This is a genomic window from Shewanella sp. NKUCC05_KAH (assembly GCF_019345585.1).
GTDB classification, from domain to species: domain Bacteria; phylum Pseudomonadota; class Gammaproteobacteria; order Enterobacterales; family Shewanellaceae; genus Shewanella; species Shewanella oncorhynchi.
Window position 1 is genome coordinate 1 of the sequence record NZ_JAHKQZ010000022.1, and the last position, 95,453, is coordinate 95,453.

Consider the following 95,453-nt stretch of genomic DNA (forward strand, 5'->3'; position numbering starts at 1 on the left):
ACGGGCGAGTGCTTCTGAGAGTTGCATAAAAAAATCCGATGACATGAGGTCATCGGATTTTGATCTTTTCAGCGAGATCGTCAAGCGATCTGTCTTAACTGATCGGCATTACTCCATGTGAGGGCTTTTTTGTCTTTAGCGGTTGAGTTTTGTCTTACAGATCTTTTTAACCTGAATACTGGACAGAAATACAAACTCAGGCTTAACTCGAATGATTGTTAAAACAAAGGAGCCGATAATGAAAATGACTCAGTACGCACAAGGACATGCATGTTGGGTTGAACTTGCAAGCCATGATTGGCAGGGGGCTACAGCATTTTACCAAGCGTTATTTGGTTGGAACTCGGTCGAAATGCCGATCCCTGAAGGTCACTTTTCGCTATTTAATTTAGCGGGAGATGACTTAGGCGCCATGTATCAAATCCCTGAGTCGGAAGCACATATCCCCAGCCACTGGCGTATCTACTTTGCCGTCGATGATATGGATGCCAGCATTGCAGCGATTCAAGCGGCGGGCGGCCAAGTGCACATGGGGCCGCATATTGTGGGTGATGCGGGCGTGATGGCGCAGGTCAGCGATCCACAAGGCGCACGCTTTGCCTTATGGCAAGCGAAGAACCACATAGGTGCTCGCCGTCAGGGTGAACTCAATACCCTTTGCTGGGTTGAGCTGGCTTGCAAAGAGCCGCGCACTGAAGAAGCCTTTTACTGCAAAATCTTCCCTTGGACCAACATGCCAAGTGACATGCCAGACATTGAATACTCAGAATGGCAGCTTGATGGTCAATCCATCGGCGGTATGATGACGATAATGCCTGAATGGGGCGATATTTCTCCCCACTGGTTGCTTTATTTTGCAGTAGCCGATTGCGATGCGTTTGCTGAGAAAGCCCAAATCTTAGGTGCGCAAGTGTGCATTCCGCCTAGTGATATCCCTGATGTAGGACGATTTTCTGTCATTGCTGACGCCCAAGGCGCTACCTTTGCGGTGATCAAGCTTAATCAGATGTGATTGCCATATTAAGTGCTGTCATTAAGGTTAAAAACGGCGACGCTAAATCGCCGTTTTTATTTGTCTAACTATTTGTTTAATTAGCGTTATCAATCATGATTGTTTCAGGGCAAGAGCCTTTTGAGGCCTTATTGGCTTTGGCGAATAGGCTAGGTAAGGAGTCAGAAGTTTTAATGACTTCGGGCAAGTTAATGCGGATTTCACTCAGTAATCCCTTGCCACATTCTAGACTCATTTTAGTGTGAGCGCCTTGACCGAAGCTGCCATCAAAACTTTGGTTTAACTCACTTTTACTGACACTCTTACCTATGTTGTCATGAATAAATTTTTGTACCCATGCCGAGGCATTGACCGCTTGGGTCAGCTGGGTTGCCAATAAAAAGTACTCGTTAGGGTCTTGGTTACGGCAAGTGCCGTGTTTCCACCATTCGTGGCGTTCTAAACAGGTGCCATATTGGGCGCTTGGCATGACTTCTTCTAAATTTTTGCGCACCGATGGATTCAGTTCAAACTCTGGATAAGTACAGAAATCATTCGGTTGCAGTTTGACTGTGCTGCAATAGCCATATCGCGTGCCGCATTGTTGTTTATTCGGCCACAGTCCGTGCAGGCTGAAGTGTTGCCATTGGCTCGATTCTGGCGTTTGGCTGAGGGCGCGGCATTCGGCTTTACGGCGGCCATAGAGTTCACAAAAGGTGCTTTGCCAGCTTAATGCGAGCACGTTAGCATCGAATTCGCCACCGATTTGACATTGATTCCCTTGGCGTTTCTCTGGGGTACCATGCTCTTTAAGGCTATCTCGGCTTTTTGCTTTGATGTCCGATGCCGTGGTTGTTTGCGCCGGTTCCGCCGCCGTTGCAGGTGTTGATAAATTACTGCCAGCAACATTAGATAGATATTGACCACAATCGCCGCTGATCCAACGCATGGGAGACTTCACCGCATTGGTGCGCACTCTTAGCCAATCAGGTTTAGCGCTATTGCCGAGGATTTCAAGTACAGGGTAGCGCTCACCAATATTGCTCTGCCATTGATCTGGATTCGTCTGCTTATTTTTCGATTGAAATAGCTCACAGCGTTTGTCGGCAACGAATTCACCGGTTGCGGGTGCGGCAAAGGTGGGTGCTGTAATGATGAGCGCAGAGCATAAACCGAATGCGGCAAGTAATGCGCGTGATGGGGTTTTAAGGGAAAGTGCTTGCGGCCATATCTGGCTGATGGTTAAACAAAATGACTTGGTCATGTGATGGGATCCTTCCTGCGGCAGTGAATTGAGTCAATTCTGCGTGGCACTGAGTCAATGGTACACATAAGCGCTATAAACTTAGAGGCTTATTTTACTCAGAGTGGTGTATGGCACTGTTGCAAAATTAGATTTTTAATCTGATTGAATGAAAAAATCCCCTCAAATGTCAATGGGTTGAGGGGATTTTATCGGTGTTTTAGCGCCGTAAACTCAATTACGCCGCATTTTTCTTTAATTTACGCGAGTAAATCAGTAAATAAAGTGCGGGTAGTACAAACAGTGACAATAATGGGGCAGTAACCATACCACCGACCATAGGTGCGGCAATTTTTTGCATCACATCGTTACCCGATCCTGCACCCCACATAATGGGGAGTAGGCCGAAGAAGATGGTTGCTACTGTCATGGCTTTGGGGCGAATACGCATAACAGCACCTTCAATTAAAGCTTCTTTGAGATCGGTAACTGTATGGTAGTTATTCTTCTCTTGCCTGTGCTTAATGGCATTATTAAGGTAAATCAGCATGATTACCCCAAACTCCGCGGCAACGCCCGCCAAAGCAATCATACCGACTGCGACGGCGACTGAGATGTTGTAATCCAGTAGATACAATAGCCAAGTGCTGCCGACCAGCGCGAATGGGAGGCTGAGCATGATAATACTCGCCTGCAAAGTAGAGCCAAATGTCATCATCAACAGGATGAATATCACACCTAAGGCCATAGGGATCACTTGCTTCAGTTTTGCATCGACTCGCTGCATATACTCGTACTGTCCTGCGAAGGTATAGCTGTAGCGCGGGGGCACTTTAAGTTCGGTAGTTAATGCTTGCTTTGCGGTAGTAATGTATTCGCCGATAGACGTGCCTTCAATATCGATAAACACCCAAGAGATTAAGCGACCATTTTCACTGGTGAGCATAGGTGCGCCATCGGTTATTTCGATATCCGCTAAATTTCGCAGTGGTAGATAATTTCCCGATTTAGTGATCACAGGGAGTTCGCGTAGCTTCTCAATATTATCGCGTAGCTCACGGGGATAACGTAGGTTGATGGGATAACGCTCAGCCCCTTGTACCGATTCACCAATATCCATACCGCCAATGGCGTAACGCACTACATCTTGAATATCCTGCAATGACATACCGTAACGTGCGGCCACATCGAGTTTGGGGGTGATATCGATATAACGCCCACCGCCACTGCGTTCGGCATAGGCCGACTTAGTGTGTGGCACTCTACTGAGGATGGCCTCTATTTCTGCCCCTAGACTTTGCAGCTCATTCACATCGGCTCCGGTGATCTTGATGCCAACGGGGGTTTTTATTCCCGTCGAGAGCATATCGATACGGGTTTTGATGGGTTGCACCCAAGCATTGGTGATACCTGGCACTTTCACCGTTTGTTGCAGTTGAGCGATGATGCCATCTAAGGTCATGCCCTCGCGCCATTCTTCATGGGGTTTAAGCATGATGGTGGTTTCGAGCATAGTTAACGGTGCGGGATCGGTCGCAGTCTCGGCGCGGCCCACCTTACCAAATACGCGGGCGACTTCGGGGACGGTTTTGATCAAACGATCGGTTTGCTGTAACACTTCGGCGGCTTTGCCCGCACTGAGTCCTGGTAACGCGGTTGGCATGTAGAGTAAATCGCCTTCTTCTAACTCGGGCATAAACTCACTGCCCATGCGCGTCATCGGATACCAAGCGCTGACTAAGGCAATCAATGCTAATCCTAGGGTGATTTTAGGAAACCTAAGTACCAGATTAAGCGAGGGCTTATATAAAGCGATCAGCACGCGACTGATGGGATTTTTATGCTCACTCGGAATTTTTCCCCGAATAAAATAGCCCATTAAGACTGGCACTAATGTGATTGCTAATAATGCGGAAGCGGCCATAGCAAAGGATTTGGTATAGGCCAGCGGTGCAAATAAACGGCCTTCCTGCGCTTCGAGTGCGAACACAGGCACAAAGCTTAAGGTGATAATAATCAATGAGAAAAATAACGCAGGGCCGACTTCAATCGACGCTTCGGTGACGATTCGCCAATGTTCTTTAGTATCGGGTTCTCGGTTGTGTTCTGTGTGAAACTGTTCCAAATGTTTGTGCAGGTTTTCAATCATCACAATTGCGCCGTCCACCACTGCGCCTATGGCAATCGCGATACCCCCAAGACTCATAATGTTGGCATTCACCCCCATCTTATTCATTACGATAAAGGCAATCAGGATTGAAAGCGGCAGGGTAATGATGGCGACTAAGGTTGAGCGTGCGTGCAGTAAAAACAGCAGGCAGACCAACCCTACTACTAGCATTTCTTCGACGACCTTGCTGAATAAATTATCAACGGAATTAAGGATTAATTGGGATCTGTCATAGGTGGGGATGATTTCTACACCATCGGGTAAACCTGCTTTCAGTTCTTCAAGTTTAGCTTTTACGGCATCAATCGTAGATAAAGCATTTTCGCCGTAACGCATCACAATAATGCCGCCTACGACTTCACCTTCGCCGTCAAGTTCGGCTATACCGCGGCGTGAGGCAGGGCCTTTGCGCACGGTAGCAACATCTTTCAGTAATAAACCTGTACCAGAAGGGCTGGTGATACCAAGGGGAATTTCGCGGAAATCCTCAAGGGTTTGACGATAGCCTTTGGCGCGCACCATATACTCGGCTTCAGCCATTTCGATGACCGAGCCACCCGCTTCGCTATTAGATTTTTCTATCGCATCTTTAATGCTGGCGATATCCAGTTTATAGATCGCCATTTTGTCGGGTTCGAGTACGATCTGATAGGTCTGCTCCATGCCACCGACGGTGGCGACTTCAGACACGCCTGCAACGCTTTGTAATTCAAGCTTGAGATACCAATCCTGCAGACTCTTGAGCTGTGATAAATCTAAACTGCCGGAGCGATCGACCAGCGCATATTCAAATACCCAACCCACACCTGAGGCATCGGGGCCAAGGGACGGTTGTACGCCCTGCGGCAATCGACTGCTGATCTGACTTAAGTATTCCAGCACCCGCGAGCGCGCCCAGTAGATATCTGTGCCATCTTCAAAAATCACATAGACATAAGAATCGCCGAACATGGAATAGCCGCGTACCGTTTTGGCGCCGGGTACAGCTAACATGGCGGTAGATAAAGGGTAAGTCACTTGTTCTTCAACCAATTTTGGCGCTTGACCCGGGTAAGGGGTTTTAATGATCACTTGTACGTCGGATAAATCCGGCAGCGCATCAAGCGGCGTTTTGCGCAGCTCTTGTACGCCCCAAACAGTGATCATGATGGCGATAATCAGCACCATCAATCGCTGCCTGATTGACGCCTCGATAATATATTTCAACATAACGCGCTCCTAGTGCTGATGACCGCTGCTTAAACGCATTAAGCTGCCCTTGAGACTGGCCTCGGAGTCGAGTAAAAATTGCCCTGAGATCACCACGCGCTCGCCTTCGGTTAAGCCCGAGACAATTTCTGCCTTACCTTGACTCATCATGCCGACGGTCACGACTTTAGCGGCAAAACTATTGTCGTCTTGTTTGACTATCACGCGATTCTCTTTACCCGTTTGGATTAAGGCTTCCTGTGGGATTACTAGCGTGTCTTTATTGGGGCCGCCAAAAAGCGAGACCTTGGCGAGGGTTTTAGGTCTAAGGGAAACATGGGTGTTATTGAGCACAACACGCACTCGCAAGCTACGCGTGACAGGATCAAGTTCCGGATAGATATAATCTATAGTGCCTTTTATCCCGCTTAAGTTCATGGCGGGCACAGCCACTTCAGCCTGTTGGCCTTTGACTATCCAGCTTTGTTCATTTTCAAACACATCGGCTATGACCCATACCTTAGAGAGATCGACTAACGACATCACTTCGGTGGATGGCTCAATATACATACCATCGCGGATAGACAGTGTTTCGACTACACCATCCTGTTGTGCATAAAAGGGTACCCGATATTGGGTTTGGCGCGAGTCGGCTAATTGCTTGATTTGTTGCTCGGTAAATCCTAAAAATGACAGTCTTAAGCCTGCTCTACGAACAAGATCCTGATATCTCTGATTGCCTGCTGTTTTGGCGGTATCTAAGGCGAGTAAATAATCATCCTGAGCATTGACTAAATCCGGTGAATAGATTTCATAGAGTAGCTGCCCTTTTTTGACTGTGTCTCCCATGGACTTAACCATTAGTTTTTCAACCCAACCCGTTACTCGAGCATGGATATGCGTTATTTGGCTTTCATCGTAATCCACTTGTCCAACGGTCTCGACAAATTTCCATAGCGTATCGCGCTCAACTTTAGCGACTTTTATGGCTAGCGCTTGCTGCATGCTGCCGGAAACATTGATATTGATTTCGTGAGTGTTACCACCCGTTTCGACTTTTTCTAAATTCATACCACAGATAGGGCATGTACCGGGTACATCGCTGATGATGTGGGCATGCATAGGGCAAATGTATTTAGTTGTTGTTTCTTCGCTGGTTTTTTTAACAAGATTGTTAGCCTTAGGGGTTGGTGTGTCGAACACTTGGCTTGCCGCTTTCGTGGTCGAGGTGTGCGCATGTTCTGTCGCTAAGTGATCTGTATGTTGATGTTCAGCATGTGGATCTGCTGAATTGGTATCGGTACCTTCCTTTTCAACTAAAAACATATTGCACTTAGGGCAGCGACCAGGCTCATGGCTGAGCACTTCGGGATGCATGGGGCAAGTGTAGGTTTTTACTTGATTTAACGGATTACTCTTAGGCGCTGTTGCAGAATTTACTGCAGCTTCGGTTGCCACGGGCTCTTGTGTGCTCGCAAGTTGGGCATGGCTCAACCAAGGCGTACCTAAGAGTAAGCTACTCAAGAGGAGTACGGCTTTAGGGGTCTGCTTTTTTACGGTTTTAAATGAATTCATATGCCTCATCTCCAGCCTAGCTTAGTGGTGTTTGTGGGCGTTTTTTGCCGCACCTTCAGCTGGTTTTGCTTCTATTGCCTTTTGCTCTAAGTTCATACCACATTGAGAGCAAGTATCCTCTTTGCTGCCAGTCACTTCAGGGTGCATAGGGCAAACATGGGTATGGGCTTGTTCCTGTGGATTGGCATTGTCGTGTTGATGTGCGTGTGGCGCGGCCGTCGCAAACACGCTTGTGCTGGTCAGCAAGAATGCGATTAAGGCGAGATTAGTTAGTGTTTTCATATTATTCACTCCATCGGATTAACGGCCGAATACGAGCGCATAAACGTCAGTGAGCACAGTGGATCAAAGCGGTTCGCTTCGATAGACGGATTGATGCCACAATTTGGCATTCGGCTCAGTAATCAACGTTTTGCTAGACTCGGGTGCACGATTTAATGATAAGGCACCACAATAAACGGCTAAATAGGGCATTAGCTTAGGGCTAACAGCATTGTCGTTTTAGCTTGGTCGTTTGGCTTCTTTTAAGGGCAGATTTGCCCAATAAGCACAAAGTAGGGCTAGGCTATCGGTGGTTTAAAGGCCGAGGACAAAGAGATAGAGTGGAAATGAGGCATAGGAGTGGCCATTGCAGTATCACTCATGCTCACACTTGGCCAGAGGTGTGGGCTGAATAGAGTGCCAGCGACTGAAATCGTCAAACAATGACCACAATCATTTGAACATGATGTGGTGCCATCACAGCAATGCTGTTTCGCGCCGGGAAGCATTTTATCGTTGCAGCAATCCGCGTTGGCCATTGAATGTGAGTCAGAACTGTTCTCCGTGTCCATCTGCATCATTGTAGCGTGGTGCATTTGGGAGGAAACCTCATGATTCATCGCACTCATATCCATAGTGTGTGGCACCATGGCGTGACCATTAGACACGACACTTTGCCCGACGAGTGCGAGTAGAGTGAATATGACTAAAAAATAACGACCGAGTGTGTGATGCATAAGTCTTCCAAATGATGAACGGCTCGATTCTAGCATAGCGATGTTTAGCTGTAATGATTTAACTCACACTTCAGTTAACGCCTCAATTTAAATATCTAATTAATCTAAATTAGCAAATAGAATTTCTGACTCGCAGTTTTGTCTTCAACGGGCTAATCATGAATATGACTGCGTATTTTAAGAGACTCAAATTGATCGTAGAAAGTTTCATTTCGAACAGTATTATTCGGCTTACCTGCGTTTTACCATTTATTTCTGCTTCACTCTTAAGGTGCAACAAACATTGGCGTGATCACATTTCTGTTTTCTAGAAAATGATTTTCTAGTTATGAATTATCAAGGGAAAACCTAACTATAAAAAATCGGTAACTTGCGATTATCGGGTGATTGCATTAGCTTTAGTTAAAGTGCATCACAGTTCAGCTAGCGGTTTTTACCAAATGACGTCCAAATAGTTAGAGCTAAGTCTCATTTTGCGCTTTTAAGGTTAATTTAATCAGCAAATTTCGGCTTAAAATCAAATTTCTAATAAATGAAAGAGCATAAACTAGTCTTATAAAAACTAATTTTGACAATTTTGGAGATAGAGTGATGAACTGGCGTGCACTATTTAAACCTAGCGCGAAATATTCAATCCTGGCGCTACTGGTCGTCGGTATTGTAGTGGGTGTTGTGGGGTACTTTACCACTCAACAAACATTACACGCGACCAGTACAGATGAGTTCTGTATGTCTTGCCATAGCAATCATTCGCTGAAGGATGAAGTGTTGGCTTCTGCCCATGGCGGCGGCAAAGCGGGGATTACGGTTCAGTGTCAAGACTGTCACTTACCCCATGGTCCAGTCGATTATTTGATCAAAAAAATCATCGTATCTAAAGATTTATATGGTTTCATGACAATTGATGGCTTTAACACTCAAGCTTGGTTAGATGAAAATCGTAAAGAACAAGCGGATAAAGCGCTGAACTATTTCCGTGCGAACGATTCTGCTAACTGTCAGCATTGCCACACTCGTATTTACGAGAATCAGCCAGAAACTATGAGTAAAATGGCTGTAAGAATGCACTCAAATAACTTCAAGAAAGAACCTGACGCGAGAAAGACCTGTGTTGACTGCCATAAAGGCGTAGCACACCCATATCCAAAAGGATAAGGTTTAGCGTCTAGTTGACCATTAAAAAGCCCTCAATAGAGGGCTTTTTGCTGTCTGTGTGCTGTGTGCTCGGTTAATTCGCTTGAATCATCACCCGTTGCCGATAAGCTAACAGGCTGAAAATTCCGAAGATAAACACTTGTAGATAATCTTGTTTCGTTAATGGCAGCAAGGTCTTAAACAGCATGTGGAAAATCGCGACTTGGAAGCAATGCATCATGCAGGTAATGGCAAACAGGATATTTAAAGTAATCGCCACATTGCCTTCAAAGGGGATGACTAAGTTGTAGGCCATCATCAACCATGCAATCAGAGTGATGGCTTTACCTAAGTTAATTAATAAGGGCATGGTTTTCATCTTCGATGGGCTCAACAGTGGTTTCTGAGTGATATTGATATAAACGGTAGCTCACTTGCCCTGCATTCTTTTCTTTTAAGGCGTGCCAGCGAGAAGGGATAGCAAGTTGCGTCAATTCAGACTCGATTTCGACATAAATCAGCGCACCATCATTGAGCCAACCTTGAGTATCGAGCAGTTGAATCGTCTTTTCTGCCAATCCCTTACGAAAGGGTGGATCGATAAACACCACATCGAAACCTTGCTCGCAGCCCCTTTGCAGTACCACTAACGTATCAGCATTGAGCACTTCGGCCTTATCGCATTTAAGGGTTTGCAGATTTTCCTTTAATTGCATGGCTGCGCCGCGTTGCAACTCAATAATTTTGGCGAAACTGGCATAGCGGGACAAGGCTTCGAGAGCTAAAGCGCCGCTACCGCCAAAACAGTCGAGTACACGTGCATTGACTAAATTATTAGCCAGCCAGTTAAAGAGTGTTTCGCGAACCCTGTCTGTCGTTGGGCGTAAACCTTCGAGATCTTGGATAGGTAGACGACGCGAGCGCCATTGGCCTGCGATGATCCGCACTTGTCCACTGCCGGGTTTATTTTTGGCTGTTTGACCCTTGGTCACATTATTTTTGACCGTTCGATGATTAACCAAAGTGCCCCCGTGATTTTGCCTGAAGAAAGAAAGTGGTAGACTGTGCCACCTTAATAAAGGCCGCTATTTTATATCAAAGTCTCACTAAAAGGTGAGAAGGCTAACTGAGCTTAGCTAATTGCCGACTTTTTGGGCGTAATTGCCGAGGCAATCTGGTATAACATCAGGGTCTTATTCAAAATTCAATACTGAAGTAGAGCGCTGGAATCACACATGGCAAAGAAAGGTTTTTTCTCTTGGTTTCGTAAAGATAAGTCACAAGATGAGGTCGTCGCTGAAACGCCAGTTGTTACTCCAACACAAGATAGTGATGCAGCACAGCGTGTCGCGCAGGAACAAGTAGAGACACAAGGGGTCATCGAGGCCGAAGCTCATGCTGAAAAACAGGCAGCAGAACAGTTAGCGGCCGAACAAACACAGGCAAAAGCCGAAGCCGAGCAATTCGCCCTTGAGCATGCCCGAATTGAATCGTTGCATTTTGCTAATCAGCAAGCTGAAGCGACACGTTTGGCTGCAGAACAACTTAGTGCAGAAAAGCATGCTGCAGAGAAGTTAGCCGAAGCACAGTTAGAAGCAGAACAACGCATCGCAGAACAATTGGCAGCACAGCAGTTAGCGGTTGAGCAAGCCGCCGCAGAGCAATTAGCTCAAGCAGAGGCGGCGCGTGTAGTTGCCGCTCAGTTAGAAGCAGAATTACTCGCAGCGGAACTTGCCCGCTTGGCCGCCGAACAGAATGCCGCTGAAGCCTTAGCGGCAGAACAACTCGCTGGCGAAGCACTAGTACGTGAGCAAGCAGAGGCTTTAGTCCAGCAACAAGCTGAAACTGAGCAAGCTGTTGTAGCAGTTGCTGAATTGCAACCTGAGCCGCAGGCTAGACCCGTTAAGGAAGGGCTCTTTGCTCGCCTGAAACGTGGCTTAATGCGTACCAGCGAGAATATTGGCAGTGGTTTTATCGGCCTATTTCGCGGCAAGAAAATCGATGACGATCTGTTTGAAGAACTCGAAGAACAATTATTAATCGCCGACGTTGGTGTCGAAACCACTACGCGATTAATCAAGAATTTGACAGAGCATGCCTCACGTAAGCAGCTTAAAGATGCCGAAGCTTTATATGAATTGCTGCGGGATGAGTTGCAAAAAACACTCGATCCCGTCGCTATCCCGTTAGTACCAGACAATGCTAATGGCCCATTTGTTATCTTAATGGTTGGCGTTAATGGCGTGGGTAAAACTACCACTATTGGTAAATTGGCCAAACAATATCAGAGCCAAGGTAAGTCAGTCATGTTAGCCGCGGGTGATACCTTCCGTGCTGCAGCGGTTGAGCAGCTACAGGTTTGGGGTCAACGTAATGATATTACAGTGATTGCCCAGCATACAGGTGCTGATAGTGCCTCTGTGTTGTTCGATGCTTTACAAGCGGCCAAGGCGCGTAAAGTGGATGTATTAATTGCCGACACTGCTGGTCGTTTACAGAATAAAGCGCACTTGATGGAAGAATTGAAGAAAGTCGTGCGAGTGATGAAGAAACTCGACCCAGATACGCCACATGAGGTCATGCTGACATTAGATGCGAGCACAGGGCAAAACGCGATTAGCCAAGCACAATTATTCCAGGAAGCCGTAGGTGTAACGGGTATTACCATCAGTAAGTTAGATGGAACGGCTAAGGGCGGCGTGGTCTTTGCGATTGCTGATAAGTTTAATATTCCGATCCGTTACATAGGTGTGGGTGAGCAAATTGACGATTTGCGTACCTTCAATTCGAAAGAATTTATCGATGCCTTGTTCACTCAAGAAAAAGCGGATAGCTAATTTATGATTGATTTTCAGCAGGTCAGTAAGATTTATCCTGGCGGCCAAATGGCGCTGGAGGATGTGAATTTTCATCTACAGCAAGGTGAAATGGCATTTTTAACCGGCCACTCGGGGGCGGGTAAAAGTACGCTGTTGAAATTAATCACGGTAATCGAGCGGGCAACAACGGGGCGCGTCGCGATTAACGGTCACGATATCGCCAAAGTCAGCCCTAAACATGTACCTTATTTGCGCCGCAATATCGGGATGATTTTCCAGAACCATCATCTATTGATGGACCGAAGTGTGTTCGACAATGTGGCTTTACCACTGGTGATTGAGGGATTCTCACACGGTGAAATCCGTAAGCGTGTTGCGGGTGCCCTCGACATGGTGGGTTTATATGGCAAGGAGCGGCATAACCCGATTATGTTGTCCGGCGGTGAGCAGCAACGTGTTGGCATTGCCCGTGCGATAGTGAACAAGCCGCCCTTACTGCTCGCCGATGAGCCTACGGGTAACTTAGATCCTAAATTATCTATGGATATTTTGCGTCTGTTTGAAACCTTTAATGATGCGGGAACCAGCGTATTAATCGCCACCCATGATTTAGGTCTTATCGCACGAATGAAATATCGCACTTTTACCCTCAAACAGGGCCGTATGTTAGGTGCACAAGAGTTGCATCCTAATGTGCACACTCGCAGTGCACCGACGAATAGAGGTGAAGGGCAATGAGCGATAGCGCAAAATTAACTCGCAGCAAGCTGCCTCTGTCTGGTCGGATTGTGATGTTTTTTATTCGCCATGCGCAGCAAGCAATGGCGAGCATGGGAGAGCTCTGGCGCAACCCAATATCCTCTGTGATGACCATGGCTGTCTTAGGTGTGAGCCTAAGTTTGCCTGCAGCATTGCAAGTGTTAGTTAAAAATGCCGAGACCATTACCAGTTCCTGGAACAGCGCGGCAGAGATCTCCTTGTTTATCGACGATAATCGTAGTGAACAAACGATTCAGAGTCTGCTGACGCGCATTCGGACATATCCCGAAGTGGATAAAGTGCAATATATTGATAAAAATCAAGCGCTAGAAGAATTTCAACGCTTATCTGGGTTTGGTGAGGCCTTGGCCTATTTAGATAAAAATCCTTTGCCCGCGGTCATTACCGTTACGCCTACGCCGCGTTACTCAACACCAGTGGGCGCCCGTGAACTCTTAACTAAACTAGAGCGCGAGCCTGAGATTAGCTTTGGCCGTTTAGATATCGAATGGTTAGAACGGTTACAGGCGGTAGTGCGTCTACTCGAACGTACTGTGATGGCGATTGCCGCGTTACTCGTGCTGGCCGTGGTCTTAGTGATAGGTAATACGATTCGCTTAGCGATTATGAATCGGCGCAGCGAAATTGAAGTGATGAAGCTAGTCGGAGCAACTGAAGCTTTTATCCAGCGCCCATTTCTCTACACAGGGATTTGGTACGGAGTCATTGGCGGCATATTGGCTTGGCTTATCATCAACTTATTAGTGTGGTATCTCGATTCCGCCCTTGCCGAACTTTTAGGCTTGTATGGTAGTCAGCTTGAAATGAAATCACTCACTTTTATTGAACTGCTGCAATTGGTTGGACTTGCCTCATTTTTAGGTTGGTTAGGTTCGTATTTGTCTGTACGCCAGCATTTACGGTCGATTGAACCTTCATAATAATCAGTCGATTAAACTAAAAAAAGTGACGAAAAAAATGCTGAGTAATGAACTTTTGTTCACTTGCAATGTCTACTTCAGCGAGGTAAAAAGGGTATCTGCAAACGAGCTGAGGTTGACATACTCTGTCAATTAGCCGATAGTTCGTGAGCTTATTCTTAGGGTATTTTGTTGTTGAACCTAAGAATGCACTCGTTAAGTAGTCTGATAAATGTAGGAGAGCGAATGACCTTTCAAACGCAATCAATGGCACTGACAGTCCCACAGGGCGCCAGTAGTCTAGAAGCTTATATCCATTCAGTGACTAGCATCAGCATGCTGGACGCTGAGGCTGAGTATGAGTTAGCCAAGCGTTTACAGGAAACTGGTGATCTACAAGCTGCGAAGCAACTGATTATGTCGCACTTACGTTTTGTAGTGCACGTTGCTAAAGGCTATTCAGGCTATGGTTTGCCACAGGCAGACCTGATCCAAGAAGGCAACATAGGCTTGATGAAAGCGGTTAAACGCTTCGATCCCGATGTTGGCGTGCGTCTAGTGTCTTTTGCTGTGCACTGGATCAAAGCTGAAATTCATGAATATGTGCTGAAAAACTGGCGCATTGTTAAAGTCGCGACCACTAAAGCACAACGTAAGTTGTTCTTTAATATCCGTAAAGCGAAAAAACGCTTAGGTTGGTTCAGCGATGCAGAAGTCACTATGGTGGCTGAAAATTTAGGTGTGTCTAAGGCCGATGTGACCGAAATGGAATCACGTATGGCAGCGCAAGATCCGGCATTTGATTTAACCAATGATCAAGACGAGGAGCATGATTTTGCCCCCGTCCATTATTTGGAAGATCATTCATCGGATTTAGCGGAAAATATTGAAAACGACAACTGGGAATCGAATGCTCAAGGTCGTTTATTATCGGCCATCAAAACCCTAGATGAACGTAGCCAGCATATTCTGCGCGCTCGTTGGTTAGATGACGATAAAACCACACTGCAAGAACTTGCAGAGACTTATCAAGTGTCGGCCGAACGTATTCGCCAACTTGAGAAAAATGCCATGAACAAGCTAAAAGCTTGTATGGAAGCCTAAGTTGCGTCACGTGTAAAGTGATTTTAACTTAGCCATAAAAAAACCTGCTGCGGCAGGTTTTTTTTTATGGGAGAAAGAATAGATTTAATCGCGCCATTTAAAGTGAATTTCGCTACAGATATACAACTCAATCGTATTGAAACGTACGCGACTATGGCTGATTTCACCACGAGACATCGGATTTATCCTACATTTAGAGCCGTTATAAATAGTTAATATATCGCTAACTTTTGAGCCTCAATTCGAAAGTTATTTTCGATGCTTATTATCGAACGGTTTGTTCCTCCGCATTTTGAGTATCGCCTTAAGCAAAGTTGATATGGATATTGAGCACGGAAGATTTGGTCGGGTAGCGATGGATTATGTACCAAGGAAAGCTTTTAAGTTAGAAGGGATGCCTGCCAATTTACGATAGATACTCATTATGCGGTTTTTTTAATGCTTACAAAGGTGGGAAGTTATGTTCTCAATGATCACTAAGTTAGCCCTCTCATCAGAATCTGGTTGGGGTACTGCATTTCGTGTCAATGGGGGCGTCGAAGTATGTCAGCAGAGCTTGTTTTGGTTAGTTTGCAAAGGCATCGCTTTTGAACGCGAGGATTTAAAGCTTAGTTATGTATTGGGAGCTGAGGTCATTCTATGTCAATTTGAGACGAGAGTTTTAATTGAGCTGCTTAAAAAAAATAATATTCATTATTTTCAAGACGATAGTCAAGTGCGATGGTTGCTGCCCCGTAATGTATCAACAATCTTCTATGCGCAGTGGAAGAATAGTATAGCGGTTGATCTTAACCAAACCTGTGCTGACTACTGTTTTTTTAAATGCTTATTCTTGCCATGACATTTTTATATGAATGAGTAGTGTTTTAAGCTAGATAAGTGTGATTAGTTAGTTATAAATTTTTAATCTATTAATAAGTACATTTATTGCCAGTAAATATACTTCAGAACATCCATTCTTGGTCGATAGTTAGGAGGTGTCCTACAAATCGAAATGGGTGATGAGATGTTAAAGGTATCGTTATTCGGCGTAACTACAGTCATGTTGAGCGCGGTGATAAGCTGTAACGTGATAGCAAAAACTGAGTTTAAAACTCTTTCTTTTCAAGGTGAGATAGCAGAACCAAGTTGCTACTCCGATCTATCTACCATTTCTTGTTATGACCAGAATCTCAATCAATTTATCTCTCAGACTATAACTCCCCAAGTGTATGCAAATTCTATAGATAGCGACAAAATACTTGTTATATCAACTCAGTTCAAACAAATTAATAATCTAGTTTTTAGCCGAAAAAATGAGAATGAAGTTATTCTTGCTCTTCATTATAATTGATTCACAATTTTGCCATTAATAATGGCGATTTCATTTTTTGAAATCGCTTTTTAATTTTTATCTTTAGTATATTTATTGTCAGAAATTTCCTACAAGATCGCAAGTCTAGTCCTATATGTAATTGTTAGTGTTGTTGCTATTGTGTGCTCAGCTTCGATGAGCCATAACCTTAATATTTCCATATAGTAACAACAGTAGGATGTCTGATGAAAAAATTAACGCTATCTATTTTAGTTTTAGGTGCATTGTTTGGTACTAGTGTTCAAGCGAATAATACTATTACTTTTTTGGGTGAAGTATCGGACCAAACTTGTGAAGTGGCGATTAACGGAAATGCGGCTAATCCCAGTGTCTTGCTACCAACAGTTTCTACGGCTCAACTTGCCACTGCAGGCTCAGTTGCTGGTGAAACACCTTTTACCATTTCAGTCAGTGGTTGTACTGTCAATGCAACGCAAGCTTTACCTATTAAAACCGTATTTTTGGGTAACAATATCACAACCGCAGGTAACTTAGGCAATACTGGTACGGCAACAAATGTAGCATTACAGCTTCTTGATTCAGTTGGTGGAACGAGTATCAATTTAACAGCAGGAAGTGCTGTTGATGGATTAAATGTTGCTGCAGGTGCAGACTCTGCCTCCCATGATTTTGCTGTGCAGTATATTTCTGAAACTGGTAGTGCAACAGCAGGTCGTGTGATTAGCTCTGTCCAATATGCAGTTTCTTATCTTTAATATACGATAAATTATGATTATTCGCTCACCCAGCCCATGGGTGAGCGCTGCTGCTTTTTGGGGCTTCTATGATTTTTTCTAGCTTACTTCTTCGTTTAATATTTTTGACTCTACTCATGATCGGTTTTTCAGTTAATGCGAGTGTGGTCATGACCAATACGCGAGTCATTTATCCTAGTGATGCTAAAGAGCGCAGTGTTCAGTTAACAAATAACGATGCTTTTCCAAATGTTGTTCAGGTCTGGACTGATATTAATAACCCAGAGTCGGCACCTGAGTATGCTGATGGCCCATTTTTGGCCTTACCCGCTATTTTTAGAATAGAGCCTAAGCGAGGGCAGTTAATTCGCTTAATTTATAGCGGCGGTGAGCTGCCAAAAGACCGTGAGAGTGTGTTTTATCTTAATTTTCTACAGATACCTCCATTATCGAAAGAAAATGCTGGTGAAAATCAGATGCTAGTGATGCTCAAAAATAGAGTGAAAATATTTTATCGGCCTGTAGAGATTGAATCTAATCCAGATGATGTGGCAAAAGAGATTGCCTTTGATGTTCAGTATGCTGATGCTGGAATTCACCTTGATGTGAAAAATAATGCGGCTTTTTTTGCCTCTTTTGTTGAGGCAAAACTTAAGTCGGGAAAACAAGAGCTAATCATCCCTATTACTATGCTTGAACCTAAGTCTAATCAGTTGATAGACATTCAGAATAAGCAGTTTGTCATCACATATCCAATGACGATTGAATTCACTTTAGTAAATGATTACGGCGGATTTGTAAAAAGTGAATATGTTATTGCATCTGCACATCATTGATAAGATTGGTTATGAAAAAATCCATGCGTTTGATGAGCCAAATTTACTCTTTACTGCTATTGATTGGTGTGATCTTTTGCATGTCTTCATCGTTGAGGGCCGATGACTTACAGGATTTCACATTTGATGACAGCCTATTACTTGGTGGTGGTTATGGCGATAGTTATCTTTCTCGCTTTAACTCGATTGCAGAAACTATTCCAGGTCAATACCAAGTTGATATCTATATAAATGGTACTTACTTAAATAGGGAAATTATTAATTTTGTTAAGGTTGGCTCCCAAGGAGTTGTGCCTTGTCTCGACCTTAATTTCTGGAACAAGTCGAATGTAACTGCAATATACATAAACGAAGATGCATTATTGCAGGCTGAATGTGCCGCCCCTGATACTGTGGTCAAGGGGGTATCGACGCAATTTGATGCCGAGAAATTAAGATTAGGGCTTGCGATCCCACAAGCTTATTTACGGCAGATTCCGCGTGGCTATGTTGATCCTTCATCTTGGAGCGAGGGAGAAAATGCTGGATTTATCAGTTACAACAGTAACTACTATCAAACTAATAGCCGCAGTGCTGGTAGCGATATGCGTGTCATTTATACGGGCCTTAATTCAGGTGTCAATTTAGGATTATGGCGCCTGAGAAATCAATCGAGTTATCAGTACAACGATGTTGGCCAAAATACTCAAGAAAGTTTTAATTCTATTAGAACTTATATCACCAGAGCCTTGCCGGATATGCAGAGCGAACTCTTGTTTGGTGATGCCTACACTCGAGGAAATATTTTCGGTAGTTTAGCTTTTACCGGCGTACAGTTGCTGACTGATAATCGTATGTTACCAGAATCCCAGCGTGGTTATGCACCTGTCGTCAGAGGACTCGCTAACTCAACCGCCAGCGTAGTGATTAAGCAAAATGGTGTGAGTATTTATCAAACCACAGTAGCGGCGGGGCCTTTTGTTATTAATGACTTATTTCCCACAAGCTATGAGGGGGATTTATTAGTTGAAATTAGTGAAGCCGATGGAAAGGTCTCTAGTTTTACTGTGCCATTCAGTGCTGTGCCTGGCTCGTTGCGTGAAGGAAGTTTCCAGTACGGGTTATCATTTGGTGAAGTAGATCAAGCAGAGTCTGGTGGGTACTTTGTAGATTTAATTTCTGAATATGGTTTGAGTAATATGCTGACGCTAAATAGCGGTGGGCGTGTCGGAGATGATTATTTTGCTTTAAGTCTAGGGACTGTATTAGGTACAGAATGGGGGGCTCTAGGGTTAACCGCAGTACATTCTATGTCTCGTATTTCTCAGTCTTCAGCATTAAATGAGTGGAAAAATGGCTGGCGTGTTGGACTTAATTATAGCCATTCGTTCGATTCGGGGACATCAGTGGCACTTGCTGGATATCACTACTCTACAGAGTCATTTCGGGAGTTGAATGATGTTTTAGGTTTGAGGAGGGCATTGGAGAGTGGGAATATTTTTGAATCTGAGACCTACAGTCAGCGGTCTGAAATGAGTTTAAGTGTGAATCAGAGTTTAGATGACTTTGGCTTTGTTTATTTGAGTGGTTCTAAACGTCAATACCGTGATGGGCGCGATGATGACGATCAACTACAGTTCGGTTATACGGTGGGTATTGGTCGTGTGAATCTAGGGCTCACTTTTTCACGTCAATATACCAGTCAAGTTCCGCTGCAGAATGGGTTTGGTGGTCAGCGATTAACTGAAATGAGCGGTTATTCCTCTGATAGGGTGAAGGAAGATCTCGTGAGTCTCACCGTGTCCATTCCATTTGGTAGTCGCCAGTCAAACATGCTTAGCAGTGGGTTTAGTCACTCATCTAGGGGTAATGAACAGTATAATCTAGGACTCGCAGGCACTGTGGACGATGATAATACTTGGACATATGGCCTGAATGCTTCACTGCAGCGGCAGGATAGTTCGAGTGAAAGTGTCAGCGTCAATACGCAAAAGCGTTTTAGCCAAGCGACTTTATCGGGTAACTATTCGATTTCTGATACTTATCAGCAGGTTGGCGCTGGGTTGAGTGGTGCGGCAGTGGTGCATTCTGGCGGCGTAACATTAAGCCAAAACCTCAGTGATACTTTTGCGATTGTTCAAGCTGAGGGAGCTTCTGGCGCAAAAGTGACCAATAATTGGGGTGCTGAGATTGATGACTTGGGATATGCAATTATCCCATCTTTGACGCCTTATCGCACAAATAGTGTCACGCTTGACACGGGATCTATGTTAAGTAGTACAGAACTTATCGATACACAACAGCAAGTTGCGCCCTATGCCGGCTCTATCGTTAAGATGAAATTCGAGACTAGACACGGGATAGCCGTCGTCTTCATGACTCAGCAAGCCAACGGCGGCGTTATTCCTATTGGCGCCGAAGTCGTGGACGAAGATGGCCTAGTATTGGGCATGGTTGGACAGGCTGGTATGGCTTATGTCAGAGCTTCTAAACCGAGTGGTCAGTTGACCGTTAATTGGGGAAATAAACCCGATCAGCAATGTCACTTTGACTATACCCTCGAAAGCAGTCGTGATAACACTTTATTAAGAATGCCTGCGCTATGTGAGCGGGTTAATTGAGATAAAAACTATGATTGAGTTCAACCTAGGTCGGCTGTTGGCAGTGGTATCTTTTGTGTTTGCCACTTTAGTTAGTGGTCAAGCTATGGCGACTTGCTACCGTATATCGACGATTACAACAGATCCGGCAAATTTTTATTATGTCGCACCTGCGTATGGTAAAACAGCTATATGGTCTGGTGGTTACGATGCTAATAGGGGCATACTTAATCTGCCTATCATCAATGTTACCGATGAAAGTTTTCAACCCAATGGCACGTTATTGGGATCGAGTGTTGCGCCCTTCAGTACCTATGGACAGACTGGCGGGTATGATCCTGATCAGGTACTTTTTCGTTGCGATGCGGCGGATGAGCACCTACTAAATGAGATCTATTCAGTAAACGCAGATAATGCTTATGGCGGCATGTACGAAGATGGCGTGGCTTATGGTATTAACAAAGGTTATGCCACTTACCATCGAAATGTTGTGCTCAGGGTTAAGAATAATGCCACCGGTCAGTATTTTTCGCGCTTATGGCAATATCGACCGCTGCGGGGGTTAGACCGTGATGCTCAGGGAAGAATATTAGTGAAGGCGAAAAACTTTACTGATGTCACGATAGAGCTGTTCCAGATTGGCAATATCAGAGGTGTGACTGAGTCTATCGCATACAGTTATAATCAACCTGCAGCTTATATTGCTTTTGGTGGGCCTGGCCTTGCCTATCCTACGGAAGGGGTTGACCATATTAGTCATTATCCAGGCTGGTATGCGAATTGGCCTGGGAATATCAGCTTATATCAACAGTTGTATACGCGAAGGGCTGGAGGTTGTGCGGTAATGAATGTCACACCTTATGTGTTGTTCCCCACTGTGACTATCGCGGAATTAAACAGCGGCGTTACCCGAGAAGCTGACATCCAGATTAATTATCGTTGCCAACAGAAAGCCAATATTAATGGCCCCGCAGTTAATGCGAATGCTATCGCCTTTAAGATTGAGAGTAATAATTACCAGATAGCGAGACAGTTGGGGTTTGCGACTCAGGATGCTGTGACATATCTAGTCAGTAACGGCTATGGTACTAATACGGTTGCTAATGGTGTGGGGGTAAAGCTACAACGCAATGATGGTGTGATTCAACCCTTTTTAAATTTTGATAATAGAACCAGCTTAGACTCACAATATAATGCATGGAAAGATGGTTGGCGGCCATTACAGGGGAATCGGACTGGTATTGTCGGTACGAGTTATCAATATATGGATAATTACAGAGTTGTTTTTGGTAAGTTGCCAGGAATGAGTCCAACGGCAGGAAAATTTTATGCAAAAGCGGAAGTGCTTATTCGGGTTCAGTAGTTTAGTTTTATGGCTCCTAATGTTGCAAACCGCTCTGGCTGGCGTAGTCGCCGATCGTAGTCGAATTATTTTTGCGGCTTCCGATCGGGAGCAAGGGTTGTCACTGGTGAATATTAATGACTACCCTGTGATGGTGCAACTGTGGGTGGATGACGGCGATCCAGACTCTGGCCCTGAAACGGCAAATGCGCCAATTTTGCCCTATCCTGGCTTGTTGCAAATTGCCCCAAAGGAGCGCAAGCAAATAAATCTGCTTAATATTGCGGAGCAGGAACCTGAAAAACAAGAACAGTTATACTGGCTGAATGTATACGAAGTTCCACCCACCCCCGCCAAAAATATTGATGAAACTGAGGGGCAACTGTTGATTGTCGCTTTACGTACTCAAATGAAGGTTTTTGTGCGGCCCAATAAGCTCGCTATTGATGTTTTAGACTTAGCAAAGTGGCAGTCATTTATATTGAAAGACAATATGTTATCAATAGAGAATAAGTCACCTTACTATGTGACCTATCAGAACCTCAGTTTGAGTTTTAAAGGGAGGGATTATGCTATTTTTCAAGGAATGCTAGCCCCTTACTCCGCAGAAACTGTGACTATCACTGAGAGCGAGTTAATCGATCAGCTTGGGCTTATCCTAAAGGCCGAGTACATAGACGATGAGGGGAATGCTCAGCCGCTTGCTTTGACAGTGAATTGAACATAAGGCTCTGTTTACAACAGGGCCTTATGTATATGCATTTATACAGCGTGACTTGAAGCTATGGGCTTCGGCATTATTTTGAGGCTGTTTGGGTATAAGAGATCACTTCTGCCTCGAGTGAAGCAATAGCCTGAGATACGGCTTCAACATAAGCATTCAACTGCTGATGGCTCGCATTTTCCAGCATTTCACAGGCAGACATAAGCTTCTGTGCATCGATAATTCTCGCAGCACCTTTGATCTTATGGGCGAGATCTTTGATGGTACTCAAATCATTATTTTCGAGGGCTACATACAGGGACTGCAAGTCGCTTTGATTGCTTTTAAGGAGTTCTTTAAGCAATTTATCGACTAACTCTGCATTATTTCCTGTGAGTTTTTCTACTGCGTCAGCGGCAAAATGTGTGGCGGTTATGGTGATTTTCTCTGGGGTAAACCGTTTAATCATACTTTCTAGCTCCATTAGGCTGATGGGTTTGAATAAACAGTCATCCATCCCTGCAGTTAAACAGGCATCCTTGGCTTCTTTTTGGGCATTAGCGGTATAGCCGATGACGATAGCATGCGTGTGACGTTTGTGTTCGAGTTGGCGAATTTTCTGACAGAGTTCATAACCGTTCATTTCTGGCATATTACAATCGGTGATCACCACAGGGTACTGTTTACTTTCGAACATGTTTAAGGCAATTAAGCCATTTTCTGCTTCATCAACACTATGGCCTAAATATTTAAGCTGCTGGGCTAATAGCAAGCGATTCGCAGGGTGATCGTCAACAATTAAGATATCGAGGGGATTACTCACATGCGATTCTGGAATGGGTTGTGAAGGGTTATGGATTACTTCGGCTTCAAGCTGGGTGAGGGTTAATTGCATGCTGATCTGAGTTCCTTGATGCAATTTACTTTCAAGGGTTAAACTCCCACCCATCATTTCGCACAGAGAGCGGCTAATCATGAGCCCAAGCCCTGTACCACCATGGGTTGTGTGGGTCCCTTGTGCTTGGCTGAAAGGGGTAAATAGTTTCTGTTGGTCGTCCCCCGAGATGCCAATTCCTGTATCCGTGACAGTAAATAGAATCGTGTGGGTTGTATTGGTGAAACTTTCTGATTGAATTTTCACTTTTACTCCACCGCTATCAGTAAATTTAATGGCGTTGCCAATTAAATTTGACAGTATTTGTTTAATCCTCATAGGGTCAACGAGTACATCATTCGCAATAACAGGATCGAAATCCAACTGTAAAGTGATTCCTTTTTGCCTTGCTAGTCCATCAAACACTCTCATGACAGAGGTTGCAATTGTCTTAAGATTGGTTCTCATGGGCGAAAGTGACAGCTGACCCGCTTCAATACGAGCAATATCTAAAATATCACCAATAAGTTCAAGTAAGTCATTAGCGGAATCATAGGCAACTTTAATTGAATTTAAATCAAACTGTTGTGAATTTGTACGTTTTAGTACTAGTTCTAACATTCCTATGATGGCATTCATTGGCGTACGGATTTCATGACTCATAGTTGCTAAGAAAGTACTCTTTGCTTGGCTTGCACTGTCCGCAACTTCTTTAGCATATTCTAATTCTTCAATAAGCTTGACTCTATCGCTGACATCTATCCAACCACCAATAATCCCTTCTATATTGCCAGCTTCATCGCCATAGGATTTAAACCAATGATAAATATTATATTTATGTCCATTTATATGAAGTTCTCTATCCTTAAATACGGCAAGACCATCCTCTAAGGCTTGTACATATTCTTTATCTACAATAGGAGCCTCTTTAGAGCGACTGGCTCCTTCCATTGTGGTCTTATATAGCAAATCTTCGCGTGAGGCGTTGAAAGCATTAAGGTAACTCTCGTTACACATAGTCAGTTCACGCCGCTTATTTCTTACATAAATAGGATGAGGTATGGCATCAACAATGGACTGCATAAATTGCAGTTGTTGATTAAGTTCTTTTTTGGCTAATAGCCGCTTGCGATAATGAGTTCGAGTGTAAAGAGCCCAAATAATTGAGACTAAAATCATGATCGTTGAGGCAATCACAATAGTGTAAATAGTGTACTTATAATCCTTCCAGCTTTGGCGTGCAGGCAGGGCATTACGGCGCCAGCGATTTTCTGCCATTTGTAATTCATCAGGAGGAATAACAGTTAATGTTTTATTAAGTATACTCTTAAGTAGTTTATTTGAACTCGCCATTCCGAATGCCACAGACGCTCTTGGCATTTCATCTATGATCTTACTTACTTCTAAAGTATCGCTGAAATAACTATTTACATAGAAGTCGGCTAAAGCCAGTGGCACAATAGTGGTATTTGTTGCACCAGTCGCTATATCATTCAATGCCTCAAGATAATTGTCAGCGATTATAATGTCTGCATTAGGATTTATTTTTCTGAGCATGTTATCATTAAAAGTACCATCGGGAACAACTATAGCGTTAATATCTAGGTCTTGTGCATTTTTCTGTGTTACATAAACATAAGGTGAATTTGAGAATTCTTTAGTAAAAATAATATTTTTATTAAGATCTTCACTCGGTGAGAATATTGTCATCATAGCTTTATGATTGAGGACGGAACTAATCTGTTCTGAAAACCTATTGTTAACAATATAGTCAAACTTTAGCCCTGAATACATTTGTATTAGTTCCAAAACCTCAATGCCAAACCCTTCAGCGTTATGTGTATCGTCAAGGTATGTTAGCGGTGCCGCATACTTATTAATTGCCACTGTTATTTTAGGGTTTTTTTGTAGCCAAGCCGTCTCATCTGCTGTAAAAATGGGGAGTTCTGAGGTAAAAGGAATGGTGCTTCCACCGCCACTCCAGCGTTTTCTAATCAACTTTCTCTGTTCGAGTGAAATATTACTAATAGATTTATTAATTATATCTATTAAGGCCTTATTTTGTTCTGTTGCAGCAAAGGCGCTGCCATAGGAGTTTAGAGACAAGTGAGTGTCTAATTTAAGTTTTCCAGAGAAGTTGTTGTTTATTAAATAGTTGGCGGAGACTTGGTCGACTATCACAGCATCAACTTGCCGAAATGCAGCTGCAGCAACGGCCGCCTGTCTAGAGGAAAATTTGAGTAATTTTCTATTTGGATAAATATCTGTTATCGCTTCATCAGGTAAGTACTCATAGGCCATAGACATTGACTTGATTTGTTCATTATCACCTAAGTTAGCATTTCTGAATATAGAAGGCTTATCAACGGTATAAGGTGTGCTTAGTAGAAGACCGTGCATTTGTTCAAATTTATTTGCTGTAGTAATTAGATCTACTTCTCCATTGAGCGCTGCGGTAATTGTTTTTTCCCGAGATGCATAACGTTTTATATTGACTTCAATGTTGAGTATATTAGCAATAATATGTATATAGTCAGCACTAATTCCTTTATAAAACTCTTGTTCACCATTTACTGTCATGTCAAATGGTGGATAGTCAGGCGACGATATGCCAATATTCAGAAATTTATATTTTTTAAGTGTATCAATCTCTTCTAATGATAGCTGGATAGGCAATGCAGCCTTCTCTTGATAGCCGATCAAATGATAATGGGTAAATTTACTTTCATGTGCTAGTGAATAAATTGAATTTAGACTCAATATAAGAATGAAAATAACATTTCTCATATTAAGTTTTGCCTCTTTGCTATTTCAATTATATCTACCAAATTTTTTGCATTTAGTTTATCAAGTAGTCTAGTTTTATATGTGCTAATGGTTTTGTTACTTAGCAGCATACGCTCGGCTATTTCTTTATTAGATAAGCCGACTGCTAGCTGCTGCAACACCACCATTTCACGAGTTGAAAGCTTTTTTACGAGTTCAGCCTCGTCCTGACTCGATTTAGCAATCATGTTGTTATTGCTAATAATCGGAAAATAGGAGTGGCCTGTGAGAATTGCTCTAAGCGCGCCAGTGACTTCATTCATGTCCTTTTGTTTAGAGACAAAACCTGAAGCTCCGGCTTGAATACAACGGGAAACAAAGTGATCAGATGGTTGTGCCGTCAATACTAAAATTGGCGGGCTCTTTACGAGTTTTCTTGACCTTTCTATCACTTCTAATCCATCTAATTGGGGGATGCCAATATCGAGAATAACAGCATCGGGTGAGAGTTCTTTAATAAGTTTTAATGCATCAACACCATTATTGGTTTCTGCTATCACTTCAAAGCCACTTTGTTCTAAAATGATTTTTAGTGCTAAAACAACAACTGGATGATCATCTACTATTAATATTTTTCTTTTCATTCATGTAACTCCATAACTATTGAGTACAGATTTTATCCTTTGTAAGTCGCTACAGTGAAATAAAACTATGTGATTAAGATTTTTCCTACATATTTTTCAGCAATTTCTTTTAAATAATAGTCGTAAAATATTTGAAGGCAGATGAATTTAATCATAGGCATTCTCATTGTTTTTAATTCATAAACATCTGTATATATTTGTATCTCGAGTTTTGATCCTCTAGTGATTTAAATTATAGCTGACTATCTATATCTCGGTGTTGCAGCTTTTTTGCGGCAAGGGCGTAACAGGCATTTGTCTATTAGTATTTTAATTTTAAAGGGTATTCAATGGGTAAGGTTAGAGTGATTGTCTTAGAAGACCACCCCTTTCAACGTGCAGTACTTGAGCATAATCTTGCATCTCTTAGCAACGTTGAGGTGTTTGCTTTTGGGGCAGCACAAGATGCGCTTGTTTGGCTCGATGAGCATCATAGTGCGGACATAGTGATATGCGATCTCATGATGGCAGGTATTGATGGTCTATCGTTTTTGCGCAAAGCAAAAGCAAAATACGATATAGCTTCAGTTGCATTATTTAGTTGTATTGATAAGGAACTCAGGCGGTCTGTATCGCAGATGATTAAAATGCTTAATTTTGAATATCTTGGTGATTTAAGTAAGTGCCCTTCAGTGGATAATTTGCAGCGTATGTTAGATAGATTTACCAACAGTCGCATTCAAAGGAGTCAAATTTCTTCGGGTTTTATAGCTGCTAGGTGCCCCGAAAATTTTGTATTTGAGGATTTTGAACAAGCATTGAAGCAAAGGCAGTTCGTGGGTTTTTATCAGCCCAAATTTGATGTTGCAGGCTTTAACTTGAAAGGGGCAGAAATGCTCGCACGCTGGCATCATCCTGATTTTGGATTGTTAAATCCCAGTACTTTCATTGACCGGTTAATTTCACATGGCTTACTTGACGATTTATTCTTACAGTTATTCGAGCAAGGCTGCGCTTTACAACAGCGTTTACAACAACATGAAAGCCTAATTTCTCTCGCCTATAATCTCGATATCTCTCAACTCAATTCGACTAAATTAGTGTATCAGATTGTCGATATGGTAAAGAAATTTAACATTCATCCTCAAAGTATTACCCTCGAAATTACTGAGACGGGTCTGTTGGCTGCCCCTGCAGTGAATATGGAGAATTTAATCCGCTTGCGAATGCAAGGATTTGAATTGGCGATTGATGATTTTGGTGCTGCACATTCTTCATTGGCACGTTTATGCGAATTGCCTTTCTCACAAATTAAATTAGATGGTTGTTTTGTGCGTGAACTTAGTGTTGAGCCCAGGTGCCAAGCCGCAATTTCCAGCGTGATAGCGTTATCACAAGCACTTAATATGGAGTTAGTGATAGAAGGTATTGAAACAAATTCCCAATTAGTATTGTTGCAACAGCTTGGCTGTACGATTGGACAGGGCTTTTGTTTTTCTCGTCCTATTGATGAGCAAACATTTATTCAACGTTTTTTCCCTGCGAGTTTACAGCTTAAAGAATTACAGGAGCTTAGCCTTGATTTTTAGTGGACTAACTTGTTTTTGTTAGCTCACGGATCAAGGATTTTCGGTTCACTTTCAGTCCTATTTGTTCATTATTTTCAGGCCATGAATAATATTGTCTTGGGCGTTTGAAGCGGGCGATTTTGTTGGCAAGGAACAGTTCGAGCGTATTTGCAATCGACTCTGGGTGGTGGGTTAAACTGCCGCGAATGATGGCGGCAGGGAGATTGCCAAATTGTACATCTGGTATGGCGAAAACGATTGCATCGTCTATTTGTGGGTGCTGTTTAAGCGCGGCTTCGATTTCTTCTGGCTGGATGTTTTCGCCGCCGCAGATAAACATATTATCGACGCGGCCAAGAATGTGCAGATTACCATTTTCGTCCCATTCACCCTTGTCTTTGGTGTAAAACCAGCCGTCTTGTTCAACGCACTTTTGTATTCCATCCGCGGTGAGATAGCCCATAAACAGGCATTCACCGCGCACCAAAATCACACCGTCTTCGATTTTGAGCTCACGTTTGGGGAGTAGTTTGCCACTGCTGCCGTCGCTTAAAGCGTGACCTGTGGTGATCTGCGAGCCCATTTCCGTCATGCCGTAACTGGTGTAGCTGGCGATATTGCGTTGCTTAAGTTGTTGGAGTAAGTCGATTGAGACTGCACCGCCACCAAGTAATAAGGCTTTGATACTTTTAAGCTTGCTGCTCGTATCGGCAAGTAACTTGCTCAGCTGTGTGGGAACGAGAGATATGTGAGTCAACTGATCTTGGTCAATCTGCTGACTAAGACTTAGCGCTTGATCTGGTATGACAATACTGGCACCGACTAAGGCACAGCGGTTTAATATCGCAAGACCGCCAATATGGAATAAGGGCAAGGAGAGTAGCCAGGCATCACCTTGTTCGAGTGGGATTAAGCTGCGTGCACCTTCGGCATTGGCAATATGATTCGCTAAGCAATGCACCGCCGCTTTGGGAAAGCCACTAGAGCCTGAAGTTAAAATCACATTAGCTGGACGAGTAAAGTCGACAGGCAGAGCTAAGTCACTGCTAACGCGATTGAAATTTAAGCGCAAGTGATGACAATTCTGTAGTTCACAAACCTCAGCACTCCAAACATAGCGGATCTGATGTTGATCAATTAAGTCTTGGATCTGCGCGAGGGGAAAACGTGGCGAGATAGGAAAAAAGATGACTCCTATATCGATGCTGGCCCAATAGAGACAAATGATCTCGAGATTATTGCTAGCAATACAGGCGAGCGGCTCACCGTTTGAGATCCCCGCAGCGCTTAGCTGGTGAGCCAGTGCGATAACGCGCTGGCTAAGCTCTGAGTAACTAATGTCTTCCCCCGCCAACTTGATGGCTGTCTGCTGTGGAAACGCAAGCGCAGCTTGGTGCACGGGTGACAGCGCAAGCGGTTTTGATAGGCTGGCATTAGACAAACTCGTTTCCCTCACTTGTAGCTGTATCATCATTTTGTTGCATTGAATCAATGGCGTGCAGTGCAATTGGCTCAAGTTGCGCGAGTGTGAGGCAGTATTTTTTACCCGATGACACGACTAAATCTTGGCTAAAGGCGCTGAGGGTATCGAGCCCAGGGATTTCATCCGGAGTGAGAATCGCGGCTAAATGGGCCAGATCATTAATGCCTAAACTGCTCTCTAGACTCGAACTGATAATGCAACGTACGCCATAGCTTTGCGCCGTATCGATTAAATTAGCTAGCTTTTCGATACTGCCGAGCAGCATAGGCTTGATGACAAGCGCAGTCAGGCCATTTTGCATTACAAACTGGTATTCTGGATCGTTGAGCGATTCATCGAGGGCATAGGGTATACCAATTGCTTGATAAAATTCATGATTATCATGAGGATTCAGGCAAGGTTCCTCAATGTACTCTATGGTATCTAGGGGTAAGCAAGCGGCAAATTCGATTGCTTGCTCAAGTGTAAACCCTCGGTTCGCGTCCAAACGCAATTTGAGATCGGGGCGGGTACGTAAAATGCCATAAATCAGGCTTAGTTCATCTTCGATTGAAGTTTGCGCGACTTTGACTTTAACCGAACGAACATTCCTGCTAAGGGCGGCAATTTTGCTATCGAGCAAGTCTTTGCTGGCATCCGTTGGATGATAAATCAAAGGGACTGTGGCCGTTTGTGGACGGATGGCATCGAGTTTGCCCATTAACTTGGCATGTAACAGACTTAAACCAAAGGCCAAAGAAGGGTAAGGACTTTGCTCGGCGCATTCCAGTAATGTATCAATATGCTGACCGCAGAGTTGGGGTAATAATCCAGTCAAAGCCGTTTGCACTTGAGTGAGTATTTCACGGCTGAACCCCATCAAGGCTTGTTCATCGACATCTATGCCAGAGAGTGGGGCAATTTCAACTTCGACTTGTCTATGCTCGCCACCAACATTAGCGCTGGCACTTACACTGGCTTGTAGTACTAATCCCGCTCTGTGATCGATACGTTGCTTACCGACGGGCAATAATACGTCGAGCGGTAGTCGATATTGATACAGGTTAAGCGAAGTTAATATCATATATTTCCTACATTTTAATTCTGTCATTACCCTAGCAACTTCACTATTTTTGAGGTTAATGCCTCGGGAGCGGCTTGGTGTATGTTGTGGCCGGCGCCGTGAATACTATGGACGAGGATGGGCGCGTGTAATTGCCACTCTTGGGCGAGGGCGTGGAACTTAGCATCTTGGTTGCCCGCAAAGAAATGGCACTCACAGGTAAGCTGCAAAGGTACATCCCACATCGATGCTTGGTGTGCGAGTGAGGTGGCTATGAATACCTCTTTCAGCCGCTGTTTAGGATGCAGATCTAATGCTGCAGAACGATGCTCGATTAAGGTTTTTCGTTTGGTAGCCGTCATATCGGCAAATACGGGCTGCTGATACCACAAGCTTAAAAAGTCTTTGCTATTCAGATGCAGTAAACGCTCGGCCCACTGAGTATCATTTTTGATTCTGGCAAGTTTTTCTTGCGGGTCTGTAAGTCCAGGATGGCAGGATTCGAGGTTTAGGCTCAGAAGTCTTTCTGGATAGGCTTTGGCAAGGTGCAGAGCAATACGGCCACCGAGAGAATAACCATAGAGATGGAATTGACCAATATGAAGGCCATTCAGGTGTGCCAACACATCTTCAACACATTGGTTAAATCCATCTAATTCGGTTGGCTTCAACTCCTTTTGGTTATCCCCGTGGCCAGGCAGATCTAAGCAAATACAGTGAAAGTGCTGGCTTAGCGCTGGCATTAACGGCAACCAGTCGGTCTTAGTGCCTAAAAATCCATGCAGTAGCACTAAGGTCGGTAGTGAAGAATTGCCGTAACGGGCCATGGTTGGCATTAGCTTTGTTTCACCCACAAGTTGAGCTCGGCGATTTGGTCGCTGGCTTGGTTTTGGCTCACATTGACTTCAATGATCGAAGCACCCTGAAAATCCAGCGCTTCATTATAGCTATCTTGAAAATCGGCTAAATTATCCACTTGATTATAGGGCAAATTAAACATGGCTGCGGCATAGCCAAATTCTAAACCGTGGCTGAGTCGATAATAATCGCTACGGACTTGTTCATTGGGAACAGGCAATAAGTTGAAGATGTTACCGCCATCGTTATTGAGGATCACGATCACCAGCGGGCTGGTTAAGCCTTTAGCGATGGCCAGCGAGTTAAGATCGTGCAGTTGTGATAAATCACCGATGATTAAACTCGTGGGTTTGCCTTCATGGGCCGCAATACCGCAGGCGGTGGCGAGTAATCCGTCAATACCCGATGCGCCACGATTAGTATAAGTGGTTGCCGTACAACAACTGACAGGGGCATACATGTCGTATAAGCGTACAGGCAGGCTATTGCCGATAAAAAGCTGTTGTTCTAGCGGACGAGTATTGGCGATGGCCCGCACAACTTGTGCTTCACCAAATTCCCCTTGGTCGATATTGCGCACAAATAAGTTATGCAATTCATCGTTATAGGTGATTAGGGTATTCGCCCAGTTTGCCGAGGATGAGCGATACCAATTTAAGGCCGCAAACTGCTGTGCATTCGCGTGCCAAATGTGTTTAGCATTGTGGCTAGGGTCAAGCCTGTCTTGTTCTGGTAAAACCTGCCAATAGCTGTGCCAATTTTGCTCGGCGAGATAACCTATCAAGCGTTTTGATAATAAACGGCCGCCGAATACGAGTACTCGATCCGCTTCCTGCAATAGATTACGCGCCCTTGGATGTTGCAGCAGTTGATCAATATTACCTATTGCCGCTGGATGCTGACGCAGTTGCGACTGGGCATCGGTAAGTAATGGCCAGCCGATTTTTTGCGATAGGGCAATTAGTTGCTGTGGATCTTGTTCAGGCGTGAGAGTACCGACAACGATCACCCCTTTACCGTGGACGAACCGCATAATGGCATCGTCACTTGGGCAGCTCACCTGTTTGCTCTTGCCGTATTGGGTATACGGACGTGCGAGCTGCAGCCAAGTTTGCAATGGTTTGAGGTAGGGTGATTCGGCATCGAGAATCGCGCCACCGAGTTCACTCGGATACAAGGGCTCACGGTACATGCAGTTGATGTGCACTGGACGAGTTTGATTCGCCACCGCTTCATCCACTGTGGTAAGCAACGCCTGCGGTGCGATATGTGTATCCGGTGTTGGCAAATTCACTTGAGTGGCATAATTCGCAAAAATTCCCGGTTGGACTATGGCTTGATTAGCACCGCAGCCGAGTAATTCTGGCGGACGATCGCCACTTAAGACGATTAAAGGTACATGGGTCAGCCATGCCTCCACAATGGCAGGGTACAAGTTGGCGACTGCTGTGCCTGAGGTCGTAATGATGGCGACCGGTGCGCGGCTGGCTTTTGCTAGACCTAAGGCCATAAAGCCAAGCCCACGTTCGTCGAAATGTAAGTGACGCTGGAGTTTAGTTTGCTGGGCGGCGGCGAGGGTTAACGGTGTTGAGCGCGAGCCCGGCGCCATACACACATGTTGCACGCCAAGACGTGCTAACTCCTCAAGAATAAGGGCGCCCCAAATAAGATTAAGAGTGGCTGTATTTTCGGTCCGCATAGCTGAATCTATTAGGATAAAGATGGGCTTAGTGTAACGTGTTTATGCTCCAAGATGTATGCTTGGTTTAACAATTCTCGAGTGGATCGCATGGGGGCTGAGGTGGAGCCTAAGCTAAGGCAGAGGATGCCTGTCACCTCGTGTATCGGTGGTTTGTTGTTTGGATATGTTGAGCTATTGCTTGGCTAGATAATACGATCGACGATTTTTTTAATCTCTCCGCTTAACCATTTCAAGTCCTCATTGATTGCATTAGGCTGATTTTTTTGCACTAAGAAAATCGTTGGGGTTTCTGTATCTGCATATAAACGTTCTGCTTCATACTGCGATAGTTGACACGTATGCAGTTCAGGAATATCACTCACCATTTCGTAAACTATCCGATAAGGCAATAGGGAGACTGCATTACTTTCGCCTAGATATTCAAACAAACTTGAAATACTGGTAATGGTAATTTCAGTATTGAGTTTAATGCCATTCGTTATGCAAAACTCTTGGTATGGACTCAATTTGGTGCTGGGATTACCAAGATCCGTATTGACATAGGGGTATTCCGCAATCGTCTCTAGGGTGATTTCCCGTTTAAAAATAGGATGATGCCTGCTAGCAATCAGGTAGAGTTTGTCCATACGTTGCAATTCAGTTGTTAGCAGTTTATCGCCGAAGGCGGCAACATCGGCAGCACTTTTATTGCAACAAATACCTAGGGTTGTATCACCATTAATAATGTCTTGAGTCGTATGCATAGACCAAGGGTTTATATTAATGTGCATGGGTTTTTGCTCTTCTTTAATAGCCTGCATCAAGGCTTTAGGAAAGGTGTAGGCAATTAATCCTGGCGCTGCTATTTCGACATGCGTCTTAACTTGGCGAGTGTTTGCTATTCTGGCTTTTTGAAACTTATCAGTACACTCAATTGCTTCTTTTGCAATTGGATATAAATGAGTAGCAAACTCATTTGGGAATAAGCCATATTTACGCCGAATAAATAACTCATCACCAAAAATTTCCCGTAGATTTTTAAGGCTACGGCTGATTTTAGGGGCTGGAATGTCTAGCGCTTTCGATACATAAGTTGCTGACTTGTTCTCATATAATGAAACAAGTATTTTTAAACTCAGAATATCGAGGCCATCCATGTTACTAATGTGCATTTTTTATATTCCTTAATATTGAGCAAATACTTAAATCAACGCCTAATTATGGTGCTAATTAATAATTTTAATGTGAAACTAATCCCAAGTTTTGGATCTAGATTTTATCTATGTGTATCAAAGGTTTTTTTGTTTTATTTTTAATATTTAAAATGGTTTTTCATAAAATTTAAAATTTCAAAAACTGATATTTACATATTTAAAATGCAAATACTGAATTATCAAGTATCAATATTTGTATTTAAGATTTACATAATTTTGCAATGTGATGTGCCGTGTAAATCATTGTTTATATTTAAGTTGTTATTTGCAAGTGTGACATGTGTCAAGAAAAGATAAGTGTTTTCAAATAATACTAAAGTTGCTTTAAAGGAGATAACAAAAAATAAATTAGTTTTTGGAGGCGTGTATGAATACTTCAGTCATTCTCAGCTATGCGTTTATGTACTTCGTACTATTCGTAGCAGTACCATTCGTGTTTGTGATGTTTGTCATGACTTGCATTAAGTTTTTTAAAGCAGGTCCTGATGAAGCCGCACATCATGAGATGAAACTTAAACCAGTATTGTTTGATAAACAAAGCTTCAATTTTTTTAAATCATTAAAAACAGTTGTTGAAGGTAAATACGATGTTTGTTGTAACGTGCCATTAGACACTGTATTTGAGATGGACAAACATGATACGGAATTAAATCATGAATGCCGACTCGATTATGTATTGATCGACCATGATTCATCTGAAGTGAAAATGGTTATCAGTGACTTTGGCAAAGAAACTAACTCACCACTGAAAAAACTGTTTAGCAAATTCAATATCAGTTTCATTGAAATGAACCAGCATAAGCAGTGGGATACTCAGAGTCTTAAGCAAGCCTTGGCTGTGTGATCTTGACCGTCGGGTTCGGAATTATCCGAACTCGACCCCTTCTTTACCTTCCTACGGATAAATGTGAGGACTTCCTATGTCCAAAAGACAATGGCTGTGGTCGTTACGCTTAGGTGCTGCTGCGTTGCTTTTAAGCTTTTCTGCAATGAGTGCTGAGCCAGCCAATCAAATTAACAGTGATGCTTGTATGAAGTGTCACAAGCGTAATGGTCAAATGTTAGGGCATCATGGTCAAGATGCGATGAAAATGAGCTGTTCTTCCTGTCATGGAGAAAAGGGCGATCACCCTAAGAAACCGAATGATATGGTGGTCTTTGGTATGGAAGAATCGTCGGATCTGACGGTTCAGCTGAGAGTGTGTCAGAAGTGTCATACCAAGAAAAAACTCAGTGGAGCAGATTGGACGCATAACGTACATGCTCAAAAAGTGCCTTGTGCCGCCTGCCATAAATTACATAGCCCAACGGATCCAATGGCGGATATGACGCCGAAGGTTCGCAGTGAGCTATGTAGCAGTTGCCACACTGGCAAGCAGGAGTAAGGTTATGGAAAATTCAAAAAGAAGATTTCTAAAAGGCACCTGTGCCTTATTTGCCGGCGCTACAGGTGCATCATTACTCGCCACAGTGAATGCATCGGATAGCGTTAAAGCAGAACCTGATGTCAAATATGCACTTATTCATGATGAAACTAAGTGTATAGGTTGCCAAGCGTGTGAGGTGGCTTGTCGTGAAGTGAATAATGTACCCGAAGGTGTTTCTAGGCTTCAAATTAAGCAAGCGGGTCCCTTTGGCGAATACCCTAATCAGTTTTATCACTTTAGTCGCAAGTCTTGCCAGCATTGTGAAGACGCACCCTGTGTAAATGTATGTCCAACGGGAGCTGCATTTATTGATAAAGAAACGGGTATCGTTTCTGTCGATGCATGGAAATGCGTAGGTTGCCAATACTGTATTGCAGCTTGTCCTTATCAAGTCCGTTTTATTAATCCTGTCACCCATGCGGCGGATAAGTGTGATTTCTGCCGAGAAACTAACCTAGCTCAAGGTAAACAACCTGCCTGTGTTGCTGCTTGCCCAACAAAGGCACTCGTGTTCGGTAATTTAAAAGATCCGACTTCTGAGGTTGTTCAAGTTCTGCGGTCTAATCCAACCCAGCGCACTAAGGTTGATCTTGGAACGAGACCTAAATTGTTCCGTATCGTTGCAAAATCAGGGGAGGTGATACTATGAGTGCCCTACATTTTGATACCTTAGTGTGGCATTGGCCGATTGCAATTTACCTGTTTTTAGCAGGTGTATCTGCGGGAGCCATGTTCTTCGCCGTACTGTTGAAACATTTTGTTTTGAAGCAAAACGCCTATCAGTCTGGTTTTGTGCGAGCCGCTTGTATTGTCGCGCCTGTAGCTGTGATGGCCGGGTTAGGGATATTGGTCGCAGACTTAACTAAGCCTCTCGATTTTTGGAAGATTTTGGTGTTCTACAACCCTAAATCAGTCATGTCGATGGGCGTGCTTATTCTGCTGATTTACCAAGTATTCATGTTTATGTGGATTGGTTTAACCTTCCGTAAACCTGTTGATGCTTGGTGTGAAACACGCTTTCCTATTGTGCTTAAGTTGACCGCATTATTGGCTCGATTTGAAGCGACAATTACAGGATTGCTCGTGATTCTATCCTTGGCATTGGGCGCGTATACAGGCTTCCTGCTCTCGGCCTTGCCAGGCTATCCCATGCTTAAAAACCCTGTGTTACCTCTGCTGTTTTTGGCATCTGGTTTGTCTTCCGGTGCGGCATCATCTTTACTCGGTGGCGTGTTGATGAATGGCAAACCTAATGACAAAGAGGTGCACTTTATCCACAAGGTTGAAATCCCACTGATTTTAGTCGAAATTGTGTTGATTTTTACCTTCTTTATGGGCTTAGTGCTAACAGGTGGACAGAGTAAAATTGCCGCCTTTAATGCCTTAGGGTATGGCTTCTGGGGATGGATTTTCTGGCTTGGTATTATTGGACTCGGTTTGTCTGGACCATTGGCGATGAATCTGTTTATGACGGCGACATCTAAACGGAAATGGGCCTACGTGGCGGGGACGGCTTGCTTGAGCTTGATCGGGGTATTACTGCTACGTAACTTCATACTCTATACAGGACAAATGACGATCGCTTAAGGCGTACCGTTAATTAATGACGAAAAAATCATAATAATCAATGGAATCGACGGATCGCGGAAACAATGTCAAAGGAAAACATTGTAGATGAGGCCCTTGCGGCGCTGGCTGAGCTCTCAAGGGTTAAGTCTAGCCGTGGTTGGTTGTGTAACAGGGAGGTCGCTGGGCAAGGATGCCATATTTTACACTTCAATATTTTGCCCTGCCTCCAAACGGGCCTCGCCACCTTATTCCTAAGGGTGGCGTTTCTTGTTTTAGGGAGGCACGATTTACTCGCCGAGGTTATTAATCCATTCACTCATTACCACATGGGTTTTGATCTTGATGATGTCAGTGTGAGTGTCGATATACTCACGGATCTCATGCAGGCGGCGCATCGAGGGCGCATGCACGTACACGAGTAAATCCATATTACCAGAAATACCACGGCAGGTAATCACTTCGGGAATCGCTTGGAATACGTGTACCACATCGGCGCAACGTGGACATTGATGCTGGATTTCGAAATAAGCCGATACTCCTTCTTTTTGCGACTCACTCAAGAGCACTTGATAGCCACGGATCACTCCAGTTTGTTCGAGCTTTTTTATGCGCTCGGCAACCGCACTACGGGATAGATTGACCTGTTCGGCGATATTCGACACGCTCTGGCGTGCATCCTGACGCAAACTATGAATGATGGCCGTATCGAATTTATCCAAGGGTGACTCCAGTGAAAATGGCTATATTGAATCTGTGTGTTATTTTGCCATTGGTTTGAATAACCACAGAATGTGCTGAGTATTTTTGCTTAAAATTTTACCAAAATTTAAGCTGACCGTCATTTTGATGGAAATAACGCTATTTGCCGCGATTTTGCCGGTATTGGACGTGGAGAACACTGAAATTAACGGCAGATTGTAGGGAGAAATCTCATTATACTGACAGCTCAAAAACCACAGAATATTAACAGATGAATTCAAATAGCGGAACTATAGGTCGTTGGCAAGGTGCGGGTTTAATGGCGACCACTTTGCTCGGTACAGGAGTATTTATTTTGCCTCAGATGACTATTGAAAAAGCGCATTCTGGCGCCTTAGTCGCATGGATCTTGTTGACCTTGGCCATTATTCCTGCGGCACTGGTCTTTGGTCGTTTAGCGAGTGTATTTCCCCATGCCGCAGGCCCCGCTTACTTTGTCGAAAAAGCCTTTGGTCGCACTGCTGGTCGAACAATTGGACTGATCTTTTTACTGGTTGTGCCCATGGGGGCGCCGGCCGCGATTTTGATGACCTTCCAGTTTGTGAATGCCTTAATACCGATATCGGGTTGGTCCAAGGTTGGTGTTGAAATACTCGTGATTTTTGGCTTGTTTCTGATTAATTTAAGAGGCATCCAAGTGTCGGCTAAGCTGCAATTTGGCCTGACACTTTGCATTGTCGCCGTTGTTGTGGTCTTGTTTGGTGCGAGTAGTTTTCAGCAAGGTCATCTCACGACACTTGCTAGCCATGGTATGCCTGAAATGCCGACCGTGATGATTGCCGCTGGCATCGCTTTTTGGAGTTTCTTGGGTATAGAAGCTATGACCCATCTTGCCGATGATTTTCGTCGTCCGCAGCAGGATATGATCCCCGCTATGATGATGGGCACAGTGCTGGTGGGCGTGATTTATGTGGCTTGTACACTTTTATTGCTATTAGTGCCGACAGATAAAAGTGTCGCCATGATCGGCGTGTTTGACCAACTGCTCGGTGGTTACGGTGCGCAAGTGATTGGTGTGTTAGGTATCGCAAGTGGATTGGCAACCGTTAACGTGTATGCGGCCAGTGCGGCACGTCTGGTCTGGAGTTTTAGTTGTGAAGGCATTTTACCGCGCTTCTTTGCCGTTAAGAATGCCCACGGAGTGCCCATTCGAGCACTTGCTGCGCTGTTATCTGTGATGGCAAGCGTGATTGTACTGACTTACCTTACCGGGCAAGAGCTAGAGCACCTTATCGCATGGAGCAACGGCGTATTTGTGGTGATCTATTTGATGGCTATGCTCGCTGCCGCTAAGTTATTACCACGGCACAATTGGCCGCTGGTGACGCTGGGTTGTGCGTTTTGCTTAGTATTAGGTTTTGCCCTAGGTGCAAGTATGTCCTACGTGCTTGTGTTGATCTTAGTGGTCGCGCCATTTTTGTGGTGGCAAAAGACCCATATTAGTCGCAAACAAAGTTTGGCATTACCTGAGTAATATTCGACCCCTCTGGGGCTCAATTAACATGATGGGTTAATTAAAAAAAGCCCCGAACTCTTTATTGTCATAAGAGTTTGGGGCTTTTTTGTGTGGCTTAGTGGATTTCGAAACTGGATATGATTGAGTGCGATTAAATTGCATGAAATAAAGAGGTAAACCTTAAGTCTGATGGCCGCCAAGCTTTGTTGCCGAAGGACTGCACATTACTGATATTTAATGTATCTCGGTGAGCGAGGCGATAACTTGTGTTCTATATTTTGATCATTCATACGGAAGGAGAATAAATATGGATTCAGCTGCGTTGCTCAATCGTGTCGATGAGTTACCTAGGTTACCTAAGGCGATCAGTGAATTGTTAGATGCGGTCAATGATGACAATGCGACAGTAAAAAGCATTGCCACTAAAGTTTCACACGATCCCTTAATCAGCGCTAGGGTGTTACGCCTTGCTAATTGTGCCCACTATGGACGTAGTCGAGAGGTTGGCACTATCGATGAAGCTGTTGTGCGTCTTGGGATGCAAACCCTACGAACCTTAGTGCTCGCATCGGCGGTGATTGGTGCAGTCCCTAAGTGTGAAGGAATAGATTTAGCCCAGTTTTGGGGGCAAACCTTTGAGATTGCGCTTTATAGTCAAGAAATGGCAAAGCGTTGTGGTGCTGTCCCAGAAGAAGCTTTTACTTGCGGTATCTTGCATCGTATTGGCGATCTATTGATTGCAGCAGTATCGCCTGAAGATGCGGCGAAAATTGCCGAAGCTGTGGCGCAGGGTAAAGATAAGCATCAGTTTGAGCGCGAGTTACTCGGATATGATTCCCCGGATATTGGCGCATTACTAGCGAAGAATTGGAAGTTTACACCAGCGTTAGTGCAAGGCATTTTGTATCAAGACCACCCTAAGGATTCAAACCCATTTTCAAAACTTGCTGCGTTATTATGCTTATCTTACAAAGTTCTAGATGAGTGGGATACGATTGAGGATGAGGAGAAAACCAGTTGGTTATCTCAATTAGCGACTAAGAAAGGATTGAAGATGGAGATGGGCGGGCTAAGGACTAAGTTGACTGAATTACACGGTTCGGGATATGAAATCGGTAAAGCGTTAGCTTAGAATTTTGTTTCGCTTAGTGTTTTGATGAGTAGGGCGGCAGTAAAAATATTTTTAGCCAAAGAGCGATATCAATTTAGTCTTAAGAAGACCATCGCGTGAATGGGGAACTGGTGTTTCGCATTCACGCTTTTTTATGGGCTTTTGTTGATTTGCACTTTGACTGAATAGTGGATGTGGCTAGCCAGTTTGTTGGGTGGCAGCGATGGCAAGATTACGCATTTGGATCAACTCGCTGTGTTTGAGGTGCAACAAATCGGCGGTGCGTCGAATGATCTGGTCTTCATATTGGGATAGCTGGCCATCGGCGTAGGCCAGTTGCCACATTGCGAGCAACAATTGCTGCTTTTGCGCTAGGCTAAATTCAGCGTTAATGGCTGAGGTGAATTCAAAGAGTGAGGTCGCGCTGCCTTGTACGCTTTTAGCTTCATCAATCAGTATCTTAGCGTCTACTTCTGACATTGATAAGGTATCGGTTAGCAGCTTAGGTAATAAGGCTTCTTCCTCTGCCGTTAAGGTCTCATCGGCAAATACGACTTCAAGTAACATACTCGCTGCGGCCAGCTTAAGTTGATGTGCCTTGTCTTCAGGGGAGACTGCTTGAGTATGAGCTTCAAAAAATCGTCTTAATTTCGCAATCATATTTGGCGGTTCTCATGCTGGAGGGAATATAAAGTAGAGTCGATTGGGAAGTGAAAGTTCACCCTAAACCTTGTATTGCTTAGGGTGAGATAAGACTGAATTACAGTAGCGAGTTCAGACCTTTCATCAGTAAGTCTGAGGTGCCTTCAGTACCATTGGTATCTAAGTAAGACTTAGCTATGTTGATCATTGGCATTGCTAGATCTTTAGAAATGCCCAATTTTTCAAAGGCGTCTAAAACCATAGCACTGCCTTGCAGTGATGAACCTAAATCACCCGCTTTGGATAATAAGCCAGAAACACCTGATTTTGAGTCCAATTTAGGCGCAGCGGCTAGCAAACTATCGGCATTAGGAATGCTGGCAGCCAGTTTTGAGTAGTCGGTTGTTCCTAAGCTTGATTGCGCTAAGCCTAATAAACTGCCTAAGCCACCTTCGGCTTGAGTTTGGTTTAAACCCAATTGTGACATGACGCTGCCAACTAAATCATTCGACTGAGTTGCCGCTGCTGTAGTGGTCGCTTTTTCAGTTTTGGCTTGAGTTCCTGCCAAGTTATCTAACCAGCCTGCACTGGCGGGCGCCGCTAAAATACAAGTGCTGAGGAGGATAGAGAAGGTCAGAGTGTGTTTCATATGGAAGCGTCCTTTGATGGTTTGCGCACGAGTTCGCTGGACAGTTTAGCGGGTTTGTCACTTTTGTTGCAGTAGTTTTCTGTGATTTACGGTTCACACTGGTGATTTCTACTGTGCATTGCCAAGGGATTTTCGGTATCCTTAGCGGCAATTCTAAGTGTTAATTCATTTCAATTATTTGGAAAGTCGCATGTCACTATCCGCAATTTTGTCAGAAGCCTATAACTTCTTCCGTAATCATCTGGCGCAACTCGCTATGCTGACGATCCCATTACTCTTGATCCAAGTGGGGATCCAGTTATGGCTTGGTATAGAGATGAGTAAAGTTGATCTAGAAAATCCACAGTTTGGCGCGCCGCATATGATCGCCATGATGCTGTTACTACTTACTTTTTCGGTATTAATTGCCGCTTTGACTCTGTTTTTAGAACTGCGCTCACAAGGGCATAGTCCTTCAGCGGGAGTGGTGTTGAAGGCGAGTTTACCTTTTGTTCCACCATTATTATTGGCTGGGGTGTTTTCTGGTCTAGCGATTTTAGCACCAGTGATGCTGTTTGCCGCCTTCGGTCCTGTGTGGCTGGTAGGATTGGTAATTAGCTTCTATCTCTTTGCGCGTTTAGCCTATGTGAACTTTATGGTTGTGGTTGAGCGCTTAACACCGCTAGAAGCGATTAAGGGTAGTTTTAGTTTTAGTGGTCCTATCGTACTGAAAACCATTGCATTATTGATGTTATATTTACCACTCTCCGTCATAGGTAGCCAGCTTTCTGGGTTAGCGTCCATGGGCGGATTACCTGTGCAAATGTTAGCGGATACTTTTATGTCTTTTATTGGATTATTCGTTAACGTCGCTTTGTTCCGCTTATATATGGTGTCGAAAAAACCAAGCGTCGAATAGTGCAACATCAATTCAGCCTGCAGGGAATCACTCATGGGGACGAAAACAGTCATTAAGGATAGTGAGTTTATCCACGATTTTTCGGTCTCCTTGAGTGATGATTACCTCAAGGCGAAAAGCTATGTGCAGGATGTACCGACACAGTCGCTACTGCACATTCGCAGTTTTACCCATAAACTTACAGAGTTACTGGGGCAAGATAAGCAAATCGCGTTTTCCAGTCCGAATTTATACGATAGGATCGAACAGCTAAATCAGCGGCGCGTGATTGATGTGAAGACCACTCGTGCCCTGCATCGATTGCGTGCCGACGGTAACCGCGGTGCTCATCCTGAGAAATACCATCTCACCCAAGAACAATTACTCGCGCTAGCGCAAAAATCCATTAAAGATGTCCTGACTTTAGTCGAGCACTTGTATCCTAAGGTTAAAGGTCGAGTTGCCCCTGACTACTGTTATGAAGCGACTGACGCTATGACGGTGAGGGACTTGTGCTACCGCGCTGTGATGGAGGATGACCCGCAAGCGCAGTATTTGGTGGGGATATCGTTTAAGACCAAGGCTTTGATACTGAAAGAACAAGAACTGCTCAAAGAGCAAGAACTTGCGGCAGAAGCCGAAGCTATATCAAGCCAAGATTTATCCACAGTTTCACCTCTAAATACCATTTCTCACATTAGCGCAGCTGACAGTTTTGCCCGAGCGGCCTATTGGTTTTCCCTTGCGGCACCTAAGCACATGGAAGCCTTACATGAGCATGGCGTAGCACTGATCCACGGTTATCAAGGCGCGCCAGAAGTGGCTAAAGGTGAACAGATCATTGCCACTGCAGCAGCAGCAGGTGTGGTCAATGCGATGGCGTTATTGGGATATTTTTATCTTGTAGGCAGTGAGTCGTTTCAACCCGACAGCAAGTTAGCACAGCAATATTTACAAGGTGCGGCAGATGGCGAGCAAACTGAAGCGATGGCGAATCTAGGTGTGTTGCATTACCAGCAAAAGAACTTAACTCAAGCCTATCATTTTATAAGCAAAGCCGCGCAAGCAGGTTATCCCCATGCCCAGTATCATTTAGCATTAATGCTTGCCAATGGAGATGGCTGTACTCGAGATATGATTGCCAGTGAGCATTGGATGGCCGAAGCTGCCGAGCAAGGACAACTCGATGCTATGCTCACGCGGGCGCAGCATATGCTCAATGATGACAATGCCTTTGGCAGTGATTTGACTCAAGCTGAGGATTATTTGCGCCAAGTGATAAAATATAGCCACAGTGTGCCTGCGATGATTGAGCTGAGTATGGCACTGGCCGACGGTATCTTAGGGCGAATTGATGTCGTTGGATCTGCGGCTTTGCTTAAGCTGGCACGGCAAAATGCCAATAAAAAAGAGGCGGATATTATCGAGCCTCTGTGGCGTTCACTGGTGTTACAGATTGAAAATGTGCTTGAGGTAACCCAAGATCCCGCCGAAATTCATAGCCTTAAACGCGCGCAGACCTTACTCGCTTGAGCGCAGTTTTGCTTCGATTGAACTAGTGTTCATCCTCTTTATGCTCAAAAGTGCGCCCTTGATGGCGTGTCGCATTAGATTCCCTAACAATAGTGTCAGATCCATAAACCTGACTCTGCGGCTCCTCTGTCGCGTGGGCATGCTGCGTTGCGCTTGCCTGAGCCTGATTAAACTTAGCCAACTGACGTGCCATATAAAAGCGGCTAAATAGGACTAAACAACCGAGCGCAATCGCGCCAAATAAGAGCACGAAGGGCAATAAAAATAGTGATAAACAAATTAGGCTAATGCTAATTGCCATCGCTAACCAAGCCCGTGGGCCAGAAATTCGGGTCTGCAGTGGGCTCTGTTGGAACTGTTGAAAAATCATAAGAACTCCTCGATAGGCAGTGGACATTTAGTGTGCAATAGCGAGTGCGTCTAGGTCACGTTAATCTTGATTAATTTACTTTATTTTACTCCAGAGGCCATTTTGGTGTTGCGCATTACTTTGATATGTGATCGCATGTCTATCTATATGTTGTTGCTTGAATGATGGTTGGTTAATTATATGTGTTTGCTAAAATCTTTTTGATGTAAATCTGAGCAATTTCTTTGCTAACTGTACAGAATATGAGAAAATTCAGCTCAAATTTAACTGCAGTTTTAACTCAGTTAGCCGCCTTATTATATTGGTTGTAAATGTTCGTTCGACCCGCTCAAACACCCTCTTGTTTCACTGCTTTGTTAATTAATTAGACGCCAACATGAACTCATATTCGCTCAAGCAAAAAATTCTGTTCTCTGTCGTGGCAGCCCTTTCACTCGTGATTGGTTTGTTGTCATGGCAAAGTTATTCCAGCCAAAAATCCCAGCTGTTACAAAACAGCCTAGAACAAGTGCAGCGCTTAGGTGAACAGCAGGCTGAGCGGATCCAAGAATGGTTGGCTGGCCGCCAAGATATTATGGGAGCCCTGGCGAACAAAGTTGAAGGTGACAGCCTCAATACACTTCAACAAGCACAGGCATCGGGTCGTTTTCAGCTGACCTATTTTGGCTCTCAAGCAGGGCAAATGTTGGATTCTGATCCGAGTATTGATCGTACGGGCTATGATCCTCGCAGCCGCCCTTGGTATCAACAAGCCATCAGTGAGCGCGGTCTTATTTTGACAAAACCTTACGTGGATGTTGCCTATAACATTCTGGTTGTGACTATGGCGCAGCCTACCGCACAAGGTGTTGTGGGTGGTGACTTATCTATCGCAAGCCTAGTTGACGGTGTTAATCGGATGAAGTTACCGGCAAACGGTTATGCCATTATGATGCACAAAGACGGCACTGTGATCGCTTATAAAGATCAAGCTAAGACGATGAAACCTATAGGTGAAATCGACAATGAGCTTAATCGCAACTTACCAGAACAGAGCCGTGCAGCGGGTACTCTGTTGCCTATGTATTTTGAAAATGAAGGACGTGACAAATTAGTCTGGAGCGTTGATATCCCTAATACAGATTGGGAATTAGTGTTAGTGCTTGATAAGGAAACGCTAGAAGCACCATTGTCTAACCTATTACTCACTCAATTGGGTCTCTCTGCACTCGTACTGTTGCTGAGTGTGTTAGCCATTTCTTGGTTAGTTGGCATGTTACTGGGTCCTCTGAGTCGAGTATCGCAAGCCCTTGCGCGTATTGCCGATGGTAATGGTGATTTAACTCAACGTATTTCAGTCGACACTCAAGATGAAGTGGGCGTGCTTGCCGACAGCTTTAACCGCTTTGTGGGCAGTCAACATCAGCTGATCAGCCATATTCGCCAATTAGCGAATGAATTAGATGCCGATGCTGAACGTAGTCTTGCCACCACGCAAACTTCTGTTGCAGAGTTACAACGTCAACAGCAAGAAGTCGCTATGGTCGCGACTGCGGTAACTGAAATGGCGAGTGCGACTAATGAGATCGCAGCCAATGCTGAGAACACGGCAACAGCGGCTCAACAGTCTGCAGCGAGCAGTTTACAGGGCAAAGAGTTAGTGAATAAAACTCGTAACTCGATTAATTCCCTTGCCGATGAAGTGACTCAAGCAACGGATGTCATTGGCGATTTAAGTCGTCACGCTAAGTCTATCTCGAGTATTCTGGCGACAATTCAAGGGATTGCCGAGCAAACTAACCTGTTGGCGCTTAACGCAGCCATTGAAGCGGCGCGTGCCGGTGAGCAGGGTCGTGGCTTTGCGGTCGTTGCCGATGAAGTTCGAGTATTATCGCGCCGCACACAAGATTCGACTCAGGAAGTACATACCACGATTGAAACGCTACAACGCACTACCGCTCGAGCAGTCAGCTTGATGGAAAGCAGCCAAGCATTAGCGGGTCATAGCGTAGAAGATGCCAATGCGGCGGCGAAAGCCCTTGAAGAGATTACGCAAGCGGTCAACGTGATTTCAGATATGGCAGGCCAAATTGCTACCGCAGCGGAAGAACAGACTCAAGTGACGGGTGAAATAACCCAGAATACGGTTGCGATTAAAGATGTGACCGATGAGATTACCGCATCGGCCATGGCAGATTTGGCACAGGCGAGGGGCTTAAAAGCTCGCGCTAATGACCTGAATGCGCAAGTCGCGACATTTATTCTGTAATCACTATTCTTAATAGCGTGCCTAGATATTAGCCCGATAAAGCCTTCGCTTTATCGGGCTTTTTACTGGCCGTTTTTGTCGTGTTAAAGCATTTCTGTGGGATTGAATAACTTAGCCACACTTTGACAAATGGTTTCTCTAATCCATTTATGCCCTTGATCTTCATCATTTCTTTGATGCCATAACAACACATAGGCCATTGGCATAAATTCGAAAGGCAGTGGCAGTTGTTTGAGCGGATAAAGTTGGCAGGCGTGACGGGCAAAGCTCGACGGCAGAGTGAAGATTAAATTGCTGTGGGCGCAAACGCTGGCGGCACCATAAAAGTCGGGTACAGTCGTGCTGATCCGGCGTCTATGCCCAAGATCGGCAAGAAAGTAATCCAGTGCCCACCAATCACTACCTTCACAACGAACCTGCACATGGGCCATATCGAGGTAAAGGGGTAAATTCCATTGTTCTGAGGTGAGCGCCGCCATCAGCGGGTGATCCTCTCGCACTAAGCAGACTTGTTGATCGGTAAATAATGTTTGATAGGCAATCCCTTCGGGCAGGCGATCTACTTGAAAATCTGACAGTGGATGCAAATCCCGCCCTGAAATGCCAAAGTCGATTTGCCCTTGCTGCAAATCCTGCATCGATTTTTCGGTCCAGACATAGGAGTCGAGTTTGACGTTGGGTGCCGTGGTCAGCATAGGGCCGATAAAATATGGGATTAAGGTTTCATAGGCGCTTTCCACCATGGCAAAAGAAAATTGTCGATTGCTACTGGCAGGATTAAAGGTCGGAGGCTGAGTGAGTTGATACAAGTCTTGCAATATATTCGGCAGTTTTTGCCCAAGAATGAGGGCGTGCGCGGTGGGTTTTAAGCCATGTGCCGTGCGCTGAAATAGGGGATCATCTAAGGTTTCTCTGAGTCGATTTAAGCTCTTACTTAGGGCTGACTGACTTATATGTAATCGGCTGGCTGCGCGAGTGACACTCTGCTCCTCTAGCAGTACTTTGAGTATGACCAGCAAGTTCAAATCGATTCTGGCTAAGTTGTCGATATTCACAGATATTCCTCAGAGGAAATTTACTTTGGAAATTATACCATTTCTGTTCATACCTTGAGTTAATTAAAATAGCGCCCACTGAAATACCTTTCCCTGATCAACTGAGATTATTTATGCGGCGCAATCTGTTACCTATCCTGATGTCTATGGTGCTGCTCAGCCCATTAGCCATCGATATTTATTTACCTTCAATGCCAACTATGGCGACAGAATTCGCCGTATCTGCCAGTGATGTGCAATCCACGCTCGTATTGTTTTTATTCGCCATGGGCTTAGGCCAAGTGTTGATTGGGCCATTAGCCGACCGTTATGGCCGCCGTCCTGTGGCCATTTTCGGGGTCTTACTCTACGGCGCAAGTAGTCTTCTCGCTGCCGCGGCCATCGAGTTTCATTGGTTACAGATTGCTCGTGTGCTGCAAGGTTTAGCCGCCTGTTCAACTTCTATCGTGGTGTTTAGTGCGGTGCGCGACTGCTACTCACAAAAAGAAGGCGCTAAAATTTACAGTTACTTAAATGGAGCGATTTGCGTGATCCCAGCTTTAGCACCAACCTTAGGTGGCTTGTTAGCGATGCAATTCGGCTGGCGTTCAACCTTCGTTTTCATGACGTTATATGCCATGTTGATGATGCTCGTTGTCGGTTATCGCTTACCTGAGACTCGTCCAGCCAACACTGTTACTACTGGTCCACTTTACCGTTGGGGTAGATTCAAACCTGTACTCGGTAACACCCACTTTTTGTTTTATGCCTTTGCTTGTATGTCTGCTATGGCGGCTATTTTGAGTTATGTGTCTTATGCGCCTGTGTGGTTGATTGGGCATTTAGGGGTTTCTGAGCTGGCGTTTAGTGGTTTATTCGGTCTCAATGCTGTGTTCAATATCGTGGCCTGTTTTGCGGCACCGATCGTCATTCGCAAACTGGGTAATCGTCCAACGGTTATTTTGGCTCTGTCCTTACTCGTTCTGTCTTCAGTGGCGACAGTGGCGGGCCAACAGTTTGGTCCAAATACAGGGATGGCAGCAGCTTTTAACTTCATGTTACCTATGATGTTGTTATGTGTGGGATTTGCCTTCTTACTCGGCCCCGCGACTAGTATGGCGCTGTCAGCTTTCGGTGAGCGAGCGGGGACTGCCGCGGCTATGCTAGGTTTTATTCAGATGAGTGGTGCATCCGTTTTAGCTGGACTTATACAGCAAACGAATTTAACTGCACCTTACGCAGTGGCACTCGTCATGGGCGTGTTTTCTATCGGTTTATTGTTGATGATGGCGCTGAGTCGATTCGACCACTGGCACCAAGAGCAGTTAGTTGGCGAGCATTAGTTCGCGGCACTGATTAATTACAGAGTACACCCTTTACCCACAGTTTGTTTGACCGCGAACTGTGGGTATTTTTTTATTGTGTCTAATACCCTTTTATCCTTTGGTATACTCGTAAAATAACTCACTAAACCGAGGGTAAAGCTTGTCCCGTCACTATTGTGTTATCTGTCGTTATCCGCAGAATGCTTGCTTATGTGCGAGTGTTCAGCCTATCTCTCCAATGACTCAGTTGGTGGTTTTACAGCACCCGAGTGAAGTCGAACATAAGAAGAATAGTGTGCGGGTATTGAGTCTTGCTGTACCTAAAACGCAAGTTTATGTGGGTGAAAGCAAGTCTGATTTCACCGGTTTACGGGAATATTTAGCGGCGTGTAATAAGCCTATTTATCTCGTCTATCCCTCTGCGTTAAGTGTAAGTGTTGAACAGCAAAGTATTAATCCTGATTGTATATTGCTGTTGCTCGATGGCACTTGGCGTAAGACATTCAAAGTGCTGCAGCTGAATCCTTGGTTAACCCAGTATCCTGCGGTGCATTTGGCTGAAGGTTATGAATCGCGCTATCGGATCCGTAAATCGAGTCGTAGCGATAGTTTATCGACCTTAGAAGCTTGCGCTTATATGTTAAGCGCCCTCGATCCTACCCTTGATGTTCAGCCGTTAATGATGGCATTTGATGCTATGGTGGAACTGCGGATTAAGGCGATGCCGAGTACAGTGCAGGCTCGTTATCAGAACTTAAATGAATCCAGTGGTAAGGTATAGTTGATGGGGTTAAGGCTATTGAGTCTTAGATGTTTTAGGTATGAATTAGTGCTTTTAAGTTATTGAGTTTTTGAGACTCCGTACGAATTAAAATAGTCAAAATCTTATTCAGATCACGCTAACTTAATGTGAAATACGGTTTAATAACTAGGATTCATTTGCGCAGCAAATGATGAGATAGCTTTGCCAGCCAATTGCTTTGCAGGGGAGTAATTCCATTCATTACTATTAGTAAATGGCGTGCTGGCAGGGCTATCGAGCTTAAATAATATGTTTTCTGCAAGAAAATCTTTCCCCTTAGTTTGCGAACCATCAAAATATTTCGATAAAACCTTAGCGGAATCTTTCGTTTTCCGTTGTAAACGTTGAGAGTGTTAATTCGGTACGTCGGTCGGATTATCGAGCCGATGCGAACATCGGCAGTCCTAAATCTGTTCTAGGCTAAGCGTTTTTCCGCAAGAAAGGCTTGGGTGAAGTTTTCGACTGAACTCGGGTAGCCAAATAGAAATCCTTGGGCGAAACCTTGGCCCATGTCAGTCATTATGTCTTTTTGTTGTTGAGTTTCAATACCTTCTGCGACGAAGTGAATGTCGAGTGCTTGTGCGAGTTGCACTATAGCATTGCAGAGCTTTTGTCCTGAGACTTCGTTTAAGCGCAAGGCAAACTCGGCATCAATTTTTACACTGTCTATGGGCAAAGTCCCTAAGCGACTGAGTGACGATAACCCAGTCCCAAAATCATCGATGGCAATGCTGACACCTAACGCTTTAATACGATTGAGTGTGAGTCGTGCTTGCTCCGGTTGTCGTAACAATGCCGATTCGGTAATTTCTAAAATCAGTGCTTCAGCGGGTAATTTCGCCATTTCTAAGGCATTTATCACTTGGTCGATAAAATCTAAGTGTTCCAATTGCAGTGGTGACACGTTGACTGAAATTCTAAAGTCGGGTTGATAATGTGCTCGCCAGAGGGCCGCTTGTACACAGGCCTGTTCTAATACCCATTGGCCAATGCTGACAATTAATCCTGTTTCCTCAAGCAATGGCACAAAGTCGGCAGCTTCATAATATTCTGTCGGTGACTTCTGCCAGCGGAGCAGGGCTTCGGCAGCAATAGTTTGATTTGTGTGTAAATCGACTATGGCTTGATAAGCGAGAGTGAATTGTTTTAGGCTATGCGCATGCCTTAGGTTATTGATTAACTGTAATTTTAACTCGGCTGCTAGGCTCATTTCCTTATCGTAAAACACGAGATGCGGTAAGCTCTTTTTAGCGCAATACATGGCAGTATCGGCAAGACTAATCAGCTGTCCCGCTTGGTTACTGTGGGTAGGAAATAGCGCAATACCTATGCTAGTACCGAGGAAGAACTTTTGGCCTTCAATTTCAAAGGGGCTCTCAAATAGGCTAAGAATTTGCTCTGCAAACAGCTGAATTTCATCTTTACAGCTACAATCTTGCAGCACTAAGGTAAATTCATCTCCTCCCATACGGGCTATATCGGCCTTTTCGATACAACCTGCTTCGAGTCTGGCTGCGACGAGTTGTAATACTCTATCGCCCATGGAGTGACCGAAGCTGTCATTGATATTCTTGAAACCATTGAGATCTAAAAACATCAACGCGCCCAGTGCGAGGGGATCAGTTTTAAGTTTTTCGAGGGCACTATTGAGGATCTGTTTGAGATGGAACCGGTTAGGTAATCCAGTCAAGGTATCGTACATAGCCCGAGTTGTTAGCTGGGTTTCTAATAGTTTCTTCGTACTAATATCACTGAAAATATTCACATTATAATGAGCATCATCTTCAGTGACGATTTTACGACTGCTCTGCCAAGCAGGAAAGTTACTGCCATCTGAACGTCTTTTCCACGTTTCGCCCTGCCAAAATCCCCTTTGTTTCAAGGCGATTTGGCATTCGGTTTCTTCCCCCATATTATGGGTTCTTACCTCTAAAAATTCAGGGGTTTTACTGATGAGCTGCTCTGCGCTATAGCCGCAAATACGGCACATGGCTTTATTGACAGCCAAAATTTGATTATCAGTGTCAGTGATATACACAGCTTCGGCACTTTCTTCGAGCGTGGTCGATAAAATCTCTTTGGGAATATGAGCAAAACCATCAGAAATCGTTTCGCGCATTTGATTGCGGCGATTAAGAGCTTGTAATTCAACGAGTACCACGGGCTGTTGTTGCAGATAACAGCGATAGAGATTAATTCGAGTCGGCAGTTCATTGCCTTGTTGGCTCATGTGCAGCCAGTTGAATTCAACATTATTGCCTGCAATGGCTTCGAGGATCATTTCCCGTGCAAATTCAACACTATTGCGGCCTGAAGATTGGATCCTCGGAGAAAAATCATAGGGAGTCGCATTCACAAAAGCATCGTATTCAGTCTCAAAATAACTGAGGGTGGCTTGATTGGCACTAATAAAGCTAAAGCCTTGAATTAAGGCTAAGGGGGTTTTATGGGGATGTGCTTGCCAGAGAGACAGCTTTTCTTGCAGTACAGGATCATCTGTACTGAGTTTCTTAAGTAAGTGTTGCCATCTGATCATTCAGGATACTCCCTTGTGACGCAAAATAGTCACATCCCATTTTTAGGTCTTCGTTGAACACGAAGTTGCCCAATAGTACATCATTCCAATGGGGTTAAAAATAAACCTAATTGTTGTTTCACTCAAATAGAAACTTAAAAAGTGTAGTTTAAGACTTGTATTCAAGCATATTTTTTAAGAACACCTGCTGCATATTTCAAGCTTAGGCAGATTTTATGCTATGTTTTGCACATCTTGCGTGAATTGGCTTTTATCATTGATTCATTCAATTATCGAATAAAGGAGACCGGAAATGGCGTATTTATTTAAAGTGTTAATCTCTAAAATATTAATATCGCTAGTCTTCATCTTTAATTTTCATCTCGCGTTAGCGAATGCCGCCGAGGCGCCAAAGCCTAGATTGACCCTAGAGCAAAAAGCCGATAAGGCACGCATCGACTCACAGCGATTAGAACAGGCTCAATTAGAAAAGGCCCGTCAAGCCACTAAAGAGACGACAGAGCGGGAAGATAAAATTAAGCAACAATCCCAAACCAACGATTGGGAAGCGCAGCAAAAACTTAAGGCACAAAAACAGTTCGACGAAAGAGAAAGTCGCGAGCAAAAATATTTACGGGAAGCAAAAGAAGCCGCCGCAAAAGAGCGTAAAATCCCTAAACCTTAATCAAGCCATCAACACAGTCGATTTCAGCTAGTCAGTGCTAGCATTATTTGTGAACATTACGACTATTCTCATTACTATGCACCTTACTATCCCTAGGAATTGTTGTTGAATATCTGCCCCTTATGCCATGGCGTTGAATTACTCGCTTATCATCAAGATAGGAAGCGTAGCTACCTGCAATGCCAAACCTGCCAACTGGTGAGCGTGCCTTCTGAGTTTTATCTTTCGGCCGAGGCAGAAAAAGCCGAGTACGATAAGCACGAGAATCATGCCGATGATCTCGGCTATCAAACATTTTTAAATCGCACACTTGAGCCACTACTTAGCCGTGTTAGCACTTCGGCCCAAGGGCTCGATTTTGGCTGCGGAGAAGGTAAGGCATTGAGTCTAATGGCAAAGGCGCGCGGTTATCAGATAGATAATTACGACCTTTATTACGCCAATAATCCCGAAACGTTAGCCCGCCAATACGACTTTATTACCTTAACCGAAGTCATAGAACACGTGAGTGGTGCCGCAGGTTTGCTTACTCAGCTCGATAGGTTATTAAAACCCAACGGCATTTTGGCGGTCATGACCAAGCGCGTGCAGGATAAAATCGCATTTGCCCACTGGCACTATAAAAACGATCCCACCCACATCAATTTTTACGCCGAAGCGACCTTTGAGTGGATCGCACATCACTATGGCTGGCGACTCGAAATTATTGATAAGGACGTAGTCTTCTTGCATAAAGAGATGCATAAAGGAATTCATCAGTCGAGTTAATGCAGTTGTCGCTTAAATGTACTTATCATCAATTTGTGACGCTATAGATACCTGATTTTCTATGGTTTTTGTTGCAATGCCAGTGGCTATTACTAATATCTCAAGCTCTGACTCAAGATTAGGGTTAACCGTTAGCCCGATAATCACTAGGGCATCGTAGGGGAGTTTTTTTGTTTACTGCACGCCTATCTGATTGTATTAACTGAGTTCTATGGTGTTCCTCGCGACTACACTCACAATTGCCGCCAGTGCTTGGTCTATATCATCGAGTAGTGGATGTTGCACCCGTATTCTGCGTGTGGTTTGCAAGACGCTCGATTAATTCATTCACCGATATTTTGTGGGGTGAGCGAGGGCTCAAACTGAGTAAGGGTCACTTGACGCTGAAAATTAGGCTGTATATCTAGTTAATAAGGTATGACTGGAATAGCGGCTTAGTAAGTAATAGAAGGCTGCGACAAAATCTGTTGCAGCAATATGAAAATAGAATTTATGTGGTTAATTCGATTAAATAAGTTCGCCAAGTGTATAGTTAGCGGTATAACGCAAACGGATTAACACTGCGGCAAAGTGTCAAGATGAAGGAATAAATACAATGGATGTTAAGACGTATCTACAAGCATTGAGTGCTATTTACGCCAACATGAATCAAACATTAGAACTGGATCGTGGCTTATCAAACTTAGTCTTAGATGAAGCCGAAAAACAATTAGGTTTTACACTTATTTCCCCGCTAAGGGAGCTTTGGGGATATGCCAATGGTGGCAGTGAGTGGAGCACGGTATTTGCCCGAAAAGATTACTTTTGTCGGTATGATTTTTTGTCATTAGCCTCATCTCTTACATATCGTGATCGAATGAAAAAACGGGCCCAGCACTACGCTGATTACCACGAGCCAGAAGTGCGGGATCCCAAAATCCAATCAGGATGGTATCAAGAAGGTTGGCTGCCCTTTGCCCAATTTGGGGGTGGCACATTACTCTTGATTGCAGATCATTCGCCCTCGGCATTAGGTAAAATGGGACAAGTGATCGCATACACCCATGACCCCGATATGATGGACTTTATTAGCCCAGATCTAAGCCAATTTTTTGCACAATCCTTGGCGCAAATCGCGCTATATCCAGATGAATTAATTGAGGATTAAGGATAACAAAAATGTACGACCCATTACTCAACAAACCGAGTGAACTGATTATTGAAGGTGAGCTTCAGGGCAACGATAAGTTACGCATAAAAATGCTCGAAGACGTTTCTCTGATGACACCAGAAACGAAGCATCAAATTCTAAATGCTATGCTCAAAATGCATAAGTACTTTGAAGATTATTGCGGTGACTTAGAGATTTCTTTAAATACCATCAATGAAATAGCCGCAAATACCCAGCCGTTGTACATTATATTGGATGACACCAGCACAATGGAGACTCGGGCAATTCGTTATCATTACTCCTGCAACTGGGAAACCGATCATGGGGTAGAAGTGATGGTACTCAATGGTAATCAAGTGATTTTTGTGGGCAACTGCGGTTACACCTATGGCGTGTTATTAACCTCCATTGATAGTGCTTTATCCCTTCAAGATGAAGAGCTTAATTTTCTGTGAGTTGCTGACTAAATTTCATTACCGTTATTCCCGCGCAATACTGTGTTACTCAGAAAGGCAATTTTAGCTAGGCATTTTAGCCAGACATCCATATATGATGGCTCTTGTTCAAGTAATTTTAGCCAGTACAGGTGGTAGAGAAACCGAAAGTGCATTATGTTGTTGATTTAAAATGGGTGGCTAGACTTTGGCTGGTAAACCAAGCTAAGGAGCCAAAACGTAACAAAGCGTTTAAAATCCTTCGCTTTACTCACTGGAAGTTCAAACTGCTGCTTCAGTTTGAAACTCCTTTAACACGGAGTTAACTTCCTATGACACCTGAATATCTAGCCAAACAAGTTGAATTTATTGACTGGCTCTCGGCTGCAAGTCCGATTGAAGGCGTATTGGGTTCTACATATGGATGGGAGTGGCTGCCTACAAGCAGAGATCAAGAGGATCCTTTGAATGGTCCGAAAAAATTGGAAGAAACAAAAGACGCGGAGATGCTTGTGTATAAATCGGCGCTCAGATCTCTGAGAAAAATTGGCCGGTCACATCCTTTGCTTGTGTATGGTCCTCATGATTTTACTGAGAGCTTTAGAGGCGGCGCACTCTTTGCCTTCAAAATGGCAGCGAGAGAAGCAGCTCTCAGACAAAAGGGCGTATGGAGTGAGGTGGCTGAGTTGTATAGCCAAGGCCGATGGCCATGTGGTTTTAAAGAAAATCGTGAATTTGTTGTTTTGTGACTAAAGCTAACGATGCCAAGCATTGGGACAGCTTTTCCGTTACCTTAAGTTTCTTTAACTGAGATCCGCCATCCCTATCTTTTTTCAGGTTGATTTATCTAAAAGCTAGATTCCCGCCCACAGCATTGCGGGAATGACGGTTAAAGACAGCCTCTAATGAAGCACAGTCTCTTTTACCTTTATCATTAAATCTATTAACAATTCTTCCTTGTCCGTGTAGTTTAGATAGCTTATAAAAACAACAATAGGCTATCGCTATGACTTTACCCTCTGTATCACTTGCTGCATCAACATCATTTGAATTTAAGCTCCTAGTAAATAAATCCCATTTTTCCAAGACCTTACTCGCGTCGGCCTTAGCCTTAAGCTTTATGGGCACAGGTTTAACCTCAGTGCAAGCGGCGACCAATACTATGCCTGATGCGGCTAAGTTGGCGGCGGGTGTGGAGCAAAAGGTGATCGACTGGCGTCGTGATTTGCATCAACACCCTGAGTTGTCTAACCGTGAGTTTCGCACCAGCAAGATTATTGAAAAACATCTGAAATCCTTAGGATTAGAAGTGCAAACGGGTGTTGCACATACGGGCGTGGTGGCCATTTTGAAAGGCGGGAAGCTGAAGGGCGGCAAGCCTGGTCCGTTGATTGCGATTCGAGCGGATATGGATGCACTGCCTGTGACTGAAGTGGTCGATGTGCCTTTTGCCTCTAAGGCGACTGACACTTATCGCGATCAAAAAGTGGGTGTGATGCATGCCTGTGGGCACGATACCCATGTGGCCATGTTGATGGGCGTGGCTGAAAACTTGGTTAAAGTGAAAGACAGTCTAGCGGGGGATGTGATGTTTATCTTCCAACCCGCTGAAGAAGGTGCGCCAGAGGGTGAAGAGGGCGGCGCGGAATTGATGCTCAAAGAAGGGCTGTTTGCTCAGCGCAAACCCGAGCAAGTATTTGGTATGCATGTCACCTCGAGTATGCCGAGCGGCATGATTGGCCTGCGCAGTGGTCCAGCAATGGCGAGTGAAGACTCTTTTACTATCAAAGTGAAAGGCAGCCAAACCCACGGTTCACGACCTTGGAATGGGGTCGATCCTATTGTCGCCGCGGCACAAATTATCACTAACGTGCAAACGATCGTCAGCCGTCAGGTGGATATCACTAAAGCGCCGGCGGTGGTGAGTTTTGGTGCGGTCAATGGTGGCATTCGCTCTAACATTATTCCCGATGAAGTCGAGCTGATTGGTACGATTCGTACTTTCGACCAACCCATGCGCGCCGATATCAAAGTGCGTTTAGCGCAAATGGCCGAGCTGTCGGCGAAAACCTTAGGGGCGACTGCGACTACTGAGATCCATCAAGGTTATCCTGTGGTGGTTAACAATCCCGAATTAGTCGCCAGTATGCGGCCTGTGCTTGCGAGTGTGGTGGGCGATAAGATGCTGATTGAACCCGGGTTAATCACAGGTGCCGAAGACTTTGCTTACTATGCCTTAGAAACGCCGGGGATGTTTTTCTTCCTCGGGGTGACGCCAAAGGGAACTGACCCTGAAACGGCGGCCAGCAATCATTCGCCGGCATTTTATGTGGATGAAAGCGCGCTAAAAGTGGGCGTTGAGGCCATGACCAAAGTGGCGTTAACGGCGCTCAAAGCCCAATAAGTGGCTAATGCATTATTCCGTAAGCGCTGCGGTATAACTTGAGCTTACAAAAAATCGGTGCGGGATACGCTTCCTGCGCTTGATTTGTTAAACAATTTACCTCTATATGTGGATATTTACAGCAAGGAGCGAACAAGATGAAGCGCACGCTATCGGCTCTGGTGTTGGCCATGGGACTTTTGAACCCCCTAAGCCAAGCACAGGCCACCACGGCAGAAGACATTAAGAGTTTCACGCTAGATAACGGCATGAAAATCATGGTGCTAGAAGATGCCTCTATTCCCAATGCCAACATGTATTTATTTTGGAAGGTCGGTTCACGTAACGAAGTGCCCGGCATTACTGGTATTTCGCACTTTTTCGAACACATGATGTTCAACGGTTCGAAAAAGTACGGCCCGAAAATGTTCGACCGCACTATGGAAGCCGCCGGTGGCGCGAACAATGCGTATACCACTGAAGACATGACGGTTTATACCGATTGGTTCCCCGCCAATGCGCTCGAAACTATGTTCGATCTCGAGGCTGACCGCATCGCTAACTTAGATATCAACCAAGCCATGGTCGATAGCGAACGTGGCGTAGTGCAGTCGGAGCGTTCCACTGGCTTAGAAAACTCTAACTGGAATGCCCTCGAAGGCGAAATCAAAGGCGTGGCGTTTTTAGCCCACCCTTATTCTTGGTCGGTGATCGGTCACGAGTCGGATATCGCCGCTTGGTCGCTGGAAGATTTAGTCCAGTACCATAAAACCTATTACGCGCCGAACAATGCCGTGGTCGTGATTGCCGGCGATGTAAAGCTTGCCCAAGTAAAAGCCTTGGCAGACAAGTACTTTGCGCCTATTCCGGCACAGACTCCGCCTAAAGCGATTCGCACTGTCGAACCTGAGCAAAAGGGTGAGCGTCGCACCTTTGTGCAGAAGGCATCGGTCAGCACACCTAACGTAATGTTGGCGTACCATATTCCGGCGGCAACCCATGCGGATTTTTATGCGCTGGACTTATTAAGCTCGATTCTAAGTCAAGGTAATAGCTCGCGTTTATATCAATCATTGGTTGATAAACAAGTGGCCTTAGAAGCGCAAACCTACATGCCGATGTCGGTCGATCCTAACCTCTTCTATGTGATGGGTGTTGCTACACCTGAGGTGAAAGCCTCGACGCTGGAGCATGCGTTGATTGAACAAATCGATGCGATTGCGACAACGGGTGTTACCCAGCAAGAGCTAGAAAAAGTTAAAAATATTAAGTTGATGGATTTTTATCGCTCGATGGAAACCATTAATGGTAAGGCTAATACCATAGGCACCTATGAGATGTATTTTGGCAGTTACGACAAGTTATTTAATGCACCTGAAGCCTATAACAAGGTGACGCCTGCGGATATTCAACGAGTTGCCCAAACCTACTTACGTAAATCGAATCGCACTGTGGCTGTGCTGGCGGCAACTGAGGAGTCTTCCCTATGAAATCGACAGCAGTGAAATCACTTAAGATGGCATCACTTGGGAAACCGTCTAAGTTAATGGCAGCATTGGCTTTAGGCACAAGCTTAGTCTTAGCGGGTTGTGCTACGACATCGGCACCAAAGCGGGTCGATACTGGCAGCTTTGCGATGCCAAGTTACGATAAGTTTGTGTTAGATAACGGCGTAACTGTGTACTTAATGCCGCAGCGCGAAGTGCCGTTAATTACCTTAAATGCCGTGGTACGCGCCGGTGCAGTGAATGACACCACCGCAGGCGTGGCACAAATGACAGCAGAAGGTTTGTTGTTAGGTGCGGCGGGGAAATCTAAGGCGGATATCGAGCAGCAAGTGGATTTTCTCGGTGCAAGTTTAGTGGCCGAAGCGGATAAGGAAGGCAGTTATCTGAGTGCTGACTTTATGGCGAAGGACATTGACTTGATGCTGGGCTTATTTAGCGCGGCGATGTTAACGCCTGACTTTGATGCCGCCGAGTTTGATAAGCTCAAACAGCGCGCGATTGCTGGGCTGCAGCAGGATAAAGAAAGCCCGCGGGCGGTGATTGGTCGCTATTTTGATAAGCTCGTATTTGGTGCACATCCTTATGGTAATGCGGCTTCGGGTAACAGCGATTCGCTTGAACAAGTAACCGTGCCGCAACTGCGCGCATTCCATAAGAGTTACTATCAACCTTCCAATACCGCGATAACTGTCGTGGGTGACTTTGATGTGGCGACGATGAAAGCCAAGCTGACGCAAGCCTTTGGTCAGTGGCAAGGCAGCGAAAAACTGGTACAACCTGATTTAAACCAAGGTTTGCCTCAGTTGACTGAGGCCAAAGTCTTGCTGGTGGATAAACCCGATGCAATCGAAACTACTTTTGTGATCGGGGGCTTAGGTATTAGTCGTGACAATCCAGACTATGTAGGTTTAACGGTAGTGAACACTATTTTAGGTGGTCGTTTTACCTCTTGGCTTAACGACGAGCTGCGGGTGAACGCAGGCTTAACCTATGGCGCACGCTCAGGTTTTAGCCCTTATACCGATTCGGGCGTATTCACAATCAGCACTTTCACTAAGACGGAAACCACTCAAGAAGCGATGGATTTAGCCTTAAAAACCTATGCACGTTTATGGGAAAAAGGTGTAGATCAAGCGACCTTAGATTCGGCTAAAGCCTACGTTAAGGGTCAGTTCCCGCCTCAGTTTGAAACCTCAGGTCAGCTGGCGGGATTGTTGTCTGGCATGTATCTATACGGCTTCGATGATAAGTTTATCAATGAGTTCCAAGCTAAGGTGGATGGTTTGACCTTAGAAGAAACCCAAAGGTTAGTGAAAACTTACTTCCCGCAAAAAGATCTGCAATTTGTGCTGATTGGCAATGCGGCTAAGATTGCACCGATTGCTGCTAAGTACGGCAAAGTGCAAACTGTCGATATTAAAGCCACGGGATTTGGCCAATAAGCTATCATTGCGAGGCTTGATTCAATAAAGAAAAGGTCTGCATAGTGCAGACCTTTTGCTTTTCTGTTCTAGGTTTAGCGTTTATTGTCCACCCGGCTTAGCATAATGGGTCATCCAATCCTTCACTTGGTTATACCAATAGATAGAGTTATTGGGTTTCATAACCCAATGGTTTTCATCGGGGAAATAAATCATCCGTGATTCCACATTGCGAGTTTGCAGGGTGCGGAACAGTTCAAATCCTTGTCCCACAGGTACCCGGTAGTCGAGCTGACCGTGGCTGACTAAGGTCGGAGTGTTAAAGTTAGCTGCAAAGTAATGCGGAGAAATGGCTTTATACAGCTCAGGATTATCCCAGTAGTTGCCAAATCGGGTGCTGTGGACGGCAAAATCCGACGCCATTTGTGAATACATGTCGTAAACCGCAGCGTGGATCAACAAGGCTTTAAAGGGATGTGGTTGACCTAAAATAATTGAGGTCAGATAACCGCCGTAACTTGCGCCACCCGCCACCATGCGGTCGCTGTCAATCCAGCTTTGCTGTTTAAACCAGTCGGCCGCCTTGAGCACATCTTCGAGGGATTTATTCTTCCAATCTGGGTTAATTGCATCGGCAAACGCTTGTCCGAAGCCACTAGAGCCATGGAAGTTCGGCCATGCAGTGACATATCCCCAAGAAGCGAAGGTTTGTGCGTTCCAACGGTAATGGAAACCGTCAGTAATGGCGTTGTGTGGCCCGCCGTGAACTAGCATAAAGAGTGGATATTTTTTACTGCGATCGAATCCGGGGGGATAGTGAACCCACATTTGAATATCTTGATCTTGATATCCCTTGTAGGTCACTGATTCGTAAGTGCCCAAATCAACATCTTTGAGAATATCGTCATTAAAATTCTCTAGGCGTACCGTCTTACCATTGCGGGGATTAATGCTGACCAAGCGCGCTGGGTGCAAAAAGCTCTCGTTGGTGGCAATCAGTTCACCGTCTTTACCTATGGCGGGTTGGCTAAAGTCAGTTGCCTCTGTAATGGCTTTGACTTTACCGTTTTTGGCATCGATATGATAAATGCGGTTAGTGGCGGCATCTTCGATGGTGGCATAAAAGCCTTTACTGTCGGGGGTCCAATTAAATTGGCTGACCGAACGATCCCACTCAGGTGTTAGCGTATTAAGTTTACGGCTATCGATATCCAGTAACATCAGCCTTGAAGTATCGGCATAGAAACCAGGGATTTTCTGACGGGTAAAAGCCAGCGTTTTGCCATTGGGGCTAAAGCTGGGATCAGCATCAGCGGCTTGATTTTCTGGGGTGATATTCTCTGCTTTACCACTGCCAATCGTCGCAAGGAAAATATCCAGTTTAGGGTCGATACGGTTGTCTGAGCCATAAGTACTGAAGGCAATTAAGCCTTCATTAGGCGAAATATCGTAACTTGAACTGCTTTGGCTCGAGCGTGGTAACTCATGGCCGAGCGCTTGCGTCACGGATTCGACTTCGCCGCCCGAAGCGGGGATCCTAAATACATGGGCTTGGCGACGCTCATCTAACCAGTGATCAAACTGAGCGTAGGGCAAAGCGTTCCACTGGCGAGCGGAGACCTTATTGTCTTCGTCGGCTTTTAGTTGGGTCTTCATTTCGTCCCATGTTTGATTTGGGAATACATTGCTGATGAAATACAAATGCTTGCCAACCCATTTAATACCATTTACGCCAGTAGGTATGTCGGTTAAGCGTTGCGCTTCACCCGGACCGTCCATAGGCAATAGGTAGATTTGGCCTGCGTCGTCTTCATTTCGCTCACTCACAAAGGCCAAGGTTTTACCGTCGGGCGAAAACACGGGCTCGCTCACCTTTAACCCTTTGACTGTAATAGCGCGATTATTCTTACCTTCGCCATCAAAACGCCATAACTGGGTCGAACCTTTATCTTCCTTCAGATCATATTCTGTGACTGGCGCAATAATATGCTCACCAGAGGGCGATACGACTGGGCTACCAATACGCTTAAGTTGCCAGAGCAATTCCACCGAGAGCGGTTTACCCTGCTCCGCAAATGCTGAGCCGAATGGCATCAACAGACAGAGCAATAAGATTCCTGTCTTCTTCACTGTGAGTCTCCTTATCATACATATAGTTATAATGATTTTATTTGTAGTGCAGATTCGAGAGTATAGAAACCGAGCATGAAAGCAAACTGAGTGATAACCCATAGCGGGACGCTTTGTGTAAGCATCTGTGAATAGTTGTCGGCTAATTGTGATTTGTTGATGGCAGAATTACAGGCTAATCTAGGGTGATATTTCGGCTGAGGACTAGGTAGATGCAGAATAAAATCAACCGATTAAGACTATTATGGGGAGTGACAATTGCACTGAGTGCTACTATTCCTCTGGCTGCGCACGCGGCTAAGGTGAGTTTTAGTGAGTTTTGCCCTCAGTTTACCGGTCAATGGGTGGGCGATGCAGCCAAGGTGGGGGAAGTGCCACGAAAAGTGACTGTCACCGGATTTTGCTCCCATGATAAGCGGCAGCTGTTATTGTCTGTGAGTGTTGGCACGCGTGCGCCCTATAGTGAAACCTGGTGGTTTAGGGAGCAGGGCGAGCAAGTGTTGTTGACCTATTACGATGGCGTGTCCCAAGAGAAGCAGCAAGTCTTTAGCTTATATCGTCAAAATGGCGATTATTCTTTGCTGGGGGAGGGCGTGGTGACTGCCCGGTCTGCGTTAATTCAATTACTGTTTGAGGCAAAGGGGGCGGGTGCTAAAGCTAACGCATGGCAATGGACGCAGAATATTCAATATTTAGACGATGATGTTGATCGCTATCAGCTTTTTCGCGGGATAGAGATGACGCCAGTCGCGCCATCTCCTTAGTCGCTAATCCGATTTACCTTCAATAGCGCTTAAAGTGCGCCAGCAAAATCCAGTTGGCGCCATGCTTCATAGCTGATAATTGCCACCGCATTAGACAGATTCAAGCTACGGCTGGTGGCCGCCATGGGGATGCGTAGTCTCTGCTCAGTGGGGATAGATTCGATAATCGCCATCGGTAAACCTCGGGTTTCTGGGCCGAATAGCAGCACATCGTCTTTGGCAAAACTCAGCTCTGTATGCGGGCGACTCCCCTTAGTGGTGCAGGCCATAATGCGTTTGCCTGCCATGGCTTCGAGGAAAGCATCGAAGTCTTTATGGCGAGTCACATTGGTTAAGTCGGCATAGTCCAAACCCGCGCGGCGTAGCTTTTTCTCTTCTAGATCAAAACCTAATGGCTCAATCAAATGCAGCTGGCAGCCATTGTTTGCGCAAAGGCGAATGATATTACCTGTGTTAGGTGCGATTTCTGGCTCATAGAGTGCGATATGGAACATACTGGCCGCCTGTAGAAAATGACGGCCGATTATACGGCAAACGGCGCCCAAGCGCAGTGTCTGTTGTGGGTGGATTTGGCTAAGTTCATGCAATAGAGGTTGTAATCGGTGGAATTGTTAGCTCAAGGCTTGCCTGTTTTATTATCTCAAAGTAATATATCTCAACATCAAGATACTTTTTAAGAAGTCATTATGCCCTTTATTATTGCGTTACTCGCTCCTGTATTTTGGGGGACAACCTATGCGTTAGTGAGTCTCTACTTACATGACATGTCGCCCTACTGGGTAGCCGTGTGGCGTGCCTTGCCTGCGGGGATATTAATGCTGATGCTGCGTCCTCGTTTGCCAACGCTGGTGTGGTCAAAGCTTGGTTTGCTGGCTTTTTGTAATATCGGTGCCTTCTTCACTTTGCTATTTATCGGCGCGTATCGTTTGCCGGGCGCGGTGGCGGGAACCTTAGGGGCCACTCTGCCGCTCATCTTCTTAATACTGGCTTGGCTCATTGATAAAAAACGCCCAGGAATGAAGTGGTTATTATTAGGTTTGATGGGATTAGGTGGGGTCATTTTACTGCTTAACCCTTCGGCGGATCTCGATCCTATCGGCGTACTTTGCATGCTGAGTGCCACGACGTTAATTGCCTTTTCTTCTCGCTGGATGCAAAAGTGGGATGTGGGTGACTTTTTAGTGCTGACCGCGTGGCAGCTATTATTGGGCGGTTTGATGCTGATCCCACTGGCTTGGTTTATGGCAGGGCCACCGCAGCTACCGAGTATGACGCTTGTACCTTCACTGATATGGTTAGTGATTGCCAACACCGCCGTTGCCTATTGGGCTTGGTTGTGGTCGATGCGAAACTTAGGGCCAGAAATCATGGGTATGGTCGCTTTAGTCAACCCTGTGGTTGCCGTATCATTAGGGGTCATGATTGTGGGGGAAACTTTAGATATGCGCCAATGGATGGGAATAGCGGTGATTTTATTGTCACTGTTATTGATGAAGTTGCCGCAGAATTTAAGGTTAAATCCATTTAAAAAAGTGCAACCCTAGTCATTATTTTGGGGTGAATGAGGCATAGATGCTAAAACGTTTGGATCTGAATTTACTGCCCGTACTCGAAATTCTACTTGAGGAACAAAGCGTGACCGCTGCAGCTGCGCGGTTGCATTTGAGCCAGTCGGCGGTGAGTAAACAGCTGACACGTCTGAGGGAAGTGTTTGATGATCCTTTATTTGAGCGAACCGCCTACGGCCTAAAGCCGACGCCCAAGGCTTTATCACTCGCGCCTGAGTTGCGCCAATGCTTACAGCAATTGGCGCAATTTACTCGGCCGGACACCTTCGAACCCGCCTTGAGCCAACGACAGTTTAGAATGCATTTGGTTGAAACCACCTATTCACTGACGTTTCCCCATTTTATGCCTATGTTGCTCACTCAAGCGCCCGGTGTGAGTCTCAATTGCCAAACGTGGCGACTCGATACCATGGACAGATTACTGCGCTGCGACATCGACTTAGCCATAGGTTGCCGCGAGTGGGATGAGCGCTCGCCCATGCATGTGAATAATATTCCCGATGACTTATGCCATGTTGAGTTAGTGCAGGATTCTCCTGTGTGTTTGATGCGCCGTGATCATCCGGCGTTAACACAAGAATGGAATTTAGATACCTTCTTGAGTTATCGCCATCTGCAAGTGGCCTTTGGCGGTTTAGAGCATTGGTTACTGGATGATGTGTTGCAACTCGAGGGCCGTAAACGGGATATTGCCGTGAATATGACCGACTTTCAGAGTGCTCTCACCCTGTGTGAACAGAGCGATTTGATCCTCTGTGCACCTTCACGCTATGCCTTGGCCGTGATGAAGTCTTTTGAGCTTCAGTCTTTACCATCACCCATCAAGCTGATTCCCGGTGCGTATTTATTGATGTGGCACAAACACTTCGAACACGACTTGAGCCATAAATGGTTGCGAGAGTTGATTATTAGTCAAGTGCGAGATAATAATTTATCATTATAAATTAATATCTTGTATCGTTTCCCTCCCTGTTTTTAATGGTTGATTTAAGTTCATCGTCCCAGTGGCATCTTGTTTTTTTGTAGGAAATATCTTAATTGGATTTTGACTACTGTAAATAATAGATAAGTAAATATAATGCCAGAGCACCACCTTTGCGAGTTGGTCAAATTTATAGCTAGGGACCTCGGGGCTAAACTTCTCGAAGGTAATTTTCGAAGGCCTATAATTTATTTAGAAGAGATGGTTCTCTTTTTTAATTACATAGGTTTAAGTTTTATTATGATTAAATAGGTTGAAACTTTGCTTGATATTCAATTTTTTGGTTTAACTTTATATTCAATTGGATTATTTTTAGGTTCATTTATAGTGCTATTTCTATCCGCTTGGATTGGGAAAAAAATTATCGGTAGGAAGGGCGTTAGTAATAATGAGGGCGATGAAGATTTTAGAGTAATACTAGGCGCTACTTTATCTCTTCTTGGTTTAATTATTGGTTTTACGTTATCGATGTCAATAAGTGGCTTCAATAGTCGGCAGGCCGCGGAAGAGTATGAGGCTTTTGTTATTCGTACTGGTTTTATGCGAGCAGATTTATTGACTGAATCGAGCCGTGATTTAATGAAGGCCACACTACGAGAATATTTACAGCAACGAATTAATATTTATGATGCGCAATCGCCTGAAAATATTGATTTAATTAGAATGAAGGTGTTGGATTTGCAGAAAGTGTTATGGGAAACAGCGGTGCATGAAACTACCCAGAAACAAACCCCTGTGACCTCATTAGTGATTGCCAGTATTAACGAAATTGTACTCGCTCAACAGAAAACCTTTGCTGGATGGCGTCATCAAATTCCATTAGCAGCTTGGATTTTATTGGTGGTTATTGCAATTAATTGCAATATATTGATTGGTTATAATGCAAGGAAAGTTAAAGGGAAGTTAGGTTTGTTATTTATCTTACCTGCAATGATTTCATTATCATTCTTGATGATTGCTGAAATAGATGCTCCAGGGAAAGGTATTATAAAAGTGACACCTATTAATTTACAAGCTCTAGCTAACATGCTTAATAAAGAATTTTAAATTAGTTTTTATCAATTTAAATTCATATCGAATAGCATATTGCTGAGTGCAGGGGCACTATTATGATAATTATCTGTAAAATCTGCCTGACTAAAGTATTGACTAAGTGCATTGAGCGCTTCTTTCACTTTTGCGGGCTGCTTATCTCGCGCCGACGTTACGCTATAAACACTGTAGGTATTGAGTGACCATTCGGGTAATAGGGTGACAAGTTGGCCGCTTTCGAGGTATTTGTGCACTTCAGGTTCGGGCAGGGCGGCAAATCCTAGACCATCGAGTGTGAGTTGAATTAACGCTTGCATATTGTTGACGCTAATTCGCTGACTTGTCAGTTCAAAACACTCTTGGCTGAAGGCGTGGGTTAAGATATCGCCTTTAGCATAAGTGTGATAGATCCGATTTAATTCAGCTAACTCCGTTGGGTGGCTAAGGTTTTTATGCATTGGCAGATAATTGGGTGATGCGCACAGTAACATACGCCAATCGGCTAAATGGCGGGCAATTAGGTTGGAATCCGATAAGGGGCCGATGCAAATCGCCAGATCGATACCGTCGTTGACTATATCTATCGGGCCATCTTGCAGCAGTAAATTCAAACTTATCTGTGGATGTGCTGCCAACAGGTAATTAAAAGGTTCGCTTAACAGGCCGCCGCCAAATCCTATAGGTGCGGCAATCTTTAATTCCCCTGATGGAATACCTTTCAAGTTATTAAGTTTCTGCTCTGTGCTTTCGACTATCGCTATGACCTTACGGCAATTCTCATAGAACAAACTGCCCGCTTCGGTGAGTGTGAGGTTGCGGGTATTGCGGTGGAATAGGCTGATCCCCATGTCCATTTCAAGCTTGGTCACTTGCTGACTTACCGCCGACGAGCTGAGATTTAATTGATGCGCTGCGGCACTCATTGAGCCCTTTTCTGCGATTGTCGCAAAAACGATCATCCCTTTGATCATGTTTTTATTCATTTTTAAGTAACTCTTACAAGTGAATACCTAAAGTCTAACTTGAGCTGATTGTAACATAGAGATACATTGCCGTATTGAAAATTGTTCTCATTTACAATCTTTGCTCTAATGGAGACTTGTCGGTTATGTTGTTAAGTCGTAAGAAGTACCTCGCTCAAGTGATCACCGCTTTATGTTTGTTGCCCACAGTACCAGTAACAAATGCCATTGCGGATACCGCGTCAGATAAAGAAAAGATGATGGAAAGAATCGTGGTGACTGCATCGGGATTTGAACAGCAAATTCGCGATGCGCCAGCTTCTATCAGCGTGATCACCCGTGAGGATCTGGATAACCGCTTCTACCGCGACTTAACCGATGCCATGTTAGAAGTGCCCGGCGTGGTGATTACGGGCGGTGCAGACCGTCAGGATATCAGTCTGCGGGGCATGGGTAGCCAATACACGTTAATTTTAGTGGATGGTAAACGCCAATCCTCGCGCGAGACACGGACCAACAGTGACGGCCCTGGCGTTGAAGGCGCTTGGACACCACCATTGGCTGCTATCGATAGAATTGAGATCGTTCGCGGGCCTATGTCATCACTTTATGGTTCGGATGCCATTGGCGGGGTGATCAACATTATCACCCGTAAAGTGCCGAACGAGTGGCAGGGTGAAGTGCGACTCGACACGACATTGCAGGAAAAGTCTGACTCGGGAAATGTGTATCAAGGCAACTTTTTCGTCAACGGTGGTTTGATCAAAGATCTGCTAGGGATGCAACTTTATGGTCAATATACCCAGCGTGAAGAAGATCAAATCTATGGTGGTTACCGAGGTCGCGATGCGACTAACTTGACCGCGAGATTTGCGCTCACACCCAATGAAAATCACGATATCATGTTTGAAGTTGGTACTTCTAACCAAGAACTCGACAGCAGTTTAGGTAAAACCGTCACACCGTTAGCACCGGGCGAAGCCTGTGGTCGTCGCGGTTGCCCTGAATCTTCAACGACAGAATATGAAAACAGCACCTTCTCCCTTTCACATACAGGTCGTTGGGACTTTGGTACTTCGGATAGCTATATCAAGCATGAAGTGTTTGATAATAAAACCCGTAAGATGAAAATCACTAACACGGATGCGCAATCTAGCCTTATCACTACGTTAGGCCAAAGTCATACAGCGACCTTTGGCGCAGCATTCAACCATCAAGATCTCACCGACGAAACAGGTAACCAAGTGAGTGACTTAACTGATATTAGTCGCAAACAATGGTCGGTGTTTTCTGAGGATGAATGGCGCATTGTCGATAACTTTGCTCTGACCATGGGGCTGCGTTTGGATGATGATGAGAACTTTGGTAATCATGTCAGTCCGCGCGTTTATGGCGTGTGGGGATTAACCGACAGCACCACCTTAAAGGGCGGTGTATCAACAGGCTTTAGGGCACCGAGTTTACGCCAGACAGTGCCCGACTGGGGACAAGTTAGCCGCGGTGGCAACATGTACGGTAATCCAGATTTACAACCTGAAACTTCAGTTAACTACGAGTTAGGTTTGTATTCTGATCTGACCGAGAGCATTACCGCTAGCGCGGGTGTGTTCTATAACGAGTTTAATGACAAGATCACCCGCGTTGCCTGTCCTGCGACTCAATGTACCGATGGTCCAAATCAATTTGGTTCTAATCCGACGACTTATGTGAACGTCGACGAAGCTGTGACCCAAGGGATTGAACTGAGTATCGACTATCGCATTCGCTCAAACTTGAGTTTGACGGGTAACTATACCTATACGGATTCGGAGCAAAAGACAGGTGTTTATAAAGGTAGCCCATTAAATCAATTGCCTAAGCATTTGATCCAAGCGTCTTTCAACTACGAGCCTATTGATAATTTAAGCACTTGGTTGAGGGTGAACTACCGTGGCGAAGAGAGCCAACCGACGACTGGACCTTCATCGAGCAGTTTAATCGCACCTTCTTATACTCTGCTGGATTTGGGGGCTAACTATCAGTTGAACGATAGCTTGAAATTTAGTGCGGGCATTTATAACGCCTTCGATAAGGAAATTACCCAAGAGGAATACGGTTATATCGAAGATGGCCGCCGTTACTGGTTAGGTATGACTTATAGTTTTTAAATTAAAAATAGCGAGTTATAAAGAAGCCAGCACTTAGCTGGCTTCTTTTTTGATTATTCAAAATTCGGTTTACGAATAAACAGGACGCTGAGATCTTGCTTTGGCGTGAACTGTTTTTGTTGGAATTCAAAGGTGAGTGGATCGGTTTTTTTAAGCTCGCCATCAAAACACAAGCTAATGAGATCTGTGGGCTGGGATTTTTTTAGGGTGAGTTTGAAGTCCTTAATCGACCCTTGCCAGTTATTAGCTGTGACCAAAATATAGCTAAGATGGCTCCATTCGACGCCAATCTCCTGATCTTCACCGTCTTGTTTGACGATGAGATTGCGTTTCTTAATCCCTTGCTTGGCGCTTTCATCTAAACAGGCCAGTTCAGTGTAAGTATCAATAATACTACTGGCAGTATCGGGGATGCCCGTTGAGAGGCTTGGCGTGTAGCTATGGCTGATAGCGACAGATTGGCCCGCGGGAAAGGTTTGTTCCCACACAAAGTAATCACTTAGGGTAAAGGCGATTTGTTGGTCCTCATCCAACCATTGCTTGGGGAGCGCGGGTTTGCCCTCGGGGACTTCGGCATATTCGGCAAAGTAAGCGACTTCATCTACACCCCAGCCAAGCTGTTTCAGCTCGGTTGAAATATCGGTTTTATCGGCAAGTTGGGCAACCAGCCTGTGCTGAGTTGGCTGGGTTTTGCCATTCACTTTAAGGGTGAAGTTATCAATACTGCTGTGATCGGCGGAGCCAAAAAACATTGGTGGCATGGGGAAGGCGATGGGGACGATAAGATCCTGTGAACTGGTGTTGGTAAACACATAATCAACCCTGACTTCGGTCTCGCTGATGAAGAGGGACTCTTTATCCATACTGATATTAGGCTGATATTTCAAGGTAATAGAGCCATTAGCATCGCCAAAACTGCTGTCGTTGGCAGAGGCAGTTTCTCCGTAGACGAGTAAAACTATAGCAAAAAGGGGTATGGCTAAGTGTGCTGACATGAACTTCTTAACTCTAGTTGGATGCTTTAAGTATCAATGGGGAACGATTATTGCGCGCGGGCGAGGTCGATGGCCGCACTTATCGCATTTCGCGCTTGTGGGCTATTTTTCCAGCAAGTGGTGCGCAGCATGCTGGCGACTAAGTTAGCAATATCATCCACTTCGTGTTGGGCGAGTTGTTGCAGCGAGCTGATGCCAATTTCTTCGAAGCGTTTAATTACCGTCGGGCCAACGCCTTTGAGTGCTAATAAGGCTTGTTTTTCTTGTTCATTAAAACCCATAACGAATACTCCTTTATTGTTGGGATTGTGCTCAATTAATAGTACTGGGCAAGATTACCTTTAAACCGAGTTAACAAAAAGGCCCTCGAAGGGCCTGTTTAGTCTTTATGAATCAACAATCATCAATAAGTGTTACATATCACAGGGTTTGAGCGGTTTACGCAACTGGGCGCGCACGTTATCCATGCCTGAGTAAAACTCTTTCATCATCAATAGACCCATCATCTTGCCGTTATCGGTGACGATCAGACTGTCGGGATCTGTTGGGTCGTTTTTGATGGCGCCAATCAGTTTCATTGACGTCATTTCTTTAAATAAGGCGGTATCTAAATTGACGCCAAAGGTTTCGCGGAAATATTTACGCGATAAACGGCCGGAGAACATGCCCAGCAAAAAGCGATATTGCATCACGTCTTTTTTGCTGTAGTTCTTTTGTTGCTCGACACCCATTTGACCCGCTGCGATGCGTTCTTGGTACTTACGTAGCGAGAAAGTGTTCACATAAAGCGTGTCATTTAAGAAGCTAAATGAGCCCGAACCTACCCCTAAATATTCGTCGTAATCAATAACGTATTCATCAAATCCTTCGTCATCGGTTTTACCAAATGCCCATGCAGACAATTGATTATATTGACCATTAAGACTGTTTAATATTTGGCGATATTGGTTTGCCATATCCGCTTGCGGCGCCGCTAATTTGCCTTTAACGCTCTTACGGGTTTGATGAGTGATCATCAGCGGATAGGTAGTAATTTGTCTTGGGTCTAAGCGCGATGCCATGTCGAGATCGTGTTGGATCACTTCATCGGTTTGGCCGCGGAAGCCAAAAATCAGGTCGACGTTGATAATAGGGAACAACTCTTTGGCACCCATGATCTTGTCGAAGGTTTGCTGACCCGTGCCGAATTTATCGAGTCGGTCGGTCATTTTTAAAATATCATCATTAAAGCTTTGCACGCCGATAGACATGCGATCCACTAAGCCTTTGAGCTGTTTAAAGCCTGGGCTGTCTAAATGCTGTGGATCGGACTCGCAGGAGACTTCTTTAATGCTAGGAAATAGGGTTTTAGCGTGTTCTATGGTACGGGCTAATTCGTCTTCTAATACCGTGGTGGTACCACCACCAATGTACATAGATTCAAAGTCATAGCCGAGGGCCTTGACCATTTCCATCTCTTTACGTAATGAGATGAAGTAGGCACGCGCCTTGTCTTCCTTAAACATAAAACGGTGGAAGGTACAGTAAGAGCACAGGGTATGGCAGAAGGGAATATGTGCGTATAGCATATATTTTTTGCCTTCAACCGGTGCTGGCATCATTTCTGCGGAAAGCGTATCGAGGCGAAGATTCTTATCGACATAGTACTGCATGACCCGTTCCATCGAGCCGAGCATCCAGTTAGGGACGGTAATATTCGCTTGATAAGGCGTTGCGATAGCGCCGTTGAGCGTTTGAATAACTGATGACATAACGATTCCTATCTGAGAGTGCTAACCGTAAACACCGAAATTGCTTTAGGTAATTCACGACCACCTAGCGCAATAAGACTACCTCGTATGTAATTGTTAAAACGTGAACTGGTTATAAGTTACGGTTTCCTAACAAGGAAATCACGGGCTTTTTGTTAAGCAGATCATGTTTTAGCGATTGAGAATGCATTTTTATCATACATTTTTTAGCGGAATTTATTGTAGATTTGCGGGGTTAGCTTACCGCGTCAGTCGAAATACTGAGATTGAAAATCACCATTCTAGGCATTTTGTTGCTGGCGGATTAGCGCTTGTCTATCCAAGGGACGGCTGTCATCATCCGAACGATAAAAATAACCTCTTGATGTAAAGGGCCCACTATGTTGGCAAACGTAAACCGCTTCTTCCCGCTGTTGGCACTGATAGGCGCAATGACAGCTTATCTGATACCGAGTTGGTTTACTGAGCTTAAATCCGCCATAGTGCCGCTGTTGGTGATCATCATGCTATCTATGGGGCTCACCTTAGATCTTCAGGATTTTGCTAATGCATTCAAACAGAAACGTGCTGTACTCGCAGGACTCGTGCTGCAATTTTCTGTCATGCCGCTCAGCGCATTATTGATCAGCTTATTATTAGGATTAGATAGGGAACTCACCATAGGCATGGTGTTGGTGGGCAGTGTTGCAGGCGGCACCGCCTCTAATGTGGTCTGTTATTTAGCGAAAGGCGATGTGGCTTTATCGATAACCATGACGGCACTATCAACCTTAGCGGGCGTGGTGTTAACACCACTGATTATTAAGCTGTTGATTGGGGAGATGATCGATATACCCTTCGCCGATATGCTGCTGAGTTTAGTGAAAATTGTGCTGATCCCTGTCAGCGTTGGCGTGATTATCAATCATTTTTTTAAATCGCTGGTGGCTAAAGTCGCTCCTGCATTGCCACTGATTTCTATCTTGGCAATTGTGATGGCGATTACGATTATCGTGGCGTTAAATGCCAATCAGTTTGATAAAGTTGGCCCCATTATTCTGCTGGCCGTGTTCTTACATAATGGCCTTGGTCTCGCCTTAGGCTATTTCTGTTGCCGTTTATTAGGCTTTAACCACACAGTTTGTAAAACTATCTCCATCGAAGTTGGCCTACAAAACTCCGGTCTCGCCACTGCTTTATGTATTAAATTCTTTAGTCCTATTTCTGCCATTCCCAGCGCGATATTTTCGATATGGCATAATTTGTCTGGCGCCATGTTGGCCGGATATTGGGCGAGGGAATCGCAAGATTAATAAGATGTTGCTGTCGAAAATAGACTATGCCTGTAACCTGAGCAAGCGCGGCCACAGGCTTAAATTGCTGTGACTAATTAACCGGTAATGGGGTCTCGACGGGCATAAGTGTCAGCTGCAAGATATTTTCTTGCCGGCTTAATGCCAGTGGCAGTGTGTAGTTGGGAAAGCGCAATCCGAATACGGCACCTTGTTGTAACAAGTGATACAGCTGATCTGTCATGGTAATCGTTAAGCTGGCACAACCATGCTCGTCGACTCTGCCTTCAAGTGGTAAAGCGATTTTGTCGGCTAAGGTCAGATACGCCGCCATACGCCAGTGCGAGTTTTCTCCAATATTGTATGTGCTGCCATGCAATTGGTTGTAGCCTAAACCACAGGCCTGCAAGCTTAATTGGGTTTTGGCCGCTGTGGGTAGCGAAAGAGTCTGTTGCCGCTGCTGTGCCAGAAACGTGCCCCACGCCAGCCGATTTATAACTGAGTCCAGTGAGATGGGAGCATACTGAGCTTGCTGTTTTAGTGCATTAAAGCGGGCAATGCCTTGTTCCAATTTAGTGAGATCGTCCTCATATTCCAGTTGTGCCTTAAGCAGTTCATAAGCGGGAGCCTTCGCTTGTTCCATGCCGGCTAACGCCGCTTTCTCGTAGTATGCCAGTGCTTGCACTTTATCGGCTTCTGCGCCCAAACCGCGCTCTTCCATGCTGCCTAAATGATAATTAGCGATGGCAACTTGACGTTTAGCACCTTGTAAAAATGCGGCTTTCGCACCGCTGTAGTCATTTTCATTCAACAGCAGGGCGCCGTAGTTTGTCCACGTCGTACCGTCATCTGCTGCCATACCCAATTCCAGCCACTTTATGGCTTGCTGGCGTAACTGCGGGAGGTCGAGACTTTCTCTTTCGCTGCCGACACTTTGCATCGCTATTAAGTAAGCGCGCAGATACTCGCGTGAGGCATTATCCAGATAGAGGTTATCGGGTTGAAGTTCAAAGGCTTGTCCAAAGTAACTCCCCGCTTGCTGCGCCGCAGTGATTGCTTTCGCTAGATAGAACCTTGAGCTGGGATCTGCCGGACTGTGTGCTCGTCCTAGGTTATATAAGGTCGGTAGTTTAAGACCCCGCGCCAGCGCTTCTTCTAACAAGGGGATAGCCTGTGTTTTTCGATCATTATCCAGCGCCATGCTGCCTAGATTATGGCTGGCACGGGCCGAACCTAAGACTCTGGCTTGTTCATAGTATTGGCTGGCGGTGGCATTGTCTTGCGTGACGCCACGGCCGAGATGGTAGGCTTTACCCAGTAAGAATAACGCCTCAGCATTGTTCTCTGCTGCTTGCTGCTGTGCTTGTTGCAAGAAAGCGTCGTATTGTTGTTGCTCAAATAGCTGTTCCAGCGCGGACTTTTCTGCGGTTGCTGTAAAGCTTACGGTCAACAGTAATAGGAGAGTAGCAATAGTGAATATCTTCATAACATCCTTGTCGTTAAGCGGGTACTTGCAAGCGGTAGTGCGATTGAAGTTGGCTAACATAGTGGTTTGTTATGCTACAAGCAAGCCTTGCGGTTTACCACTGTGTTATGGACAGGCGGATGAATTGCAGCGGTAGCACTGCCGTGTGTTGGCGTTATATGAAAGCCGACTCAGCTAATCGTTGATTAGCTGAGTCCGAAGTTTTTTAGTGGTATTCAATATTGTGGGAGTGGGAGATGGGCAATACGTATCTTCATTCCTGAACTATAGGCTTCACGCCCTTATTATTGGTTTAGCACTGTTGACACTGAATCAATTTAATCATTTTTTGGTAAATAATTTTTATAAAAATACAGTATTAATAATAGGTTAGTTTTCTTGGCTGCGATTTATATTGCAGGTGTGTGACGCGCTTTATATTTCATCTAAAAATCTGACAGCCCAATAATTTTTGTTATTAGGCCGCAGATTTAAAAGCTTTTTTCAGGGAGCCTAAATCTAAAGCTTAAAATGCGAGACCACGCCGACGAGTTGTTCCTTCGTCGTGGCCAAAGAGGTTGCGCTATTGAGGGTGGCTTTACCGCTTTGATTCAGTTCATCGACCATTTCACGAATGGTGGTCAGATTACGGTTTATCTCTTCGGTCACAGCACTTTGCTCTTCTGCTGCGGTGGCGATTTGATTACTGAGCCCATTAATATCGAACACATAAGTGGTCAGGGTATCGAGATTTTCCGTTACCAGATTGGTGGTATCGGCGGCTTGTTGGCAACTGTGTTTAGTTTGCTCCATTGCGGTTACGGCGGCATTGGCACCAAGATAAAGTTGTTCCAGCATTTGGTTGATTTCTGCGGTACTTGCTTGAGTGCGTGCGGCCAGTGAGCGAACTTCATCGGCGACAACAGCAAAGCCTCGACCTTGTTCACCTGCACGGGCGGCTTCGATGGCTGCATTAAGCGCTAGCAGATTGGTTTGATCGGCAATCTCACCTATTACATTCAAAATCGCGGCGATATGACGAGTATTTTCGTTCATATCATTAATCGCATCAGCGGCGACATCGACTTTAGCGACCAAGGCAATCACAGTGTTGGCAGCTTGTTCAACGGCTTTCTTCGATTTATCCGCTTGCGCATTTGCTTGTTGAGTAAACTGGGCTGCAGATGCAGCATCACCCGCGACATTATGGGCCGTGGCGCTCATTTCAGTCATGGCTGTCACGACTTGGTCGGTTTCAACGGCGTGGATTTGCAGTGCATGATTATTGGCATTCGACTGCACATTCAATTGCCCTATTTGGTCGGACATATGATCTGAGGCTTGGGCTATTTCAGACATAATTTCACGTAGATTACCTATCACGCTGTCGAGATCTTCTGCGAGTGAGCAGAGCTCATTTTGTCCTTTAATATTTGTTTTATGAGTTAGGTCGCCATGGGCAAGACGTTCCATTACCCGTTTTATCTCATTGATTATGTGGACGAGTTGTTTACTCATAATGAGGGCGCTGAAGAGTGACGCTACAATCGCGAACAAGATCAATCCCAGTAGGATGCTTTCTGTTGAGGTGACTTTATCTTCAGCTTGTTTGCCTAACTCATGATTTCTCTGAGTGATCAGCGTGACTAATTGGTTGATTTGATTACTGGCCTTAGGCCCGAGCGCAGCACGCTCAGCGGTTAGCTCAGGTACTGCTCCAGTTTGTTTAGCGAGTGCCAGTTCTTCTTGGTAGAGACGAACATAATGTTCTGTTTGTGGTAAAAGAGTGTGAATAGCTTGAGCATCAGCGCCCATGAAGTCGGTATTAAATTTGGTCAGTTGAGAGACGAGTTGTGCGACATTATGTTGTTGATCTGCGATAGCTTTACCGTTGTGGACTAAGGTGGCTAAGCGCAGCTCAAAAAAGGATTCTCGTACTGTAGTGAAAGTTTCTGCGAGCTGAGTGTTGTCGACTAGGCTTTTACTGGTCTCACCGAGTTCGTTAAAACTGCGATAGCACGAAATACCTATGATGATCAGTAAGATACTTGTAAACACTGATGGCAATGCCGTCAATGTACTGGTTTTGGCATTTTTAAACATGGTGACCTTCTAGGATAAAAAGCAGCAATGCGTAATTTAATTACGCTATAGGTAATTTTAGCGTGCGCGTGAGCTAGCCAGCAAGAGAGTATTTTATGGAAATGTCTACTAAGATACTGTTTTTAATTGAATTGTTTTATTGGTGTTGCATCTGGTTGGTTGCTAAGTTACGAAATGTTGTGTTGTTTAAGTTCAACTTTTATCTAGATGATTGTTTTTATTATTAAATAACTATGATACATGCAATTTTTTTACAGTGATTTAGCATTTAAATTGGTCTTTGTGATCTCGTACTCAAATGCTACAAATGATTCAAAATGTAATTCAGACATATAGTTAAAGCCGATGACTCATGCTGAAATAAAAGCCCCCGCCAGTAGTGATTGACGGGGGCTCTACGTTTGCTAGTGGCTAAGTATTTTTGGAATACTTACAACTAGATTTCAGTCTTATTCTTTATATTTAAGCGTGCCGTTGGCTTTGATTTCATCAAACCATAGGTTGTGATGTTGGCTGGCCCAGTTTTCATCACAGTAGCCTGACACCATACATTCCATACCACCTTCTGACATCACAGTTGCCATGAAGATGTGTACGATAGAGAAAGCACAGATCACGATAGCGCTCACTGAATGCAGTACCAGGGCGATCAAGCTTAATGTACGGCTTGGCTCGAACAGGTTAGGGAAGAGTAATAACATGCCCGAGGCTGAAATGACTAATCCAAACAGGGCAAATGCCCAGAACCACATTTTCTCACCCGCGTTAGCAAAACCTGCATCTGGGTGCTTACCTTTGAACGGACCAAAGTTAATGTAACCGCCTACTACCATGAACCACTTAACGTCGTACATTTTTGGCAGCTGGTTTTTCGCCCATAGGGTGGTCATCAATGCCCAACCTATCATGAAGGGAATCGCCATCACGTCATGGATTTGCTTCGCGCCATAGACGATTGCTTCCCAGATGCCTTCGCCCAACCAAGGTTGGAAGAAAAAGCGACCCGCCAGCAAGGTTAAGCCTGTTAAAATCAACAGTAAGCATGGAATCGCGCCTAACCAGTGGATTGAAACATCAAACTTAGACCAGCGATGCACTAACTTGCCTGAAAAACCATGGTGCAGCTTGGAGATGCCATTCACCTTGATAAATAGGACAAAGATAATGATCATACCGAATAGTGCAGCCATTAAGGCGGGCGCTAACCAGTCGCTACGCAGCGCTAATACCCGTAAATCGTAGGTATTGATCGGCTGAGCATGAAACTCACTTTGGGAGGTAGTGTATCCCGTGGCACCATCCTTCAGTTGTGCCCAAATTTGGGCATCAGACTGTTGAACTTGATTCGCCAGTTCATCACCACCATTGGCTATACACACAGCACTAAATAACAGTGCTATGGCTAAACCTATGTGTTTGAACCATTTGTTCATCATATATCCTCTCTCACTTAGCCGCGCCCACCTAGGAAGGCGCTAAGCTAAGTCTGTGGACAGATCCTGTTGACCTGAATTAATTCCAAGCCGCGTTTTTAGCACCACGATAAGCCACACGCTCACGGAAGATGCTTGAAACCACTTCGGCATCACCCGCTAACAGGGCTTTAGTCGCGCACAGTTCTGCACACATAGGCAGTTTACCTTCGGCAATACGGTTTGAACCGTATTTTTGGCGTTCTGCATCTGAGTGGTTTTCTTCTGGGCCACCGGCACAGAAGGTACATTTATCCATCTTACCGCGGCTACCAAAGGCACCTTTTTTCGGGAACTGAGGTGCGCCAAATGGACAGGCGTAAAGGCAGTAACCGCAACCAATACAGGCATCTTTGTCGTGTAGCACTATGCCGTCGTCGGTTCTGTAGAAGCAGTTTGCTGGGCAAACCGCTATACAAGGTGCATCTGAGCAATGCATACAGGCGACAGAGATTGAGGCTTCACCACGTTGACCATCGTTGATTGTCACTACGCGGCGGCGTTGGATACCCCACTCGAGAGCGGAGTCGTTTTCGTTTTTACAGGCAGTGACACAACCGTTACATTCGATGCAGCGCTTGGTATCACACAAAAATTTCATTGTAGCCATAATGGCAATTCTCCTAGCTTAAGCTGCACTTACGCTTTAACAATCTGACAGAGTGATGCCTTGGTTTCCTGCATTTGTGTCACAGGGTCATAACCATAGGTCAGCGCAGTGTTACAAGATTCACCAATAACGTAAGGCACTGTTCCCTCTGGATAATTAGGCGCTAAACTTTCTCCGTGCATCACACCCGCAAAGTGATATGGCATAAAGGTAACACCGGGTTTTACCCTTGGGGTAACCATGGCTTGTACCTTAATACGGCCACCTTCGGCGCCTTCTAACCAGACGTCTTCACCGTTACGAATGCCGCGATCGGCAGCGTCGGCAGGGCTTATCTCAACGAACATTTCCTGTTGAAGTTCAGCCAGCCAAGGGTTGGAGCGAGATTCTTCACCACCACCTTCGTATTCAACCAGACGACCCGATGTCAGTACCAGCGGGTACTTGCCGCTCATGTCTTTGTCTTGGATAGACTTATACAGCGTAGGGAGACGGTGTACTTGCATGTCGTCATAGGTTGGGTATTTCGCCACTAAGTCACGACGTGTTGTGTATAACGGTTCACGGTGCACAGGGACTTGGTCAGGGAAAGTCCAAACAATACAACGAGCTTTAGCATTACCAAAGGGGATACAACCGTGCTTGATCGCCACGCGCACTATGCCGCCTGACAAATCTGTTTTCCAGTTTTTACCTTCGGCTTCCGCTTTTTCTTCCGCCGTCAGATCATCCCACCAACCCAATTGTTTGAGCATATCGGCAGTAAATTCAGGGTAACCGTCTTGAATTTCAGCGCCTTTAGAATAAGTGCCATCGGCTAAAATGCTTTGACCTTTATATTCAACACCGTAACGGGCGCGGAAGTTACCACCGCCGTCTTTAACGTGTTTGGCTTGGTTATAGAGGATTTGAGTGCCAGGGTGTTTAGCCTCTGGCGTTCCCCAACATGGCCAAGGTAAACCGTAGGTTTCGCCTTTAGCTGGGCCGCCTGCGGCTTCCAACGTCTTGTTGCTGAAAGTGCCCCAGTTTTGGGTGTGTAACTTGATACGCTCAGGGCTTTGACCTGTCATACCGATAGTCCACATACCGCGGTTGATTTCACGGGTGATTTCTTCAATCACAGGTAAACCATTTTCAATCGCGATGCGTTTAGTGTACTGCTCGGCAATACCCAGTTTTTGGGCTAAACGGTACATGATTTCGATGTCGGTTTTAGACTCGAACAGTGGTTCGATGACTTTCTCACGCCACTGGATAGAACGGCCTGAGTTAGATACTGAACCGTGAGTCTCAAACTGAGTTGCCGCAGGCAGCAGATATACGCCATTCTTACGACGGTGCATAACACCTGCCATCGTTGGGAATGGGTCGACAACGACGACTGTATCCATCTTGTCTAAGGCATCACGCACTTCACGTTGACGGGTTTCAGTGTTGACAGATTGTCCCCAGAAAAACGCCATACGGATATTATCTTTCTGTGCTAACTTGCTCTTATCTTCTAACACACCATCGTGCCAACGAGAACAAGGTATACCCGGTGTCGTCATTGGATCTTTGCCAAGGTAGGCTGTTTGATCGAAACGACCTTTCACCCATGCCATGTCCAGATCCCAAACATGGGTCCAGTGACTCCATGCTGCTGAGGTCAAACCGTAGTAACCGGGTAAGTTATCAAATAACAAACCTAAGTCAGTTGCGCCTTGTACGTTATCGTGGCCACGGAAAATGTTAGTGCCGCCGCCTGAAACGCCCATGTTGCCCAGTGCTAATTGCAGAATACAATAAGCGCGAGTGTTGGCATTACCAACGTGGTGTTGAGTTCCACCCATACACCAAATCACAGTGCCAGGACGGTTATCAGCCATTAATTTAGCCGCTTGATAAACCTCGGCTTCGCTCACACCAGTGATGTTTTCGACTTCTTTAGGTGGGAACTTCTTTACTTCAGCACGGATACTTTCCATCTCGAAAACGCGGTGCTTGATAAAGGTTTTATCTTCCCAACCATTTTCAAAAATGTGCCATAACATACCGTAAATAAAAGGAATATCAGTGCCTGGGCGAATTGCACAATGCAAGTCTGAATGCGCTGCAGTGCGAGAGAAACGTGGGTCAACGACGATGATTTTGGCGTTGTTTCTTTCTTTAGCGATCAGAATATGTTGCATCGAAACGGGATGCGCTTCTGCTGGGTTTGCCCCGATCAGGAAGATGGCATGAGCATTCTGGATATCGTTGAAAGAGTTAGTTTGCGCACCGTAGCCCCAAGTGTTAGCAACACCGGCTACCGTGGTAGAGTGACAAATACGAGCTGAATGGTCGACGTTGTTTGTGCCCCACATAGCCGCCAACTTGCGGTACATGTAACAACCTTCGTTAGAAAACTTAGCGCTACCCATGAAGTACACTGAGTCTGGGCCAGATTCTTTACGAATGTTGAGCATTTGGTCGCCCACTTCGTTAATAGCATCTTCCCAAGAGATTTTTTTCCACTTGCCATCAACCAATTTCATTGGATATTTCAGGCGTTTTTCACCATGACCATGCTCACGCAGTGCAGCACCTTTCGCGCAGTGACCACCAGCGTTGAATGGGTGGTCGAATGCGGGTTCTTGGCCCGTCCACACACCATTTTGTACTTCGGCATACAGGCCACAACCGACGGCGCAGGCACTACAAATAGTACGTTTGATTTCGATTGGCGCATCATGCGGCACTTCTTTGGCTTCGACACGACGCATCATGCCTGTGCCCATCAGAGATGCTGCGGCAATACCACCTGTGGCGATACCTGCGTGCTTTATAAATTGACGACGGCTGATGCCTAACGCCGGTTTGTCTGCCACTGTGGCAACATTGGACTTGCGAGTTAACTTCATCGCTGACTTCTCCTAGATTAGCTGCGCAAGCTATCGTAATAGCTGCTGATATGCGCAGTTTCGTGGTAACCCTTTGACTCTTTAGTGGTTACCTTGCTGCTCTCGCTGACCTGTGCCACGCTCATGCCGGTTGCGGCAATGGCGGCACCCGCTACGCTGCCGACGGTGAGCGCTTTGAGCAAAGATCGGCGAGATAAATCGCTGGGTTGCTGCTTCATGCTGACTCCTGAAATTAGGGTTTAGTTTTTGAGATCGCACGGCTTTTTGTGGGGTTCATCTTGTTATCAAAAAGTGAAGATTAGCGACGGAAAAGATAATGAAATCATCTTGTTTACCATCAATCATCGCGCGTGACGGCAATATAGTAGGAAAGGGTTGAGTAGGAATTGATCTAGGACAGTTTGCAGCCCTGAAATCGGCGGCCGTTCTCTTAAAGCGTTAACTCGCTCATAGTTTAGTGAACTACTAGGGAAGAGGGCGTTGGCGGATTTTTGTATCTCGCTGTTTCAGTTGTTAATTTTTTGTGCTTTGAATTAATGCGATGGGTATCAGTGCGAATAAAAAACACCCCGCGATGCGGGGTGTTTTGAGGATGTAAAAGCTGCGGTTTAACTTAGTCTTTATACTTTAAGCTGCCGTTGGCCTTGATTTCGTCATACCAGAGATTATGGTGCTGGATTGCCCAGTTTTCATCACAATAGCCTGACTTCATACACTCCATACCGCCTTCGCTCAGTACGGTCGCCATCCAAATATGCACTATAGTAAAGGCAATCAAGATAATGGCGCTGATAGAGTGGATCAGCAGCGCGCCCATAGAGGCTTCGCGGGGTAAATCCAAGCCTGGCAATACCAACATGATGCCAGATACGCTGATGAATAAACCAAACAACATCAGGGTCCAGAACCACATTTTTTCACCGGCGTTAGCGAAACCACTGTCAGGGTGCTTACCTTTGAACGGGCCAAAGTTGATATAACCACCTACCACTAAAAACCATTTCAAATCATACATCTTGAAGGTTTGTAACGGCATCCATTTCACCACACATACAGCCCAAGCCGCGATAAAAATGGGACCTGCCCAATCGTGGATTGTTTTGCTGCCATAGATCAATGGCGCCCAAAGGTCGGGGCCTAACATTGGCTGTATGACATGCTTACCTAACATTATGGTTAGACCGGTAAACATCAGTGCCAGACAGCTGCTAGCCATGATCCAATGGATCCACAGATCCGCCTTTGACCAGCGCGAAACCATCTTGCCTGAAAAGCCATGACTCAGTTTTGATGGACCATTCACCAGATAAAATAATAAGAAAGCACCAAACACACCTACCACGGCTAGCGCCATGACTGGGGTTAAGTATTCATTTCTCAGTTCTTTACCTTGGTTACCGGCAACGTTAATCAACACCCCAGTATCTATCCCTTTGGCAGTGGTATAGCCGGCATCGCCTGCTTTTACTGCTCGCCAAAGATCGGCATCGCTGGTTTGCGCTTTCGCCTGTTGTTGACTCGATTGCTGATCACTTGCGTGTACTGGGTTTGAGCTCATGACTGAACCTAATCCCAATCCCATGACGAGCACCAACAGAGCAAACAGACTGCGCAGTGATTTGTTTAACTGTTTGTTTAACATTTTCACTCCTTGCCAGAGGTTAGGGATTTCTCCCTAACCCTCGCTCTGCTTAGTTAATCTCACCTGTCTTGGGGTTGTAACCCCAAATCACGTTAGGATTGCCTCGAGAGGCCATACGTTGACGGTAAATGTTTGATACCACTTCCGCATCACCTGCGAGCAGCGCTTTAGTAGAACAAAGCTCAGCACACATAGGTAACTTGCCCTCAGCAATACGGTTGGCACCGTATTTTTTACGCTCAGCTTCGGAGAAGGTTTCTTCTGGGCCACCGGCACAGAAAGTACACTTGTCCATCTTGCCACGACTACCAAAGGCAGTCTTTTTCGGGAATTGCGGTGCACCAAATGGACAAGCATAGAAGCAATAACCACAACCGATACAAGTATCTTTGTTGTGTAGCACTATGCCGTCTTCGGTACGGTAGAAACAATCTGCCGGACATACGGCCATGCAGGGAGCGTCAGTACAGTGCATACAAGCCACTGAAATTGAGGCTTCGCCAGGTAGACCATCGTTGATCGTCACCACGCGGCGACGTTGAATTCCCCACTCGAGAGCGGAGTCGTTTTCGTTCTTACATGCAGTGACGCAACCGTTACACTCGATGCAGCGCTTGGTGTCACACAGAAATTTCATGACTGCCATAATGGCTTATCTCCTCATCAAGTAGGTTAGGCTTTGCTGATTTGGCATAGGCTGGACTTAGTTTCTTGCATCTGAGTCACAACGTCGTAGCCATAAGTTAAAATGGTGTTTGCAGATTCGCCTATCACGTAAGGCACAGTGCCTTCTGGATAGTTTTTCGCTAGGCTTTCGCCTTCAAACACCCCAGCAAAGTGGTATGGCATAAAACATTCACCGGCAATAACGCGCGGTGTCACCATAGCCTTAACCGTGATTTTGGCGCCTTCTGGACCATGAACAAAAACATTGTCACCGTCACGAATACCACGATCCGCTGCATCTGCAGGGTTCATTTCGATGAACATTTCTTGTTGTAGTTCAGCTAACCAAGGGTTAGAACGGGATTCTTCACCACCACCTTCATATTCCACTAGGCGGCCTGATGTGAGTGCCAATGGGAAGTCTTTAGCAAAATCCTTGTCTTGAATTGACTTATACAGTGTCGGTAAACGTGCAACCATACGATCTTCGTAGGTGGGGTATTTAGCGACTAAGTCACGACGAGGCGTGTAAAGTGGTTCGCGGTGGCGTGGAATATCGTCTGGGAATGTCCATACAATACAACGAGCTTTAGCGTTACCGTAAGGGATACAGCCGTGCTTGATAGCAACACGTTGGATACCGCCGGAAATGTCAGTTTTCCAGTTTTTGCCTTCGGCGTGTTTTTTCTCGTTTTCGGTCAGGTCATCCCACCAACCTAATTGCTTAAGCATATCGGCGGTAAATTCAGGATAGCCATCTTGGATCTCACTGCCTTTAGAGTAAGTACCTTCGGCAAGAATATTATTGCCTTCATGTTCCACACCATAGCGAGCACGGAAGTTACCGCCACCGTCTTTCACATGTTTGGCTTCGTTATACAGAATTTGGGTACCAGGATGTTTCATCTCTGGTGTGCCCCAACATGGCCAAGGTAAGCCGTAGGTTTCGCCTTTGGCAGGACCGCCGGGGGCTTCTAGGCTGTCAGCATCAAAAGTACCCCAGTTTTCTTGGTGCATTTTTAAACGCTCTGGGCTTTGTCCGGTATAACCGATAGTCCACATACCTGTGTTAAATTCGCGGGTGATATCTTCAATCAAAGGCTCTTCACCATTGACTTTAATATGCTTGAATAGCTCTTTATCTATACCCACTTTTTTGGCGAGTTTGTACATGATCACATGATCAGGCAGGGATTCGAACAAGGGTTCTATGACCTTAGAACGCCATTGTACTGAGCGGTTAGTCGCAGAGATTGAACCGTAGGTTTCAAACTGGGTTGCCGCAGGAAGTAAATAAACCCCATCTTGACGTTGGTGCATAACACCCGCCATGGTTGGGAATGGATCGACAACGACGACGGTGTCCATTTTGTTTAAGGCTTCACGCACTTCACGGCCACGGGTTTCAGTGTTGACCGATTGTCCCCAGAAGAACGCCAGACGAATATTGTCTTTTTGCGCTATCTTGGTTTTATCTTCTAACACGCCATCGTGCCAGCGCGAACAAGGAATACCCGCAGAAGTTTGCGGTTTTTGTCCTAGATATTCGCCTTGATCGAAACGGCTCGCTACCCAATTAGGGTCGAGATCCCACACATTATTCCAATGGGCCCAAGCGCCAGTCGTTAAACCGTAGTAACCCGGTAAGTTATCAAATAACAAACCAAAGTCGGTTGCGCCTTGCACGTTATCATGGCCACGGAAAATGTTAGTGCCGCCGCCAGGTACACCCATGTTGCCTAAAGCGAGTTGTAACATGCAGTATGAACGGGTGTTCGAGTTACCCACGTGGTGCTGAGTGCCACCCATACACCAAATAATGGTGCCGGGTTTGGTTTCAGCCATCATTTTGGCGACGCGGTACATCTGCGCTTTTGGTACACCCGCAACCAGTTCAACTTCTTCTGGGGGGTATTTTTTCACTTCTTCGCGGATACGATCCATGCCATAGACACGGTGTTTGATAAACTCTTTATCTTCCCAGCCGTTTTCAAATATGTGCCATAACAGGCCATAAATGAAGGGGATGTCTGTGCCAGGACGGATATGCACGTACTCGTCAGATTTCGCTGCAGTACGGGTGAAACGTGGATCAACAACGATGATTTTGGCACCGCGTTCTTTACCAATCAAAATATGCTGCATGGCAACAGGATGCGCTTCACTGGGGTTTGCCCCAATAAACATGATGCACTTAGAGTTGCGAATATCGTTGATTGAGTTGGTTTGCGCACCGTAGCCCCAAGTGTTAGCAACACCGGCTACCGTGGTAGAGTGACAAATACGGGCAGAATGGTCGACGTTGTTCGTACCCCACAGTGCCGCAAATTTGCGATATAAATAAGCTTGTTCGTTAGAGAACTTAGCGCTACCCATAAAGTAGACTGAATCTGGGCCTGACTCTTGACGAATTGAAGCCATTTTATCGCCGACTTCATTAATCGCTTGATCCCAAGAGATCTTTTTCCATTTTCCGCCTTCTAACTTCATGGGGTATTTCAGGCGTTTTTCGCCGTGACCATGTTCACGCAGTGCAGCACCTTTCGCGCAGTGACCGCCAGCGTTGAACGGGTGATCGAATGCGGGTTCTTGACCCGTCCATACACCATTTTGTACTTCTGCATACACACCACAACCTACGGCACAGTGAGAACAGATGGTACGTTTGACTTCGGTGGGAACATTATGGCCAATATCTTCTTGGGCCTGTGCTTTACGCATCATGCCTGTGCCCAGCATGGACGCCGCAGCGATCCCTCCTGTGGCAAGACTTGCCGATTTTAAGAATTGACGACGATTGAGACCCAGTGCTGGCGCTTTAGTTTCGACAACCTGGTCTGTTTTGCGGGTTAATCGCATCACACACTCTCCTCTATTTTAGTTTTAAAGCGACGCATAATAGCTACGAATATGGTCGGTTTCGCGGTAGTTCTCACTTTTAGGCTCTGTGGTTGCTGCCGTTTTTGTCGAAGCTAACGCTTGACTACTCACAGTGACCACTGCGCCTGCCGCACTGCCGAGTGCCAATGCTTTAAGCAATTGACGACGGCCCATGTCGGAAGCTGGCTTCTTCATAGTGTCTCCTTGTGTTACTGGATAAGGTGGTACAAACGGCTACCACCTCGGTTATTGTGGAAGCCTAAGCTTCCGTTATTGTTGCTAAGGTGAACATTAATCTCACCTTCGCAGTTTGAACTCATCTCTAACATTTACATTTAGCACGCACATGCCGCGCTATCACTCAGTTTAGTCTTAGTTCATTAACTCTACTGGTTTTGCTAAATCGCTGGTGGCTGGCTGTAAGTCTGCGCTGCCCGGGCAATTGACTGGAATATCTAAGCTTAATTGCTCAAAAGCACTGGCTTCCATTGCAAAAAAAGCTTTTGCTAGCTGTGCAACCGTGGCGTAAAACGCCGCACTTGGTGCTTTGGCTAAATTGTCGCAAAAACGGCCAATCCAACTGCCAATATGGCGTTGGAAAAAAGCCAATTGGCGATAACTTGGCGCTTCTAAAATCAGGGTTCCCATCACTTCACACAGTGCTGCAACGTGATCTTCGGGTTCCTTGACGTTGTCTTCGCGTTCAAACCCTAGTTGCATTAAGTCTTGGCGTAGCAATGCCAGTGGTTTATCCATCAATGAGCCCGTCATAAACCAGCTGCCGTAGGGCAGGATCTCACCACAACCTACACCGAGGAATAGGGCAAAATACTCGTCTTCTAGTTGTGCGCTGTTGAACTGCTGTGCGGCGAGTTGGAGTGATAACCAAGCTTTAGTCATCTCGTTGTCTTCATTGGCATCAATTTCAAGATTGGCCAAAAAGTGTAGCAGTTCAGGGCTTGGCTGACGGCGCAATAGGGCGGCTAACAGTTGATAGATATCGGCTCTCAACTGATCGTTTTCTGAAACTTGTCTTACTGATTCGGTCATAGCGGATCTCTTATCGCAGTTGCTTTTCAGGATCTTGAAGAATGTCTTCAAACATGTCTTTTACCCGGCAGTCGCCACACATTTTCAAGCGTTCAATATTGGCAGAAAATGCGCTGTGCGCGCCGACCATATCCAGCATCCGATGCACCATAGATTGGGTCGCAAAAGGAGAGCCGCAGCGAATACATTCGAAGGGGGCTTCTTCTTTCAGGGTGTGTTGTTGCTGACGGGCAGCTTTATTAAAGTTAATTTGCGGGGTAAGGCTGATAACCTTTTCAGGACACGCTGCCTCACATAAGCCGCATTGCACGCAGTTTTGCTCGATGAAGTGTAGTGCAGGTTTGTCGCCGCCATCTTGTAATGCCACGGTTGGGCAAATTGCCACGCAGGACATACACATAGTGCACTTTTCGACATTCACACTGACTTTGCCAAAGGGAATATTGCTGAGGCTGAGGCAAGTATCGATTTCACCCGCTTGGCTATTGAGGTGGTCGATCGCTTCAAATAGCGTATTGCGTTTAGTGGTCGACGCAAATGCGGCGGGCACGATCACGGGCCAATCTAAGCTGATATCGAGCATCGAATGTAAATCGGCAAGCATGCTTGGGTCGATGAGGCTGATACGTTGCGGCTGACCCATCTCATCTAAAATACTGTTGGCTAAAGAAAGTTCGCCTTTAAGCATTTGCGTTAGGGTTGGCGCTGTTGCATCGGTGTTGAGGATCAGCACTTGGCGCGCGCCCCAAGCGAGTACTGACAACCAATGATCTACGCTAGCAACGGTAATTTCTTCGAGGGCAACGGGGAGGATGTCGCCTGCTAAATCGTCACTAATAAAGTTGGCGCCGACGGCATTATCGTGGAACAAAATCACCGGTGCGGTTTGTGCTTGCTCGCGGAACCGACTAACAATTTTGTTCAGGTATGAATGCAAAGCTTGCGGCGTAGGTAAATCGTAACTGATAGCACCCGTTGGGCAAGCGCTGGTACAACTGCCTGCGCCGTGGCAAAGATATGGATCGATTTCAATTTTCTTTGCGACACTGCTGATCGCATCTGCTGGGCAGAAGTTGAGGCAACGATTACAACCATTGATGCCATTGCGGTCGTGGGCACAGATATCTGGGTTAATTTTGACGTAGCGCGGCTTATCAAATTGGCCGATGAGATCGGGAATTTGCGCAAGGGCATCTTCGAGTTTTTCAGCGTCTTGGCCTACGTAAAAATAGCCGGGTGGCAGCATTTCTAAGTTCAAACAAGCTGCGCTGCTCAAATCGAGCACGATATCGAAATGGGGTTTACGGATTGACACTAAACTGAGTTCGGCAGCACCATCTTGATGTTCAACACTGACTTGAAATTGGCCTAAAAAGCCTTTTACACCAATGAGTTTGTTGTAATAGCTTTCGACATCAGTTGCCGCTGCCATGACACGTTCTAGGTGTGCTTCATCTTGGCTGGTAATGGCTTCGTTGGCTAAAATCACCCTATGGGCCATAGTGGACAATTTGTCCGCGGCAAGGCGAGCCAGATCTTCTGGGCCAATAATAAGAACATTGCCTTCGGTGGTATAGCTGACAGTTGGCGGGATCAGATTCTGCAACATCTGAGTTTGCGTTAATACCTGTTGTCGCGCTTGTTTTAACGCTTCTTGGGTTTGATTGGTCATCAAATAAGTGCTCACATTGCGTTCCTGAACAGTACTTTGGCTGTTTCTTGTTTTACTGTATCTGGGCAGATTTAGGCGGCTGGTAATAAGTAAGTCATTGCCTTTTCTGCTTTTATCTAAGCTTTTTTATATCTTAGTACAGCAATTCACATACCAAAGTTACGGACATTAAAATTAGCTAAACTGACGTTAAACAACTCGGGTATGTACCTGAGCTAAGGGCTCTGGTGCATTTTGGGGTAGGTCATCAGTCTCCCCATCCAAATTGTCCGTTATCGGCTCAGCTGCCCATTCGACTTCGACTTCATTAGTCTCATGAGTTGTTGTTTCGCTTACATCAAGACTCGTGGATGGATTGCTTTCTTCAGTTTGTTTGGCTAAAACAGCTGATTCTTCATCCGAGGTCTCGCTGTCTTCGGCTATGTAACGGAAGACTTTTTGCATCAATTCAGCTGAGACTTCTGCACTGAGTTTCGGTTGATTACTGTAATCGAGTGCATATTCCAAAAGCCCATCTATCTCGTTGAAATGCGGTTGTTTCCACAGTGCACGTAGCGCTGCAGATTTAGCCGCAGGGTCAACATTGGCGCCCATAAAACTTGCAAAGCTGCCGCCTATTTCAATTTCGTCGGGATTGGGTAAATCCGCTGCAGTGAGGATGCGATTAGGATCGTCATGCTCTGCAGTATTAGGTTCAAAGGCTGACTCTGTGGGTTGAAGCTGCTCAACTGCCATAGTGGGCTCGGCTACGATGGTCTCCAGAGGTGTGGTTTCCCCGTCAGCTCGCGCTTCCTCTGCTGCAACTTGTTCGCGCCGTTGGTTCCAGCGACTCAGTAGCCCGCCTGTTTTTTGTATGGATTCAGCCATTAGTCCCTCCGTAATGGATCGTGACTCGGGCCTTGATTATTACGGCCATCGACATGTTTACGGCGATGAGCGGCAATTTCGACTTCACCATATTGGGTGATAAAGGCTTCAATCCAACAAGCGATAGCTTTTGGCATCAATAAGTTGAGGACAGGGGTATTGCCCTCAAGACAACCCGCCGCGACATTCTGATCCGCCGATAATGCCGCCGGTATCCAAGTGCCATCGGCCGTTTCATCACATACTAAATACAGCATGGCGTTATCTAAATCGAGATTGAGGCGATAGCTGGCGCGTTCGTCTTTGTGCAGTTCGAGTAGCACTAAGGTTGCATCGTCTGGGGCTTGATGGGTGGCGGGAAGTAGGTGATCAATTTCCCATTGTACTGAGGTCCAGCGGCCAACTTGCTTCTCTACTTTCTTGAGTGAAACGTACATAGGCCAAACACTAGTTGTATGTTGCATTGTCTCTCCGTCTCAGCCGTGTTGATGGACAAACCGTAGAGTGAACGGTTCGGTTTTACCAACAAATTGCGATAAAAGGTCACTGCAATATTGGTGCCAGTAAACATAGTGGATTAGTTTGAGCTAGATCATCAAAAACACCCTATAAATTGGACATTTTGTCCAGTACAGGATTTTGTTTGGGACATAAAAGGGCTAATGAAAAATCAGCATTGCGGCAGATCACGCATTTAACCCCAATTTTTATGTCTAGGTATAAATATTGCTATGCTCTGGCCATGACTCGTTAAGCGGTAACATTATGATCTCTGAAAATATCACTATTCCTGATAACAACATGAGCACAGATAGCGAAATAGCGGCAGCCAATCCTTCTCAAAAAACTCAGCATCAGTGTTCTTTTGTGAGAACTCAAGTGGAAGTACCGCTAACCATTGCTGTAAAAGCAGTGAATGAAGCCGGGGAAGTGTTGGATAAATTTGTCGCCTGCGAACGTCCGCTTACCGTGTATTTGAACTGGCGACCAATAGTGACACTTATGACCCTAGGGGCGAAACCTGAGTCACTGGCGTTAGGTTATCTTAAGAACCAAGGCTTTATTTCGGATGTCAGTCTATTGGACTCGGTTATTGTCGATTGGGATGTGAGTTCTGCAGCCGTGGTTACCCGTGAACAAACCGCCGATCTGGATGAGAAACTCTCCGAAAAAACGGTGACATCAGGCTGTGGTCAAGGCACGGTTTATGGCAGTTTTATGCAAGATTTAGACGGCATCAATTTACCAACGCCAAGTCTTAAGCAAAGCACCCTTTATAGCTTATTGAAAAATATCAACGAATATAATGAAACCTATAAAAATGCGGGTGCTGTACACGGTTGTGGCTTGTGCGAAGACGATAAAATTATGGCTTTCGTCGAGGATGTTGGCCGTCATAATGCCGTAGATACTTTGGCTGGGGATATGTGGCTGACTCAGGATCGCGGCGATAATAAGATATTTTATACCACTGGCCGCTTAACTTCGGAAATGGTGATTAAAGTCGCCAAAATGGGGATCCCTATTTTGCTATCACGCAGTGGCGTGACTCAGATGGGCTTAGCACTAGCGCAGCAGTTGGGTATTACTATTATTGCCCGCGCCAAAGGTCGTCACTTTTTGGTGTACCACGGTAGTGAAAATCTGCAGTTTGATGCCAATACGGCTCCTTAGCCCCAAGTTAGCCAAGACAGTAATGCTAAAACTTACATGCAGTAACGAAGAATAAGACAAGGAAACAAGATGACGTCTGCCAGTGAATTGGTCTACATGAGCGCGAAGCAAGTGGCCGAGTATTTAGATCTTAATGAGAAAAAAGTCTACGCCATGGCTAATGACAGAATTCTCCCCGCCACTAAAATCACCGGTAAATGGCTATTTCCGAAAGTGTTAATCGACCGTTGGGTAATGGATTCTTGCCACAGTGGCATGCTGACCGACCGTTTATTGATCACTGGTAGTGACGATCCACTATTATCTATGCTGGTGGCGCGTTTGATGGCGCAAGTTGGTAGCCGTGAGTTGATAAGCTACAGCGCAACAGGTTCACGCTTAGGGTTAGAGTTGCTTGCTAAAGGTTATGCCGATGTGTGCACCTTACACTGGGGTAGCATGGAGGATAGAAATATTCGCCACCCAGCTTTACTTAAAGGTTATAACAATCATCAGCAATGGATCATGGTGCATGGTTACTCCCGTCAGCAAGGGTTGATCATGCGTGCCGATATGCACCACAGATGCCAAGAAGAAGATAAAGTCGTGAACTTGCCTTGGCGTTGGGTGAGTCGTCAGGGGGGCGCAGGTAGCCAACAGCACTTAGAGCATTGGTTGTTAAAGCAAGGTGCTCGCTTAGATCAACTTAATGTCGTGCTAACTGCCTATAGTGAACGCGAGTTGGCGGGTTATATCGCTAGGGGGGATGCCGATATTGGTTTTGGTTGTCAATCTGTGGCTTTGGAAAGTGGTTTAAGTTTCGTGCCGCTGATTAAAGAGTCTTTCGATTTCGTTATGCCGCAAAGCATTTACTTCCGTCGTCAACTTCAACAACTTTTTACTATGTTGGCGAGCGGTCACTCGAGGCAAATGGCGGCACTACTTGGTGGCTATGATCTTACAGACTGTGGACAACTGCTATGGAGTGCGAGCTAATCCACTCAACTCGATAATGGATTAAGGTGAATAGAGTTGAATGGTCTCTGAACTACTTATTACTGCTACTACATGCTGATATCTAATGTAGTCAGCTACTAACGAATAAGTATCAAAGAGACCCTCTTTCTATTGCGGATTACGTCGTTTCGACTTTCTATGGTGGGTTGGTGGGAGGCAACTACTATATATAGGTAAAGTATCTTTATCGCCAAATACACTCAGAGTGTCATCTTCTTCTGTTGTTCCCCGTCATTCTCCCATTAACGACTCTATATAAAAGTGGAGGTGAGATATTCCGGTTCAAGCAGCCGTTATTTTCATTTAAATCTGATAGCATTCATGCTCATGATCCCTTTGTCTTGATACTGTACGCTGGTAATCAATTGGGCCAAATTACAGATAAAACGCTATTTTGTGGATAACTTTGGGGGTAAGTAGTGGGTATCTTGTGGCTAGATTAGATAATTAGAATTAACTGCAAATTTCCTTAAAATAGGGGTTGCGCAAAATCTCCTGCTCCCTATAATGCGCATCCACTGACACGGCAGACAGCGAAAGCCAGCTGACGAGTTAGGTTGAATTGATTAGCTTTTGAGCACTTAATTCAAGCGCAGCAAGAAGTTGTAAAATACTCCTTGACGCGAAACGGGAAATGCGTAGAATACGCAGCCCTAGCCAACTGGAAGCGTTCGGCGCTCAGTGTGG

General features: G+C 45.2%; 80 protein-coding genes. 40 read left to right on the forward strand and 40 right to left on the reverse strand.

What is annotated here, in order from left to right:
• Positions 1 to 238: 238 nt before the first annotated feature.
• The gene (locus KO533_RS18140) at positions 239 to 1,012 is read left to right on the forward strand and encodes a VOC family protein (protein WP_219255485.1); all 774 of its coding nucleotides are present in this window, start codon (positions 239 to 241) and stop codon (positions 1,010 to 1,012) included.
• Between the two features lie 76 nt (positions 1,013 to 1,088).
• On the opposite strand, the gene KO533_RS18145 is transcribed toward KO533_RS18140, so the two are convergent.
• The 5 genes from KO533_RS18145 to KO533_RS18165 form a co-directional block, all read right to left on the reverse strand.
• Positions 1,089 to 2,255, reverse strand: coding sequence for a ribonuclease T2 (locus tag KO533_RS18145; RefSeq protein WP_219255487.1), 1,167 nt, complete (start codon positions 2,253 to 2,255; stop codon positions 1,089 to 1,091).
• Between the two features lie 217 nt (positions 2,256 to 2,472).
• A complete protein-coding gene (locus KO533_RS18150) occupies positions 2,473 to 5,613 on the reverse strand; it encodes an efflux RND transporter permease subunit (RefSeq protein WP_219255488.1) in 3,141 nt (1,046 codons plus the stop codon).
• 9 nt (positions 5,614 to 5,622) lie between these two features.
• Positions 5,623 to 7,167: an efflux RND transporter periplasmic adaptor subunit gene (locus tag KO533_RS18155; protein WP_219255490.1), complete on the reverse strand. Its 1,545-nt coding sequence runs from the start codon at positions 7,165 to 7,167 to the stop codon at positions 5,623 to 5,625.
• A gap of 21 nt (positions 7,168 to 7,188) precedes the next feature.
• The gene (locus KO533_RS18160) at positions 7,189 to 7,449 is read right to left on the reverse strand and encodes a heavy metal-binding domain-containing protein (protein ID WP_219255492.1); all 261 of its coding nucleotides are present in this window, start codon (positions 7,447 to 7,449) and stop codon (positions 7,189 to 7,191) included.
• A gap of 278 nt (positions 7,450 to 7,727) precedes the next feature.
• A complete protein-coding gene (locus KO533_RS18165) occupies positions 7,728 to 8,165 on the reverse strand; it encodes a hypothetical protein (protein ID WP_168827238.1) in 438 nt (145 codons plus the stop codon).
• Between the two features lie 591 nt (positions 8,166 to 8,756).
• Between KO533_RS18165 and KO533_RS18170 the strand changes: the two genes are divergently transcribed.
• On the forward strand, positions 8,757 to 9,320 hold the full coding sequence (locus KO533_RS18170) for a NapC/NirT family cytochrome c (RefSeq protein ID WP_105250630.1): 564 nt from the start codon (positions 8,757 to 8,759) through the stop codon (positions 9,318 to 9,320).
• Positions 9,321 to 9,393: 73 nt separating this feature from the next.
• On the opposite strand, the gene KO533_RS18175 is transcribed toward KO533_RS18170, so the two are convergent.
• Positions 9,394 to 9,678, reverse strand: a complete 285-nt coding sequence (locus KO533_RS18175; protein ID WP_212599513.1) for a DUF1145 domain-containing protein — start codon at positions 9,676 to 9,678, stop codon at positions 9,394 to 9,396.
• Positions 9,653 to 10,321: a 16S rRNA (guanine(966)-N(2))-methyltransferase RsmD gene (gene rsmD, locus KO533_RS18180; protein WP_219255494.1), complete on the reverse strand. Its 669-nt coding sequence runs from the start codon at positions 10,319 to 10,321 to the stop codon at positions 9,653 to 9,655. The genes KO533_RS18175 and rsmD overlap by 26 nt, the downstream gene beginning before the upstream one ends.
• 213 nt (positions 10,322 to 10,534) lie before the next feature.
• Between rsmD and ftsY the strand changes: the two genes are divergently transcribed.
• The 10 genes from ftsY to KO533_RS18230 all read left to right on the forward strand — a co-directional run bounded on the left by ftsY (position 10,535) and on the right by KO533_RS18230 (position 22,428).
• Positions 10,535 to 12,136: a signal recognition particle-docking protein FtsY gene (ftsY, locus tag KO533_RS18185; RefSeq protein WP_173248196.1), complete on the forward strand. Its 1,602-nt coding sequence runs from the start codon at positions 10,535 to 10,537 to the stop codon at positions 12,134 to 12,136.
• A 3-nt stretch (positions 12,137 to 12,139) separates the two neighbouring features.
• A complete protein-coding gene (gene ftsE / locus KO533_RS18190; RefSeq protein WP_105250626.1) occupies positions 12,140 to 12,856 on the forward strand; it encodes a cell division ATP-binding protein FtsE in 717 nt (238 codons plus the stop codon).
• Positions 12,853 to 13,818 (forward strand): permease-like cell division protein FtsX, encoded by a 966-nt coding sequence (ftsX, locus tag KO533_RS18195; RefSeq protein ID WP_113940269.1) that lies wholly within the window; start codon positions 12,853 to 12,855, stop codon positions 13,816 to 13,818. The genes ftsE and ftsX overlap by 4 nt, the downstream gene beginning before the upstream one ends.
• 225 nt (positions 13,819 to 14,043) lie before the next feature.
• The gene (rpoH, locus tag KO533_RS18200) at positions 14,044 to 14,901 is read left to right on the forward strand and encodes an RNA polymerase sigma factor RpoH (RefSeq protein ID WP_006079635.1); all 858 of its coding nucleotides are present in this window, start codon (positions 14,044 to 14,046) and stop codon (positions 14,899 to 14,901) included.
• 460 nt (positions 14,902 to 15,361) lie between these two features.
• A complete protein-coding gene (locus KO533_RS18205; RefSeq protein ID WP_113940270.1) occupies positions 15,362 to 15,742 on the forward strand; it encodes a hypothetical protein in 381 nt (126 codons plus the stop codon).
• 698 nt (positions 15,743 to 16,440) lie between these two features.
• The gene (locus tag KO533_RS18210) at positions 16,441 to 16,971 is read left to right on the forward strand and encodes a fimbrial protein (protein ID WP_131524791.1); all 531 of its coding nucleotides are present in this window, start codon (positions 16,441 to 16,443) and stop codon (positions 16,969 to 16,971) included.
• Between the two features lie 68 nt (positions 16,972 to 17,039).
• Positions 17,040 to 17,786 carry a molecular chaperone gene (locus KO533_RS18215; RefSeq protein ID WP_219234944.1) on the forward strand — a complete coding sequence of 249 codons (747 nt, stop codon included), beginning with the start codon at positions 17,040 to 17,042 and terminating at the stop codon, positions 17,784 to 17,786.
• Between the two features lie 11 nt (positions 17,787 to 17,797).
• A complete protein-coding gene (locus KO533_RS18220; protein ID WP_251073494.1) occupies positions 17,798 to 20,386 on the forward strand; it encodes a fimbria/pilus outer membrane usher protein in 2,589 nt (862 codons plus the stop codon).
• A 10-nt stretch (positions 20,387 to 20,396) separates the two neighbouring features.
• Positions 20,397 to 21,728: a fimbrial protein gene (locus KO533_RS18225; RefSeq protein WP_219255496.1), complete on the forward strand. Its 1,332-nt coding sequence runs from the start codon at positions 20,397 to 20,399 to the stop codon at positions 21,726 to 21,728.
• 19 nt (positions 21,729 to 21,747) lie between these two features.
• Positions 21,748 to 22,428 carry a molecular chaperone gene (locus KO533_RS18230; RefSeq protein ID WP_219255498.1) on the forward strand — a complete coding sequence of 227 codons (681 nt, stop codon included), beginning with the start codon at positions 21,748 to 21,750 and terminating at the stop codon, positions 22,426 to 22,428.
• A gap of 76 nt (positions 22,429 to 22,504) precedes the next feature.
• Here the strand turns inward: KO533_RS18230 and KO533_RS18235 are convergent, their stop codons facing one another.
• Both KO533_RS18235 and KO533_RS18240 read right to left on the reverse strand, forming a co-directional pair.
• Positions 22,505 to 26,071, reverse strand: a complete 3,567-nt coding sequence (locus KO533_RS18235) for a transporter substrate-binding domain-containing protein (RefSeq protein ID WP_219255499.1) — start codon at positions 26,069 to 26,071, stop codon at positions 22,505 to 22,507.
• Positions 26,068 to 26,694, reverse strand: coding sequence for a response regulator transcription factor (locus KO533_RS18240; RefSeq protein WP_113940277.1), 627 nt, complete (start codon positions 26,692 to 26,694; stop codon positions 26,068 to 26,070). The genes KO533_RS18235 and KO533_RS18240 overlap by 4 nt, the downstream gene beginning before the upstream one ends.
• A gap of 329 nt (positions 26,695 to 27,023) precedes the next feature.
• On the opposite strand from KO533_RS18240, the gene KO533_RS18245 reads away from it, so the two are divergent.
• Positions 27,024 to 28,262 (forward strand): EAL domain-containing response regulator, encoded by a 1,239-nt coding sequence (locus KO533_RS18245; protein WP_219255502.1) that lies wholly within the window; start codon positions 27,024 to 27,026, stop codon positions 28,260 to 28,262.
• A gap of 4 nt (positions 28,263 to 28,266) precedes the next feature.
• Here the strand turns inward: KO533_RS18245 and menE are convergent, their stop codons facing one another.
• The 5 genes from menE to KO533_RS18270 all read right to left on the reverse strand — a co-directional run bounded on the left by menE (position 28,267) and on the right by KO533_RS18270 (position 34,477).
• Positions 28,267 to 29,712, reverse strand: coding sequence for an o-succinylbenzoate--CoA ligase (gene menE, locus KO533_RS18250; protein WP_251073497.1), 1,446 nt, complete (start codon positions 29,710 to 29,712; stop codon positions 28,267 to 28,269).
• The gene (gene menC / locus KO533_RS18255; RefSeq protein ID WP_219255504.1) at positions 29,675 to 30,787 is read right to left on the reverse strand and encodes an o-succinylbenzoate synthase; all 1,113 of its coding nucleotides are present in this window, start codon (positions 30,785 to 30,787) and stop codon (positions 29,675 to 29,677) included. The genes menE and menC overlap by 38 nt, the downstream gene beginning before the upstream one ends.
• Before the next feature lie 26 nt (positions 30,788 to 30,813).
• On the reverse strand, positions 30,814 to 31,602 hold the full coding sequence (gene menH, locus KO533_RS18260; protein ID WP_113940281.1) for a 2-succinyl-6-hydroxy-2,4-cyclohexadiene-1-carboxylate synthase: 789 nt from the start codon (positions 31,600 to 31,602) through the stop codon (positions 30,814 to 30,816).
• Positions 31,602 to 33,323, reverse strand: a complete 1,722-nt coding sequence (gene menD / locus KO533_RS18265; protein WP_219255505.1) for a 2-succinyl-5-enolpyruvyl-6-hydroxy-3-cyclohexene-1-carboxylic-acid synthase — start codon at positions 33,321 to 33,323, stop codon at positions 31,602 to 31,604. Before menD ends, menH begins: the two co-directional genes overlap by 1 nt.
• Positions 33,324 to 33,508: 185 nt before the next feature.
• Complete coding sequence (locus tag KO533_RS18270) at positions 33,509 to 34,477, reverse strand: LysR family transcriptional regulator (RefSeq protein WP_105250597.1); 969 nt, start codon at positions 34,475 to 34,477, stop codon at positions 33,509 to 33,511.
• Between the two features lie 409 nt (positions 34,478 to 34,886).
• On the opposite strand from KO533_RS18270, the gene KO533_RS18275 reads away from it, so the two are divergent.
• The 4 genes from KO533_RS18275 (at position 34,887) to nrfD (ending at position 37,533) form a co-directional block, all read left to right on the forward strand.
• A complete protein-coding gene (locus KO533_RS18275) occupies positions 34,887 to 35,363 on the forward strand; it encodes a DUF2726 domain-containing protein (RefSeq protein WP_105250596.1) in 477 nt (158 codons plus the stop codon).
• A 76-nt stretch (positions 35,364 to 35,439) separates the two neighbouring features.
• Positions 35,440 to 35,904 (forward strand): cytochrome c3 family protein, encoded by a 465-nt coding sequence (locus KO533_RS18280; protein WP_105250595.1) that lies wholly within the window; start codon positions 35,440 to 35,442, stop codon positions 35,902 to 35,904.
• Between the two features lie 4 nt (positions 35,905 to 35,908).
• Positions 35,909 to 36,595: a 4Fe-4S dicluster domain-containing protein gene (locus KO533_RS18285; protein WP_105250594.1), complete on the forward strand. Its 687-nt coding sequence runs from the start codon at positions 35,909 to 35,911 to the stop codon at positions 36,593 to 36,595.
• Positions 36,592 to 37,533 (forward strand): cytochrome c nitrite reductase subunit NrfD, encoded by a 942-nt coding sequence (nrfD, locus tag KO533_RS18290; protein WP_105250593.1) that lies wholly within the window; start codon positions 36,592 to 36,594, stop codon positions 37,531 to 37,533. Before KO533_RS18285 ends, nrfD begins: the two co-directional genes overlap by 4 nt.
• Positions 37,534 to 37,802: 269 nt before the next feature.
• Here nrfD and KO533_RS18295 read toward each other — a convergent pair whose 3' ends face one another.
• Positions 37,803 to 38,234 carry an Lrp/AsnC family transcriptional regulator gene (locus KO533_RS18295; RefSeq protein ID WP_219255507.1) on the reverse strand — a complete coding sequence of 144 codons (432 nt, stop codon included), beginning with the start codon at positions 38,232 to 38,234 and terminating at the stop codon, positions 37,803 to 37,805.
• 251 nt (positions 38,235 to 38,485) lie between these two features.
• Between KO533_RS18295 and yjeH the strand changes: the two genes are divergently transcribed.
• Both yjeH and KO533_RS18305 read left to right on the forward strand, forming a co-directional pair.
• Positions 38,486 to 39,748 (forward strand): L-methionine/branched-chain amino acid transporter, encoded by a 1,263-nt coding sequence (gene yjeH / locus KO533_RS18300; RefSeq protein ID WP_219255510.1) that lies wholly within the window; start codon positions 38,486 to 38,488, stop codon positions 39,746 to 39,748.
• Positions 39,749 to 40,037: 289 nt separating this feature from the next.
• A complete protein-coding gene (locus tag KO533_RS18305) occupies positions 40,038 to 40,862 on the forward strand; it encodes an HDOD domain-containing protein (RefSeq protein WP_131525752.1) in 825 nt (274 codons plus the stop codon).
• Between the two features lie 177 nt (positions 40,863 to 41,039).
• On the opposite strand, the gene KO533_RS18310 is transcribed toward KO533_RS18305, so the two are convergent.
• Positions 41,040 to 41,501 (reverse strand): TerB family tellurite resistance protein, encoded by a 462-nt coding sequence (locus KO533_RS18310; RefSeq protein WP_105250590.1) that lies wholly within the window; start codon positions 41,499 to 41,501, stop codon positions 41,040 to 41,042.
• A 100-nt stretch (positions 41,502 to 41,601) separates the two neighbouring features.
• On the reverse strand, positions 41,602 to 42,132 hold the full coding sequence (locus KO533_RS18315) for a DUF2780 domain-containing protein (protein WP_105250589.1): 531 nt from the start codon (positions 42,130 to 42,132) through the stop codon (positions 41,602 to 41,604).
• Between the two features lie 190 nt (positions 42,133 to 42,322).
• Here KO533_RS18315 and KO533_RS18320 point away from each other — a divergent pair, with 190 nt between their 5' ends.
• Both KO533_RS18320 and KO533_RS18325 read left to right on the forward strand, forming a co-directional pair.
• Positions 42,323 to 43,030, forward strand: coding sequence for a hypothetical protein (locus tag KO533_RS18320; protein ID WP_105250588.1), 708 nt, complete (start codon positions 42,323 to 42,325; stop codon positions 43,028 to 43,030).
• Positions 43,031 to 43,063: 33 nt separating this feature from the next.
• Complete coding sequence (locus KO533_RS18325; protein ID WP_173248168.1) at positions 43,064 to 44,542, forward strand: DUF4145 domain-containing protein; 1,479 nt, start codon at positions 43,064 to 43,066, stop codon at positions 44,540 to 44,542.
• Positions 44,543 to 44,564: 22 nt separating this feature from the next.
• On the opposite strand, the gene KO533_RS18330 is transcribed toward KO533_RS18325, so the two are convergent.
• Positions 44,565 to 44,912: a hypothetical protein gene (locus KO533_RS18330; RefSeq protein ID WP_131525749.1), complete on the reverse strand. Its 348-nt coding sequence runs from the start codon at positions 44,910 to 44,912 to the stop codon at positions 44,565 to 44,567.
• 376 nt (positions 44,913 to 45,288) lie between these two features.
• On the opposite strand from KO533_RS18330, the gene KO533_RS18335 reads away from it, so the two are divergent.
• Entirely contained in the window at positions 45,289 to 47,160 is a 1,872-nt protein-coding gene (locus KO533_RS18335) for a methyl-accepting chemotaxis protein (protein WP_113940288.1), read from the forward strand.
• An 83-nt stretch (positions 47,161 to 47,243) separates the two neighbouring features.
• Here the strand turns inward: KO533_RS18335 and KO533_RS18340 are convergent, their stop codons facing one another.
• The gene (locus tag KO533_RS18340; protein WP_113940290.1) at positions 47,244 to 48,215 is read right to left on the reverse strand and encodes a LysR family transcriptional regulator; all 972 of its coding nucleotides are present in this window, start codon (positions 48,213 to 48,215) and stop codon (positions 47,244 to 47,246) included.
• Positions 48,216 to 48,328: 113 nt separating this feature from the next.
• On the opposite strand from KO533_RS18340, the gene KO533_RS18345 reads away from it, so the two are divergent.
• A complete protein-coding gene (locus KO533_RS18345) occupies positions 48,329 to 49,537 on the forward strand; it encodes a multidrug effflux MFS transporter (protein ID WP_113940291.1) in 1,209 nt (402 codons plus the stop codon).
• A gap of 142 nt (positions 49,538 to 49,679) precedes the next feature.
• Positions 49,680 to 50,300, forward strand: coding sequence for a tRNA-uridine aminocarboxypropyltransferase (locus KO533_RS18350; RefSeq protein ID WP_219255512.1), 621 nt, complete (start codon positions 49,680 to 49,682; stop codon positions 50,298 to 50,300).
• A gap of 436 nt (positions 50,301 to 50,736) precedes the next feature.
• Here KO533_RS18350 and KO533_RS18355 read toward each other — a convergent pair whose 3' ends face one another.
• A complete protein-coding gene (locus KO533_RS18355) occupies positions 50,737 to 52,857 on the reverse strand; it encodes an EAL domain-containing protein (RefSeq protein WP_173248158.1) in 2,121 nt (706 codons plus the stop codon).
• 292 nt (positions 52,858 to 53,149) lie between these two features.
• On the opposite strand from KO533_RS18355, the gene KO533_RS18360 reads away from it, so the two are divergent.
• The 8 genes from KO533_RS18360 to KO533_RS18395 all read left to right on the forward strand — a co-directional run bounded on the left by KO533_RS18360 (position 53,150) and on the right by KO533_RS18395 (position 61,206).
• Positions 53,150 to 53,521 carry a hypothetical protein gene (locus KO533_RS18360; protein WP_219255514.1) on the forward strand — a complete coding sequence of 124 codons (372 nt, stop codon included), beginning with the start codon at positions 53,150 to 53,152 and terminating at the stop codon, positions 53,519 to 53,521.
• 105 nt (positions 53,522 to 53,626) lie between these two features.
• The gene (locus tag KO533_RS18365) at positions 53,627 to 54,289 is read left to right on the forward strand and encodes a class I SAM-dependent methyltransferase (RefSeq protein WP_219255516.1); all 663 of its coding nucleotides are present in this window, start codon (positions 53,627 to 53,629) and stop codon (positions 54,287 to 54,289) included.
• Positions 54,290 to 54,884: 595 nt separating this feature from the next.
• Positions 54,885 to 55,436, forward strand: a complete 552-nt coding sequence (locus tag KO533_RS18370) for an SMI1/KNR4 family protein (protein ID WP_219255518.1) — start codon at positions 54,885 to 54,887, stop codon at positions 55,434 to 55,436.
• Positions 55,437 to 55,447: 11 nt separating this feature from the next.
• Positions 55,448 to 55,894: a hypothetical protein gene (locus tag KO533_RS18375; protein ID WP_219255520.1), complete on the forward strand. Its 447-nt coding sequence runs from the start codon at positions 55,448 to 55,450 to the stop codon at positions 55,892 to 55,894.
• Between the two features lie 311 nt (positions 55,895 to 56,205).
• On the forward strand, positions 56,206 to 56,622 hold the full coding sequence (locus KO533_RS18380) for a hypothetical protein (protein ID WP_219255522.1): 417 nt from the start codon (positions 56,206 to 56,208) through the stop codon (positions 56,620 to 56,622).
• A 257-nt stretch (positions 56,623 to 56,879) separates the two neighbouring features.
• Positions 56,880 to 58,277 (forward strand): amidohydrolase, encoded by a 1,398-nt coding sequence (locus KO533_RS18385; RefSeq protein ID WP_219255524.1) that lies wholly within the window; start codon positions 56,880 to 56,882, stop codon positions 58,275 to 58,277.
• 137 nt (positions 58,278 to 58,414) lie between these two features.
• Entirely contained in the window at positions 58,415 to 59,746 is a 1,332-nt protein-coding gene (locus KO533_RS18390; protein WP_219255526.1) for a pitrilysin family protein, read from the forward strand.
• Complete coding sequence (locus KO533_RS18395) at positions 59,743 to 61,206, forward strand: pitrilysin family protein (protein WP_219255528.1); 1,464 nt, start codon at positions 59,743 to 59,745, stop codon at positions 61,204 to 61,206. Before KO533_RS18390 ends, KO533_RS18395 begins: the two co-directional genes overlap by 4 nt.
• Positions 61,207 to 61,287: 81 nt before the next feature.
• Here KO533_RS18395 and KO533_RS18400 read toward each other — a convergent pair whose 3' ends face one another.
• Positions 61,288 to 63,315: a S9 family peptidase gene (locus KO533_RS18400; RefSeq protein WP_219255530.1), complete on the reverse strand. Its 2,028-nt coding sequence runs from the start codon at positions 63,313 to 63,315 to the stop codon at positions 61,288 to 61,290.
• 212 nt (positions 63,316 to 63,527) lie between these two features.
• Between KO533_RS18400 and KO533_RS18405 the strand changes: the two genes are divergently transcribed.
• Positions 63,528 to 64,079: a hypothetical protein gene (locus KO533_RS18405; RefSeq protein ID WP_219255532.1), complete on the forward strand. Its 552-nt coding sequence runs from the start codon at positions 63,528 to 63,530 to the stop codon at positions 64,077 to 64,079.
• Positions 64,080 to 64,108: 29 nt separating this feature from the next.
• On the opposite strand, the gene trmL is transcribed toward KO533_RS18405, so the two are convergent.
• The gene (gene trmL / locus KO533_RS18410) at positions 64,109 to 64,573 is read right to left on the reverse strand and encodes a tRNA (uridine(34)/cytosine(34)/5-carboxymethylaminomethyluridine(34)-2'-O)-methyltransferase TrmL (RefSeq protein WP_006079682.1); all 465 of its coding nucleotides are present in this window, start codon (positions 64,571 to 64,573) and stop codon (positions 64,109 to 64,111) included.
• Positions 64,574 to 64,765: 192 nt separating this feature from the next.
• On the opposite strand from trmL, the gene KO533_RS18415 reads away from it, so the two are divergent.
• The 3 genes from KO533_RS18415 to KO533_RS18425 all read left to right on the forward strand — a co-directional run bounded on the left by KO533_RS18415 (position 64,766) and on the right by KO533_RS18425 (position 67,676).
• Complete coding sequence (locus tag KO533_RS18415; protein WP_173248142.1) at positions 64,766 to 65,623, forward strand: EamA family transporter; 858 nt, start codon at positions 64,766 to 64,768, stop codon at positions 65,621 to 65,623.
• Positions 65,624 to 65,651: 28 nt separating this feature from the next.
• Positions 65,652 to 66,590: a LysR family transcriptional regulator gene (locus KO533_RS18420; RefSeq protein ID WP_105250567.1), complete on the forward strand. Its 939-nt coding sequence runs from the start codon at positions 65,652 to 65,654 to the stop codon at positions 66,588 to 66,590.
• Positions 66,591 to 66,890: 300 nt separating this feature from the next.
• Positions 66,891 to 67,676 carry a hypothetical protein gene (locus KO533_RS18425; RefSeq protein ID WP_219255534.1) on the forward strand — a complete coding sequence of 262 codons (786 nt, stop codon included), beginning with the start codon at positions 66,891 to 66,893 and terminating at the stop codon, positions 67,674 to 67,676.
• 11 nt (positions 67,677 to 67,687) lie between these two features.
• Here KO533_RS18425 and KO533_RS18430 read toward each other — a convergent pair whose 3' ends face one another.
• Complete coding sequence (locus KO533_RS18430; protein ID WP_251073496.1) at positions 67,688 to 68,644, reverse strand: LysR family transcriptional regulator; 957 nt, start codon at positions 68,642 to 68,644, stop codon at positions 67,688 to 67,690.
• A 125-nt stretch (positions 68,645 to 68,769) separates the two neighbouring features.
• Here KO533_RS18430 and KO533_RS18435 point away from each other — a divergent pair, with 125 nt between their 5' ends.
• Positions 68,770 to 70,770: a ligand-gated channel protein gene (locus KO533_RS18435; RefSeq protein ID WP_219255536.1), complete on the forward strand. Its 2,001-nt coding sequence runs from the start codon at positions 68,770 to 68,772 to the stop codon at positions 70,768 to 70,770.
• A gap of 53 nt (positions 70,771 to 70,823) precedes the next feature.
• Here the strand turns inward: KO533_RS18435 and KO533_RS18440 are convergent, their stop codons facing one another.
• The 3 genes from KO533_RS18440 to KO533_RS18450 form a co-directional block, all read right to left on the reverse strand.
• Entirely contained in the window at positions 70,824 to 71,765 is a 942-nt protein-coding gene (locus KO533_RS18440; protein ID WP_219255538.1) for a DUF4424 domain-containing protein, read from the reverse strand.
• Positions 71,766 to 71,812: 47 nt separating this feature from the next.
• Positions 71,813 to 72,046, reverse strand: a complete 234-nt coding sequence (locus KO533_RS18445; protein ID WP_011787794.1) for a hypothetical protein — start codon at positions 72,044 to 72,046, stop codon at positions 71,813 to 71,815.
• Between the two features lie 132 nt (positions 72,047 to 72,178).
• The gene (locus KO533_RS18450; RefSeq protein ID WP_219255540.1) at positions 72,179 to 73,516 is read right to left on the reverse strand and encodes a coproporphyrinogen III oxidase family protein; all 1,338 of its coding nucleotides are present in this window, start codon (positions 73,514 to 73,516) and stop codon (positions 72,179 to 72,181) included.
• A gap of 380 nt (positions 73,517 to 73,896) precedes the next feature.
• Here KO533_RS18450 and KO533_RS18455 point away from each other — a divergent pair, with 380 nt between their 5' ends.
• A complete protein-coding gene (locus KO533_RS18455; RefSeq protein WP_173248130.1) occupies positions 73,897 to 74,808 on the forward strand; it encodes a bile acid:sodium symporter family protein in 912 nt (303 codons plus the stop codon).
• Positions 74,809 to 74,881: 73 nt separating this feature from the next.
• On the opposite strand, the gene KO533_RS18460 is transcribed toward KO533_RS18455, so the two are convergent.
• From KO533_RS18460 to KO533_RS18525, 14 genes are all read right to left on the reverse strand, one after another.
• Positions 74,882 to 76,273 carry an SEL1-like repeat protein gene (locus KO533_RS18460; RefSeq protein WP_219255541.1) on the reverse strand — a complete coding sequence of 464 codons (1,392 nt, stop codon included), beginning with the start codon at positions 76,271 to 76,273 and terminating at the stop codon, positions 74,882 to 74,884.
• A gap of 498 nt (positions 76,274 to 76,771) precedes the next feature.
• On the reverse strand, positions 76,772 to 78,355 hold the full coding sequence (locus tag KO533_RS18465; protein WP_219255543.1) for a methyl-accepting chemotaxis protein: 1,584 nt from the start codon (positions 78,353 to 78,355) through the stop codon (positions 76,772 to 76,774).
• Positions 78,356 to 78,804: 449 nt separating this feature from the next.
• Positions 78,805 to 79,788 carry a formate dehydrogenase subunit gamma gene (locus KO533_RS18470; RefSeq protein WP_131525797.1) on the reverse strand — a complete coding sequence of 328 codons (984 nt, stop codon included), beginning with the start codon at positions 79,786 to 79,788 and terminating at the stop codon, positions 78,805 to 78,807.
• 79 nt (positions 79,789 to 79,867) lie between these two features.
• A complete protein-coding gene (gene fdh3B / locus KO533_RS18475) occupies positions 79,868 to 80,437 on the reverse strand; it encodes a formate dehydrogenase FDH3 subunit beta (RefSeq protein ID WP_219255545.1) in 570 nt (189 codons plus the stop codon).
• Between the two features lie 29 nt (positions 80,438 to 80,466).
• Positions 80,467 to 83,319, reverse strand: coding sequence for a molybdopterin-dependent oxidoreductase (locus KO533_RS18480; protein ID WP_219255547.1), 2,853 nt, complete (start codon positions 83,317 to 83,319; stop codon positions 80,467 to 80,469).
• A 17-nt stretch (positions 83,320 to 83,336) separates the two neighbouring features.
• Positions 83,337 to 83,537 carry a twin-arginine translocation signal domain-containing protein gene (locus tag KO533_RS18485; RefSeq protein ID WP_105250556.1) on the reverse strand — a complete coding sequence of 67 codons (201 nt, stop codon included), beginning with the start codon at positions 83,535 to 83,537 and terminating at the stop codon, positions 83,337 to 83,339.
• A gap of 395 nt (positions 83,538 to 83,932) precedes the next feature.
• Positions 83,933 to 84,961: a formate dehydrogenase subunit gamma gene (locus KO533_RS18490; RefSeq protein WP_113940318.1), complete on the reverse strand. Its 1,029-nt coding sequence runs from the start codon at positions 84,959 to 84,961 to the stop codon at positions 83,933 to 83,935.
• 49 nt (positions 84,962 to 85,010) lie between these two features.
• On the reverse strand, positions 85,011 to 85,607 hold the full coding sequence (gene fdh3B, locus KO533_RS18495) for a formate dehydrogenase FDH3 subunit beta (protein ID WP_006083566.1): 597 nt from the start codon (positions 85,605 to 85,607) through the stop codon (positions 85,011 to 85,013).
• Between the two features lie 26 nt (positions 85,608 to 85,633).
• Positions 85,634 to 88,486 carry a formate dehydrogenase subunit alpha gene (locus KO533_RS18500; RefSeq protein WP_105250554.1) on the reverse strand — a complete coding sequence of 951 codons (2,853 nt, stop codon included), beginning with the start codon at positions 88,484 to 88,486 and terminating at the stop codon, positions 85,634 to 85,636.
• 24 nt (positions 88,487 to 88,510) lie between these two features.
• Positions 88,511 to 88,702: a twin-arginine translocation signal domain-containing protein gene (locus KO533_RS18505; RefSeq protein WP_113940320.1), complete on the reverse strand. Its 192-nt coding sequence runs from the start codon at positions 88,700 to 88,702 to the stop codon at positions 88,511 to 88,513.
• 177 nt (positions 88,703 to 88,879) lie between these two features.
• Positions 88,880 to 89,557: a molecular chaperone TorD family protein gene (locus KO533_RS18510; RefSeq protein WP_105250552.1), complete on the reverse strand. Its 678-nt coding sequence runs from the start codon at positions 89,555 to 89,557 to the stop codon at positions 88,880 to 88,882.
• 10 nt (positions 89,558 to 89,567) lie between these two features.
• Positions 89,568 to 91,229, reverse strand: a complete 1,662-nt coding sequence (locus KO533_RS18515; protein WP_219255554.1) for a 4Fe-4S binding protein — start codon at positions 91,227 to 91,229, stop codon at positions 89,568 to 89,570.
• 189 nt (positions 91,230 to 91,418) lie between these two features.
• Entirely contained in the window at positions 91,419 to 92,096 is a 678-nt protein-coding gene (locus KO533_RS18520) for a DUF3306 domain-containing protein (RefSeq protein WP_219255549.1), read from the reverse strand.
• Positions 92,096 to 92,560, reverse strand: a complete 465-nt coding sequence (locus KO533_RS18525) for a DUF3305 domain-containing protein (RefSeq protein ID WP_105250549.1) — start codon at positions 92,558 to 92,560, stop codon at positions 92,096 to 92,098. The genes KO533_RS18520 and KO533_RS18525 overlap by 1 nt, the downstream gene beginning before the upstream one ends.
• Before the next feature lie 337 nt (positions 92,561 to 92,897).
• On the opposite strand from KO533_RS18525, the gene KO533_RS18530 reads away from it, so the two are divergent.
• Both KO533_RS18530 and KO533_RS18535 read left to right on the forward strand, forming a co-directional pair.
• Positions 92,898 to 93,770 (forward strand): formate dehydrogenase accessory sulfurtransferase FdhD, encoded by an 873-nt coding sequence (locus KO533_RS18530; RefSeq protein ID WP_113940335.1) that lies wholly within the window; start codon positions 92,898 to 92,900, stop codon positions 93,768 to 93,770.
• Positions 93,771 to 93,839: 69 nt separating this feature from the next.
• Entirely contained in the window at positions 93,840 to 94,745 is a 906-nt protein-coding gene (locus tag KO533_RS18535) for a helix-turn-helix transcriptional regulator (protein WP_006083558.1), read from the forward strand.
• Positions 94,746 to 95,453 lie beyond the last annotated feature (708 nt).

Bases quoted from the DNA above. Each gene is read 5' to 3' on its own strand.
- KO533_RS18140 (WP_219255485.1), top strand. From the start codon at position 239: ATGAAAATGACTCAGTACGCACAAGGACATGCATGTTGGGTTGAACTT.
- KO533_RS18145 (WP_219255487.1), bottom strand. From the start codon at position 2,255: ATGACCAAGTCATTTTGTTTAACCATCAGCCAGATATGGCCGCAAGCA.
- KO533_RS18150 (WP_219255488.1), bottom strand. From the start codon at position 5,613: ATGTTGAAATATATTATCGAGGCGTCAATCAGGCAGCGATTGATGGTG.
- KO533_RS18155 (WP_219255490.1), bottom strand. From the start codon at position 7,167: ATGAATTCATTTAAAACCGTAAAAAAGCAGACCCCTAAAGCCGTACTC.
- KO533_RS18160 (WP_219255492.1), bottom strand. From the start codon at position 7,449: ATGAAAACACTAACTAATCTCGCCTTAATCGCATTCTTGCTGACCAGC.
- KO533_RS18165 (WP_168827238.1), bottom strand. From the start codon at position 8,165: ATGCATCACACACTCGGTCGTTATTTTTTAGTCATATTCACTCTACTC.
- KO533_RS18170 (WP_105250630.1), top strand. From the start codon at position 8,757: ATGAACTGGCGTGCACTATTTAAACCTAGCGCGAAATATTCAATCCTG.
- KO533_RS18175 (WP_212599513.1), bottom strand. From the start codon at position 9,678: ATGAAAACCATGCCCTTATTAATTAACTTAGGTAAAGCCATCACTCTG.
- ftsY (WP_173248196.1), top strand. From the start codon at position 10,535: ATGGCAAAGAAAGGTTTTTTCTCTTGGTTTCGTAAAGATAAGTCACAA.
- ftsE (WP_105250626.1), top strand. From the start codon at position 12,140: ATGATTGATTTTCAGCAGGTCAGTAAGATTTATCCTGGCGGCCAAATG.
- ftsX (WP_113940269.1), top strand. From the start codon at position 12,853: ATGAGCGATAGCGCAAAATTAACTCGCAGCAAGCTGCCTCTGTCTGGT.
- rpoH (WP_006079635.1), top strand. From the start codon at position 14,044: ATGACCTTTCAAACGCAATCAATGGCACTGACAGTCCCACAGGGCGCC.
- KO533_RS18205 (WP_113940270.1), top strand. From the start codon at position 15,362: ATGTTCTCAATGATCACTAAGTTAGCCCTCTCATCAGAATCTGGTTGG.
- KO533_RS18210 (WP_131524791.1), top strand. From the start codon at position 16,441: ATGAAAAAATTAACGCTATCTATTTTAGTTTTAGGTGCATTGTTTGGT.
- KO533_RS18215 (WP_219234944.1), top strand. From the start codon at position 17,040: ATGATTTTTTCTAGCTTACTTCTTCGTTTAATATTTTTGACTCTACTC.
- KO533_RS18220 (WP_251073494.1), top strand. From the start codon at position 17,798: ATGAAAAAATCCATGCGTTTGATGAGCCAAATTTACTCTTTACTGCTA.
- KO533_RS18225 (WP_219255496.1), top strand. From the start codon at position 20,397: ATGATTGAGTTCAACCTAGGTCGGCTGTTGGCAGTGGTATCTTTTGTG.
- KO533_RS18230 (WP_219255498.1), top strand. From the start codon at position 21,748: ATGTTGCAAACCGCTCTGGCTGGCGTAGTCGCCGATCGTAGTCGAATT.
- KO533_RS18235 (WP_219255499.1), bottom strand. From the start codon at position 26,071: ATGAGAAATGTTATTTTCATTCTTATATTGAGTCTAAATTCAATTTAT.
- KO533_RS18240 (WP_113940277.1), bottom strand. From the start codon at position 26,694: ATGAAAAGAAAAATATTAATAGTAGATGATCATCCAGTTGTTGTTTTA.
- KO533_RS18245 (WP_219255502.1), top strand. From the start codon at position 27,024: ATGGGTAAGGTTAGAGTGATTGTCTTAGAAGACCACCCCTTTCAACGT.
- menE (WP_251073497.1), bottom strand. From the start codon at position 29,712: ATGATACAGCTACAAGTGAGGGAAACGAGTTTGTCTAATGCCAGCCTA.
- menC (WP_219255504.1), bottom strand. From the start codon at position 30,787: ATGATATTAACTTCGCTTAACCTGTATCAATATCGACTACCGCTCGAC.
- menH (WP_113940281.1), bottom strand. From the start codon at position 31,602: ATGCCAACCATGGCCCGTTACGGCAATTCTTCACTACCGACCTTAGTG.
- menD (WP_219255505.1), bottom strand. From the start codon at position 33,323: ATGCGGACCGAAAATACAGCCACTCTTAATCTTATTTGGGGCGCCCTT.
- KO533_RS18270 (WP_105250597.1), bottom strand. From the start codon at position 34,477: ATGCACATTAGTAACATGGATGGCCTCGATATTCTGAGTTTAAAAATA.
- KO533_RS18275 (WP_105250596.1), top strand. From the start codon at position 34,887: ATGAATACTTCAGTCATTCTCAGCTATGCGTTTATGTACTTCGTACTA.
- KO533_RS18280 (WP_105250595.1), top strand. From the start codon at position 35,440: ATGTCCAAAAGACAATGGCTGTGGTCGTTACGCTTAGGTGCTGCTGCG.
- KO533_RS18285 (WP_105250594.1), top strand. From the start codon at position 35,909: ATGGAAAATTCAAAAAGAAGATTTCTAAAAGGCACCTGTGCCTTATTT.
- nrfD (WP_105250593.1), top strand. From the start codon at position 36,592: ATGAGTGCCCTACATTTTGATACCTTAGTGTGGCATTGGCCGATTGCA.
- yjeH (WP_219255510.1), top strand. From the start codon at position 38,486: ATGAATTCAAATAGCGGAACTATAGGTCGTTGGCAAGGTGCGGGTTTA.
- KO533_RS18305 (WP_131525752.1), top strand. From the start codon at position 40,038: ATGGATTCAGCTGCGTTGCTCAATCGTGTCGATGAGTTACCTAGGTTA.
- KO533_RS18310 (WP_105250590.1), bottom strand. From the start codon at position 41,501: ATGATTGCGAAATTAAGACGATTTTTTGAAGCTCATACTCAAGCAGTC.
- KO533_RS18315 (WP_105250589.1), bottom strand. From the start codon at position 42,132: ATGAAACACACTCTGACCTTCTCTATCCTCCTCAGCACTTGTATTTTA.
- KO533_RS18320 (WP_105250588.1), top strand. From the start codon at position 42,323: ATGTCACTATCCGCAATTTTGTCAGAAGCCTATAACTTCTTCCGTAAT.
- KO533_RS18325 (WP_173248168.1), top strand. From the start codon at position 43,064: ATGGGGACGAAAACAGTCATTAAGGATAGTGAGTTTATCCACGATTTT.
- KO533_RS18330 (WP_131525749.1), bottom strand. From the start codon at position 44,912: ATGATTTTTCAACAGTTCCAACAGAGCCCACTGCAGACCCGAATTTCT.
- KO533_RS18335 (WP_113940288.1), top strand. From the start codon at position 45,289: ATGAACTCATATTCGCTCAAGCAAAAAATTCTGTTCTCTGTCGTGGCA.
- KO533_RS18345 (WP_113940291.1), top strand. From the start codon at position 48,329: ATGCGGCGCAATCTGTTACCTATCCTGATGTCTATGGTGCTGCTCAGC.
- KO533_RS18355 (WP_173248158.1), bottom strand. From the start codon at position 52,857: ATGATCAGATGGCAACACTTACTTAAGAAACTCAGTACAGATGATCCT.
- KO533_RS18360 (WP_219255514.1), top strand. From the start codon at position 53,150: ATGGCGTATTTATTTAAAGTGTTAATCTCTAAAATATTAATATCGCTA.
- KO533_RS18370 (WP_219255518.1), top strand. From the start codon at position 54,885: ATGGATGTTAAGACGTATCTACAAGCATTGAGTGCTATTTACGCCAAC.
- KO533_RS18375 (WP_219255520.1), top strand. From the start codon at position 55,448: ATGTACGACCCATTACTCAACAAACCGAGTGAACTGATTATTGAAGGT.
- KO533_RS18380 (WP_219255522.1), top strand. From the start codon at position 56,206: ATGACACCTGAATATCTAGCCAAACAAGTTGAATTTATTGACTGGCTC.
- KO533_RS18385 (WP_219255524.1), top strand. From the start codon at position 56,880: ATGACTTTACCCTCTGTATCACTTGCTGCATCAACATCATTTGAATTT.
- KO533_RS18390 (WP_219255526.1), top strand. From the start codon at position 58,415: ATGAAGCGCACGCTATCGGCTCTGGTGTTGGCCATGGGACTTTTGAAC.
- KO533_RS18395 (WP_219255528.1), top strand. From the start codon at position 59,743: ATGAAATCGACAGCAGTGAAATCACTTAAGATGGCATCACTTGGGAAA.
- KO533_RS18405 (WP_219255532.1), top strand. From the start codon at position 63,528: ATGCAGAATAAAATCAACCGATTAAGACTATTATGGGGAGTGACAATT.
- trmL (WP_006079682.1), bottom strand. From the start codon at position 64,573: ATGTTCCATATCGCACTCTATGAGCCAGAAATCGCACCTAACACAGGT.
- KO533_RS18415 (WP_173248142.1), top strand. From the start codon at position 64,766: ATGCCCTTTATTATTGCGTTACTCGCTCCTGTATTTTGGGGGACAACC.
- KO533_RS18420 (WP_105250567.1), top strand. From the start codon at position 65,652: ATGCTAAAACGTTTGGATCTGAATTTACTGCCCGTACTCGAAATTCTA.
- KO533_RS18430 (WP_251073496.1), bottom strand. From the start codon at position 68,644: ATGAATAAAAACATGATCAAAGGGATGATCGTTTTTGCGACAATCGCA.
- KO533_RS18435 (WP_219255536.1), top strand. From the start codon at position 68,770: ATGTTGTTAAGTCGTAAGAAGTACCTCGCTCAAGTGATCACCGCTTTA.
- KO533_RS18440 (WP_219255538.1), bottom strand. From the start codon at position 71,765: ATGTCAGCACACTTAGCCATACCCCTTTTTGCTATAGTTTTACTCGTC.
- KO533_RS18445 (WP_011787794.1), bottom strand. From the start codon at position 72,046: ATGGGTTTTAATGAACAAGAAAAACAAGCCTTATTAGCACTCAAAGGC.
- KO533_RS18450 (WP_219255540.1), bottom strand. From the start codon at position 73,516: ATGTCATCAGTTATTCAAACGCTCAACGGCGCTATCGCAACGCCTTAT.
- KO533_RS18455 (WP_173248130.1), top strand. From the start codon at position 73,897: ATGTTGGCAAACGTAAACCGCTTCTTCCCGCTGTTGGCACTGATAGGC.
- KO533_RS18460 (WP_219255541.1), bottom strand. From the start codon at position 76,273: ATGAAGATATTCACTATTGCTACTCTCCTATTACTGTTGACCGTAAGC.
- KO533_RS18465 (WP_219255543.1), bottom strand. From the start codon at position 78,355: ATGTTTAAAAATGCCAAAACCAGTACATTGACGGCATTGCCATCAGTG.
- KO533_RS18470 (WP_131525797.1), bottom strand. From the start codon at position 79,788: ATGAACAAATGGTTCAAACACATAGGTTTAGCCATAGCACTGTTATTT.
- fdh3B (WP_219255545.1), bottom strand. From the start codon at position 80,437: ATGGCTACAATGAAATTTTTGTGTGATACCAAGCGCTGCATCGAATGT.
- KO533_RS18480 (WP_219255547.1), bottom strand. From the start codon at position 83,319: ATGAAGTTAACTCGCAAGTCCAATGTTGCCACAGTGGCAGACAAACCG.
- KO533_RS18485 (WP_105250556.1), bottom strand. From the start codon at position 83,537: ATGAAGCAGCAACCCAGCGATTTATCTCGCCGATCTTTGCTCAAAGCG.
- KO533_RS18490 (WP_113940318.1), bottom strand. From the start codon at position 84,961: ATGTTAAACAAACAGTTAAACAAATCACTGCGCAGTCTGTTTGCTCTG.
- fdh3B (WP_006083566.1), bottom strand. From the start codon at position 85,607: ATGGCAGTCATGAAATTTCTGTGTGACACCAAGCGCTGCATCGAGTGT.
- KO533_RS18500 (WP_105250554.1), bottom strand. From the start codon at position 88,486: ATGCGATTAACCCGCAAAACAGACCAGGTTGTCGAAACTAAAGCGCCA.
- KO533_RS18505 (WP_113940320.1), bottom strand. From the start codon at position 88,702: ATGAAGAAGCCAGCTTCCGACATGGGCCGTCGTCAATTGCTTAAAGCA.
- KO533_RS18510 (WP_105250552.1), bottom strand. From the start codon at position 89,557: ATGACCGAATCAGTAAGACAAGTTTCAGAAAACGATCAGTTGAGAGCC.
- KO533_RS18515 (WP_219255554.1), bottom strand. From the start codon at position 91,229: ATGACCAATCAAACCCAAGAAGCGTTAAAACAAGCGCGACAACAGGTA.
- KO533_RS18520 (WP_219255549.1), bottom strand. From the start codon at position 92,096: ATGGCTGAATCCATACAAAAAACAGGCGGGCTACTGAGTCGCTGGAAC.
- KO533_RS18525 (WP_105250549.1), bottom strand. From the start codon at position 92,560: ATGCAACATACAACTAGTGTTTGGCCTATGTACGTTTCACTCAAGAAA.
- KO533_RS18530 (WP_113940335.1), top strand. From the start codon at position 92,898: ATGAGCACAGATAGCGAAATAGCGGCAGCCAATCCTTCTCAAAAAACT.
- KO533_RS18535 (WP_006083558.1), top strand. From the start codon at position 93,840: ATGACGTCTGCCAGTGAATTGGTCTACATGAGCGCGAAGCAAGTGGCC.